101 protein-coding genes and 2 tRNA genes (2 of these 103 cut by a window edge) are annotated in these 114,777 nt (G+C 60.3%); 41 read left to right on the top strand and 62 right to left on the bottom strand.

The window, feature by feature from the left end; translation table 11 throughout:
• The 4 genes from AC3WJW_RS04335 to AC3WJW_RS04320 all read right to left on the bottom strand — a co-directional run.
• Positions 1–408 carry the 5' portion of an extracellular solute-binding protein gene (locus tag AC3WJW_RS04335; protein ID WP_429391044.1) on the bottom strand. It extends 603 nt beyond the left edge of the window, so the window shows 408 of its 1,011 coding nt (coding positions 1–408); its start codon is at positions 406–408; the stop codon falls past the left edge of the window.
• Complete coding sequence (locus AC3WJW_RS04330) at positions 405–719, bottom strand: hypothetical protein (protein ID WP_493725240.1); 315 nt, start codon at positions 717–719, stop codon at positions 405–407. The genes AC3WJW_RS04335 and AC3WJW_RS04330 overlap by 4 nt, the downstream gene beginning before the upstream one ends.
• Positions 690–776, bottom strand: a tRNA-Leu gene (locus tag AC3WJW_RS04325). Before AC3WJW_RS04325 ends, AC3WJW_RS04330 begins: the two co-directional genes overlap by 30 nt.
• A 168-nt stretch (positions 777–944) precedes the next feature.
• Positions 945–1,031 (bottom strand) — tRNA-Leu (locus tag AC3WJW_RS04320).
• A gap of 224 nt (positions 1,032–1,255) precedes the next feature.
• Between AC3WJW_RS04320 and rnr the strand changes: the two genes are divergently transcribed.
• From rnr to AC3WJW_RS04265, 11 genes are all read left to right on the top strand, one after another.
• Entirely contained in the window at positions 1,256–3,892 is a 2,637-nt protein-coding gene (gene rnr, locus AC3WJW_RS04315) for a ribonuclease R (protein WP_493725239.1), read from the top strand.
• A complete protein-coding gene (gene rlmB, locus AC3WJW_RS04310) occupies positions 3,889–4,656 on the top strand; it encodes a 23S rRNA (guanosine(2251)-2'-O)-methyltransferase RlmB (RefSeq protein WP_429391046.1) in 768 nt (255 codons plus the stop codon). Before rnr ends, rlmB begins: the two co-directional genes overlap by 4 nt.
• Positions 4,657–4,940: 284 nt before the next feature.
• On the top strand, positions 4,941–5,363 hold the full coding sequence (gene rpsF, locus AC3WJW_RS04305; RefSeq protein ID WP_007982042.1) for a 30S ribosomal protein S6: 423 nt from the start codon (positions 4,941–4,943) through the stop codon (positions 5,361–5,363).
• Between the two features lie 28 nt (positions 5,364–5,391).
• The gene (gene rpsR, locus AC3WJW_RS04300) at positions 5,392–5,622 is read left to right on the top strand and encodes a 30S ribosomal protein S18 (protein ID WP_002551829.1); all 231 of its coding nucleotides are present in this window, start codon (positions 5,392–5,394) and stop codon (positions 5,620–5,622) included.
• A gap of 36 nt (positions 5,623–5,658) precedes the next feature.
• Positions 5,659–6,552 carry a hypothetical protein gene (locus AC3WJW_RS04295; RefSeq protein ID WP_493725238.1) on the top strand — a complete coding sequence of 298 codons (894 nt, stop codon included), beginning with the start codon at positions 5,659–5,661 and terminating at the stop codon, positions 6,550–6,552.
• A 19-nt stretch (positions 6,553–6,571) separates the two neighbouring features.
• A complete protein-coding gene (rplI, locus tag AC3WJW_RS04290; protein ID WP_007973276.1) occupies positions 6,572–7,018 on the top strand; it encodes a 50S ribosomal protein L9 in 447 nt (148 codons plus the stop codon).
• Between the two features lie 134 nt (positions 7,019–7,152).
• Complete coding sequence (gene dnaB, locus AC3WJW_RS04285) at positions 7,153–8,550, top strand: replicative DNA helicase (protein WP_095964704.1); 1,398 nt, start codon at positions 7,153–7,155, stop codon at positions 8,548–8,550.
• Between the two features lie 286 nt (positions 8,551–8,836).
• The gene (locus AC3WJW_RS04280; RefSeq protein ID WP_102698664.1) at positions 8,837–11,140 is read left to right on the top strand and encodes a YgiQ family radical SAM protein; all 2,304 of its coding nucleotides are present in this window, start codon (positions 8,837–8,839) and stop codon (positions 11,138–11,140) included.
• A gap of 372 nt (positions 11,141–11,512) precedes the next feature.
• Entirely contained in the window at positions 11,513–14,785 is a 3,273-nt protein-coding gene (locus AC3WJW_RS04275; protein WP_493725237.1) for a transglutaminase family protein, read from the top strand.
• An 88-nt stretch (positions 14,786–14,873) separates the two neighbouring features.
• Complete coding sequence (locus AC3WJW_RS04270) at positions 14,874–17,360, top strand: circularly permuted type 2 ATP-grasp protein (protein WP_493725236.1); 2,487 nt, start codon at positions 14,874–14,876, stop codon at positions 17,358–17,360.
• The gene (locus tag AC3WJW_RS04265) at positions 17,360–18,250 is read left to right on the top strand and encodes a transglutaminase family protein (RefSeq protein WP_493725235.1); all 891 of its coding nucleotides are present in this window, start codon (positions 17,360–17,362) and stop codon (positions 18,248–18,250) included. Before AC3WJW_RS04270 ends, AC3WJW_RS04265 begins: the two co-directional genes overlap by 1 nt.
• A 212-nt stretch (positions 18,251–18,462) precedes the next feature.
• Here the strand turns inward: AC3WJW_RS04265 and AC3WJW_RS04260 are convergent, their stop codons facing one another.
• Together AC3WJW_RS04260 and AC3WJW_RS04255 are read right to left on the bottom strand one after the other, a co-directional pair.
• Positions 18,463–18,642 (bottom strand): hypothetical protein, encoded by a 180-nt coding sequence (locus AC3WJW_RS04260; protein WP_007973286.1) that lies wholly within the window; start codon positions 18,640–18,642, stop codon positions 18,463–18,465.
• Positions 18,643–18,710: 68 nt separating this feature from the next.
• Complete coding sequence (locus AC3WJW_RS04255; RefSeq protein WP_493725234.1) at positions 18,711–19,298, bottom strand: cytokinin riboside 5'-monophosphate phosphoribohydrolase; 588 nt, start codon at positions 19,296–19,298, stop codon at positions 18,711–18,713.
• Positions 19,299–19,642: 344 nt separating this feature from the next.
• Between AC3WJW_RS04255 and azu the strand changes: the two genes are divergently transcribed.
• Positions 19,643–20,089, top strand: a complete 447-nt coding sequence (gene azu / locus AC3WJW_RS04250; RefSeq protein WP_015093240.1) for an azurin — start codon at positions 19,643–19,645, stop codon at positions 20,087–20,089.
• Positions 20,090–20,262: 173 nt separating this feature from the next.
• Here azu and nadE read toward each other — a convergent pair whose 3' ends face one another.
• The 3 genes from nadE to AC3WJW_RS04235 all read right to left on the bottom strand — a co-directional run bounded on the left by nadE (position 20,263) and on the right by AC3WJW_RS04235 (position 23,425).
• Positions 20,263–21,090: an NAD(+) synthase gene (nadE, locus tag AC3WJW_RS04245; RefSeq protein WP_493725233.1), complete on the bottom strand. Its 828-nt coding sequence runs from the start codon at positions 21,088–21,090 to the stop codon at positions 20,263–20,265.
• Positions 21,091–21,094: 4 nt separating this feature from the next.
• The gene (gene pncB / locus AC3WJW_RS04240) at positions 21,095–22,321 is read right to left on the bottom strand and encodes a nicotinate phosphoribosyltransferase (protein ID WP_493725232.1); all 1,227 of its coding nucleotides are present in this window, start codon (positions 22,319–22,321) and stop codon (positions 21,095–21,097) included.
• Between the two features lie 192 nt (positions 22,322–22,513).
• Positions 22,514–23,425 (bottom strand): LysR family transcriptional regulator, encoded by a 912-nt coding sequence (locus tag AC3WJW_RS04235; RefSeq protein ID WP_258683248.1) that lies wholly within the window; start codon positions 23,423–23,425, stop codon positions 22,514–22,516.
• Between the two features lie 174 nt (positions 23,426–23,599).
• On the opposite strand from AC3WJW_RS04235, the gene amaB reads away from it, so the two are divergent.
• The 9 genes from amaB to AC3WJW_RS04190 all read left to right on the top strand — a co-directional run bounded on the left by amaB (position 23,600) and on the right by AC3WJW_RS04190 (position 34,723).
• A complete protein-coding gene (amaB, locus tag AC3WJW_RS04230) occupies positions 23,600–25,090 on the top strand; it encodes an L-piperidine-6-carboxylate dehydrogenase (RefSeq protein ID WP_102698672.1) in 1,491 nt (496 codons plus the stop codon).
• Between the two features lie 141 nt (positions 25,091–25,231).
• A complete protein-coding gene (gene amaA / locus AC3WJW_RS04225; RefSeq protein ID WP_015093244.1) occupies positions 25,232–26,515 on the top strand; it encodes an L-pipecolate oxidase in 1,284 nt (427 codons plus the stop codon).
• A 364-nt stretch (positions 26,516–26,879) separates the two neighbouring features.
• Positions 26,880–28,013, top strand: a complete 1,134-nt coding sequence (locus AC3WJW_RS04220) for an ABC transporter substrate-binding protein (protein ID WP_102698673.1) — start codon at positions 26,880–26,882, stop codon at positions 28,011–28,013.
• 249 nt (positions 28,014–28,262) lie between these two features.
• A complete protein-coding gene (locus tag AC3WJW_RS04215) occupies positions 28,263–29,177 on the top strand; it encodes an ABC transporter permease subunit (protein ID WP_008048116.1) in 915 nt (304 codons plus the stop codon).
• Between the two features lie 3 nt (positions 29,178–29,180).
• Complete coding sequence (gene livM / locus AC3WJW_RS04210; protein ID WP_104451544.1) at positions 29,181–30,464, top strand: high-affinity branched-chain amino acid ABC transporter permease LivM; 1,284 nt, start codon at positions 29,181–29,183, stop codon at positions 30,462–30,464.
• The gene (locus AC3WJW_RS04205) at positions 30,461–31,333 is read left to right on the top strand and encodes an ABC transporter ATP-binding protein (RefSeq protein ID WP_102698675.1); all 873 of its coding nucleotides are present in this window, start codon (positions 30,461–30,463) and stop codon (positions 31,331–31,333) included. Before livM ends, AC3WJW_RS04205 begins: the two co-directional genes overlap by 4 nt.
• A complete protein-coding gene (locus AC3WJW_RS04200; RefSeq protein ID WP_007979701.1) occupies positions 31,330–32,046 on the top strand; it encodes an ABC transporter ATP-binding protein in 717 nt (238 codons plus the stop codon). Before AC3WJW_RS04205 ends, AC3WJW_RS04200 begins: the two co-directional genes overlap by 4 nt.
• 838 nt (positions 32,047–32,884) lie before the next feature.
• Positions 32,885–33,646, top strand: a complete 762-nt coding sequence (locus AC3WJW_RS04195) for an SDR family oxidoreductase (protein WP_007979699.1) — start codon at positions 32,885–32,887, stop codon at positions 33,644–33,646.
• 171 nt (positions 33,647–33,817) lie between these two features.
• Entirely contained in the window at positions 33,818–34,723 is a 906-nt protein-coding gene (locus AC3WJW_RS04190; protein WP_493725231.1) for a cation diffusion facilitator family transporter, read from the top strand.
• A 102-nt stretch (positions 34,724–34,825) separates the two neighbouring features.
• On the opposite strand, the gene AC3WJW_RS04185 is transcribed toward AC3WJW_RS04190, so the two are convergent.
• From AC3WJW_RS04185 to AC3WJW_RS04155, 7 genes are all read right to left on the bottom strand, one after another.
• Complete coding sequence (locus AC3WJW_RS04185; RefSeq protein WP_493725230.1) at positions 34,826–35,959, bottom strand: AGE family epimerase/isomerase; 1,134 nt, start codon at positions 35,957–35,959, stop codon at positions 34,826–34,828.
• Positions 35,960–36,132: 173 nt separating this feature from the next.
• Entirely contained in the window at positions 36,133–36,705 is a 573-nt protein-coding gene (locus AC3WJW_RS04180) for a HupE/UreJ family protein (protein WP_493725229.1), read from the bottom strand.
• 26 nt (positions 36,706–36,731) lie between these two features.
• The gene (gene ureG, locus AC3WJW_RS04175; RefSeq protein ID WP_493725228.1) at positions 36,732–37,346 is read right to left on the bottom strand and encodes an urease accessory protein UreG; all 615 of its coding nucleotides are present in this window, start codon (positions 37,344–37,346) and stop codon (positions 36,732–36,734) included.
• 23 nt (positions 37,347–37,369) lie between these two features.
• The gene (locus AC3WJW_RS04170; RefSeq protein ID WP_493725227.1) at positions 37,370–38,044 is read right to left on the bottom strand and encodes an urease accessory protein UreF; all 675 of its coding nucleotides are present in this window, start codon (positions 38,042–38,044) and stop codon (positions 37,370–37,372) included.
• Complete coding sequence (ureE, locus tag AC3WJW_RS04165) at positions 38,041–38,541, bottom strand: urease accessory protein UreE (protein WP_493725226.1); 501 nt, start codon at positions 38,539–38,541, stop codon at positions 38,041–38,043. Before ureE ends, AC3WJW_RS04170 begins: the two co-directional genes overlap by 4 nt.
• A gap of 298 nt (positions 38,542–38,839) precedes the next feature.
• Positions 38,840–39,472, bottom strand: a complete 633-nt coding sequence (locus AC3WJW_RS04160) for a TetR family transcriptional regulator (RefSeq protein WP_007979686.1) — start codon at positions 39,470–39,472, stop codon at positions 38,840–38,842.
• A 168-nt stretch (positions 39,473–39,640) separates the two neighbouring features.
• Positions 39,641–40,153 (bottom strand): hypothetical protein, encoded by a 513-nt coding sequence (locus tag AC3WJW_RS04155; protein ID WP_493725225.1) that lies wholly within the window; start codon positions 40,151–40,153, stop codon positions 39,641–39,643.
• Positions 40,154–40,540: 387 nt separating this feature from the next.
• On the opposite strand from AC3WJW_RS04155, the gene AC3WJW_RS04150 reads away from it, so the two are divergent.
• Complete coding sequence (locus tag AC3WJW_RS04150) at positions 40,541–42,610, top strand: AsmA family protein (RefSeq protein WP_493725224.1); 2,070 nt, start codon at positions 40,541–40,543, stop codon at positions 42,608–42,610.
• Between the two features lie 59 nt (positions 42,611–42,669).
• Here AC3WJW_RS04150 and AC3WJW_RS04145 read toward each other — a convergent pair whose 3' ends face one another.
• The 3 genes from AC3WJW_RS04145 to AC3WJW_RS04135 all read right to left on the bottom strand — a co-directional run bounded on the left by AC3WJW_RS04145 (position 42,670) and on the right by AC3WJW_RS04135 (position 45,367).
• Positions 42,670–43,362: a hypothetical protein gene (locus AC3WJW_RS04145; RefSeq protein WP_493725223.1), complete on the bottom strand. Its 693-nt coding sequence runs from the start codon at positions 43,360–43,362 to the stop codon at positions 42,670–42,672.
• A gap of 88 nt (positions 43,363–43,450) precedes the next feature.
• Positions 43,451–44,236, bottom strand: coding sequence for a hypothetical protein (locus tag AC3WJW_RS04140; RefSeq protein ID WP_493725222.1), 786 nt, complete (start codon positions 44,234–44,236; stop codon positions 43,451–43,453).
• A gap of 198 nt (positions 44,237–44,434) precedes the next feature.
• On the bottom strand, positions 44,435–45,367 hold the full coding sequence (locus AC3WJW_RS04135; RefSeq protein ID WP_493725221.1) for a LysR substrate-binding domain-containing protein: 933 nt from the start codon (positions 45,365–45,367) through the stop codon (positions 44,435–44,437).
• Between the two features lie 109 nt (positions 45,368–45,476).
• On the opposite strand from AC3WJW_RS04135, the gene AC3WJW_RS04130 reads away from it, so the two are divergent.
• The 3 genes from AC3WJW_RS04130 (at position 45,477) to AC3WJW_RS04120 (ending at position 47,419) form a co-directional block, all read left to right on the top strand.
• Positions 45,477–46,115: an FMN-dependent NADH-azoreductase gene (locus AC3WJW_RS04130; protein ID WP_493725220.1), complete on the top strand. Its 639-nt coding sequence runs from the start codon at positions 45,477–45,479 to the stop codon at positions 46,113–46,115.
• On the top strand, positions 46,116–46,421 hold the full coding sequence (locus tag AC3WJW_RS04125) for a DMT family transporter (RefSeq protein ID WP_095964730.1): 306 nt from the start codon (positions 46,116–46,118) through the stop codon (positions 46,419–46,421).
• Positions 46,422–46,528: 107 nt separating this feature from the next.
• Positions 46,529–47,419 (top strand): alpha/beta fold hydrolase, encoded by an 891-nt coding sequence (locus AC3WJW_RS04120; RefSeq protein WP_493725219.1) that lies wholly within the window; start codon positions 46,529–46,531, stop codon positions 47,417–47,419.
• Positions 47,420–47,503: 84 nt separating this feature from the next.
• Here the strand turns inward: AC3WJW_RS04120 and AC3WJW_RS04115 are convergent, their stop codons facing one another.
• Entirely contained in the window at positions 47,504–48,391 is an 888-nt protein-coding gene (locus AC3WJW_RS04115; RefSeq protein ID WP_493725218.1) for a DMT family transporter, read from the bottom strand.
• A 96-nt stretch (positions 48,392–48,487) separates the two neighbouring features.
• On the opposite strand from AC3WJW_RS04115, the gene AC3WJW_RS04110 reads away from it, so the two are divergent.
• From AC3WJW_RS04110 to AC3WJW_RS04100, 3 genes are all read left to right on the top strand, one after another.
• Positions 48,488–49,282 (top strand): AraC family transcriptional regulator, encoded by a 795-nt coding sequence (locus AC3WJW_RS04110; RefSeq protein WP_493725217.1) that lies wholly within the window; start codon positions 48,488–48,490, stop codon positions 49,280–49,282.
• 63 nt (positions 49,283–49,345) lie between these two features.
• Positions 49,346–49,654: a PsiF family protein gene (locus AC3WJW_RS04105; protein ID WP_493725216.1), complete on the top strand. Its 309-nt coding sequence runs from the start codon at positions 49,346–49,348 to the stop codon at positions 49,652–49,654.
• A 235-nt stretch (positions 49,655–49,889) separates the two neighbouring features.
• Positions 49,890–50,903 (top strand): AI-2E family transporter, encoded by a 1,014-nt coding sequence (locus tag AC3WJW_RS04100; protein ID WP_493725215.1) that lies wholly within the window; start codon positions 49,890–49,892, stop codon positions 50,901–50,903.
• A gap of 123 nt (positions 50,904–51,026) precedes the next feature.
• Here the strand turns inward: AC3WJW_RS04100 and AC3WJW_RS04095 are convergent, their stop codons facing one another.
• Positions 51,027–52,301 carry an Hsp70 family protein gene (locus AC3WJW_RS04095; protein WP_493725214.1) on the bottom strand — a complete coding sequence of 425 codons (1,275 nt, stop codon included), beginning with the start codon at positions 52,299–52,301 and terminating at the stop codon, positions 51,027–51,029.
• Between the two features lie 297 nt (positions 52,302–52,598).
• Between AC3WJW_RS04095 and AC3WJW_RS04090 the strand changes: the two genes are divergently transcribed.
• Both AC3WJW_RS04090 and AC3WJW_RS04085 read left to right on the top strand, forming a co-directional pair.
• Positions 52,599–53,546 carry a DnaJ C-terminal domain-containing protein gene (locus AC3WJW_RS04090; RefSeq protein WP_007979664.1) on the top strand — a complete coding sequence of 316 codons (948 nt, stop codon included), beginning with the start codon at positions 52,599–52,601 and terminating at the stop codon, positions 53,544–53,546.
• 27 nt (positions 53,547–53,573) lie between these two features.
• A complete protein-coding gene (locus AC3WJW_RS04085) occupies positions 53,574–53,879 on the top strand; it encodes a chaperone modulator CbpM (RefSeq protein ID WP_007979663.1) in 306 nt (101 codons plus the stop codon).
• 114 nt (positions 53,880–53,993) lie between these two features.
• Here AC3WJW_RS04085 and AC3WJW_RS04080 read toward each other — a convergent pair whose 3' ends face one another.
• Positions 53,994–55,121 carry a sensor histidine kinase gene (locus tag AC3WJW_RS04080; RefSeq protein WP_493725213.1) on the bottom strand — a complete coding sequence of 376 codons (1,128 nt, stop codon included), beginning with the start codon at positions 55,119–55,121 and terminating at the stop codon, positions 53,994–53,996.
• Between the two features lie 248 nt (positions 55,122–55,369).
• Here AC3WJW_RS04080 and AC3WJW_RS04075 point away from each other — a divergent pair, with 248 nt between their 5' ends.
• Complete coding sequence (locus AC3WJW_RS04075) at positions 55,370–60,640, top strand: NEL-type E3 ubiquitin ligase domain-containing protein (protein WP_493725212.1); 5,271 nt, start codon at positions 55,370–55,372, stop codon at positions 60,638–60,640.
• A 66-nt stretch (positions 60,641–60,706) separates the two neighbouring features.
• Here AC3WJW_RS04075 and ureC read toward each other — a convergent pair whose 3' ends face one another.
• From ureC to AC3WJW_RS03945, 26 genes are all read right to left on the bottom strand, one after another.
• Complete coding sequence (gene ureC / locus AC3WJW_RS04070) at positions 60,707–62,407, bottom strand: urease subunit alpha (protein ID WP_493725211.1); 1,701 nt, start codon at positions 62,405–62,407, stop codon at positions 60,707–60,709.
• A 153-nt stretch (positions 62,408–62,560) separates the two neighbouring features.
• Positions 62,561–62,869 (bottom strand): urease subunit beta, encoded by a 309-nt coding sequence (locus tag AC3WJW_RS04065; RefSeq protein WP_493725210.1) that lies wholly within the window; start codon positions 62,867–62,869, stop codon positions 62,561–62,563.
• Positions 62,869–63,402 carry a GNAT family N-acetyltransferase gene (locus AC3WJW_RS04060; RefSeq protein ID WP_493725209.1) on the bottom strand — a complete coding sequence of 178 codons (534 nt, stop codon included), beginning with the start codon at positions 63,400–63,402 and terminating at the stop codon, positions 62,869–62,871. The genes AC3WJW_RS04065 and AC3WJW_RS04060 overlap by 1 nt, the downstream gene beginning before the upstream one ends.
• A gap of 6 nt (positions 63,403–63,408) precedes the next feature.
• On the bottom strand, positions 63,409–63,942 hold the full coding sequence (locus AC3WJW_RS04055; RefSeq protein WP_493725208.1) for a GNAT family N-acetyltransferase: 534 nt from the start codon (positions 63,940–63,942) through the stop codon (positions 63,409–63,411).
• A gap of 9 nt (positions 63,943–63,951) precedes the next feature.
• The gene (gene ureA / locus AC3WJW_RS04050) at positions 63,952–64,254 is read right to left on the bottom strand and encodes an urease subunit gamma (RefSeq protein ID WP_057397787.1); all 303 of its coding nucleotides are present in this window, start codon (positions 64,252–64,254) and stop codon (positions 63,952–63,954) included.
• Between the two features lie 151 nt (positions 64,255–64,405).
• Positions 64,406–65,245: an urease accessory protein UreD gene (locus tag AC3WJW_RS04045; protein ID WP_493725207.1), complete on the bottom strand. Its 840-nt coding sequence runs from the start codon at positions 65,243–65,245 to the stop codon at positions 64,406–64,408.
• A gap of 165 nt (positions 65,246–65,410) precedes the next feature.
• The gene (urtE, locus tag AC3WJW_RS04040; RefSeq protein ID WP_126048981.1) at positions 65,411–66,109 is read right to left on the bottom strand and encodes an urea ABC transporter ATP-binding subunit UrtE; all 699 of its coding nucleotides are present in this window, start codon (positions 66,107–66,109) and stop codon (positions 65,411–65,413) included.
• Between the two features lie 194 nt (positions 66,110–66,303).
• On the bottom strand, positions 66,304–67,173 hold the full coding sequence (gene urtD, locus AC3WJW_RS04035) for an urea ABC transporter ATP-binding protein UrtD (RefSeq protein ID WP_218501254.1): 870 nt from the start codon (positions 67,171–67,173) through the stop codon (positions 66,304–66,306).
• On the bottom strand, positions 67,170–68,249 hold the full coding sequence (urtC, locus tag AC3WJW_RS04030) for an urea ABC transporter permease subunit UrtC (RefSeq protein ID WP_493725206.1): 1,080 nt from the start codon (positions 68,247–68,249) through the stop codon (positions 67,170–67,172). The genes urtD and urtC overlap by 4 nt, the downstream gene beginning before the upstream one ends.
• Complete coding sequence (gene urtB / locus AC3WJW_RS04025; RefSeq protein ID WP_493725205.1) at positions 68,249–69,751, bottom strand: urea ABC transporter permease subunit UrtB; 1,503 nt, start codon at positions 69,749–69,751, stop codon at positions 68,249–68,251. Before urtB ends, urtC begins: the two co-directional genes overlap by 1 nt.
• A 229-nt stretch (positions 69,752–69,980) precedes the next feature.
• Positions 69,981–71,246, bottom strand: a complete 1,266-nt coding sequence (urtA, locus tag AC3WJW_RS04020; RefSeq protein WP_007979634.1) for an urea ABC transporter substrate-binding protein — start codon at positions 71,244–71,246, stop codon at positions 69,981–69,983.
• Positions 71,247–71,574: 328 nt separating this feature from the next.
• Positions 71,575–71,997, bottom strand: a complete 423-nt coding sequence (locus tag AC3WJW_RS04015) for a hypothetical protein (RefSeq protein WP_493725204.1) — start codon at positions 71,995–71,997, stop codon at positions 71,575–71,577.
• Between the two features lie 200 nt (positions 71,998–72,197).
• Positions 72,198–73,208, bottom strand: coding sequence for a FecCD family ABC transporter permease (locus AC3WJW_RS04010; protein WP_493725203.1), 1,011 nt, complete (start codon positions 73,206–73,208; stop codon positions 72,198–72,200).
• The gene (locus AC3WJW_RS04005) at positions 73,205–74,164 is read right to left on the bottom strand and encodes an ABC transporter substrate-binding protein (protein WP_493725202.1); all 960 of its coding nucleotides are present in this window, start codon (positions 74,162–74,164) and stop codon (positions 73,205–73,207) included. The genes AC3WJW_RS04010 and AC3WJW_RS04005 overlap by 4 nt, the downstream gene beginning before the upstream one ends.
• Positions 74,161–74,949, bottom strand: coding sequence for an ABC transporter ATP-binding protein (locus AC3WJW_RS04000; protein ID WP_493725201.1), 789 nt, complete (start codon positions 74,947–74,949; stop codon positions 74,161–74,163). Before AC3WJW_RS04000 ends, AC3WJW_RS04005 begins: the two co-directional genes overlap by 4 nt.
• A 161-nt stretch (positions 74,950–75,110) precedes the next feature.
• Complete coding sequence (locus tag AC3WJW_RS03995) at positions 75,111–76,490, bottom strand: PepSY-associated TM helix domain-containing protein (RefSeq protein ID WP_493725200.1); 1,380 nt, start codon at positions 76,488–76,490, stop codon at positions 75,111–75,113.
• 100 nt (positions 76,491–76,590) lie between these two features.
• Entirely contained in the window at positions 76,591–78,660 is a 2,070-nt protein-coding gene (locus AC3WJW_RS03990; protein WP_493725199.1) for a TonB-dependent copper receptor, read from the bottom strand.
• Positions 78,661–78,899: 239 nt separating this feature from the next.
• A complete protein-coding gene (locus tag AC3WJW_RS03985; RefSeq protein WP_493725198.1) occupies positions 78,900–79,343 on the bottom strand; it encodes a DUF2946 domain-containing protein in 444 nt (147 codons plus the stop codon).
• Between the two features lie 21 nt (positions 79,344–79,364).
• The gene (locus AC3WJW_RS03980; protein WP_493725197.1) at positions 79,365–79,844 is read right to left on the bottom strand and encodes a copper chaperone PCu(A)C; all 480 of its coding nucleotides are present in this window, start codon (positions 79,842–79,844) and stop codon (positions 79,365–79,367) included.
• Positions 79,845–79,891: 47 nt separating this feature from the next.
• Positions 79,892–80,290, bottom strand: coding sequence for a DUF2946 domain-containing protein (locus AC3WJW_RS03975; protein ID WP_218476126.1), 399 nt, complete (start codon positions 80,288–80,290; stop codon positions 79,892–79,894).
• A 100-nt stretch (positions 80,291–80,390) separates the two neighbouring features.
• Positions 80,391–80,681: an addiction module antidote protein gene (locus tag AC3WJW_RS03970; RefSeq protein WP_007994260.1), complete on the bottom strand. Its 291-nt coding sequence runs from the start codon at positions 80,679–80,681 to the stop codon at positions 80,391–80,393.
• Between the two features lie 3 nt (positions 80,682–80,684).
• Positions 80,685–80,987: a type II toxin-antitoxin system RelE/ParE family toxin gene (locus tag AC3WJW_RS03965; protein ID WP_493725196.1), complete on the bottom strand. Its 303-nt coding sequence runs from the start codon at positions 80,985–80,987 to the stop codon at positions 80,685–80,687.
• Positions 80,988–81,188: 201 nt separating this feature from the next.
• Positions 81,189–81,905 (bottom strand): cobalt-precorrin-6A reductase, encoded by a 717-nt coding sequence (locus tag AC3WJW_RS03960; RefSeq protein WP_493725195.1) that lies wholly within the window; start codon positions 81,903–81,905, stop codon positions 81,189–81,191.
• Entirely contained in the window at positions 81,902–82,999 is a 1,098-nt protein-coding gene (locus AC3WJW_RS03955) for a cobalt-precorrin-5B (C(1))-methyltransferase (protein ID WP_493725194.1), read from the bottom strand. The genes AC3WJW_RS03960 and AC3WJW_RS03955 overlap by 4 nt, the downstream gene beginning before the upstream one ends.
• A complete protein-coding gene (gene cbiE, locus AC3WJW_RS03950; protein WP_493725193.1) occupies positions 82,992–84,203 on the bottom strand; it encodes a precorrin-6y C5,15-methyltransferase (decarboxylating) subunit CbiE in 1,212 nt (403 codons plus the stop codon). The genes AC3WJW_RS03955 and cbiE overlap by 8 nt, the downstream gene beginning before the upstream one ends.
• Positions 84,204–84,360: 157 nt before the next feature.
• Entirely contained in the window at positions 84,361–85,008 is a 648-nt protein-coding gene (locus AC3WJW_RS03945) for a hypothetical protein (protein ID WP_493725192.1), read from the bottom strand.
• Positions 85,009–85,295: 287 nt separating this feature from the next.
• Here AC3WJW_RS03945 and cobG point away from each other — a divergent pair, with 287 nt between their 5' ends.
• From cobG to AC3WJW_RS03915, 6 genes are all read left to right on the top strand, one after another.
• The gene (gene cobG / locus AC3WJW_RS03940; RefSeq protein WP_493725191.1) at positions 85,296–86,618 is read left to right on the top strand and encodes a precorrin-3B synthase; all 1,323 of its coding nucleotides are present in this window, start codon (positions 85,296–85,298) and stop codon (positions 86,616–86,618) included.
• Positions 86,611–87,237 (top strand): precorrin-8X methylmutase, encoded by a 627-nt coding sequence (locus tag AC3WJW_RS03935; protein ID WP_007979603.1) that lies wholly within the window; start codon positions 86,611–86,613, stop codon positions 87,235–87,237. Before cobG ends, AC3WJW_RS03935 begins: the two co-directional genes overlap by 8 nt.
• A complete protein-coding gene (locus tag AC3WJW_RS03930; protein ID WP_493725515.1) occupies positions 87,237–87,968 on the top strand; it encodes a precorrin-2 C(20)-methyltransferase in 732 nt (243 codons plus the stop codon). Before AC3WJW_RS03935 ends, AC3WJW_RS03930 begins: the two co-directional genes overlap by 1 nt.
• On the top strand, positions 87,968–89,674 hold the full coding sequence (gene cobJ / locus AC3WJW_RS03925) for a precorrin-3B C(17)-methyltransferase (protein ID WP_493725190.1): 1,707 nt from the start codon (positions 87,968–87,970) through the stop codon (positions 89,672–89,674). The genes AC3WJW_RS03930 and cobJ overlap by 1 nt, the downstream gene beginning before the upstream one ends.
• A gap of 219 nt (positions 89,675–89,893) precedes the next feature.
• Positions 89,894–90,709 (top strand): hypothetical protein, encoded by an 816-nt coding sequence (locus tag AC3WJW_RS03920; protein WP_493725189.1) that lies wholly within the window; start codon positions 89,894–89,896, stop codon positions 90,707–90,709.
• 54 nt (positions 90,710–90,763) lie between these two features.
• Positions 90,764–91,486, top strand: coding sequence for a hypothetical protein (locus AC3WJW_RS03915; RefSeq protein WP_493725188.1), 723 nt, complete (start codon positions 90,764–90,766; stop codon positions 91,484–91,486).
• A 53-nt stretch (positions 91,487–91,539) separates the two neighbouring features.
• Here AC3WJW_RS03915 and AC3WJW_RS03910 read toward each other — a convergent pair whose 3' ends face one another.
• The 14 genes from AC3WJW_RS03910 to gcbA all read right to left on the bottom strand — a co-directional run bounded on the left by AC3WJW_RS03910 (position 91,540) and on the right by gcbA (position 110,179).
• Positions 91,540–92,136, bottom strand: coding sequence for a MarC family protein (locus tag AC3WJW_RS03910; protein WP_102700461.1), 597 nt, complete (start codon positions 92,134–92,136; stop codon positions 91,540–91,542).
• A 65-nt stretch (positions 92,137–92,201) separates the two neighbouring features.
• Positions 92,202–94,979 (bottom strand): hybrid sensor histidine kinase/response regulator, encoded by a 2,778-nt coding sequence (locus tag AC3WJW_RS03905; protein ID WP_493725187.1) that lies wholly within the window; start codon positions 94,977–94,979, stop codon positions 92,202–92,204.
• A gap of 100 nt (positions 94,980–95,079) precedes the next feature.
• Positions 95,080–96,375 carry a phosphoribosylamine--glycine ligase gene (gene purD, locus AC3WJW_RS03900; RefSeq protein ID WP_258683282.1) on the bottom strand — a complete coding sequence of 432 codons (1,296 nt, stop codon included), beginning with the start codon at positions 96,373–96,375 and terminating at the stop codon, positions 95,080–95,082.
• A 155-nt stretch (positions 96,376–96,530) separates the two neighbouring features.
• Positions 96,531–98,138, bottom strand: coding sequence for a bifunctional phosphoribosylaminoimidazolecarboxamide formyltransferase/IMP cyclohydrolase (purH, locus tag AC3WJW_RS03895; RefSeq protein WP_015093300.1), 1,608 nt, complete (start codon positions 98,136–98,138; stop codon positions 96,531–96,533).
• 82 nt (positions 98,139–98,220) lie between these two features.
• The gene (fis, locus tag AC3WJW_RS03890; protein WP_015093301.1) at positions 98,221–98,541 is read right to left on the bottom strand and encodes a DNA-binding transcriptional regulator Fis; all 321 of its coding nucleotides are present in this window, start codon (positions 98,539–98,541) and stop codon (positions 98,221–98,223) included.
• A complete protein-coding gene (gene dusB, locus AC3WJW_RS03885; RefSeq protein WP_493725186.1) occupies positions 98,538–99,548 on the bottom strand; it encodes a tRNA dihydrouridine synthase DusB in 1,011 nt (336 codons plus the stop codon). The genes fis and dusB overlap by 4 nt, the downstream gene beginning before the upstream one ends.
• Positions 99,549–99,732: 184 nt before the next feature.
• The gene (locus AC3WJW_RS03880; RefSeq protein ID WP_493725185.1) at positions 99,733–100,986 is read right to left on the bottom strand and encodes a DUF3426 domain-containing protein; all 1,254 of its coding nucleotides are present in this window, start codon (positions 100,984–100,986) and stop codon (positions 99,733–99,735) included.
• Between the two features lie 30 nt (positions 100,987–101,016).
• Positions 101,017–101,895, bottom strand: a complete 879-nt coding sequence (gene prmA, locus AC3WJW_RS03875) for a 50S ribosomal protein L11 methyltransferase (RefSeq protein ID WP_493725184.1) — start codon at positions 101,893–101,895, stop codon at positions 101,017–101,019.
• Positions 101,896–102,135: 240 nt separating this feature from the next.
• A complete protein-coding gene (accC, locus tag AC3WJW_RS03870) occupies positions 102,136–103,494 on the bottom strand; it encodes an acetyl-CoA carboxylase biotin carboxylase subunit (protein ID WP_007971365.1) in 1,359 nt (452 codons plus the stop codon).
• A 17-nt stretch (positions 103,495–103,511) separates the two neighbouring features.
• Positions 103,512–103,976: an acetyl-CoA carboxylase biotin carboxyl carrier protein gene (accB, locus tag AC3WJW_RS03865; RefSeq protein WP_493725183.1), complete on the bottom strand. Its 465-nt coding sequence runs from the start codon at positions 103,974–103,976 to the stop codon at positions 103,512–103,514.
• 24 nt (positions 103,977–104,000) lie between these two features.
• On the bottom strand, positions 104,001–104,456 hold the full coding sequence (gene aroQ, locus AC3WJW_RS03860; protein ID WP_007971361.1) for a type II 3-dehydroquinate dehydratase: 456 nt from the start codon (positions 104,454–104,456) through the stop codon (positions 104,001–104,003).
• 132 nt (positions 104,457–104,588) lie between these two features.
• Positions 104,589–106,337, bottom strand: a complete 1,749-nt coding sequence (locus AC3WJW_RS03855; protein ID WP_493725182.1) for a protein-disulfide reductase DsbD — start codon at positions 106,335–106,337, stop codon at positions 104,589–104,591.
• 172 nt (positions 106,338–106,509) lie between these two features.
• A complete protein-coding gene (locus tag AC3WJW_RS03850; RefSeq protein WP_371317839.1) occupies positions 106,510–107,553 on the bottom strand; it encodes a methyl-accepting chemotaxis protein in 1,044 nt (347 codons plus the stop codon).
• Positions 107,554–108,508: 955 nt separating this feature from the next.
• Positions 108,509–110,179 (bottom strand): diguanylate cyclase GcbA, encoded by a 1,671-nt coding sequence (gcbA, locus tag AC3WJW_RS03845; protein WP_102700469.1) that lies wholly within the window; start codon positions 110,177–110,179, stop codon positions 108,509–108,511.
• 482 nt (positions 110,180–110,661) lie between these two features.
• Between gcbA and AC3WJW_RS03840 the strand changes: the two genes are divergently transcribed.
• The 4 genes from AC3WJW_RS03840 to speA form a co-directional block, all read left to right on the top strand.
• Positions 110,662–111,729: a DUF2333 family protein gene (locus tag AC3WJW_RS03840; protein ID WP_493725181.1), complete on the top strand. Its 1,068-nt coding sequence runs from the start codon at positions 110,662–110,664 to the stop codon at positions 111,727–111,729.
• A gap of 3 nt (positions 111,730–111,732) precedes the next feature.
• Positions 111,733–112,290: an NUDIX hydrolase gene (locus AC3WJW_RS03835; RefSeq protein ID WP_493725180.1), complete on the top strand. Its 558-nt coding sequence runs from the start codon at positions 111,733–111,735 to the stop codon at positions 112,288–112,290.
• 332 nt (positions 112,291–112,622) lie between these two features.
• A complete protein-coding gene (locus AC3WJW_RS03830) occupies positions 112,623–112,994 on the top strand; it encodes a translation initiation factor Sui1 (RefSeq protein ID WP_007991289.1) in 372 nt (123 codons plus the stop codon).
• A gap of 219 nt (positions 112,995–113,213) precedes the next feature.
• Positions 113,214–114,777 carry the 5' portion of an arginine decarboxylase gene (speA, locus tag AC3WJW_RS03825; protein WP_493725179.1) on the top strand. 350 nt of this gene lie beyond the right edge of the window, so 1,564 of the gene's 1,914 nt are visible here — the first part of the coding sequence; it begins with the start codon at positions 113,214–113,216; its stop codon lies beyond the right edge, outside the window.

Here is a 114,777-nt window from a genome sequence, read left to right as displayed (position 1 = left end):
GTAGGCGACGACGCGCACCCGGGCAGTCACGCCAATCCAGGTGCCATTGCTGGCGACGTATTCCTTGGGCAGAACGGCCAGCGTGGCGTCATCCGCCTTGGCCAGCAGGCCTTGTTCGCCCAGTTTGTTCAGTGGCGGCGATTCTTCGGTGTAGATCACGTCGGCAGGGGAGCGGTCGCCTTCTTCGACGACCTGGCTGGCGAGCTGGTTGCTGCTGCCTTTACGTACATTGACGTGGATCCCGGTCTTGGCTTCGAAGGCTTTGGCGACCGCGTCGCCGACTTCTTTGTGTTGGCCGTTGTAGAGTGTCAGGGAAACCGGGTCGGCGGCTTGGGTGAGGGGAGTGGCGAGTGCCAGGCCGAGCAGGGTAATGGTCAAGCCGCGGCGCAGGGTATTTCGAAACATCATTCGCAGGGTTCCTCACTGTCGCATTGCAAAAACTTGCAACAATGATAAACGATATTGTTTCTCAAATGCGCCCTCAGGTTTACCGGAGCGATACACAACCCTGTGTAGGAGCTGCCGAAGGCTGCGATCTTTTGATCTTGATCTTTAAAAATCAAAGTCAAAAGATCGCAGCCTTCGGCAGCTCCTACACCGGTCATGCGGATATTTTCGAATGGCAGAAACGCAAAAACCCGCTTTCGCGGGTTTTTGTGAAATTCAAGGCCGTAACCTTGAACTTGAATTGGTGCCCAGAAGAAGACTCGAACTTCCACGACCGTAAGGTCACCAGCACCTGAAGCTGGCGTGTCTACCAATTTCACCATCTGGGCATTCATCTTCAGCGTTGCCGCTGTTGATGTGGCGCACTATACGGAGAGCGTTTTGATCTGTAAACCCCTGATTTTAAAAATTAATAAACCAGTGTTCCAGAATGCAAAAACCCGCTTTCGCGGGTTTTTGTGTGAGCCTTGAAATTGATCTAATCTCAAGCTCGAAATTGGTGCCCAGAAGAAGACTCGAACTTCCACGACCTTGCGGTCACCAGCACCTGAAGCTGGCGTGTCTACCAATTTCACCATCTGGGCAGTATCGGCAACGTCTCCGTCGTCGATGGCGCGCACTATACGGAGCGTCTTTTTAACTGTAAACCCCCGGCATCAAAAAAACCTGGAAAATTTCGCCAGCGGTCTTCAAAACAGCTTTGCGGTGTCGATACAGGGCTTTAGATGGCTCGTCTTAGCCTGAAATTTCCCGTTTCATTACGCCTATGCCAAACTAACCCGCATATAGACAAGGTGAAAACTCTCTAATGGCCGATTGGCAGTCCCTCGATCCCGAGGCCGCTCGTGAAGCGGAAAAATATGAAAACCCTATTCCTAGCCGCGAACTGATCCTTCAGCATCTTGCTGATCGGGGTTCGCCTGCTAACCGCGAGCAACTGGTCGAAGAGTTTGGTCTGACCACAGAAGACCAGATCGAAGCCCTGCGCCGCCGCCTGCGCGCCATGGAGCGCGATGCTCAACTCATCTATACCCGTCGTGGCACTTATGCGCCGGTGGACAAGCTTGATCTGATCCTGGGCCGCATCAGCGGTCACCGCGACGGCTTCGGCTTCCTGGTGCCGGACGACGGCAGTGACGATCTGTTCATGAGCCCGGCGCAGATGCGTCTGGTGTTCGACGGTGACCGTGCCCTGGCGCGTGTTTCCGGCCTGGACCGTCGCGGTCGCCGCGAAGGCATGATCGTCGAAGTGGTGTCTCGTGCCCACGAGACCATCGTTGGCCGCTACTTCGAAGAGGGCGGCATCGGTTTCGTCGTTGCCGACAATCCGAAGATCCAGCAGGAAGTGCTGGTAACGCCTGGCCGCAATGCCAACGCGCAGATCGGTCAGTTCGTCGAAGTGAAGATCACTCACTGGCCGACGCCACGCTTCCAGCCGCAAGGCGACGTGGTCGAAGTCGTGGGCAACTACATGGCGCCGGGCATGGAAATCGATGTCGCCCTGCGCACCTACGACATTCCTCACGTCTGGCCTGATGCCGTGCTCAAGGAAGCCGGCAAGCTCAAGCCGGAAGTCGAAGAGAAAGACAAAGAAAAACGCATCGACCTGCGCCATCTGCCGTTCGTCACCATCGACGGCGAAGATGCTCGCGACTTCGACGATGCGGTTTACTGCGAAGCCCGTCCGGGCAAGCTGCGCCTGTTCTCGGGTGGCTGGAAGTTGTACGTGGCGATTGCCGACGTATCCAGCTACGTGAAGCTTGGTTCGGCACTGGATGCCGAAGCGCAGGTTCGCGGCAACTCGGTGTACTTCCCCGAGCGCGTGATTCCGATGCTGCCTGAGCAGCTGTCCAACGGCCTGTGCTCGCTGAACCCGCAAGTCGATCGCCTGGCCATGGTTTGCGAGATGACCATCTCCAAATCCGGCGAAATGACCGACTACTGCTTCTACGAAGCGGTGATCCACTCCCATGCGCGCCTGACCTACAACAAGGTCAGCGCCATGCTCGAAACGCCGAAAGCCACCGAAGCCCGCAAGCTTCGTGGCGAGTACACCGATGTCGTGCCGCACCTCAAGCAGCTGTACTCGCTGTACAAGGTATTGCTGGCGGCCCGTCACGTTCGTGGCGCGATCGATTTCGAGACCCAGGAAACCCGGATCATCTTCGGTTCCGAGCGCAAGATCGCCGAAATCCGTCCGACCGTACGCAACGACGCACACAAGCTGATCGAGGAGTGCATGCTGGCGGCCAACGTGGCCACTGCCGAATTCCTGAAAAAGCACGAAATTCCTGCGTTGTACCGTGTTCACGATGGTCCGCCACCGGAGCGTCTGGAAAAGCTGCGCGCCTTCCTCGGCGAGCTCGGCCTGTCCCTGCACAAAGGCAAGGACGGTCCGTCGCCGAAGGATTACCAGGCATTGCTGGCCGGTATCAAGGATCGTCCGGATTTCCACCTGATCCAGACTGTCATGCTGCGTTCGTTGAGCCAGGCGGTGTACAGCGCCGATAACCAGGGCCACTTCGGCCTGAATTACGAAGCCTATACCCACTTCACCTCGCCGATCCGCCGCTACCCGGATTTGCTCACGCATCGCGCAATCCGCAGCGTGATCCATTCCAAGCAGAACACCCCGCACGTTCGCCGTGCCGGTGCGATGACCATTCCGAAGGCGCGCATCTATCCGTACGACGAAGCGGCCCTGGAGCAACTCGGCGAGCAATGCTCGATGAGCGAGCGCCGTGCCGACGAAGCGACTCGCGACGTGGTGAACTGGCTCAAGTGCGAGTTCATGAAAGATCGCGTGGGCGAATCGTTCCCGGGTGTGATCACCGCCGTGACCGGTTTTGGTCTGTTCGTCGAGCTGACCGACATCTACGTCGAAGGCCTGGTGCACGTCACCGCGCTGCCGGGCGATTACTACCACTTCGACCCTGTGCACCATCGCCTGGCCGGTGAGCGCACCGGTCGCAGCTTCCGCCTGGGTGACACCGTGGAAGTGCGGGTCATGCGCGTCGACCTCGACGAACGCAAGATCGACTTCGAGATGGCCGAAAAAACCATCAGTGCACCGATCGGCCGCAAAAAGCGTGGCACGGAAGCGGCAGCACCTGCAGCCCTCTCTACAAAAACAGTCGCAGAACCGGCCCCGGCGAAAACCGGTCGCCGTCCTGCCAAGGAAAAGGCTGTGGAAGCCTATCGCCCGAGCGATGCCGCGGCGAAAAACGCCGAAGTGCGCAAAAGTCGTGAAATGAAACAGGCGTTGCTGGCCGGTGCGAAAAGCGGCGGTAAAGCGGCGTCTGGGGGAAAGACCAGCCGGTCGGCGCCTGACAAGGCCGTCGGCGGCAAGCCAGCCAAACCGAGCAAACATCGTAAAGGCCCGCCAAAAGCGGGCTCGGCTCCAGCCAAGAGTGGCGGGGCGCGTAAACCTAAGGCCAAGCCATGAGTCAGTTGGAAAAGATCTACGGCGTCCATGCTGTAGAAGCGTTGTTGCGTCACCACCCGAAACGCGTCAAGCAGATCTGGCTGGCCGAAGGCCGCAATGATCCTCGGGTCCAGACGCTGATTGAGCTGGCCAACGAAAACCGGGTCCAGGTCGGCCAGGCCGAGCGCCGCGAAATGGACGCCTGGGTTGAGGGCGTGCACCAGGGCGTGGTCGCGGAGGTGAGTCCGAGCCAGGTCTGGGGCGAGGCAATGCTAGACGAACTGCTCGATCGCACCGACGGCGCGCCGTTGTTGCTGGTGCTCGACGGCGTGACCGATCCGCACAACCTCGGCGCCTGCCTGCGCTCCGCCGATGCGGCGGGCGCGCTGGCAGTGATCGTGCCGAAGGACAAGTCGGCGACCCTGACGCCGGTTGTACGAAAAATCGCCTGTGGCGCGGCGGAAGTGATTCCGCTGGTTGCCGTGACCAACCTGGCGCGCACCCTGGAAAAACTCCAGCAGCGCGGCTTGTGGGTTGTCGGTACGGCCGGCGAGGCTGAGGTCAGTCTGTATGACCAGGATCTCACCGGTCCGACCATCCTCATCATGGGCGCCGAAGGCAAGGGCATGCGTCGCCTGACCCGTGAGCATTGCGATTATCTGGTGAACCTGCCGATGGCCGGTAGCGTCAGCAGTCTCAACGTTTCCGTGGCGACGGGCGTTTGCCTGTTCGAAGCGCAGCGCCAGCGCAGCGTCAAAGCCAAGGCCGCCGCCAAGAAATCCTGATTTACGCAGGCCTCCTGTAGGAGCTGCCGAAGGCTGCGATCTTTTGACTTTGTTTTTTCAAGATCAAAAGATCGCAGCCTGCGGCAGCTCCTACAGGTTTTCGGTGTCGGTGGTTGTTCAAATAATCACCAATTACCTTGCGCCTCTCTCGCCCCTTCTCTACAATTGCGCCCCTTGCTGTGATGGCAGGCACCAACGTGTCTAGCGTCCGCAAGTCCATAAGTGTCATTCACTCCTTGTCTGACCGCTTTTGAGCGGCAGGCTACAACCCGTAAGGAGCATTCATGCGTCATTACGAAATCATCTTTTTGGTCCACCCGGATCAAAGCGAGCAAGTCGGCGGCATGGTTGAGCGTTACACCAAGCTGATCGAAGAAGACGGCGGCAAAATCCACCGTCTGGAAGATTGGGGCCGTCGTCAACTGGCCTACGCAATCAACAATGTTCATAAGGCTCACTACGTGATGCTGAACGTTGAGTGCACTGGCAAGGCCCTGGCCGAGCTGGAAGACAACTTCCGCTACAACGATGCAGTGATCCGTAACCTGGTCATCCGTCGCGACGAAGCCGTTACCGGCCAGTCCGAGATGCTCAAGGCTGAAGAAAACCGCAGTGAGCGCCGTGAGCGTCGCGACCGTCCTGAGCACGAAGGCGCTGAAAGCGTTGACAGTGATGACAGCGACAACAGCGATAACGCTGACGAGTAATCCACGGACCTTTTAAGGAGCCTATCAAATGGCACGTTTCTTCCGTCGTCGTAAATTCTGCCGCTTCACCGCTGAAGACGTGAAAGAGATCGATTACAAAGATCTCAACACTCTGAAAGCCTACGTATCCGAGACCGGCAAAATTGTTCCAAGCCGCATCACCGGTACCAAAGCTCGTTATCAGCGTCAGCTGGCCACCGCTATCAAGCGCGCCCGCTTCCTGGCCCTGCTGGCCTACACCGACAGCCACGGCCGCTGAGACCGGGCAGTCGACACGTAGCAAAGGATTGAATGCATGCGGGCCATAGCTGAGTTCATCATGCGCGGCCGTATGCAGGCCACTCTGGTAGTGGCTGGATGCGCGGCATTGCCGTTGTTGTATTGGTTGGGTGCTGCCGCCGGATGCCTTGTGCTCCTGCGGCGCGGATTGAGGGACGCCCTGGGCGTTCTTGCTCTGGGACTGCTGCCGGCATTGGCCTGGTGGCTGTACTCCGACGACCCACGGGCACTTCTGGTGCTGCTGGGGTCTGCGAGCCTTGCGTTGGTTTTGCGCGCAAGCGAGTCCTGGAACCGCGTGCTGCTGGTCAGCATAGCGATGGGAGTGGTGTTTTCAGTGGTGTTGGGGACAGCTTTTGCTCCCCAGATCGAGATGCTGGCGCAGGCTTTGATCAAAGTCATGCCGTCGCTACTCGGCGATGTCTACCAGAAGTTGTCGGTAGACGAACAAGCGCGTTTCGCGTCCCTGATTGCACCGGTCCTGACCGGCCTGATTGCGGCATTGTTGCAAATCGTCAGCTTGCTGAGCCTGCTTGTCGGGCGCTACTGGCAGGCGTTGTTGTACAACCCGGGCGGTTTTGGTCGCGAGTTTCGCGCCATCCGCTTCCCGCTGTTGCTGGCGATGTTGCTGCTGGCGTGCATGCTTCTGGGGCCGAATCTCGGTTCACAGATGGCCATGTTGACGCCGTTGTGCAGCGTACCGCTGGTGTTCGCCGGGCTGGCCCTGATTCACGGGCTGGTGGCGCAGAAGCGACTGGCCAGGTTCTGGCTGGTGGGGTTGTACGTGACGCTGTTGCTGTTCATGCAACTGATCTATCCGTTGCTGGTGGTCCTGGCCATCGTCGACAGCCTGATTGATTTTCGCGGTCGTTCGGCACCGAAAGATGCCGATAACGCGAACGGTGAAGGTTAAAAGTTAAGAGGATTTTCACATGCAACTGATCCTTCTGGAAAAAGTCACCAACCTGGGCAACCTGGGTGACAAAGTGAACGTTAAGGCTGGTTACGGTCGTAACTACCTGCTGCCTTACGGCAAAGCTACCGCTGCGACCCCAGCCAACCTGGCTGCGTTCGAAGAGCGTCGCGCTGAGCTGGAAAAAGCTGCAGCAGATCGCAAAGCATCGGCTGAAAGCCGCGCTGCCCAACTGGCCGAGCTGGAAGTGACCATCACTGCCACCGCTGGCGACGAAGGCAAGCTGTTCGGTTCGATCGGTACTCACGACATCGCTGACGCACTGACCGCCTCCGGCGTTGAAGTGCAGAAGAGCGAAGTTCGTCTGCCGAACGGCACCATCCGCAACGTAGGCGAATTCGACGTAGCCGTGCACCTGCACGCCGAAGTTGAAGCCACCGTACGCGTTGTCGTGGTAGCAGCTTAAGCAGCACTTGTCGGCTGGCACCCTCGGGTGCTTGCCGGTAACATCGGGCACGATCCTGTTTACAGGTCGTGCCCTTTGTCTTTCTGGCATCCCAGTTTTTACATTCCTGCTTTCCAAAAAAAAACCAAGTGGCCATGAACGAAATCTTAGCTCCCGAGCAATACGACCTGCAAACCGCCGCGCTGAAGGTGCCGCCGCATTCCATCGAAGCCGAACAGGCTGTACTCGGTGGTCTGATGCTGGACAACAACGCCTGGGAGCGCGTGCTCGATCAAGTCTCCGACGGCGATTTCTATCGACATGACCACCGCCTGATTTTCCGTGCGATCGCCAAGCTGGCCGACCAGAACATGCCGATCGACGTCGTGACCCTGTCCGAGCAACTGGACAAGGAAGGTCAGACCTCGCAGGTCGGCGGCCTCGGTTACCTCGGCGAACTGGCGAAAAACACCCCGTCCGTCGCCAACATCAAAGCCTATGCGCAGATCGTTCGCGAACGGGCGACATTGCGTCAATTGATCGGCATCAGCACCGAAATCGCCGATAGCGCTTTCAATCCGGAAGGCCGTACCGCCGCCGAGATTCTCGACGAAGCTGAGCGCCAGATCTTTCAGATTGCCGAGGCCCGGCCAAAAACCGGTGGCCCGGTGGGCGTCAACGACCTGTTGACCAAGGCCATCGACCGCATCGACACCCTGTTCAACACCGACAACGCCATCACCGGCCTGTCCACCGGCTATACCGACCTCGACGAGAAAACCAGCGGCCTGCAACCGGCCGACCTGATCATCGTCGCCGGCCGTCCGTCCATGGGTAAAACCACCTTTGCGATGAACCTGGTGGAAAACGCCGTGTTGCGCAGCGAGAAGGCCGTCCTGGTGTACTCCCTCGAGATGCCAGGCGAATCGCTGATCATGCGTATGCTGTCTTCCCTCGGCCGCATCGACCAGACCAAGGTGCGTTCCGGTCAGTTGGAAGACGACGACTGGCCGCGCCTGACGTCGGCGGTCAACCTGCTCAACGACCGCAAGCTGTTCATCGACGATACCGCGGGCATCAGCCCGTCGGAAATGCGCGCCCGGACCCGCCGTCTGGTGCGTGAACACGGCGATGTCGGCCTGATCATGATCGACTACCTGCAGCTGATGCAGATCCCGGGTTCCAGCGGTGACAACCGGACCAACGAGATTTCCGAGATCTCCCGGTCCCTGAAAGCCCTGGCCAAGGAATTCAACTGCCCGGTGGTGGCGCTCTCGCAGCTCAACCGTTCCCTGGAACAACGGCCGAACAAGCGTCCGGTGAACTCCGACTTGCGGGAATCCGGAGCGATCGAGCAGGACGCCGATGTGATCATGTTCGTGTATCGCGACGAGGTGTATCACCCGGAAACCGAGCACAAGGGCATCGCCGAAATCATCATCGGCAAGCAGCGGAACGGCCCGATCGGCTTTATCCGCCTGGCCTTTATCGGTAAGTACACGCGATTCGAAAACCTCGCGCCGGGCAGCTACAACTTCGACGACGACGAATAACTGTTGACGCAGGGCCCCTGTGGCGAGGGAGCTTGCTCCCGTTCGGCTGCGAAGCAGTCGTAAAACCAGCCAACTCGGTTCATCTGGAGAATGGGGAGGCTCAGGATTTGGGGTTGCTTCGCAACCCAACGGGGGCAAGCCCCCTCGCCACAAGGGTTTGTGTTGCTCAAGGGGTTACGCTAGAGCAGCTCCCACCAATTTCCGACCACAGCCGTCGGAATTGGTCAAAATTTGTGCTATATTCCGCGCCCGCGAAATTCAATGAAAGCCAACACCGGTTATCGACATGCAAGCAGCCAAGCCGTTATTTGACTATCCCAAGTACTGGGCCGAATGTTTCGGGCCAGCGCCGTTCCTGCCCATGAGCAGGGAGGAGATGGATCAGCTCGGCTGGGATTCCTGCGACATCATCATCGTCACCGGTGATGCCTATGTCGATCACCCGTCGTTCGGCATGGCGATCATCGGCCGGCTGCTGGAGTCCCAGGGCTTCCGCGTCGGGATCATTGCCCAGCCGAACTGGCAGTCCAAAGACGACTTCATGAAGCTCGGCGAGCCGAACCTGTTCTTCGGTGTCGCGGCCGGCAACATGGACTCGATGATCAACCGCTACACCGCGGACAAGAAAATCCGCTCCGACGATGCCTACACGCCGGGTGGCCTGGCGGGCAAGCGTCCGGACCGCGCCAGCCTGGTCTACAGCCAGCGCTGCAAGGAAGCCTACAAGCACGTGCCGATCGTGCTCGGCGGCATCGAAGCGTCGCTGCGGCGCATCGCCCACTACGACTACTGGCAGGACCGCGTGCGCAACTCGATCCTGATCGACGCCAGCGCCGACATCCTGCTCTACGGCAACGCCGAACGCGCGATCGTTGAAGTCGCCCAGCGCCTGTCCTACGGTCACAAGATCGAAGACATCACCGACGTGCGCGGGACCGCGTTCATCCGTCGTGACACGCCGCAAGGCTGGTACGAAGTCGATTCCACGCGCATCGACCGTCCGGGCAAGATCGACAAGATCATCAACCCGTACGTGAACACCCAGGACACCCAGGCCTGCGCCATCGAGCAGGAAAAAGGTCCGGTTGAAGATCCGCAGGAAGCCAAGGTCGTACAGATCCTCGCCAGCCCGCGCATGACCCGCGACAAGACCGTGATCCGTCTGCCGTCGGTGGAAAAGGTCCGCAACGACGCGGTGCTCTACGCCCACGCCAACCGTGTGTTGCACCTGGAAACCAACCCGGGCAACGCCCGCGCGCTGGTGCAGAAGCACGGCGAAGTCGATGTCTGGTTCAACCCGCCACCGATTCCGATGACCACCGAAGAAATGGACTACGTGTTCGGCATGCCTTATGCGCGCATTCCGCACCCGGCGTACGGCAAGGAGAAAATCCCGGCCTACGACATGATCCGTTTCTCGGTGAACATCATGCGTGGCTGCTTCGGCGGCTGCACCTTCTGCTCGATCACCGAGCACGAAGGGCGGATCATCCAGAACCGTTCCCACGAGTCGATCATTCGTGAAATCGAAGAAATTCGCGACAAGGTGCCCGGTTTTACCGGTGTAATCTCCGACCTCGGTGGCCCGACCGCGAACATGTACCGCATCGCTTGCAAGAGCCCGGAAATCGAATCCGCGTGCCGCAAGCCATCCTGCGTGTTCCCTGGCATCTGCCCGAACCTGAACACCGACCACTCGGCGCTGATCCAGCTGTACCGCAGTGCTCGTGAATTGCCGGGTGTGAAGAAGATCCTGATCGCTTCCGGCCTGCGTTATGACCTCGCGGTCGAGTCGCCGGAATACGTTAAAGAGCTGGTGACCCACCATGTCGGTGGTTACCTGAAGATCGCCCCGGAACACACCGAGGAAGGTCCGCTCAACCAGATGATGAAACCGGGCATCGGCAGCTATGACAAGTTCAAGCGCATGTTCGAGAAGTACTCCAAGGAAGCGGGCAAGGAGCAGTACCTGATTCCGTACTTCATCGCCGCCCACCCGGGCACCACCGATGAAGACATGATGAACCTGGCCCTGTGGCTCAAGGGCAACGGTTTCCGTGCCGACCAGGTGCAGGCGTTCTACCCGTCGCCGATGGCCACCGCCACCGCGATGTACCACTCGGGCAAGAACCCGCTGCGCAAGGTCACCTACAAGAGTGACGCTGTGACCATCGTCAAGAGCGAGGAGCAGCGTCGTCTGCACAAGGCGTTCTTGCGTTATCACGACCCGAAAGGCTGGCCAATGCTGCGTGAAGCACTGACCCGCATGGGTCGCGCCGACCTGATCGGGCCGGGCAAGAACCAGTTGATTCCTTTGCACCAGCCGTCGACCGACAGCTACCAGAGCGCCCGTCGCAAGAACTCGACACCGGCCGGTAGCCATAAGGTGGCCAAGGAAAAGACCACCAAGATCCTCACCCAGCACACCGGTCTGCCACCGCGTGCCAGCGATGGCGGCAACCCGTGGGACAAGCGCGAACAGGCCAAGGCGGCGGCGTTCGCTCGCAACCAGCAGGCGGCCAAGGAGCGCAAGGATGCGGCCAAGGGCAAGGGGCCGAAGCCGGCTCGCAAGCCCGTCGTACCGCGCTAAGCCTCGCCTGCGCTGAACAGAACGCCAACCTTCGGGTTGGCGTTTTGCATTCCGGGAAGAGTAAAAGCTGTATCAAAGCCCGAGAGTGGTTTATGGCAACTGGCCTCTTCGCGAGCAGGCTCGCTCCCACAATGAAATGCATTCCTCCTGTGGGAGCGAGCCTGCTCGCGAAGAGGGCGGCACATTCACCAAAGAGCTTCCCAGGCAAAACCCCACTCGCCACATTTACGTGCAACATAATCAATCCATTTTCCTGCCTCGCCCGATTTTGGTGCTGTACTGCCTCCAGTAATTGAAGAAAGCGCCAGCAATGCGGGATGGCATAAGTCTTGCGCGCTTTCCAATACGCTCAAGGCTCGCAGGAGGCACGCCGTGTCGATTCATGTCGCATTGCACCATGTCACGCATTACCGCTATGACCGCGCTGTCGAGCTGGGTCCGCAGATTGTTCGCCTGCGTCCTGCCGCTCACAGCCGTACGCGGATTCTGTCTTATGCGCTGAAAGTCTCGCCCGAGCAGCACTTCATCAACTGGCAGCAGGACCCTCAGGGCAATTACCTGGCGCGGCTGGTGTTCCCGGAGAAAACCGAAGAACTGCGGATCGAGGTCGATCTGCTGGCGGAGATGGCGATCTTCAATCCGTTCGACTTCTTCCTTGAACCCTACGCGGAAAAAATCCCCTTCGCGTATGCCGCAGATGAGCGCAAGGAACTGGCGCCGTACCTGGAAACGTTGCCCCTGACGCCGAAATTCAAGGCCTATCTGGACGGCATCGACCGCACACCATTGCCTGCCGTGGACTTCCTCGTCGCCCTCAACCAGCGCCTGAGCGAAGACATCGACTACCTGATTCGCATGGAACCGGGTGTGCAGACGCCGGAACACACCCTCGAACAGGCCTCCGGTTCCTGCCGCGACTCGGCATGGTTGTTGGTGCAACTGCTGCGCAACCTCGGGCTGGCGGCGCGTTTTGTCTCCGGCTACCTGATTCAACTGACCGCCGACGTGAAAAGTCTCGACGGTCCGTCGGGCACCGAAGTGGATTTCACTGACCTGCACGCCTGGTGCGAGGTGTACTTGCCCGGTGCCGGCTGGATCGGCCTGGACGCAACCTCCGGGTTGTTTGCCGGTGAAGGACATATTCCGTTGGCCTGTAGTCCCGATCCTTCTTCTGCGGCGCCGATCAGTGGTCTGGTGGAACCGTGCGCATGCGAATTCAGCCACGAAATGTCCGTGGAGCGGATTTGGGAAGCGCCGCGGGTCACCAAGCCTTACACCGACGACCAGTGGCTGGCGATTCAAGCCCTGGGCCGACAGATCGATGCCGACTTGCTGGAAGGCGATGTGCGCCTGACCATGGGTGGCGAGCCGACCTTTGTGTCAATCGATGACCCGGACGGCGCCGAGTGGAATACCGCGGCACTGGGGCCGGATAAACGGCGGTTGTCCGCCGAACTGTTCCAGCGCATGCGTAAACACTACGCGCCCAATGGGCTGGTGCATTTCGGGCAAGGCAAGTGGTACCCCGGCGAGCAACTGCCGCGCTGGTCGCTCAATTGCTATTGGCGCCGCGACGGCGTGCCGATCTGGCACAACAGCGCGCTGATTGCCGACGAACAACAAGACTACGGCGCCGATGGCGCGCTGGCCGGACGTTTTCTGGCGAGTGTCGCCGAACGCCTGAAAATTCCGACACGCTTCGTTTTTCCAGCCTACGAAGACAATTTCTATTACCTCTGGCGCGAAGGGATGCTGCCGCAAAATGTCAGCGCCGAAGATTCCCGACTGGAGGAACCGCTGGAGCGGGCGCGTCTGCGCAAAGTGTTCAACCAGGGGTTGGACAAGGTGATTGGCCAGGTCCTTCCGCTGGCGCGCACCGCCAAAGGCGATCAGTGGCAGAGCGGCCGCTGGTATCTGCGCGACGAGCACTGCCGACTGGTGCCGGGGGACTCGCCGCTGGGCTATCGCTTGCCGCTGGGGTCGCAACCCTGGGTGAAAGCGGCGGAATATCCATTCATTCATGCGCAAGACCCGAATCAGGCGTTCCCGCCGCTGCCTGACACCGGCCAGCTACAGAGCCAGGGCGCAGCCGTCACAGAAGAGCGCGCACCCAAAATCGACGAGTCCGCCGACTGGCTGACCCGTACGGCCTTCTGTGCCGAGGCGCGGGAAGGCCGGTTGTACCTGTTCATGCCGCCGCTGGAACGGGTCGAGGATTACCTCGAACTGGTCGCGGCCATCGAAGCCACCGCTGAAGAACTGATGTGCCCGGTATTGCTGGAGGGTTATGAGCCGCCGAGCGATCCACGCCTGAGCAACTTCCGCATCACCCCGGACCCGGGGGTGATCGAGGTCAACGTGCAGCCGTCCGCGACCTGGGATGAATTGGTCGAGCGCACCGAGTTCCTCTATGAAGAAGCGCGCCAGACCCGCCTGACCACCGAGAAATTCATGATTGACGGCCGGCACACCGGTACGGGTGGCGGTAACCATTTCGTGCTGGGCGGTGCGACCCCGGGGGACTCGCCGTTTCTGCGTCGCCCGGATCTGCTGCGCAGCCTGATCAGCTACTGGCACAACCATCCATCGCTGTCCTACCTGTTTTCCGGTCTGTTCATCGGCCCGACGTCCCAGGCGCCCCGCGTCGACGAAGCGCGTAACGATGCCTTGTACGAACTGGAAATCGCCTTCGCGCAGATGCCTGAAGCGGGTGAGGAGTGTCCGCCATGGTTGGTGGATCGACTGCTGCGCAACCTGCTGATCGATGTCACCGGCAACACCCATCGCGCCGAGTTCTGCATCGACAAGCTCTATTCGCCGGACGGTGCTACCGGCCGCCTCGGATTGCTGGAGCTGCGTGCGTTCGAGATGCCACCCCATGCCCGCATGAGCCTGGCGCAACAATTGTTGCTGCGGGCGCTGGTTGCGCGGTTCTGGCGCGAGCCCTATGCACCGCCAAAACTGGCGCGCTGGGGCACGGAGCTGCACGATCGCTTCCTGTTGCCGCACTTTATCGAGCAGGATTTTGCCGATGTCATCGTTGACCTCAACGCCGCCGGTTATCCGGTGCGTGCCGAATGGTTCGCCGCGCATCTGGAGTTTCGTTTTCCCAAGGTGGGCGATTACGCCGTCAGTGGTATTGCCCTGGAACTGCGCCAGGCGCTCGAGCCCTGGCACGTGCTGGGTGAAGAGGGCGCCATGGGCGGCACGGTGCGTTACGTGGATTCGTCGCTGGAGCGTTTGCAGGTCAAGCTCAGCGGCTTGCCGCCCCAGCGTTACCTGTTGACCTGCAATGGCGTCCCGGTGCCATTACAGCCCACGGGGCGGGTCGGCGAGTTCGTCGCGGGTGTGCGTTTTCGTGCCTGGCAACCGGCCAACTGCCTGCAGCCGACCATCCCGGTCCACGCGCCGCTGGTATTTGACCTGCTCGATACCTGGATGCAGCGTTCGCTGGGCGGCTGCCAGTACCACGTTGCCCATCCGGGCGGGCGCAATTACGACAGCTTGCCGGTCAATGCCAACGAGGCCGAGAGCCGGCGGATGGCGCGCTTCTTCCGCATCGGGCACACGCCGGGGAAACTGCCTGTACCCCCTCTGGACATTAACGATGAGCTACCGATGACACTCGATTTGCGACGTTTCTAAACCGTCCGCGACGCTCGGATTTTTCGTATATCCGGGCGTCACGAGCCTGCGCTAGTCTGACCGATCATTGCTGTCTGCCGAGCTTTCCATGCCTGACCTGCTAGACCGCTACCCGCTGACGGCGGGCACCTATCACGAACTGCTCGACGACAGTGGCGCCGTGCGCCCGCACTGGCGCCGGCTGTTCGAGCAGTTGCAACGCAGCACGTCGGCACAACTGGTGCAGCGTCAGGCTCTGCTGACCCGACAAATCCAGGAAAACGGCGTCACCTACAACGTCTATGCCGACCCCAAGGGCGCTGACCGGCCGTGGGAGCTGGACCTGCTGCCCCACATCATTGCGGCTGATGAGTGGCAACAGTTGTCGGCCGGCATCGCGCAGCGGGCGCGTTTGCTCAATGCCGTACTGGCTGACCTTTACGGTCCGCAACGGCTGATTGCCGAAGGTCTGCTGCCCGCCGAACTGGTGTTCGGTCACAACAATTTCCTTTGGCCCTGTCAGGGCATCAGCCCGCCTGACGGAGCTTTTCTGCACCTGTATGCCGTGGATCTGGCGCGCACACCCGATGGCCGCTGGTGGGTGACGGCGGATCGTACCCAGGCGCCTTCGGGGGCCGGGTATGCGCTGGAAAACCGCACGATTGTGTCCCGGGCCTTTCCCGAGCTGTACCGTGATTTGAAGGTGCAACACCTGGCCGGATTCTTCCGCACCTTGCAGGAAACGTTGGCTCGTCAGGCCCCGAGTGACGAGGACGCACCTTTGGTGGTGGTGCTGACACCAGGGCGTTTCAACGAAAGTTACTTCGAACATCTGTACCTGGCGCGTCAGCTTGGTTATCCGCTGGTGGAGGGCGGCGACCTGACGGTGCGCGATGCCACGGTCTACCTGAAGACCCTGAGTGGACTGCGCCGGGTGCACGCGATCATGCGTCGGCTCGACGATGACTTCTGCGACCCCCTGGAACTGCGCACTGATTCGGCCCTCGGTGTGCCGGGCCTGCTGGAGGCGGTGCGGCAGGGGCGGGTGCTGGTGGCCAACGCGCTCGGCAGTGGTGTGCTGGAATCGCCGGGCTTGTTGGGTTTCCTGCCGAAGATCAATCAGTTCCTGTTCAGCGAAGAGCTGATCCTGCCGTCCATCGCCACCTGGTGGTGCGGTGAAGCGCCGGTATTGGCCCAAGCCCTGGAAAAGTTGCCGGAGCTGCTGATCAAGCCGGCGTTTCCGTCCCAGAGCTTTGCACCGGTATTTGGCCGCGACTTGAGTGAAAAGCAGCGCCAGGAGCTCGCGGAGCGCATGCAGGCACGGCCATATGCTTATGTGGCGCAAGAACTTGCGCAATTGTCCCAGGCGCCGATCTGGCAAGCCGAAGACGGTCAACTGCAACCCCGGGCCATCGGCATGCGCGTGTATGCGGTGGCCAGCCGCGAGGGATATCGGGTGTTGCCCGGTGGCCTGACCCGGGTCGCCGCGCAAGCCGATGCCGAAGTGGTGTCGATGCAGCGCGGCGGCGCCAGCAAGGACACCTGGGTGCTGGGCGATCGAGCGCCCAGCGGCGAACAATGGAAAGCCCAGCGCAACATCGGCGTGCATGACCTGGTGCGGCGCGATCCGTATCTGCCATCGCGGGTGGTGGAAAACCTGTTCTGGTTTGGTCGTTACTGTGAACGTTGCGACGACAGTGCCCGTTTGCTGCGCATCGTGCTCGCGCGCTATGTCGACGGCGACGACCCGCAAGCCTTGCAGGCCGCAGTCGATCTTGGCGAGCGGCTGATGCTGCTGCCCGATGAGGGTGAATTGCCTGAACGCCTGTTGGCGGCGCTGCTCGGCGACGACTGGCCGTTCAGCCTGCGCTCCAACCTGCAACGCTTGCAGTGGGCCGCTTCGCAGGTGCGCGGCAAGCTCTCGCGGGAGAACTGGCAGGCGCTGGTGGAGTTGCAGCGTGAAGCCATGGAGCTGGAAACCGAAGAACCGGATTTCGGCGAGTTGCTGGATTTCCTCAACCGTCTGGTGATGTCCCTGGCGGCGCTGTCCGGCTTTGCCCTGGACGACATGACCCGGGACGAAGGCTGGCGTTTTCTGATGATTGGCCGGCGGGTAGAGCGCCTGCAATTTCTCAGCGGCAGCCTGGCGGCGTTCCTGCGGGGCGCCGGGGCCTTCGATCAGGCCGGGCTGGAATGGTTGCTGGAACTGGGCAACAGCAGCATCACCTACCGCTCGCGCTATCTGGCGGTCGCGCAGCTGATCCCGGTGCTCGACCTGTTGTTGCTCGACGAGCAGAACCCTCACGCCGTGTTGTTCCAGTTGAAACTGGTGACGCGCACTCTCAAGCGTCTCAACGACGACTTTGGCGTACCGCGTGAAACAGTACTGCCGCAATTGGTCGAGCGTCTGGCGCGATTCGATCTGGGTTGCCTGGAAAACCCGCTGTTCGGCGACGCCAGTGTTCGCGCCGCCATCGAAGGGCTGGCCGCACTGTTGCAAGAGATCGCCGACGCCAGCGGGCAAGTCTCCGATCGCCTGGCGCTGCGGCATTTCGCTCATGTCGACGATGTCAGCCAGCGCACGGTGTCCGTGTGATGAGCGCTCGCTACCAGATTTTCCACGACACCCATTATCACTACGACAGCCCAGTGTCCCTGGCCCAGCAGCTGGCGCATTTGTGGCCACGGCCTTGTGCCTGGCAGCGCTGCACAGACCGGCAATTGCAAATCAGCCCACAGCCGACCTCGCGTCGCGATGATCTGGATGTATTCGGCAATCCGCTGACCCGGCTGGCATTCGAGCGTCCCCACGATGAGTTGCTGGTCAACGCCAGTCTCACCATCGAAGTGTTGCCCCGACCTGTGCCGGATTTCAGCCGGTCTCCGGCGTGGGAACACACACGAAGCGTGCTGACCTACAGCAGCCAACCGTTGTCGCCAGAGTTGCTCGAAGCCTGTCGATACCGGTTTGAATCACCGTATGTGCATTTGAAGAAAAACTTCGTCGAGTTCTCGCAAAGCTGTTTTCCACCCGGTCGACCGTTGTTGCTCGGCGTGCAGGCGCTGATGGAGAAAATCTTCAGCGAATTCACCTTCGATGCTGAAGCTACCCAGGTGGCGACGCCGCTGGTGGAAGTGCTGGAGCGCCGACGCGGGGTCTGTCAGGACTTTGCTCACCTGATGCTCGCTTGCGTGCGTTCCCGTGGATTGGCCGCGCGCTACATCAGCGGCTACCTGCTGACCCAGCCTCCACCGGGCCAGCCACGGCTGATCGGTGCCGATGCGTCCCACGCCTGGGTATCGGTGTTTTGCCCGGTGTCGGGGTGGGTGGATTTCGATCCGACCAACAATGTGCAGCCGGCCCTGGAGCACATCACCCTGGCCTGGGGCCGGGACTTTTCCGATGTGTCGCCGTTGCGGGGGGTAATCCTGGGAGGAGGGAACCACGACCCGGAAGTTCGGGTAACCGTGATGCCACTGGAGTAATGAGGATCTATGTGGGAGCGAGCCTGCTCGCGAAAGGGGTCTGTCAGCCACAAAAATGTTGAATGTGAGGTCGCATTCGCGAGCAGGCTCGCTCCCACAGGGGATTGCGGTGTTCTGGAATCATACGATTGGTCTGTGAGGATCGGCAGCGAAGCTGCCAATCCTGGACACAGATCCGGTGGGCCAGATCAGATCAACCGGCCCGGAGGTTCTCAGGCGTCGGGCGCCGAGTCTTTCGGTGCATCAACATCGTCTTCTGCCGCCACTTCACCCTCAGGGTTCAGTGCCGCTTCTTCAGCTGTAGCTTTCTTGCGCTGAAGCTTTTCCTCTTTCTTCTGCTCCTTGGCCAAGTCTCTCTGACGTTTGGCGAAGGAATAATTAGGTTTAGCCATGGGCGATCCTCTGGGGTCGAAGGTGAGGTTGAGCGGCGCATATTCTGCCCTGTATCGGTGCCGAGCCGTTAGCTGGGTTTTTGCTCGGCCCACTTTGGCGCTACGGACGGTTGCCAGGCATCCAGCGCATCGAGCAGGTTTTGCGGCGATTCGCTCATCTGCAGCATGTCACGGTGCTGCCCGCGAACGAAGCCTTCGCCGACGATGTGATCAAGAAAAGACGTCAATTTGCTGTAGAAACCGTTCACTTCCAGCAATCCCAGCGGTTTTCCGTGGTAGCCGAGCTGGCCCCAGGTCCAGACTTCGAACAGTTCCTCGAGGGTGCCAAGGCCACCGGGCAGCGCGATAAAGGCATCGCTGAGTTCGGCCATCCGGGCCTTGCGCGCGTGCATGCCATCGACAACTTCCAGGCGGGTCAGGCCGCTGTGGCCGATTTCCTTGTCCTTGAGGCTTTGCGGGATGATGCCGATCACTTCACCGCCGGCCACCAGGGCCGCATCGGCGACGATGCCCATCAGCCCCACGGCGCCACCGCCATACACCAGGGTCAGCTTGCGTTCGGCCAGAGCCCGGCCAAGGGCCACGGCGGCTTCGCGGTAAGCCGGGTGGGTGCCGGTGCTGGCGCCACAAAATACACAAACGGATGTTAAAGACATGCCTTGCTCCATGGTCGATCAGGGCCACAGAGTAAAGGCAGGCGCGCGTCACTCCAAGGGCTAGACTTGGTGTTTTGGCGTTTCGTACGTACCGCTGGCACCGCAGGCGTAGGCGGCCAGCAAACTGCACAACAGGCTGTTGATCGACATGACAGGCATTCCATTTGAAGGGGGACGACCTGATGATAGGCCCGGGCCAGACACTTGGCCGGTAGATATTTCGTATCGGTGCCATAGCGCGAAAGTTGTATACAATTTTTGATTCAAGTCATATGAACTTGCGAAGTTTTCAGGCAGTCTTCTGTTTATTCGCGATTTCGTTAACCCTGCCTTGGAGATTCACCATGTTTGCCAAACTTGTTGCGGTATCCCTGTTGACACTGGCCAGCAGCCAACTGATGGCTGCAGAGTGCAAAGTCACTGTCGACTCCACCGACCAGATGTCTTTCGACACGAAGGCCATTGAAATCGACAAGAGCTGCAAGACGTTTACCGTGGAACTCAAGCACTCCGGCAGCTTGCCGAAGAACGTCATGGGCCATAACTGGGTGCTGAGTAAAGAAGCCGACATGCAGCCGATCGCCACCGATGGCCTGAGCGCCGGCATCGACAAGAACTACCTGAAAGAAGGCGACGCCCGTGTGATCGCCCACACCAAGATCATCGGCGCCAAGGAAACCGATTCGGTGACCTTCGACGTGTCCAAGCTCGCGGCCGGTGAAAAGTACGGGTTCTTCTGCTCGTTCCCGGGCCACATCTCGATGATGAAAGGCACGGTTACCCTGAAGTAATCAGGTACACCGCGTCATCGTTCTTCGCGAGCAGGCTCGCTCCCACATTTTGACCGCGATCAAATGTGGGAGCGAGCCTGCTCGCGAATGGGCCATCTGCATCAACAAATGTGCTGGCCAAAGAAAAGCCCGCTGAGGATCACTCTTCAGCGGGCTTTTCATTCACTCACGCTTCAAGGCGCAAACGGCATCACCCGCTTGTGATGGGTCTTGTTGTAGGTGTCGCATATGATCTTGAACGCTTCCTCCCGCACCGGATGGCCGTGCAGGAACGCGTCGATCTCGGCATAGGTCACGCCGTGGGAGGCTTCGTCCGGTTTGCCGGGCGACAGGTCTTCCAGGTCCGCCGTCGGGACTTTTTCCACCAGTGATTCCGGCGCGCCGAAGCTGCGGGCGATGGCGCGGACCTGGTTTTTCACCAGGCCGCTCAGTGGCGCCAGGTCGCAGGCGCCGTCACCGAACTTGGTGAAGAACCCCATCACCGCTTCCGCCGCGTGATCGGTGCCGATCACCAGGCCATGGGCCGCGCCGGCGATGGTGTATTGGGCGACCATGCGCATGCGCGCCTTGGTGTTGCCGAGCACGAAATCCACCGACACCGCATGTTTGCCGTCGAAGGCCGCCACTTCATTGGCCAGGGCCTTGACCGCCGGGCCGATGTTCACGGTGTGACGCTCGTCCGGCTTGATGAAATCCACCGAAGCCTGGGCGTCGTGCTCATCGAACTGGGTTTCGTAGGGCAGGCGCACGGCAATGAATTTGTACGCGGCATCACCGCTGCGCTGGCGCAGTTCACGCACGGCTCGTTGGGCCAGCAGGCCGGCGGTCAGGGAGTCGACACCGCCACTGATGCCCAGGACCAGGGTCTTGAGCCCGGAGTTGACCAGGCAGTCCTGAATGAAGGTCACCCGCCGGGCGACTTCGGCCTCAAGGGCGGCTTCGTCGGCGAATGGCGGCTGGACCTTGAGCTGTTCAGCAATCTCACGCTGTACGGCTTGCATGAATTCACTCCTTGCTTGATGGACTTGAAAGGGCGGCAGGTACTTGGAAAACGTGTCGCAAGTACGCGACGAAATTCGGGTCTTTGCAGTGCGTCTTGCCGGGCTCGTCGGAGATCTTCGCCACCGGCTGGCCGTTGCAGGCGGCCATTTTAAGCACGATGCTCATCGGTTCGACACCCGGAATGTCACAGGTCAGGTTGGTGCCGATGCCGAAGCTGACATTGATCCGACCACGCAGCGCCCGGAATATCTCCAGAGCCCTGGGCAGGGTCAGGCTGTCGGAGAAGGTCAGGGTCTTGCTCATCGGGTCGATGCCGAGCTTGTGATATTGGGCGATGGCTTTTTCCGCCCAGACCACCGGATCGCCCGAGTCGTGGCGCAAACCGTCGAAAAGCTTGGCGAAAAACAGATCGAAATCGCCGAGGAAGGCATCCATGGTGATGCAGTCGGTCAGGGCAATCCCCAGCAGGCCACGGTATTCGCGGACCCAGCAATCGAGTGCGGCGATCTGGCTGTCGATCAGCCGTGGGCCGAGCTGCTGGTGCGCCATGATCCATTCGTGGGCCATGGTGCCCAGCGGTTTCATGTCCAGCTCCCGGGACAGGTGTACGTTGCTGGTGCCGACAAAGCGTCCGGGGAAGTCATGCTTGAGCACATTCACCACTTCTTCCTGTACGCGATACGAGAAGCGGCGGCGCGTGCCGAAATCGGCCACCTGCAACTCGGACAATTCATCGCTGCTGGCGTTGGCGCTCAGCCAGTCGAACTTGCGGTAGAGCTGCTCGCGGGCCTGCTCCAGCACGACTTCGCGGTAGCGATAACGATTGCGTACCTCGCTGACCAGTGCCAGCAGCGGCACTTCGAACAGGATCACATGCAGCCAGGGGCCGCGCAGGCGGATGACCAGTTCGCCGTTTTCGATACCGGTGTGGAGGTAGCGCAGGTTGAAGCGAAACAAGCCGAGAAAGCGCAGGAAATCCGGCTTCAGGAAGCTGATGCGTTCCAGAAAGCTCAATTGATCGGCGCTCAGGCTCAGTTCGGCCAGGCGTTCGATCTGGAAACGGATTTCCGCCAGGTAGGGGCGCAAATCCTCGCCGTTACGGCAACGAAACTCCCATTCGACTTCGACGTTGGGGTAGTTGTGCAGCACCGCCTGCATCATCGTCAGTTTGTAGAAGTCGGTGTCGAGCAGGTTCTGCACGATGCGATCGGCAAACACACTCTCGCTCATAACGGGGGTTCTCCACATTGAATAGAGCTAGTGGCGCACAACGGTGGTGGGGATTGCCAGCAATTTTTCAGACTGCCCCAGATCCTTGTGGGAGCGAGCTTGCTCGCGATAGCGGACTGACAGGCAACTCAAGTATTGAATGTAATGACGCCATCGCGAGCAAGCTCGCTCCCACAGGGATTGTGAAAAGGCTCAATGTTGTGGAGCCTCCGGGCTATCGACCTGCTCCAGCATCCACTTCACAAAGTCCCGCACCTTGGGCACTTCCGCCGAGTGCTCCGGGTACGCAAGGTAATAGGCATCGCTGCTGGGCATTGCATGCTGCCAGGGAATGACCAGCTTGCCGTCGGCCAGTTCCTCTTCCACCAGAAAGCGCGGTAGCAGCGCCACACCGCAGCCAACCTGGGCGGCGCGGATGCACATATAAAAGGTTTCGAAACGCGGGCCGTGGTAGCTGTGCTCGGTGTGGTAGCCCTGGTGGTCGAACCAGTCATGCCAGGCCTGGGGGCGGGAGGCGTTTTGCAGCAGGACCAGGTCGGTCAGTTGCGTCGGGTCGGTGAACGGCGTGTCCGGCAGGCTACCCGGGGCGCACACCGGCACCAGCTCTTCACCGAACAGCTTCAGGCATTCGGTGCCGGGCCGCGAGCCCTGGCCGAAGTAGAACGCCAGGTCGCTGCGACCTTGCAGCAGGTCGTCGGCTTCCTGCTCGCTGCACAGGTCCAGATGGATCGACGGGTGCCGCAGACGCCAGCCTTTGAGGCGCGGCACCAGCCAGCGGGCGCCGAAGGTGGGCGGCGTCGAAACCCGCAGGACTTCTGTTTCGCCACCGTAGGAACGCAGGTAATGGGTCGACATCTCGACCTGAGTGAGGATTTTTCGCACCTCGACCAGGTACAGATCGCCGGCCGGCGTCATCTGCAGGCGACGGCGCACCCGGCGGAACAGCAGGTGCTGCAACAGCTCCTCGAGTTGCGCGACCTGTTTGCTCACGGCGCTCTGGGTCAGGTTCAGCTCTTCGGCAGCCCGGGTGAAGCTCAAGTGCCGGGTGACGGCTTCGAAGCACTGCAACGCAGCGATCGATGGCAGGTAGCGTTTATTCAGCATGGGCGGTCCTTGGTTCTTGTTTCTTATTGCCAGCAATGCACAGCATGAATAAACGGAATGATATCTCTCTTAAAGGTCGTTTGTTGAGTAACCTCCGGGCAGCTAAAACTACAGGTCTGATCAGCCGTGATGTTCCGGCTGCACGTGTTCTGTCTTTTGCTTGAGGAGTGACCCATGGTTGCCGCATTGCTTGATCGTCTAGGTGTGAACCCGGCCCTGTACCAGAACGGCAAAGTGCCGGTGCATTCGCCGGTCGATGGCAGCAGGATCGCCGCCGTGAACTGGGAAGGCGCGGCTGAGGTCGAGCAGCACATCAGTCGTGCAGATCATGCGTTCGAACTGTGGCGCAAGGTTCCGGCACCGCGCCGTGGTGAGTTGGTGCGTCAATTCGGTGAAGTGCTGCGCGAATACAAGGCCGACCTCGGCGAGCTGGTGTCCTGGGAAGCCGGCAAGATCACCCAGGAAGGCCTGGGTGAAGTTCAGGAAATGATCGACATCTGCGACTTCGCCGTCGGCCTGTCCCGTCAACTGTACGGCTTGACCATCGCTTCCGAGCGCCCTGGCCACCATATGCGTGAAACCTGGCACCCGCTGGGCGTTGTCGGGGTGATCAGTGCCTTCAACTTCCCGGTCGCGGTCTGGGCCTGGAACACCACGCTGGCACTGGTGTGCGGCAACCCGGTGGTGTGGAAACCGTCGGAAAAGACCCCGCTCACCGCGCTGGCCTGCCAGGCGCTGTTCGACCGCGTCGTGAAGAACTTCAGCGATGCACCTGCGAATTTGTGCCAGGTAGTGATCGGCGGCCGCGATGCCGGCGAAGCCTTGGTGGACGACCCGCGCGTAGCCCTGATCAGCGCCACCGGCAGCACCCGCATGGGCCGCGAAGTGGCACCGAAAGTGGCCGCGCGCTTTGCCCGCAGCATTCTCGAACTGGGCGGTAACAACGCCATGATCCTCGGCCCGAGCGCCGACTTGGACATGGCCGTTCGCGCGATCCTGTTCAGCGCCGTCGGCACCGCCGGTCAGCGCTGCACCACCCTGCGTCGACTGATCGCTCATGAATCGGTTAAAGAAGAAATCGTCACCCGCCTGAAAGCCGCGTACTCGAAAGTGCGTATCGGCCACCCGCTGGAAGGCAACCTGGTCGGCCCGCTGATCGACAAGCAAAGCTTCGACAACATGCAGGATTCGCTCGAGCAGGCCTTGAGCGAAGGCGGCAAAGTCTTCGGCGGCAAGCGTCAGCTGGAAGACCAGTTCCCGAACGCTTACTACGTTTCGCCAGCCATCGTCGAAATGCCGGAGCAGAGCGATGTGGTCTGCCACGAAACCTTCGCCCCGATTCTGTACGTGGTCGGCTACACCGACTTCCAGGAAGCGCTGCGCCTGAACAACGCCGTGCCACAAGGCCTGTCCTCGTGCATCTTCACCACCGATGTGCGTGAAGCCGAGCAGTTCATGTCGGCGGTGGGCAGCGATTGCGGCATCGCCAACGTCAACATCGGCCCGAGCGGTGCGGAAATCGGTGGCGCGTTTGGCGGCGAGAAAGAAACCGGCGGCGGTCGCGAGTCTGGTTCCGATGCATGGCGGGGCTACATGCGCCGCCAGACCAACACCGTGAACTATTCGCTGGAGTTGCCGTTGGCGCAGGGCATCACGTTCGACTGAGTCGGTAGATGATCCCCTGTAGGAGCTGCCGAAGGCTGCGATCTTTTGATCTTGCTTTTGAATCAAGATCAAAAGATCGCAGCCTTCGGCAGCTCCTACAGGGGAATGATGTGTTTGTTAGGTTTCTGTTGGAGTCTGGCAATGCCGTTACGCGAAGAGTGTCTGTGGGAAAAACTGACGCCGCAGAGGCCGGACAATTCGGCCCTCAAGGGTGAAGTCACAGTGGATGTCTGCGTCATCGGCGCCGGGTTTACCGGTTTGTCGGCGGCGGTGCATCTGCTGGAGCAAGGCAAGACCGTTTGTGTGCTGGAGGCTCATCGTGCCGGCCATGGTGGTTCCGGGCGCAACGTCGGGCTGGTCAATGCCGGGATGTGGATTCCCCCGGACGAGATCGAAGCCGGGTTCGGCACTGAGGTCGGCAGCCAGCTCAACCGCATGCTGGGCGCGGCGCCATCCCTGGTGTTCAGCCTTGTGGACAAGTACAACATCGATTGCCAGTTGCGCCGCGAAGGCACGCTGCACATGGCGCACAACGCCCGTGGCGAAGCCGACTTGCGCAGTCGTGAAGAACAATGGAAACGTCGCGGTGCGCCGGTAGAGTTGCTCACGGGTCAGGCCTGCGAGCAAGCCACCGGCACGAAAAAGATCGCCGCGGCATTGCTCGATCGCCGTGCCGGCACGCTCAACCCGATGGCCTACACCACCGGGCTGGCCAAGGCGGCCATCGGCCTGGGTGGTCAATTGTTCGATCATTCCCCGGTCACCCGCCTCGAACGCCAAGGCCAGCGCTGGTCGGTGCAAACCGCCCAGGGTTCGGTGATGGCCGAGAAGGTGGTGATCGCCTCCAATGCCTACACCGAAGGCGACTGGACGGAACTGCGGCGCAATTTCTTCCCCGGTTATTACTATCAGGTGGCCTCGGTGCCGCTGACCGAAGAAGCCGCTCGGCAAATTCTGCCTGGTGGCCAGGGTTCCTGGGACACCCGACAGGTGCTCAGCAGTATCCGTCGGGATAAAGACGGTCGCCTGTTGCTTGGCAGCCTGGGTAATGGCAATCAGAAGCCGACCTGGTTCCTCAAGGCCTGGGCCGACCGGGTGCAGCAGCACTATTTCCCGTACCTCAAACCGGTGGAATGGGAGTGCACCTGGACCGGTCGCATCGCCTTCACCCCCGATCATCTGATGCGCCTGTTCGAACCGGCGCCCGGTTTAGTGGCTGTCACCGGTTACAACGGTCGGGGCGTGACCACGGGAACGGTGGTCGGCAAGGCCTTTGCCGATTACCTGTGTAACGGAAATCCTCAAGCGCTACCGATTCCTTTCGCACCCATGCAGCCATTGGCCGGGGTGGGGTTGCGCAGCTGTCTGTACGAGGCGGGATTCTCGCTGTATCACGCAGGCCAGTGCCTGCGGATCGTGATCTGAATGTTGATTTTTGCTGTGGGGAAGCGGCGCTTTTTCGATCTGCAGCTAGCCTGTAGTGGTGCGGGTTGTAGCAGTCTCGCACCAGCAGTGTGCACTTCGGTGACGCACGATGTTACAGGCTGGTTGCACGTCGTTTAAAGCCGCGGTTGCAATGATGGCGCAGGCGGGTTGCGCCTCAAAAAAATAATGGTTTTACCTTCCGCGGTTTAGACGGTTGCACGCCCAATGAAAATGGGCCCGAAACAGTCGAAATAACAAGAAAGCAGCGACTTTTTTAAGAATAAAAAACCGATGGCACGGCCCTTGCTCTGAGCATCCAGTGAAGTCGCAGTGCCAATTAAAAAAAACCATGGAGCACCACCTCATGTCCCAGACGTTTTACAAGAAAGGCTTTCTGGCCCTCGCAGTGGCAACTGCGCTGGGTGTTTCTGCGTTTGCTCAGGCTGACATCAAGATCGGCGTAGCGGGACCAATGACAGGCGCCAACGCGGCATTTGGCGAACAGTACATGAAGGGTGCACAAGCGGCGGCCGATGCGGTCAACGCGTCGGGCGGGGTCAACGGGGAAAAAATCGTACTGGTCAAGGGCGATGACGCCTGCGAACCGAAACAGGCCGTGACGGTCGCCAAGGACCTGACCAACCAGAAAGTCGCCGGCGTGGTCGGTCACTTCTGCTCCTCGTCGACCATCCCGGCCTCCGAGATCTACGACGAAGCAGGCATCATCGCCATCACTCCAGGCTCCACCAACCCGGCTGTGACCGAGCGCGGCCTGAGCGCCATGTTCCGTATGTGCGGGCGTGACGACCAGCAAGGCATCGTGGCCGGCGACTACATCGTCGACGTGCTCAAGGGCAAGAAAGTGGTCGTGCTGCACGACAAGGACACCTACGGTCAGGGCCTGGCGGATGCCACCAAGGCTCAGCTTGAGAAGCGTGGTGTGAAGCCTGTGCTGTATGAAGGCCTGACCCGTGGCGAGAAAGACTTCAGCACCATCGTGACCAAGATCCGCGGCGCTGGCGCTGACGTCGTCTACTTCGGTGGCCTGCACCCGGAAGCCGGTCCTCTGGTGCGTCAACTGCGTGAACAAGGCCTGAAAGACGTCAAGTTCATGTCCGACGACGGCATCGTGACCGACGAACTGGTGACCACCGCTGGCGGTCCGCAATTCGTTGACGGCGTGCTGATGACCTTCGGCGCCGACCCACGCCTGCTGCCAGACAGCAAGACCGTGGTAGACGCCTTCCGCAAGGCCGGTACCGAGCCTGAAGGCTACACCCTGTACGCCTACGCTTCGGTCCAGGCCCTGGCGGCAGCCTTCAACGGCGCCAAGTCCAACAAGGGCGAAGAAGCAGCCGCATGGCTGAAGAAGAACCCGGTCAAGACCGTCATGGGCGAGAAGACCTGGGACAGCAAGGGCGACCTGAAAATCTCCGACTACGTGGTTTACCAGTGGGACAAGGACGGCAAATACCACCAGCTGGAAAAACAGAAGTAAGGGCTGACTCGATCGGCTGAACCCCGCTGACCCCTTGTGGGAGCGGGCTTGCTCGCGAAAAACGTCAACGATAACGCGTGCTTGCTGGTTCAGCGCGTTGTCCTCAGGTTCTTCGCGAGCAGGCTCGCTCCCACAGGGGCGGTGGTGGCCAGCCAGATCGTGGGTGTCATTGCTCCGACGTATATCTGTATTTTCCTTAGAAGAACCGCACAGCCACATGTGCAGGTTCTCATTGCGTGAGATTGCGTTATGGATGGTATTTTCCTGCAGCAACTGGTCAACGGCCTGACCCTCGGGTCGGTCTATGGCCTGATCGCCATCGGCTACACAATGGTCTATGGCATCATCGGCATGATCAACTTCGCCCACGGCGAGGTTTACATGATTTCCGCTTACCTCGCGGCAATCAGTCTGGCTCTGCTGGCTTACTTCGGTATCGAATCCTTCCCGCTGCTGATGCTCGGCACACTGATCTTCACCATCGTCGTCACGGCGGTGTATGGCTGGGTCATCGAGCGTGTCGCCTACAAACCCCTGCGCAACTCCACTCGACTCGCACCGCTGATCAGTGCGATCGGTATCTCCCTGATCCTGCAAAACTACGCACAGATCTCCCAGGGCGCGAAGCAACAAGGCGTTCCGACATTGCTCTCGGGTGCCTGGCGCGTTGATATCGGTACCGGTTTCGTTCAGTTGACCTACACCAAGGTCTTCATTCTGGTCGCCGCGTTTGTCGGGATGGCCGCGCTGACCTACATCATCAAATACACCAAGCTCGGCCGCATGTGCCGTGCAACCCAGCAAGACCGCAAGATGGCTTCGATCCTGGGGATCAACACCGATCGGGTGATTTCCTACGTGTTCATCATCGGTGCAGCGATGGCGGCCCTGGCCGGCGTGCTGATCACCATGAACTACGGCACATTCGACTTCTATGCCGGCTTCATCATCGGGATCAAGGCGTTCACCGCCGCGGTGCTCGGCGGGATTGGCTCACTGCCCGGCGCAATGCTCGGCGGGATCATTCTCGGGATTTCCGAGTCGCTGTTTTCCGGTCTGGTGAACTCGGACTACAAAGACGTTTTCAGCTTCTCGCTGTTGGTCCTCGTTCTGGTCTTTCGGCCTCAAGGCCTGCTCGGCCGTCCTCTTGTGTCGAAGGTGTAAGCGATGTCTTCAACCACTAAAAAAACCATTGATATCAAAAAAAGTCTGGTTGACGCGATTCTTGCCGGCCTCATTGCCCTGATTGTGTTCGGGCCGATTGTCGGCGTCGTTCTCGATGGCTATGGCTTCAACCTGGAAACCACTCGGGTGGCGTGGATCGTGGCGATCGTCATGGCCGGACGTTTTGCCCTGAGCATGTTCCTGCAGACAGCCAAGGGCCTGAAAATCCTCGAAGGCTTTGAAACGACAGGCTCCGGGGTGCATGTGCTGGCGCCGGACTACAAGTCGCGGTTGCGCTGGATCATTCCGTTGATGATCGTCATCGCCGTGGCGCTGCCGTTTTTCTCCAACTCCTACCTGCTGGGCGTGGTCATCCTCGGGCTGATCTACGTACTGCTTGGGCTGGGGCTGAACATCGTGGTCGGCCTGGCCGGCCTGCTCGACCTCGGTTACGTGGCGTTCTACGCCATCGGCGCCTACGGCCTGGCACTCGGTTACCAATACCTCGGGCTGGGCTTCTGGACGGTGTTGCCGCTGGCGGCGATCATCGCCGGCCTGGCCGGTTGCATCCTCGGTTTCCCGGTGCTGCGCCTGCACGGTGACTACCTGGCAATCGTGACCCTGGGCTTCGGTGAAATCATCCGCCTGATCCTCAACAACTGGTTGTCGCTGACTGGCGGCCCGAACGGCATGCCGGCACCGCTGCCGACTTTCTTCGGCCTGGAGTTCGGCAAACGAGCCAAGGACGGCGGTGTGCCGTTCCATGAGTTCTTCGGCATCGCCTACAACCCCGACGTGAAGTACTACTTCATCTACGCAGTGCTGTTCCTGGTGGTGCTGGCTGTGCTGTACATCAAGCATCGCCTGACCCGCATGCCGGTCGGCCGCGCCTGGGAAGCCCTGCGCGAAGACGAAATCGCCTGCCGTTCCATGGGCCTGAATCACGTACTGGTCAAGCTCTCGGCATTCACCATCGGTGCCTCGACGGCCGGTCTGGCCGGGGTGTTCTTCGCCACCTACCAGGGCTTCGTCAACCCGACCTCGTTCACCTTCTTCGAATCGGCGTTGATCCTCGCCATCGTGGTACTGGGCGGCATGGGTTCGACCATAGGCGTGGTGATTGCAGCCTTCGTGCTGACCGTCGCTCCGGAACTGCTGCGTGGCTTCGCCGAGTACCGCGTGCTGCTGTTCGGCATCCTGATGGTGTTGATGATGATCTGGCGACCGCGCGGGCTGATTCGGATCAGCCGTACCGGTGTGACGCCGCGTAAAGGAGTAGCGCCATGAGCGAAGTCGTACTCTCCGTAGAGAAGCTGATGATGCACTTCGGCGGCATCAAGGCGCTGAATGATGTGAGCCTGAAGGTCAAGCGCAACTCGATCTTCGCCCTGATCGGCCCCAACGGCGCCGGCAAGACCACGGTGTTCAACTGCCTGACCGGGTTCTACAAGGCCTCCGGCGGCAAGATCGAACTGAACGTGCGCGGGAAACAGACCAACGTCATCCAGTTGCTGGGCGAATCGTTCAAGCCGACCGATTTCGTTTCGCCAAAAAGCTTCATCACCCGGCTGCGCTACAAGATGTTCGGCGGCACCCATCTGGTGAACCGTGCCGGCCTGGCGCGGACGTTCCAGAACATTCGCTTGTTCAAGGAAATGTCGGTGCTGGAAAACCTGCTGGTAGCCCAGCACATGTGGGTCAACCGCAACATGCTGGCCGGCATCCTCAACACCAAGGGCTATCGCAAGGCCGAAAGCGATGCGCTGGACCATGCGTTCTACTGGCTGGAAGTGGTGGACCTGGTGGACTGCGCCAACCGCCTGGCCGGTGAACTGTCCTACGGCCAGCAGCGCCGCCTGGAAATCGCCCGCGCCATGTGCACCCGTCCGCAGATCATCTGCCTCGACGAACCGGCCGCCGGCCTCAACCCTCAGGAAACCGAAGCGCTGAGCGCGATGATCCGGCTGCTGCGCGATGAGCACGATCTGACCGTGGTGCTGATCGAACACGACATGGGCATGGTAATGAGCATTTCCGACCACATCGTGGTGCTGGACCACGGCATCGTCATCGCCGAGGGTGGTCCCGACGACATCCGCAACGACCCGAAAGTGATTGCCGCGTACCTGGGCGCCGACGAAGAGGAGGTGGTATGAGCAAACCCATCCTCGAACTCAAGGACCTGGACGTGTTCTACGGCCCGATCCAGGCCCTGAAAGGCGTCTCGCTGCACATCAACGAAGGGGAGACCGTCAGCCTGATCGGCTCCAACGGCGCCGGCAAATCGACCCTGCTGATGTCGATCTTCGGCCAGCCACGGGCCGCCGACGGGCAGATCCTTTATCAGGGCGTGGACATTACCCACAAGTCGTCCCACTACATCGCCTCCAACGGCATCGCGCAGTCGCCGGAAGGGCGGCGGGTGTTCCCCGACATGACAGTCGAGGAAAACCTGCTGATGGGCACCATCCCCATCGGTGACAAGTACGCCAAGGAAGACATGCAACGCATGTTCGAGCTGTTCCCGCGGCTCGAAGAACGGCGCACCCAGCGGGCGATGACCATGTCCGGTGGCGAGCAGCAGATGCTTGCCATCGCCCGCGCCCTGATGAGCCGGCCCAAGTTGTTGCTGCTGGATGAGCCGAGCCTGGGCCTGGCGCCGATCGTGGTGAAACAGATCTTCGCGACCTTGCGAGAACTGGCCAAGACCGGCATGACCATCTTCCTGGTAGAGCAGAACGCCAACCACGCCCTGCGGTTGTCGGACCGGGCGTATGTGATGGTCAACGGCGAAATCCGCATGACTGGCACCGGCAAGGAGCTGCTGGTCAACGAGGATGTGCGTAACGCTTACCTCGGCGGGCACTGAGTTTCAGTGGTTATGCACAAGCCCCGGCGCGCAATCGCCGGGGCTTTTTTACATCTCCCAAACACAACTAAACCCTGTGGGAGCGAGCTTGCTCGCGATAGCAATCTATCAGCCAATATTGATGTTGACTGACAAACCGCTATCGCGAGCAAGCTCGCTCCCACAGGGTTTTTGGCGTGCCTCCGGGAAATTGTGGAAAACAATATTCAAGAGCTCCCGAAGCGCGACATAAAGCCGCTGCAAATAGTTGTTTTGTCACGGTTTTGACTTGTCCCCGTTTGCTGTGGAGCCGGCTGTGAATAACGTGGGAGTAGCTGGCTGTAGGCCTTTTAAACCGTGGCCTGCAGAGGTGTGTTCAGTTTTTGATCAAGTGCTTTTGCGCAACTTTAAGAGCGCTTTGTCAACCTTTTTGTTCGAGGTGAAAGTGTGTGGAATCAGCGTGGACAAGCCTGTGGATAAGTCTGTGATTAAACTCTGGAAAGACCCGGCTGAAGGCCGTGGTTACTGGCTTGGCGCCATCGCTGGTTTGACCCGTCAGTCATGAAAATCCCCAGGGGCTACACGGCGGGCTATTGAGGGTCAAGCAAAAAAGTTTCAAAAAGCCGCGCAAAGCCTTGTGGATAGAGGCTTGCAGCTTTTCCACTTGCCCCCAAAGACTGTGGACCGGGCTGTGGATAACGTGCGCGCACATGGCTACAGGCCAGGCTGGCCGAGGGCTTGCGAGGATTGTTCGTTTTTTGTACAGAAAGGGCGGTTGCCGCTATGGGCAAGGCCGGGCATTCTGCCTGCTGATTTACCATTCCAATGGCTGGCGATCAGCCGAAGCAAGGAGAACACGATGTCCAACACCCTGTTTATTACCGGCGCGACCTCCGGTTTTGGTGAAGCCTGTGCCCGTCGTTTTGCTGACGCAGGCTGGAAATTGGTGCTGACAGGCCGTCGTGAAGAGCGCCTCAATGCGCTGTGCGCCGAGCTGTCGAAGCAGACCGAAGTCCATGGGCTGGTGCTCGATGTGCGTGATCGCAAGGCCATGGAGGAGGCGATTGCCAATCTGCCGCCATCCTTTGCCAAGTTGCGTGGGTTGATCAACAACGCCGGGCTGGCCCTGGGCGTCGATCCGGCACCCAAGTGCGACCTGGACGATTGGGACACCATGGTCGACACCAACGTCAAAGGCCTGATGTACAGCACCCGTCTGCTGTTGCCACGCCTGATCGCCCACGGTCGTGGCGCCGGCATCGTCAACCTGGGGTCCATCGCCGGCAACTACCCGTACCCGGGCAGCCACGTGTATGGCGCGACCAAGGCGTTCGTCAAACAGTTCTCCCTGAACCTGCGCTGCGACCTGCAGGGCACAGGCGTACGGGTCAGCAACATCGAGCCGGGCCTGTGCGAGAGCGAGTTCTCGCTGGTGCGTTTTGCCGGTGACCAGGAACGCTACAACGCCACCTACGCCGGCGCCGAGCCGATCCAGCCGCAAGACATCGCCGAGACCATTTTCTGGGTGCTCAATGCGCCTGCGCACATCAACATCAACAGCCTGGAGTTGATGCCGGTGAGCCAGACCTGGGCCGGGTTTGCGATCGAGCGCAAGTCTTAAGACCGAGTCACGGCATTCGCGAGCAGGCTCGCTCCCACAAGGATTGCGCTGTACCTGTGGGAGCGAGCCTGCTCGCGAAGGGGCCGGAACGGATGAATCAGGACATCAGCTAGACTCCTCCCTCAAGCAACCCGCCACACCCGGCGGTCTAGAGGTCTTAGAGGAGATCCAGTGAGTAATCGAGGCGAGCAGTCGCTGCTCAAACAATCGACCTTCCTGATGCTCGCCGTCACATTCGCCGGGATCATCACCGGTTTTGTTTCGGGCGCCCAATCCATCCTGTTCGATGGCTTCTTTTCGTTGATCGCGGCCTTCATCAAGGTCCTGATGCTGATCACCGCCAGGCTGATCGCCAAGGAAAGCAACCAGCGCTTCCAGTTCGGTTCCTGGCACCTGGAACCCATGGTGCTGGTTATCGAAGGTAGCTTCATTTTCCTGGTCGCCATTTACGCCTTTCTCAACGGCGTGTTCGGCATCATCAGTGGTGGCCGCGAGGTCGAACTCGGACTGGTGATCGTCTATGCGGCAGTGTTTACCGTCGTCGAGCTCATCTATTTTTTCTACGTCCGCCATCGCAACCGCACGCTCAACTCATCGCTGATCCAGTTCGACAACATCAGTTGGCTGGTGGACGCGATGCTGTCGGCGGGCCTGCTGGTGAGTTTCCTCATCGCGCTGCTACTCAAGACTCAGGGGTACGACAAGTGGGCGGTGTATGTCGACCCGATGATCCTGATTCTGCTGGCCTTGGGCATGCTCCCCCCGGCGCTCAAAATCCTCGGACCGGCCTTGCGCGATGTGTTGGGGATCGTCCCGGATCAGCTGGACGACAAGGTGCGTCAGGTGATGGAGGTGGCGAAGGTCGAGCATGGTTTCGACGACTACATTTCCTATGTGCAGAAGCACGGCAGGGCGTGTTTTATCGAGATCCACATTGTATTGCCGAAGGATTACTGGCTGGACGGGGTGGGGCAACTGGACAGTTTGCGCGAGGAAATTTCAACAAAGCTCGGCGAACCGGATGCCGCACGATGGCTGACCATCAGCTTTACCGGGGATCGCAAGTGGATTGAGTGACAGTTCGGTGACCTCTTTGAGGTCATTCGCGAGCAGGCTCGCTCCCACATTGAAGTGCGATCTACTGTGGGAGCGAGCCTGCTCGCGAAAGCAACCAAACAGTCAGCCGAGATATATCGCCAGCCCGCGATAACAGGTCGCTAGGTGATAAGGCGTGGTCGACGGCATGTCGCGGCGGCTGACGTCACCGTGCTCATCACGACACTCAAACCAGCCTCCTGCGTGCAGCGAGCGCTGCTGCAACGCCTGCAATTGACGCAATACATCCGCTTCGCTGTCCGGACGCAGCGTCAGGGCGCGCAGGTATTCGGCCTGGGCCCAGATACGCTGCGTGGCATCCCGGACGCCGCCACCTGGTTCGAGGTCGAGCATGGCCCGCACCGCACCGGTCTGCTGATCGACACCCAACTGCTCGGTAAAGGCGAAGGCCCTTTCCAGATCGGCATGCAGGGTCGTAGTGCGCAGCAGTGCCGAGGATTCCAGCAGGAAATACCACTCGAACTGATGCCCCGGTTCAAACCAGTTATCCACAGACCCCAGCGGCTTTTCCATCAACACGCCGTGCTGCGGATCGATAAAGCGCGCGTGCATGGCTGTGCATAACTCGATGAGTGCGTGTTGCACGTCAAAATCTTCACGCACCGACAGGGTGGCAAGGAATGCTTCGGCCAGGTGCATCAGCGGGTTTTGCAAGGGGCCGCTGCCCAGCGATGCCCAGTCGCGGTCGAGCGTGGCTTCATACAGACCGTCGTCCGTGGCGAAACGCTGCGCGATCACTTCCAGCGAGGCGTTGAGTACCGACTCCACCAGCGGTTCGCGGACCTTGTCCCAGTAATGGGCACAGGCGAACAGGATGAACGCGTGGGTATAGAGATCCTTGCGCTGATCCAGTGGCGCACCTTGAGCATCGACGCTGTAGAACCAGCCGCCGTGCTCGGCATCGTGGAAGTGCCGCTGCAACGAGCGGAACAAGGCGGCGGCACGCTCTTCGGCGCCCGGCACCTGACCGATCAGGCTGGCAAACAGATACAACTGCCGCGCACAGGCCATGGCCCGGTAGCGTTGCGGTGGCAGCGGTTGGTGTTCGGCATCCAGCGCCTCGTAGGGCAACGCCATGTCGGCATTCCAGCCCGGACCTTGCCAGAGCGGCACGATGACGTTCAGGAAGTGCTGTTGCACCGAGGCGAACAGGGCGGTCAATTCAGGCTGGGAGGCGGAGCGGGAAACAGGTGGCATTGGCTGGCGTCGTCACGGCAGGGGCGATTGCGCGACATGTTAGCAGAGAGGTCGGCCTGAGCGATGCGGTGTCTGTCAGGCCGCCTTCGCGAGCAGGCTCGCTCCCACAGGTGTACGCATTCCAATGTGGGAGCGAGCCTGCTCGCGATGGGGGCATCACAGGCGACAAAAAATCAACCCGCCAACAACCACGCCCCGGTCGCCGCCGAAGCCGCGCCCGCCAGTCGAACCAGCGGTGCTGCCGCCAGCGGCAATGTCCGCACCAGCGCATAACCCGCCGCATGCAACACCGCCGTCGCTGCGACAAAGCCTGCGGCATAGGTCCATGGACTCGACATCTCCGGCAGTTCCAGCCCATGCGCCACACCATGAAACAGCGCAAACAACGCTGTCGCACCCACCGCCATCACCAACGGTGGACGCACGGCCAGCGCCACCGCCAGCCCCAAAGCCAATACGGAAGCGGCAATCCCGCTCTCCAGTGCAGGCAGGTTCATTCCTTCAAAGCCCAGCATCCCGCCAATCAGCAGGGTCCCGACGAAGGTGCATGGCAGCGCCCAGCGCGCAGCACCTTGCTGCTGTGCGGCCCACAGGCCGACCGCGAGCATCGCCAGCAGGTGATCGAGACCGCCAAGCGGATGGCTGATGCCGGCGATCAAGCCGTTGTCGCCGTGCCCTGGATGGGCGAAGGCAAGGGCTGGCGTCAGCAGCAGGGCCAGGGCGCCCAGAATGCGTTTCAGTGTCATGGAAAGCTTCCTTGTTGAAGGGGTGATCAGGCCGCGGTCAGCAAGCCCTGGCGTTCGATGAAGGCGATGATCTGTTCCAGACCCTGGCCGGTTTTCTGGTTGCTGAAGACAAATGGCTTGCCGTTGCGCATGCGCTGGGTGTCGCTGTTCATCATCTCCAGCGAGGCACCGACCAGCGGCGCCAGGTCGATCTTGTTGATCACCAGCAGGTCGGATTTGCAGATCCCCGGCCCACCCTTGCGCGGCAGCTTGTCGCCGGCGGAGACATCGATCACGTAGATCGTCAGGTCGGACAGTTCCGGGCTGAAGGTCGCGGAGAGGTTGTCGCCACCGGACTCCACGAGAATCAGGTCCAGCCCTGGAAAACGGCGATTGAGTTGATCCACGGCTTCAAGGTTGATCGAGGCGTCTTCGCGGATGGCCGTGTGCGGGCAGCCACCGGTTTCCACGCCGATGATGCGTTCCGGCGCCAGGGCTTCATTGTGCACCAGAAAGTCGGCGTCTTCGCGGGTGTAGATGTCGTTGGTCACCACGGCCAGGTTATAGCGCTCGCGCAGGGCCAGGCACAGGGCCAGGGTCAGGGCGGTTTTGCCGGAGCCGACCGGGCCGCCGATGCCGACGCGCAGGGGTTGTGTGTTCATGTGATTCTCCAAAATAACAGGCCCTAGGAACGGAACAGGCGGCTGTACTGGCGCTCATGGGCCATACACGCCAGGGACAGGCCGAAAGCGGCGCTGCCGTAGTGATCGGGATCGATTCGGGTGGCGTTCTGTTGAGCCTCTTGAAGCAGCGGCAACAGTTCGCTGGTCAGGCGTTGGGCGGCTTGCTGGCCCAGTGGCAAGGTCTTCATCAGCACCGCCAACTGGTTTTCCAGCCAGCTCCATAGCCATGCAGCCAAAGCATCCTGCGGGCTGATCTGCCAGGCGCGCGCGGCCAAGGCCCAACCCAGGGCCAGATGGGGCTCGCTGCGTTGTTCGAGGAAGGCGCGGGCGGGTGTGTCGAGTTCCGGCAAGCCGTTGAGCAATTGCTGCAACGAGTAACCCATCTGCCGGCTTTCCTGATGCAGCTCTCGGGTTTCGCGACTGGCGCGGTGTTCCTCACAGCGTTGCAGCAATTGGCCCCAGTTGTCCATGCTGGCGGCCACGCAATGGGCGAGCAGCAACGGCGCTTCGAAGCGTGCCAGATTCAACAGCAACTGATCGCTGATCCAGCGTCGCGCGCTGTCGGGATCGTTTACCCGGCCGTTATCCACAGCCATTTCCAGCCCTTGGGAGTAGCTGTAGCCGCCAATCGGCAATTGCGGGCTGGCCAGGCGCAGCAGCGCCCAGGCCGGGTTCATGGGCGTATGCCGAACTGGTGCAGTTTCGGCGCGTAGTTGAAGTCTTCATCACCGTGGCGCGAATGATGATGGCCACCGCCGTAGGCACCATGTTCCGGCTGGAACGGTGCTTCGATGTTCGAGGCAATGGCACCGAGTTGTTCGAGCATGGCCTTGAGCACGTAATCGTCGAGCAGGCGCAACCAGCCGTCGCCGACCTGCAGGGCGACATGGCGGTTGCCCAGGTGATAGGCCGCGCGGGTCAGTTCGAAGGCATTGGCGCAGGTGACGTGCAGCAGTTGTTCGGGGCGGGCGCAGACACGCACGATTCGCCCGTCTTCGGCTTGCAGGCATTCGCCGTCATGCAGCGGCGGTTGGCCACGTTCCAAAAACAACCCGACGTCTTCGCCCTCGGCACTGAAACAGCGCAACCGGCTTTTGCTGCGGGCTTCGAACGTCAGGTGCAGTTCAGCGGCCCAAACGGGTTGAGGGTCGATTCTGCGATGAATCACCAGCATCGGAAGGCTTCCAGCAATGGACGATGCTCAGGCTAGAGCAAGGGGCTTGCCAATCGACATGATGCGTAGGAAATGGCTGACGGAGGCGTAGGAGGGGGATCGATTGAGTGGGTTTTTTGGTTGAAGTTGGTGCGTTTTTTTTGGGTTGCGCACCAAGTTGAAGCGATGCAAGTTCATTGTGGGAGCGAGCTTGCTCGCGATGACGGCGTATCTGTCACATTGATTCTGTATGTGCCGACGCTATCGCGAGCAAGCTCGCTCCCACAGGGTCTTGATCCAGACTGAAGGTTGTTAAGGGTTACTCGGTGCTACCGAGCCCTTGCCAATGCTTGAGGCCGATAAAGATAAACCGCAACTGCTGGGTGATTTTTGCCTGGGGCGTCAGGTGCTCAGGCAAGGCCTCGGCGGGCGGATCGATGATGTCCGGCAGGGTGGCGAACACGCTTTTGACGATCAGATCCGCCATGACGCTCAGGTCGGCGATGTCCAGGTGCTGCAGTTTCGGCATCAGTGACAAATCGGCCGCCAGGTCCGAACTGATGCCTTCACGCAGGCGGCCAATGGCTTGGCGCACCGGCAGCGAACCGCCGTATTGCTCGCGGGCGAGAAACAGGAACTGCGAGCGGTTGGCGCTGACCACGTCGAGAAAAATCCGCACCGAGGCATCGATGATGCCCCCCATCACGAATTCGTTGTGCCGTACCAGGCGAATGGTTTCGCGGAAGGTCTGGCCGACTTCGCTGACCAGCACCAGGCCCAGTTCATCCATATCGGCAAAATGGCGATAGAAACCGGTCGGTACGATGCCGGCGGTTTTCGCGACTTCACGCAGGCTCAGGCTGCCGAATCCTCGGCCGCCGTCCATCAGGCGCCGGGCAGCGTCCATCAGGGCATTACGGGTCTGTTGTTTCTGTTCGGCGCGGGGCAGCATCGCAAGGGCGTTTTCTGGACAGGGACGCGGCGCACTCTAGCAAATCGGCTTTGCCGGCGTCGAACGACTGTGAGGGATCAAGCGGGAAAGTGCATCTATCAAGCGGGGTGCCGAAAAGTCAAAAGCCCAATCCGGGGATTGGGCTTTTTTTCTGGGCGGCCATGGGGCTTAGCTCAGAGCGCTGTTGCGTTCGATCGCACGGTCACCACCGCCTTCAGCGAGGGTTTGACCTTGTGGAGTGCGATCCGAACCGTCGGCAGCCAGGGTCTGGCCTTGTGGGGTGCGCTCCGAACCGTCGGCGGCGAGGGTCTGGCCTTGTGGAGTGCGATCCGAACCATCGGCAGCCAGGGTTTGGCCTTGTGGGGTACGGTCCGAGCCGTCAGCGGCGAGGGTCTGGCCTTGTGGGGTGCGATCCGAACCATCGGCAGCCAGGGTCTGGCCTTGTGGAGTACGGTCCGAGCCATCCTGAGTGATCAGGCCTTTTTCTTTCAGGCGATCATTACCGCCTTCGGCAAGGGTTTGACCCTGAGGAGTACGGTCGGAGCCATCGGCGGCGACGGTCTGGCTGAACACCGAGTAGTCCTGTTTCACTTGTGGGGTGGCCTGGTCAGCTGCTGGCAGGGCAAAAGCAGTGCTGGCCAGCATCGAGAGTGAAAGGCTAAGCAGTAATTGGCGTTTCATGATTGTTGTGCTCCTCGGGGGTGCGAAAAAGTGGGTACGAGGGCAATGCTACTCTCGATAAATCGATATAAAAGTTCATAAACGCAATGGTAATAATCAACGGAATTGATTGTTTGCTGGAGAGGCTCTAGGGCGGGCGTTTCCGACGATTTGTCTTGCACCGGTTTGGGTATTTTCGACCCATCTTTGACGTGTAGAAGTGCGGGACCGGTAACGCTGTTCGACTGATGGGTCAGTATCGGACTGGCTGAATTCGGCGAAATCGGTCTATCGATTAAACCTGCCGGGTTTTTATCAGTCGTAGACTTCATGGCGAGCCGCTTCCGGCTCACCGTTTCACCTGTGCGTCGCAGTCGGGGCGCGCAGTCGTATCAGGAGCCCTGTGCAATGACGCGCACCCAAAAGACGTTTGTCTGGACCCTTTCCACCTTCCTTACCTTGTTGGCGTTGCTGGTGCTGATCATCGTGTTCTTCGACTGGAACCGGATCAAACCGCCGCTCAATGCCAAAGTTTCCGAAGAACTGCACCGCGCTTTTGCCATCAACGGCAATCTGTCGGTGGTCTGGCAGACCGAGCCCGATGAAAGCGGCTGGCGCGCTTGGGTGCCGTGGCCCCATGTGGTGGCCGAGGACCTCAGCCTGGGCAATCCGGACTGGTCGAAGCAACCGCAGATGGCCACTCTCAAGCGTGTCGAGTTGCGCATTTCACCCTTGGCTTTGCTGGCACAGCGGGTGGTGATCCCGCGTATCGACCTCGCCGAGCCGAATGCGCAGCTGCAACGCCTGGCTGACGGGCGCGCCAACTGGACGTTCCAATTCGACCCCAAAGACCCGAACGCCGAGCCTTCCAGTTGGGTGGTGGATATCGGTGCGATCGGCTTCGACAAGGGCCACGTCACCCTCGACGACCAGAGCCTGAAGACGCAGCTCGACGTGCTGATCGATCCGTTGGGCAAGCCGATTCCGTTCAGCGATATCGTCGGCGACAAAGCGGCGAAAGCCGCGCAGGAAAAGGGCTCGTCCCCCCAGGATTATGCGTTCGCCCTCAAGGTCAACGGCCAGTACCACGGCCAGAAACTCGCGGGCCAGGGCAAGATTGGCGGGTTGTTGGCGCTGCAGGACGCGGCACGCCCGTTTCCGCTTCAGGCACAGGTGACGATCGCCGATTCCAGCGTCGAACTGGCTGGCACCCTGACCGATCCGCTGAATCTCGGCGCCCTGGACTTGCGCCTGAAACTGGCCGGCACCAGCCTGGGCAACCTCTACCCGCTAACCGGCGTGATCCTGCCGGACACGCCACCCTATGCCACCGACGGCCATCTGATCGCCAAGTTGCACGAGCCGGGTGGCGCGGTGTTCCGCTATGAAGAATTCAACGGCAAGATCGGCGAGAGTGACATCCACGGCAGTCTGACCTACGTGGCCAGCCAGCCACGACCAAAACTCAGCGGCTCGCTGTTGTCCAATCAATTGCTGTTCGCTGACCTGGCGCCGCTGATCGGCGCCGATTCCAACGCCAAACAGAAGGCCCGAGGCGGTGACAGCAAACAACCGGCGGACAAAGTGTTGCCGGTCGAAGAGTTCAAGACCGACCGCTGGCGCGATATGGACGCCGATGTCGAGTTCACCGGCAAGCGCATCGTGCACAGCGAAAAATTGCCATTCAACGACCTCTATACCCATCTGGTGCTCACCGATGGCGTGCTCAGCCTCGAACCGCTGCGCTTCGGCGTGGCTGGCGGCAAGCTGGACGCGCAAATTCGCCTGAACGGCCACACCGATCCCCTGGAAGGCCACGCCAGGCTCACGGCGCGGGGCTTCAAGCTCAAACAGTTGTTCCCCGGCTTTGAGCCGATGAAAACCAGTTTTGGCGAGCTCAATGGCGACGCAGATATCACCGGTCGCGGCAACTCGGTAGCCAAGTTGCTGGGCAGTGCCAACGGCAATCTGAAAATGCTGATCAACGATGGAGCCATCAGTCGCGAATTGATGGAGCTGGCGGGCCTGAACGTCGGCAACTACGTGGTGGGCAAGATCTTTGGCGACAAGGAAGTGAAGATCAACTGCGCGGCCGCCGACTTCGGTATCCAGTCCGGCCTGGCCACCACCCGGCTGTTCGTATTCGACACCGAGAACGCCATCGTCTACATCGACGGCACCGCTAACATGGCGACGGAACAACTGGACCTGACCATTACCCCGGAATCCAAGGGCTGGCGCCTGATTTCATTGCGTTCGCCGCTGTATGTGCGTGGCAAGTTCATCAAGCCCGATGCCGGCGTAAAAGCCGTGCCGCTGATGTTGCGCGGGGCCGGGATGGTGGCGCTGGGCGTGATCGCCGCACCGGCGGCGGGGTTGCTGGCTCTGGTGGCACCGAGTGGTGGTGAGCCGAATCAATGCGCGCCGTTGTTGGAACAGATGAAGGCGGGCAAGGCGCCGAATACGGTAAAGGACTGATGTGAAAGAAACGTTGTGCAGCGCTCCAGCAGTTAGGCTTGCGGAGCGCGAATTTTGATTCAGGAGATTGCAGGCGGCGCCTGGATGTGTAGCAGCTCGGATTCAATTTTTCTCCCGAGTTTCTGTATGACGGTTTCCCTGAATGGGTTGTATTGCAGCTCAGCCAAATGGCAAATGAGTATTCGGATGTTGGTTTTGCCATCCTTGATCGGGCAAAGCGTGGCCTGGTCCAGGATGCCAATATCAATGGCATCAGCAGTTTCGAACGAAAGTTGCACCGTAATCATGGTTTTATCCTGGCGAACAATCGTAAACAGGGCACTGGTAGCCAGCGGCGTTTTTGCGGTGACGGGGACGGATGTCAAGGCGTTGGCGTTAAGCCTGTTCAGGATGGCTTCAACGGCGGATGAAGAGTCTGGAAGTTGCTTCAACTTTATTAATGCATCGGTGAGGGCTTGGCGTTCATCAATGAGTAATGCGCTTGCAAGGCTTTGCTGGATGATTTTCCCAAAGGTGGTTGTTCCAAATTCCACTCGTGAAAATGATCGGCTATTAATGACCCAAGCCAGATTTTTCAATGTGTTTGTGTAGCTCGTCCATTGCTGCTCCCGGTCACTACCATGTTTTTTTGCGAGCAGTTTGCTGTATAGGTCAGAGTGCAAGATGTCATTTTTTAGTTCGCTGGAATGCGGCCCGCAAAATACGGTAATGTGTCCATTGAGTGTGTAGATATCGTTTTGAGATTTATTCATTGAAATTTCCATATTGGCCTCAATGCAAGTTGGGTTGAAATCGGCCAAAAAGCGCCGATTTCATTGTTGCTATAGTGTTCGGCGATCGTTAAAAGTCGAGATCGAGGTCCGGAAGATCTACAATGAGTTTTTTCGAGGAAGCGCCGAATTTTGTGTAAAGATCGTTACTAACGGCCGAGAAAGCTTTCAAGTTCAAATAAGCGCGCACAGCCCCTGTTTTTATATCGGTTGACTGTTTGGTGGATTTCCAGAACAGAATGCCTTGTTTGCTTTCCCGTGCATCCAGGGAAATACAGTTGAGGATCATGTTCGGCTGTCCACTGCTATCCAGCCATACGGGCGCAATATCGAACTTGGCTTGTGTGCCGAGGTGTTTATCCTTATCAAAAACTTGGATACCCCTGGGGTTGTCTTTCACCGCGTCAAGGGCTTTTTTCGCAATTTTCGCCAGCAGCGCCGCGTCTTTGCCGATGAGTCCTTGTGCAATTTCCAGGGCGACCGAATCCATCGTCAGGCCGATTTTGGTGATTCTAGTTTCTTGCATGTGCTTGTTCTGGATAACCCAGCCAAGGTTGGACAGGCCATTGACGTAGTATTTGTACCATTCGAATAGTTGTTCATCTTTTGGGAACTTTTTGGTGGCAGCGTTTTGCATCACCAGTTTGCAGATGTCGACATCATCAATGACATCTTGCGGGACGCCGGGTAAATAGGCATTAATAGTGCCAGGTGAAACGCTGCCGGTCGATTTGTCGGGGTCATGAGGAGGTTGTATTTCTGCAGTGGATCTTGTCTGTAATAGCGTTGATAATTTCGGCTGGATGTCGAGTGTTGGTAATGAGTCAATAAATTCTAGGCGTTGTTCCAAGTGCATGAAAGTAATCCTTTACTTGTTGGTTGAGCAACCGGCTGGTTGTGGTTGTTAGAATAAATGCGTGCAGGGGAAAGTCTATTTGTGCTTTGTAACTTCAGATTTGCCCTTAAGTTATTTTATTAAGCCGTGTCGCGCATATATGTGCGGCAAGGCAGTTGTACTTAGTGATAAAGCCTCAGTTTCCTACTTGAGAATATGTTACCCTGTAGGAGCTTGCGATCTTGGCAATAACCCGGATAAAGAGGCTTCTTCAGTCAGCCATGAAAAAAACGCCCTAACCGGCGGATGCCGCTCGCGACCCGGCACGCACAGTGCGCTGTATCCGGCTCCCTCGACCTGAATATCTCTTCGATACGCCACCAGCAACCCGCTGGTCATGCTTTCGGACACCAGTATGTTGCTCGCCAGCACCAGGCCTTGCCCGGCAATCGCCGCTTGCAAGGCGTAATGCTCTTCGTCGTATTCACGTACGGCAGGCTGACCGGTCAGCCAGGTTTCGCCGGACTGTGCGCACCAAGCCTCCCAACCATGGGCATAGAGTTTGGAGTTGTGCCAGCGCACGCTGATCAGAGTCGGTACGCGAATGGCCGCTGAAGCCACTTGTTCCGGTGAACCGTAAACACCGAAGGATTCGTCAAACAGGCACAGGCCGTACAGGTTCGGATACTCATCAAGGCTATAACGCACCACCAGGTCGACGCTGGCGTCTTGATGCAAATCGATGACCTCGCAATGAGTATCGAGGCGCACGTTGATATTCGGGTGCCGGGCGTAGAAGCGTCCCAGCCGAGGCACCAGCCACAGCGCGGCGAAGGCCGCGGTGGTGGAGACTGTAAGGTTGGCGCCGCTGCGTTGCGGGCGCAGGGTATCGACACTTTGCGCCACTTCGAGGAAAGCCCCGTGCAGGCTCTGGAACAGCCGTTCGCCGCATTCGGTCAGGCGCACCTGGCGTGGCAGGCGTTCGAAAAGCGGCACGCCGAGCCAGCTTTCCAGGGAGCGGATCTGATGGGATACCGCCGTCGGAGTGACGGACAGTTCTTCGGCGGCGGCCTTGAAACTCAGCAGGCGTGAAGCGGATTCGAAGGCGCGCAGGGCGGTCAAGGGCAGCGAAGCGAACATCGGAAACTCCACAGGTGAAATAGATTCACCTTGGCTGATTTTTACTCATTTGAAGGGGTGCAGCCGCGAGCTTCAAGCTGCAAGCCACAAGCCGTTTGAGTGTAGCCCTGAGGAGATTCAGATGAGTAAAATTCTTGCTGTTCATGCCAGCCCCCGTGGCGAACGTTCGCACTCCCGGCGTTTGGCCGAAGTGTTTCTGTCGGCCTGGCAGGCCCGTCATCCACACTCGCCACTGACCCGACGCGAAGTCGGTCGGGCGTTGATCCCGCCGGTCAACGAGGCATTCGTGGCCGCCGCGTTTTACCCCGAGCCCGACGCTCGGCCACAGTCGATGCAGGCCGATCTGGCGCTCAGCGACGAACTGGTCGGCGAACTGCTAGGCCATGATGTGCTGGTGATTTCCACACCGATGCACAACTTCAGCGTACCCAGCGGCCTCAAGGCCTGGATCGATCAGATCGTGCGGGTGGGGGTGACCTTCGATCACACCCTGGACAATGGCGTGGCCCAGTACGAGCCATTGGTACAGGGTAAAAAAGCCCTGATCATCACCAGCCGTGGCGGCTTCGGTTTTGGTCCGGGCGGCGAGCTGGAAGCCATGAACCATGCCGATACGCTACTGCGCACGGTGCTCGGATTCATCGGCATCACCGATGTCACCGTGGTCGCTGCCGAGGGCGAGGAGTCCGCCGAGCGCAGCTTTGAGATCTCTGCCGCCGAGGCTGAGCAGCACTTGTTGGCGCTGGCCGGGGAGTTCTAGATGGCCTGGCTTTTTCTGCTGGTCGCCGCCGGGTTCGAAGTCACCTTCGCCATGGGCATGAAATACGCCGAGGGCTTCACCCGGCTCTGGCCTTCGCTGATCACGGTGGTGGCCGCTGTGGGCGGGATCTACTTCCTGACCCTGGCCATGCGCGAGTTACCCGTGAGCATCGCGTACCCGATCTGGACCGCCATCGGTTCGCTGGGCACGGTGTTTCTCGGGTTCGCGCTGCTGGGGGAAAGCCTGAGCGTGATCAAACTGGTCTCGGTCGGGCTGATCGTGGCGGGTGTGGCGGGGTTGAAGTAGGGCGGATGACATAGACTTGTCGTCGAGTTGTCATCTTCGCAGGCGTAGCTTGGCGGATGTCTTGCATTGCGCCTTGCGTCACCACCCGACCACAAGGATGTCCACCCATGTCGCAAGGTTCTGCCCCGCGCTACCCGCTGGTGCTGGTCCCGGGAATGCTCGGGTTCATCCGGTTGGTGCTTTATCCGTACTGGTACGGGATCGTCGAGGCGCTGCGCCGTGGTGGGGCCGTGGTGTTCGCCGTGCAGGTCTCGCCGCTTAATTCGAACGAAGTACGCGGCGAGCAATTGCTGGCGCGTATCGACGAAATCCTGCGGGAAACCGGGGCCGACAAGGTCAACCTGATCGGCCATAGCCAGGGCTCGCTGACCGCCCGTTACGCCGCAGCCAAACGCCCGGACCTGGTGGCATCGGTGACCTCGGTGGCGGGGCCGAACCACGGTTCGGAACTCGCCGATTACCTGCATCAACACTATCCCCATGACAGCCTGCGTGGTCGTCTGCTGAGCTTTTTGCTGCGGATGGTCGGCGCGCTGATGGGGTGGCTGGATACCGGTTACCACGGGCCGAAGTTGCCGGTGGATATCCATGCCTCCCATCACTCCCTCACCACCGCTGGCGTCGCGCTGTTCAACCAGTGTTATCCACAGGGCTTGCCTGAAACCTGGGGCGGTCACGGGCCGGAAGAGGTCAATGGCGTGCGCTATTACTCCTGGTCCGGCACGTTGCAGCCGGGCATCACCGATCGCGGGCGCAACCTGCTGGACGGCACCAACCGCAGTTGCCGGCTGTTCGCCAAAACCTTCGTCCGTGAAGCCGGGCATTGCGACGGCATGGTCGGGCGCTACAGCTCGCACCTGGGCACGGTGATTGGCGATGAGTATCCGCTGGATCACTTCGATATAGTCAACCAGTCGCTGGGACTGGTGGGCAAGGGGGCTGCGCCGGTCCGGTTGTTTGTCGAGCATGCGGCGCGACTGCAGGCGGCGGGGTTGTAAGATCAAAAGATCGCAGCCTGCGGCAGCTCCTACAGGGGAACGCATTCCAAATGTAGGAGCTGCCGCAGGCTGCGATCTTTTCATTCAGGCAACGCCGACCTTACCCCCCAACACCGTCGTCCAACGCTCGGAAACAATCACCCCACCCAGGGTCAACACTCCGCCCACCAGGTGGTACATCGCCAGTTGTTCATGCAGCACCACCGCTGCGATCAATGCGGTAATCAACGGCAGCAAATTGAAAAACTGCGTGGTCCGGCTCGGCCCCAAGCGTACCACCGCCTGCATCCAAGCCAGCGGCGCGACCATCGAAGCCAGCAGGCAGGCGTATAGCACCAGCGGAATGTTCTGCAGGGTAGGGCCGACTTTCGGTGAGGCGAGGAACAGCGGAAACAGCACCACCACGGCCACCAGCACCTGCAGATACAGGAGCACCAGCGGCGGCAGTTTCAGCTGCCATTTTTTCAACAGGGTGCTGTAGACCGCATAGGCCAGGGTGGCGATCAGCATCATCGCGTCGCCCAGGTTGACCCCGTGTTCGAGCAATGCGCCCAGGCTGCCGGACGACACCACCACCAGGACCCCGGCGAACGACAGCACCGCACCGGCCAGGGCACCCATGGTCAGGCGCTGGCCGAGACTGATGATCGCCATCGCGAGCGACATCAGCGGCATCAGCGAGAGGATGATGCCCATGTTGGTGGCCGAGGTCAGGCTCGCGGCGAAGTACGCCAGGCTTTGATAAACCGCCATGCCGAGAACACCGAGGACAAAGATCTTGCCCAGTTTCGGGCGGATCAGCGGCCAATGGGCGAGCACCGGTTTGAGCATGAAGGGGGTGAACAGCAACCCGGCCAGCAGCCAGCGGTAGAAACCGATCTCGGCGGGGAAGATCGCCCCGGCCGACATTTTGGTGATCACGGTATTACCGGCCCAGATGAAAATGGCCAGCAGGGGATAAGCGTATTGCATCGGAAAAACCAGAACGTTAATGAAGTGCAATTATCCGCTTGTCTGGATGCAAGCCTATACTTCGATCCGGACAACTCGCCCCTGATGACGGACAGCATGAGCAGTAAACACATCGACCTGCTGGATTTCAGCGAACTGCCGTCGGCGGTGTACTTCCGCTACGCCGATTTCGACGCCCACGAATACGCCGCCCCCCATCGACATCCCTGGGGGACGCTGGAATATGCAGCCCACGGTGTACTGCACATGGACGTCGAGGGCAGCCGCTTCATGTCGCCTCCGCAATACGCGGTGTGGGTGCCGCCACAGATCGAGCACAGCTTCTATAGCCACCAACCGGTCAATTACCGCGCCGTGTGCCTGGCGCCCAAGGTGTGCGCTGATCTGCCGTCGCGAGCCTGTACCCTGGCCATCAGCGACATCCTCAAGGCGATCCTCAAGGACTTCGCCGCCCGGGACGTGCAGATTCCCGAGCGCGATGCGGACCAGCGTCTGGCCCAGGTATTGGTGGATCAACTGCAACAGGCCCCGGTGCACGAGTGCTATCTGCCCTACGCCAGCAGCCCGGGATTGCTGGGGATTCTGGAAGCATTGCAGGCCGAGCCTGGGGATAACCGACCATTGTCGGAGTGGGCTGCACGCATCCATGTCAGCGAACGCACCCTGGCGCGGCAGTTCGTACGGGAGCTGGGCATGAGCTTCGGTGAGTGGCGTCAGCGACTGCGTTTTCTGGCGGCGATCGAAGCGTTGGACAGCCAGCGCAGCATTCAGGAAATCGCTTTCGACATGGGCTACAGCACCGGCTCGGCGTTTATCGCGATGTTCCAGCGCCAGGCCGGGTGTACGCCGGAGCAGTATCGGCGCAGCCATCTGGAGAACAGGAAGGTGTAACAGGGCTTGTCTACACTCCAGTACGAGGCCGCGTCCTTCGGCGTGGCGACCAGGAGAAACTCCATGAAGAATTTGCGTGTCCCTTTGTTGATGATCGGTTTGCTGCTCTGCTCCCAGGGCTTCGCCGCCACAGCCCAACAGGAAAAGATGACTACCTGCAACGCCGACGCCACGGCCAAGAGCCTCAAGGGCGACGAGCGCAAAGCCTTCATGAGCACCTGCCTGAAGGCCGCGCCGGCGGCAAACGATGCCGGCAAGGCCTTGACGCCGCAGCAAGAGAAAATGAAAACCTGCAACGCCGACGCCGCCACCAAAGCCCTCAAGGGTGATGAGCGCAAGGCGTTCATGAGTGATTGCCTGAAGAAAAAATAAACCTGGGGTTGAAAAATGTGGGAGCTGTGAGGGCCCCATCGCGAGCAGGCTCGCTCCCACAGTGGAACTGGGCACGCAGGACAAATGTGGGAGCGAGCCTGCTCGCGATGAGGCCGGTCGGGGCACGGCAAAAGAACCTGAACCCCCACTAAGGTCGCCCCACACAATCCTAGTGCTCGCACCGGATCGCTGGCAGACTGCCAATCCTTTTTACGCCGTTCGTTTTTGAGGCTGTATGCCAACGTTTTCTCAGCGTCAAATTTTGCTGGTCATCAGCTGGGTCATCATTTTTGGCGGGCTGCTGCTGGTCCTGCCGCTGCGTTTGCTGCCGAGCCTGCTCGCCGGGTTGCTGGTGTTCGAACTGGTCAACATGCTCACCCCGCAACTGCAACGACTGATCGAAGGCCGGCGTGCGCGCTGGCTGGCGGTGGCATTGCTGGGGACACTGATTGTCAGCGTACTGTCGCTGATCTTTGCCGGTGCCTTCAGCTTCCTGTTGCACGAAGCGGAAAACCCCGGCGCCTCCCTCGACAAATTCATGGGGGTGGTCGACCGCGCACGCGGGCAACTACCGCCGTTCATCGACGCCTATCTGCCGGCCAGTGCCGCCGAGTTCCGTGTGGCCATTGGCGAGTGGGTCAGCAAGCACCTGAGCGAATTGCAACTGGTGGGCAAGGATGCGGCACACATGTTCGTGACCTTGCTGATCGGCATGGTGCTGGGCGCGATCATTGCGTTGCAGCGTGTACCGGATCTGACCAAGCGCAAACCGCTGGCGGCGGCGCTGTTCGATCGTCTGCACCTGCTGGTCCAGGCGTTTCGCAACATCGTGTTCGCCCAGATCAAGATTTCCCTGCTCAACACCATTTTCACCGGTATTTTCCTGGCGGTGATCCTGCCGATGTTCGGCATCAAGCTGCCGCTGACCAAAACCCTGATCGTGCTGACGTTCCTGCTCGGCCTGCTGCCGGTGATCGGCAACCTGATGTCGAACACCCTGATCACCATTGTCGGTCTGTCGCTGTCGATCTGGGTCGCCGTCGCGGCGCTGGGTTACCTGATTGTTATCCACAAGCTCGAATACTTCCTCAACGCGCGCATCGTCGGCGGGCAGATCAGTGCCAAGTCGTGGGAGTTGCTGCTGGCGATGCTGGTGTTCGAGGCCGCGTTCGGCCTGCCGGGGGTGGTGGCGGGGCCGATTTACTACGCGTATCTGAAGAGTGAGTTGAAGCAGGTGGGGATGGTTTGATTCAGGTTATTCGTTGCCTGAACTGACCCCTTCGCGAGCAGGCTCGCTCCCACATTAGTCCTGTGAGTTCAGGTCCATTGTGGGAGCGAGCCTGCTCGCGAAGGGCGCACCATAGCTTTTGGATCAGTCCATGGACCCGTAGCGTTTCGCAGCCTCAATCGCCAAACCACTGCCGATACTGCCAAAGATGTTCCCTTCCACATGCCGCGCCTTCGGCAGCATCGCCGAGACGCTGTTGCGCAGCGCCGGAATGCCGCTCGAACCGCCGGTGAAGAACACCGTGTCGACCTGATCGACCCGAACATCGGCGTCTGTCAGCAATTGGGTGACGCTGCTGCGCACCCGTTCCAGCAGGTTGTCGATGGCCGACTCGAACAGCGCACGGCTCAAGTCCACGCTCAGGCCCGCTTCAATGCGGTCCAGCGGCACGTGGCGGTTGTCGGCGTGGGTCAGCTGGATCTTGGTTTCTTCCACTTCCATCGCCAGCCAGTGCCCGGCGCGCTGTTCGATCAGCTTGAACAGGCGATCGATGCCGCCGGTGTCCTCGATGTCGTAGCGCATGCTGCCCAGGGCCAGTTGCGATTTCTGCGAGTACACCGAGTTGATCGTGTGCCAGGTCGCCAGGTTCATGTGGTGGCTGGTGGGCATGTAGGCGCCGCTCTTCATCCGGCTGCCGTAGCCGAACAGTGGCATCAGGCCGGCCAGCGAGAGTTGCTTGTCGAAGTCGGTCCCGCCGATGTGCACGCCGCCGGTGGCGAGGATGTCGTCCTGGCGGTTATCCACAGCACGCCGCTCCGGCGACAGGCGTACCAGGGAGAAGTCGGACGTACCGCCGCCGATGTCGACGATCAGTACCAGCTCTTCTTTCTCGATGGTCGACTCGTAGTCGAATGCCGCGGCAATCGGTTCGAACTGGAACGAGACTTCCTTGAAGCCGATCTTGCGCGCCACGTCGACCAGGGTGTCTTCGGCTTCCTTGTCGGCCATCGGGTCGTCATCGACGAAGAACACCGGGCGACCCAGCACCACTTCTTCGAATTCCCGACCGGCGGCGGCTTCGGCACGGCTTTTGAGCTGGCCAATGAACAGCCCGAGCAGGTCCTTGAATGGCATGGCCGTGCCGAGGACGCTGGTGTCGTGCTTGATCAGCTTGGAACCCAGCAGGCTCTTGAGCGAGCGCATCAGGCGGCCTTCGTAGCCTTCCAGGTACTCGTGCAACGCCAGCCGGCCGTACACCGGGCGACGTTCTTCGATATTGAAGAAGACCACTGACGGCAGGGTGATCTTGTCGTCCTCCAGCGCGATCAGCGTTTCCACGCCGGGGCGCAGCCAGCCGACGGTGGAGTTGGACGTGCCAAAGTCGATACCCACGGCACGGGCTGGAGATGCGTTGTTCATGTCTTTCAGGTTCCGGTTAAAAAACGGCCGCGCAGTGTATGCCAGTGCGCGCCAGATTCGAAGGCCGGTTATCTGCTAATTCTTCGCAAACAATGCCTTGAAAGATGGGGCATCCCCCCCAAACTACCCTGCATCAACCGGACAGCGACGGGCGTGCTCGCAAGAAGCCCCGCCGGCTGCCGATAAACTTCTGCTGCGCCGCCCGGTCACAAATTTGAGATCGGTCAAACCAATGGCTGCAAACAAGCGCATGCTGTGGCCCGTGGCGCGATTTGATAACGGATGGTGATTCCCGCGATGGACTTCAAAGACTATTACAAGATTCTCGGTGTGGAGCCGACCGCAGACGATAAGGCGATCAAGGCCGCCTATCGCAAGCTGGCGCGCAAATACCACCCCGACGTCAGCAAGGAAAAGGACGCCGAGGCCAAGTTCAAGGACGCCTCGGAAGCCTATGAAGCGCTCAAAAGCGCCGACAAACGCGCCGAATACGATGATCTGCGCCGCTATGGCCAGCACGGCCAGCCCTTCCAGGGACCACCGGGCTGGCAGAGTCGTGGCGGTTTTGGTGGCGGCGGCCAGGACACGGGCGATTTCTCGGACTTCTTCAGTTCGATCTTCGGCAATCGTGGGCCTGGTTTCAGTGGGGGTGGACAGTCGCGTCGCAGCACCGGACGTCGAGGGCAGGACGTGGAAATGGAGCTTGGGGTTTTTCTCGAAGAAACACTGTCGACCGAATCGAAGAAGGTCACCTTCCAGGTACCGCAGTACAACGCGGCCGGCCAGCATGTGAGTAACACCAGCAAAAGCCTGAACGTGAAGATTCCGGCCGGTGTGGCCGACGGCGAGCGCATTCGCCTCAAGGGGCAGGGCGCTCCGGGTGTGGGCGGCGGCGCCAATGGCGATCTGTACCTGACGATCCGTTTCGCACCGCACCCGAAATTCGACGTCGAAGGCGATAACCTGATCATCACGTTGCCACTGGCTCCGTGGGAGCTGGCGCTGGGGGCCGAAGTCGCCGTGCCGACCCTGACCGGCAAGATCAACCTCAAGGTGCCGGCCGGCAGCCAGAACGGCCAGCGCATGCGCGCCAAGGGCCATGGCCTGATGAACAAGGCCGGCGAGCGCGGTTACCTGTTCGTGCAATTGAAGGCCGTGATGCCGAAGAAATCCGACGATGACATCAAGGCCCTGTGGCAGGAGCTGGCGAAAAAAGCCGCGTTCGACCCGCGAGAGCATTTTTGATCCCTTAGAACCAAGGAGTCACTGACAATGAGCAGTCCCCTGATCGTTCAACTGGACATGGCAGAATTCTGTGAGGCGACCGAGCTGTCGGACGTCTACGTGATCGAAATCGTCGAGCACGGCATCCTCGAACCTCAGGGCGCTCAGCCCAAGGACTGGGTTTTCAACGACTATGAGCTGACCCTGGCCAAGCGCGCCGCCAAGCTGCGGCGCGACCTTGACCTGGAGTGGGAAGGCGTCGCCCTGGCGTTGGACCTGCTCGAAGAAGTACAGCAGCTGCGCGCCGAGAACCGCATGCTCAAGCAGCGCTTGGGGCGGTTGCTGGTCGAGTAGGAGCTGCCGCAGGCTGCGATCTTTTGATCTTGTGTTTCATTGCTCCAGCTGATGCAAAACTTCAAAAGCAAAATCAAAAGATCGCAGCCTGCGGCAGCTCCTACACGGGGCGTTTCAGGTTTTGCGTGGCAGCACCACGGTAAAGGTCGTGCCATCCATCTCACTGGAGCTGACCTCAATCGTCCCCTGGTGGGCGTCGACCACTTCCTTGACGATAAACAACCCCAACCCAAGGCTGGTAGTGGGCTCGCCGAGTTCTTCGCTGGCACTGCGCACCAGCGGGTCGAAAATGGTCGCGATCGCATCGCTGGGAATGGGGACTCCGTCGTTCTGCACCGTTAGCCGAACGCTGTCGGCCTCGCCCTTGAGGGTCAAGGACACTTCACGTTTGCTCGAGCCATGCTGCAAGGCATTGCCGATCAGGTTTTGCAGCATCTGATCGACCCTGCGCGGGTCCCAGGTGCCGCGGGTGTCACCCTGTACGGTCAGGGTCGGATCGCACTCCGGTTGACCGGCACAGGCCCGCGCAATCGCGTCCCGTGCCGCTTCGGCCAGGTCCATGGGCGCCGGTTCGATCGGCAGGTGCTTGCCCAGGCGACTGCGCACCAGTTCCAGCAAATCCCCGACCATCACCGCCAGATGTCCGGAGCTGCGCTGGATATTGATCGCGCACTTGAGCGCATCCCCTTCCAGTGCGGCTTTGCGCAGCAGGATTTCGGTGGACATGCTCACCGCCTGCAGGGGCGCGCGCAGGTCATGACCGAGGATCGCGAGGAAAATGTCCCGGGAGCGGTTGACCATTTCGGCATAGGCGGCGGTGGATTCGGCCAGGGCTTCGTCGATGGCTTCGTTGAAGCGGATCATGTCCTGGAAGTAGGCCAGGTCAGGCGATTGCAGGCTGTTGACCCATAGGCGGATGACACAGGCGCGCAAATGACGGAATTCACTGGTCATCTGCACCAGATCAAAACCCACCGTATGGCGCAACTCGCCATGGCTGGCACCGGCCTCGTCGAGGCTCGGGGTTTTCTCCGGGCCTTCGCCGCGTGCCTTGGCCGCTTGTTCGGAGGGTGTCTGGGGCTTGCACATGTCCCGGGCCGCGGCCAGCAGGATCGACCGGGCATGGTCGCGCAAGGCGGCGCTGTCCATGGACTCGGCGGCCGGGGTAATGGTTTTGGCGAACTGCTCCCACTCATCGACGATGCGATCAACCTGTAGCACGATGAATTCGGAAAGACGCATGGCGGTTACCTGAGCATGAATCGGGGACAGCGAATCGAATAGTAGTCCCTTTGCCGGAAAAAACACGACCGCTCGTTCGGTGGCATAAGTCCAGGTCTCTATGGCGGTACTTATGTATTGAAGGCTCTTTGAATTTCGAACGGTGGAGGCCTTTTTCCAGGGGCGGTCCAACGGTTATTTGGGCTTTTGTTTGGCGGGCGGGTTGGCGAAGCTGTGGGTTCAAATCCAGCCATCAAGGTGATGTAACAGTGTCTGAATTGCATGGAAGCCATTCACAGCAAACGATTGAAACCACAGGCGTCGAACACCAGGGCGTGCATTACCGTCGCGTATTCGACGGGATACCGGGCGCCCTGAAAAATGCCCCGCCTGCAAGGCTCAAATCCCTTGAAACCCTGAAGCCGGCGATGCCCGAGTGGTACAGCGGCGCACGGGCCATCGACCGCCAGTACCTGAAGCAGTTGATCGAGGAACGCTGGCGTGTGCAGGGCGTACTGGACAAAACCCTGGGCAGCTTGCAACACGACATCGAGGCCTTCGCCGAACCGCTGCTCAGGGAGATGTTGCAGGCGAACTTCAGCTCGGTTGAACGCGCCTATGAACTCAGCGTGCAGCTCGAGGTGCCCAGTACGATCATCTTCGGCATCGACACCGGCGCCAGTCGCGTCCGCCAGTCCACCTTGCTGGAGGCGGCGTTGCACAACTTCGAGGACGCTGAAACCGTCGAAGGGGCGTTCCGAAACAGCTCCGGTATTTACCGCAAGGACAGCCGGGGCAGTCTCAGCCTGGAGCCGGCCATTGCCCTGCCGGATTTTGCCGCGTTGTGCCGCAGCCTGGACATCGGCGGGCAATACCAGCGGCACATCAAGTCCGTCCTGTTGCCCGATACCCCGCAAGCACAGCGAACCTTGCAACAAGACTCGGTGGCCAGTGAGCAGGCGGCCTTTAATGTGGCCGCACTGATTGCCCGATTGAAGGGCGATATCAGTGACCATGCCTACGTCAAACTGGGCCAGGTGCGTGAGGGGCAGGCAAACATCACGCTGTACGACCGGCCGTTGCAGGGTCATCGCTTGTCGCTGATGGGTTTTCGGTTGACCGGCATCGTGTTGTTCAGCGCGGTCAGCGAGCCATCGCAAATAAAGCGCGAAGTTGAAGCGTTAACGCCGGCCCTGTTGAAATTCTGGATCGACTGGTCGCGCCGCATTCCTGTTCTGCCAGGCGGGGAATACGATCAATTCAAACTGCTGCAAGCCTTCTTCGCCAATGGGCCGCAGGGGTTGAGCGATGAGCTGTTGCGCCGCGAGGATATCTATCAACAGAGCCGTGTAAGCGGTCCGTTGATCGCTTATGTGCCCGATGATCCTGACCATCCGTTGAAGGAGTACCCCTCGCTGACCGCGTTCATGAAGGCGCTCCTGGGTCAGTTGAGATGTACCGATTACCAGGCCTTTTTCAGCCGCTTTGTGGCGCAGAAGGACAAGGGGGTGTTTTTCGCCCGGGTCAAAGAGCGTCTCACGACCTACACCTGGCATGAGCGCGAACCGCTGGACATGGGCCCGTGGTGGCGTGAAACGGCGGTCGAAAATCCCGATGCGGAACCGGTGACTAACCAGATCGCGAATGAACTGTGGACCACCCTGTTTCTGGAACGGCGTAACAAGGCCATCGCCGATGCCCGGTTGATCGCCGTACCAACCGGCGATGAGGATGCCAACGCACGCTTCAAGCGCCTGACCGGTTACCTGTCGATCGGCTGGAATGTTTTCAATTTCGCCGCAATGCTGGTGCCGGGGCTGGGGGAAGCCATGCTCGGCATCATGGTCGCGCAAATGCTCGCCGAGGTGGCCGAAGGCGTCGAGGACTGGAGCAAGGGTGACAAGGAACAGGCTTCGGCGTACTTCAACGGGGTCTTGATCAATTTCGCGCAATTGGCACTGATGGGCGCCGGACATGTGTTGCCCGGTACCGCTGTCGCACCGATCAAGGTGTCGCCGTTTATCGAGGGGCTCAAGCCAGTGGAAGTCGGCGGCAAGGAGCGGTTATGGAACCCTGACCTCGCTCCTTATGAGCAGTCGATCACATTGCCCGATGGAGCGAAGGCCGGTGACACAGGGCTGTACCGTCATCAGGAGCAGGACCTGCTGCGCCTCGAAGACAAATGCTATGCCGTCAGGCAAGACCCGGACACTGGCCAGCATCGGCTGCAACACCCGACTCGCGCCGATGCCTATCAGCCGCTGTTGGAGCACAACGGTGCCGGCAGCTGGAAGACCGAACTCGATCAACCGCTCGAATGGGATCGGCGTGCAGTGCTCAGGCGTCTGGGCGCTTCGGTGGAGGGGCTTTCCGATGAGACCCTGGAGCAGGTTTTGACTGCCAGCGGCGTGCATGAAAACGTGCTGCGCCGACTTCATGTCGAAAATGAAACCCCGCCCGCGTCATTGGCCGATACTCTCAAGCGCTTCAAGGCCCATGCCGATGCTGAAGCCGGTGCGCAACAGATTCTGGCCCATCGGATCGGTAACGATTGGGCGGATTATTCGCTTCGACTCATGACGGAATTGCGCGGCTGGCCCGGCGACAAGGCCATTGAAGTCTTCCAGGGACCGGGCCTGACCGGTGTATCGATCAAGGATGGCTACGCCAATGCGTCAGCGACCAATACCTTGCAGATGACCTGGTCTGAACTGCTTGCGGGTGAGTTGCCTGAACGGGTGGTCGGTTTTCTTGACGAAACAGCGCTGCGCGAACTGCTTGGAGAAGGGTATTCCGGTGACCAACCGAAACGTGTCCAGGCACTTTGTGATCAATGGGCGGCGCTGGCGCGTCAGCGCAAAAGTCAGTTGTTCGACCTGTTGTACAAGCGCCGTACCCGGTCGGACGATCCGTTGGTGAACATGCTCAAGGATGATGGGGCTGATATCTCTGTCAGTCAGGCGCAGGAGTTGCTGAGTGAAGCGCATCCCTCGGATGTGCAGCATTTGAACGAAAAAAAACGTGTTCCGTTGAGACTGGCTCAACAAGCTCGGGAGGCAGCGGAACAACTGCGTGTGACACGGGCTTATGAAGGCCTGTACCTCGACGTACTGCACAATCGCGATACTGCACGCCTGGAGCTGCACTCGCTGGCCGCATTGCCGGGCTGGCCGGCGGATCTGCGTCTGGAAATCCGCGAGTATTCATTCACGGGATCACTGACCGACAGTCTCGGCCCCGTCGACGCGACGACCCGCAAAGTGCTGGTCCTGGGTGAGGATGGCCAATACGAGGCACGGGACGGCAGCGATCAACATCTGCACGGTGCGGACAATCTGTACGCGGCGGTGCTGCATGCCTTGCCCGACGCTGAGCGCATAGCGCTTGGCTTTGAAATCCATGAGTCTTCACGCCTTGAGCAAGCGGTCAGGGCGCAGCCGCTGGATCGATCCCGGTTTGAGCCGATTCTGCGGGACCACCCGATCACCAGGCCGGCTTACGACCCAAGCGTCATGCGCTTGCGTGGCGGCATGCGTGGCTATGCCCGACAAGCATCGCAAGGCGAGGGGCTGCGACGACGGGCTCATGCACTGTATCCGGATTTTACCTCGGAGGAGGTCGAGACACTGCTGGCGGGTTTCGGTCAGGGCGAAGGGGCGGTGCATGCACGGCTGAGCGTGCTGGAGGCCGAGTTCAACCAGTTGAACCGCACCCTGCAACGCTGGATGAATTCGCCAACGCAATCCGCTCGGTTTACCCCGGCGGGCGTGGCGGAGTGGCATGCGCGAAACAATATCTATAAAGCGCTCAGGCAATGCTGGCAGCGCACCGGGCCGGAGGGTATCGAGGTTTCCGGGGTAGTGCGGCCACAGGCGTTGAGTCTGGACAACATTCCCAGGCTGAGCCGACTGCTGGAAACCTTGCCGAAACTGGAGGCCAACTTCGATCATGTCACCAGCCTGAGCCTGCGCGGTGGGCAGTTGCGTTCCGGGAACCTGTCGTTCCTCGACCCGTTCCATCAGGTGCGCTACCTCAACCTGCAAGACAATCTGCTGACGGCGCTTCCGCAGGCGGTGAAAGACATGCGTCATCTCACCGACCTGCTCCTCAACGACAACCGCATCGAACTGGATGTATTGGCGGTTGATCGCCTGAAGAATCTGACACGCCTGAGGATGTTGGCGCTGCGCGGCAACCCGCTGAAGCTCATTCCTGATGTCAGCCGGATGCCGCATTTGCAGGTGTTGATATTGAGCGATGTCGGACTGGACAGTTGGCCTGTCGGTCTGTTTTCCCAATCGCGGCCACGCAGTATCTTCATTGACTTGAGCCGCAATCCGATCAGCCGGATACCGCAAGTCGCGCCCGGATCCTTTCGCGCCGAGCTGCTGGCACGCACGGTGATCAGCCGGGAGCCGCACTGGATTTCACCGGAAAATCTCGACACCCTCAGGATGTACATCGAGTCGGTCGGCATGGACCCGGACCGCCCATACCCACCCCGAGGTCTGCTCGATAGTGCGGATTGGTACATGGGCATGACTGAGCGACAATGGCAGGAAAAGCAGGACATCTGGAACGAAGTCGAGGATGAGTTTGGTTCGGTGCCGTTTTTCAATGAACTGCGCAAGCTCACCCAGTCCGCCGACTTCAAGGCCGGCGGTACCTATCAGACGGAACTGACAGCCAAGGTCTGGCGCATGCTCGAAGCCATGGCCAGCGACAGTGAACTGCGAAGCAAGCTGTTCAACGAGGCGGCAACGCCCACCGAGTGTGTGGATGGCGGTACGCAACTGTTCAATGCCATGGGCGTGCAGGTGATGGTTCACGAAGCCTACGCCCTGGTGCGTGCGGACCTGATCGAGGCGCAACTGTTGGAGCTGGCACTGGGCAAGTCCCGGCTCGATGAACTCGGTGCCATTGCCCGTCAGCGGGTGTCTGCGCGGTTGGCTAACGGCGAACGGTTCCGGCGCTACGACGCCGATGGCGAAGTGATCGGCACTATCGATGAAGTGGAAGTGCACCTGGCCTACATGACCGATCTGGCGCAGCGTCTGGATTTGCCGTGGCAGGCGCGGGGCATGCAGTTTCGCAATATCGCCGAGGTCAGCAAAGAGATGATCGAGGCAGCGTTCCAGCGGATCAAGGCGCTGGAAGAAGGTGATCTGCTGATTGATCGCCTCTTCGAGCAACCGCTCTGGCGAACCTGGCTGGAGTCTACTTACCGCGAAGAGTTGAACGGATTGAAGCGCAGGATCGACGCCACTATCGATTTGCAGGATGCGTTGCAGCGCCGGGCCGATGGTGTACGACTCACGGTCGAGCAAAGGGCTGATGTGGCGGCGGAAATCACCGCGCTGTGCCGCGAGTTAGGCAAAAGCGAAAGTGAATTTGCCAATGGCCAGCTCATGACGGACGAGGCCTATGTTCAGGCTTTGAATGACATCGATCGGCAAATCACGCAGCAGTTGAAAACATTGACGCGAGAGGCCATGACTCGGGGCGGGCTGGACCGCCTGCGGATCGCAGCGGATCAGTAACGGCGGAAAAGACAGAGGCCTCGATACGCTGTGATCGAGGCCGTTGTGTGGGGCGCAACAACCGGTTCAGAACAGAAAGTAACGCTGGGCCATCGGCAACGTCTCAGCCGGCTCACACCACAGCAAAACCCCATCGGCCTTGACCTGATAGGTCTGCGGATCGACGTCGATTTTCGGCAGGTAGTCGTTGTGGATCAGGTCGGTTTTCTGCACGTCGCGGCAACCTTTGACCACAGCGATTTTCTTCTTCAGCCCCAGCGCTTCAGGCAAGCCTGCCTCCTGCGCCGCCTGACTGATGAAGGTCAGGCTGGTGGCGTGCAGCGAGCCGCCGTAGCTGGCGAACATGGGGCGGTAGTGCACCGGTTGCGGTGTCGGGATCGAGGCATTGGCATCGCCCATCAGGCTGGCCGCGATGGCGCCGCCCTTGAGAATCAGCGTCGGTTTCACGCCAAAGAATGCCGGGCGCCAGAGCACCAGGTCCGCCCATTTACCCACTTCGACCGAACCCACTTCATGGCTGATGCCGTGGGTGATCGCCGGGTTGATGGTGTACTTGGCAATGTAGCGTTTGGCGCGGAAGTTGTCGTTGCCGGCGCCATCACCCGGTAACGGGCCGCGCTGTTTTTTCATCTTGTCGGCGGTCTGCCAGGTGCGGGTGATGACTTCACCGACCCGCCCCATGGCCTGGCTGTCGGAGCTGATCATCGAGAACGCACCGAGGTCGTGGAGGATGTCTTCGGCGGCAATGGTCTCGCGGCGAATGCGGCTTTCGGCGAAGGCCACATCCTCGGCAATGCTCGGGTCGAGGTGATGGCAGACCATCAGCATGTCGAGGTGTTCGTCGATGGTGTTGCGGGTGAACGGCCGGGTCGGGTTGGTCGAACTCGGCAGCACGTTGGTAAAACCGCAGGCCTTGATGATGTCCGGCGCGTGACCGCCACCGGCACCTTCAGTGTGATAGGTGTGAATGGTGCGGCCCTTGAAGGCGGCGAGGGTGGTCTCGACGAAGCCGGATTCGTTGAGGGTGTCGGTGTGGATCGCCACCTGCACGTCGAACCGGTCGGCCACGCTCAGGCAGTTGTCGATGCTCGCGGGCGTGGTGCCCCAGTCCTCATGCAGCTTGAGGCCGATGGCACCGGCCTTGACCTGTTCGATCAACGGCTCCGGCAAGCTGGCGTTGCCCTTGCCGGTGAGACCGATGTTCATCGGGAACGCGTCGGCCGCCTGAAGCATGCGCGCCAGGTGCCACGGCCCGGAGGTGCAGGTGGTCGCGTTGGTGCCGGTTGCCGGTCCGGTGCCGCCACCGATCATGGTGGTGACACCGCTCATCAATGCCTCTTCGATCTGCTGCGGGCAGATGAAGTGGATATGGGTGTCGATGCCGCCGGCGGTGAGGATCATGCCTTCGCCGGCGATGACTTCGGTGCTGGCGCCAATGGCGATGTTGACGTTGGGCTGGATGTCCGGATTGCCGGCCTTGCCGATCGCCGCGATGCGCCCGTCCTTGAGACCGACGTCGGCCTTGACGATACCCCAGTGATCGATGATCAGCGCGTTGGTGATCAAGGTGTCGACCACGTCGGCGGCCAGCAACTGGCTCTGACCCTGGCCGTCACGAATGACTTTACCGCCACCGAATTTCACTTCTTCGCCGTAGGTGGTGAAGTCCTGTTCCACTTCGATCCACAACTCGGTATCGGCCAGGCGCACCTTGTCACCGACGGTGGGACCGAACATGTCGGCGTAGGCTTGACGGGAAATCTTCATTCGTTCGCCTTGAGATTCAATTGAATTTGGAACCGCTCGCGTTGCTCGCTATCGCAGCCTCGCTTCGCTCGACAGCTCCTACAGGGGGCCGCGATCACATTGGTGAATTCTGTAGGAGCTGTCTCGCGAAGCGAGGCTGCGATCTTTTGATCTTTAATCGAGATCACCCATGATCCTGCCGGCAAACCCGAACACCCGACGATGCCCCGCCAGATCCACCAACTCCACCTCGCGACTCTGCCCCGGTTCGAAACGCACCGCCGTCCCGGCCGGGATGTTCAGGCGCATGCCGCGACTGGCGGCACGGTCGAACGCCAGGGCGTCGTTGGTCTCGAAAAAGTGATAATGCGAGCCGACCTGGATCGGCCGGTCACCGCTGTTGGCCACCTTCAGGCTGATCGTGCGGCGGCCGACGTTGAGTTCGATGTCGCCAGGCTGGATCTGGTATTCACCGGGAATCATCAATGGGCTCCCTGAAGAATCTTGTAGTAGAGGGCGGTCGGTTTGTAGCGGCCGCTCGGGTCGCAGGCGTAGTCGGGGATTTCACCGGCGCGGGTATAACCCAGCGATTGGTAGAAGGCTTCGGCGGGCGAACCGGCCTCGGTGTCGAGGTACAGCATGCCGCGCTTGTGCTGCAGGGCGGCGGCCTCCAGAGCGTTCATCAGTTGCTGGCCCAGACCGCGACGCCGGGCATGTTCGCGCACCAGCAGCTTTTGCACTTCGGCGCGGTTCAGGCCGTTGGCTTTCTGGCACAAACCCAACTGCACGCTGGCCTGCACCTGTTCGTCCTTGACCACCACCCACAGCAACAGATTGCCCTTGTTCAGGTTGTCCTGGACCTCATCGAAATAGGCGTGGGCCTGGGTCGCATCGAGGCCGGCCATGAAGCCGACACTGGCCCCATAGCCGACGGCATCGAGCAGCAGTTCGATCAGTCCCTGACGATAGTGCGCAAAGCTTTCAACGTTGACGCGTCGCAGTTGGGCGGCGTTCATCGGGTATTACTCCTGGTTGATGCCTGGCGGCTGCGCGCCGGGGTTGAGGGTCAGTTGCATGAAAGTCAGGTCCAGCCATCGACCGAATTTGGTACCGACCTGAGGCATTTGCCCGGTGATGATGAAACCGATGCGCTCATGCAGGCGAATGGAGGCGGCGTTACCGCTTTCGATGGCGGCGACCATCACGTGCTTGCCGCAGCCTTTGGCGCGCTCTACCAGCGCTTCCATCAGTTGTGGGCCGAGGCCGTTGCCGCGCTGGTCGCTGCGCACGTAGACCGAGTGCTCGACGGTGTGGCGGAAACCGTCGAAAGGTCGCCAGTCACCGAATGAGGCATAGCCCAGTACCGAATTTTCACCGTCGACGATAACCAGAATCGGGTAAGCCTGGGATTGCCGGGCGCTGAACCAGGCCTGGCGGTTGCCGAGATCGACCGCCTGTTCATTCCAGATCGCCGTGGTGTTGAGCACGGCGTCGTTGTAGATGTCGCAGATGGCCGGCAAGTCGGCATGCACGGCATCGCGGATGTGGTAAGTCATGGCGCGGCCTCAGGCGATGGGTTGGTGGACGGTGACCAGTTTGGTGCCGTCGGGGAAGGTGGCCTCGACCTGGATTTCCGGGATCATTTCCGGGATGCCTTCCATCACTTGTTCGCGGGTCAGCAGGGTGGTACCGAAGTGCATCAGTTCGGCCACGGTCTGGCCGTCACGGGCGCCTTCGAGCAGGGCCGCGGAGATGTAGGCCATGGCTTCCGGGTAATTGAGTTTCACGCCGCGCGCCAAACGCCGCTCGGCCACCAGGCCCGCGGTGAAGATCAGCAGCTTGTCTTTTTCGCGTGGGGTCAGGTCCATCGTAGACATCCATAATCGGCAGTTTAAAAGGTTAAATCTTGCAACCCATACCACTGTAGGAGCTGCCGAAGGCTGCGATCTTTTTCCCGTACCGCTGAAGATCAAGATCAAAAGATCGCAGCCTTCGGCAGCTCCTACAGGGTATGCATATTCAGGTGTTCCATATTCTCGGGGGGACCGCTTCGCGGCCAAGTAGCGCTGGCCTGAGCAATCGCCACAAATCAATCAGCCAGCCCCGTGCCAACAACGCCTCACTCGCCAGGCACCGTGCAACCAGCAACCCCGGCAACTGGGTCAAATCTCCGCGCACGTCGTTGGGCAGCGAGCGGCAGCGCTCCAGCAGTTCGCTATCGATCTCACCCGTCACCAACAACGTGGCAAACACCAGTTGCCCATCCAGTCCGATGGGCGAATCAAGTAAACCGTCTGCTCCGACAATGCGCTGACGTTCATGCCAGAGCAACTGGCCGTCGCGGCACACATCCAGTCGTGCCTGAAAATGCCCAAGGTCGAAGCGCTCGCCACTGGCCGGACGGCCCAGGGCCACGACGTCCCAGTAGAACAGGCGCGCATCGCCTTCAAGGTCGATGGAGGTGCTGAGTTCAGCCTGGGCCGCACTGAAGATGATCGTCTCCTGGGGCAGCCATTCCAGTGTCGCACCGGCCGCCACCTTCAGATTCAGCTGCTGATAGGCGGGACCAGCAGCGCGATACCACTTGGCCGCGCCGGGGCTGGTGATTTGCGCCCAGGCATTGCCCTCGACGCTGGCCGAAATGTCCAGTCGATCGCCGCCGGCAATACCGCCGGGTGGGTGGACGATGATGTGCTGGCAGACTTCCGGCCCTTCGGCATACAGGTGTTTTTGTACCCGCAGCGGACCTTTGTGCCGGCGCTGGACCGGGCGCGTGGTGTTGTCGAATCGGGCGTAGCCTAGTTCCAGTTCGGCGTGCCAACTGGGGGTGAACAAAACGCCTGAAGCCGGAAGAGTCATAGTCAATGCTTGTCGAGAGGTCGTCAGGATGTTTGCAAAGGCTGTGCCGCAAGGCATTGCAGGCAGGAGGTGGCTGTTGAGTATTGCGATGCACCAATAGCGTGCGCAACCGCAGCTTCGACGCGACAAATTGGTGCCTTGTCAAAAGAAGCGGAGCGTGACGGCTCAGATGGTAACGAGCCCGCGTACGCCTTCTGCTTCCATGTTTTCACCACGCCCCTGTTGCACGATTTCGCCCCGGGACATCACCAGGTATTGGTCAGCCAGTTCGGCGGCGAAATCGTAGAACTGTTCCACCAGCAGAATGGCCATGTCACCCCGGGCCGCGAGTTTTTTGATCACGGCACCGATCTCCTTGATCACCGACGGCTGGATGCCTTCGGTGGGCTCGTCAAGGATCAGCAAGCGAGGGCGGCTGGCCAGCGCGCGACCGATGGCCAGTTGCTGTTGCTGGCCGCCGGACAGGTCGCCCCCCCGGCGTTGTTTCATTTGCAGCAGCACCGGGAACAGTTCGTAGATAAACGCCGGGACTTCCCTGGCTTCGCTGCCGGGAAACCGCGACAGCCCCATCAGCAGGTTCTCTTCCACGGTGAGGCGGCCGAAGATCTCCCGGCCCTGCGGAACATAGGCGATGCCTGCATGCACACGCTGGTGCGGTTTGAACGCAGTGATGGGTTTGCCTTCCCAGTTCACCGCGCCTTCCCTGGCTGGCAGCAGGCCCATCAGGCATTTGAGCAGGGTGGTCTTGCCCACGCCGTTGCGCCCAAGCAGACAGGTGACTTCGCCGACCTTCACGTCAAACGTCAGGCCGCGCAGGATGTGGCTTCCGCCGTAGTACTGGTGCAGTTTTTCGACTTGCAGCATGTTCAGATTCCTTGTGTCCGACCCGGCCTGCTCTTGATTTGCTTTTGATTTGTTCTTGATTTGTTCTTGTAGGAGCTGTCGAGTGAAACGAGGCTGCGATCTTTTGATCTTGATTTTTTCCGGCACCGTTGAAGATCAAAAGATCGCAGCCTCGTTTCACTCGACAGCTCCTACATCGCTCTTGGCAGGGGTGGTTATCGACCGAGGTAGACCTCGATCACCCGCTCGTTGTCCTGCACCTGCTCCAGTGAGCCCTCGGCCAGCACGCTGCCCTGATGCAACACGGTGACGTGGTCGGCAATCGAGCCGACGAAGCCCATGTCGTGTTCCACCACCATCAGCGAGTGCTTGCCGGCCAGGCGCTTGAACAGCTCGGCGGTGAATTCTGTTTCGGCGTCGGTCATGCCCGCCACCGGTTCATCGAGCAGCAGCAATTGCGGGTCCTGCATCAGCAGCATGCCGATCTCGAGGAACTGCTTCTGGCCGTGGGACAGCAGGCCGGCCGGGCGATTGACCGAGCTGGTCAAGCGAATGGTCTCCAGCACCTCGGCGATGCGGTCTTTCTGCTCGCCGCTCAAGCGCGCCCGCAGGCTGGCCCACACCGACTTGTCGGTTTTCTGCGCCAGTTCCAGGTTCTCGAACACGCTCAAGGCTTCGAACACCGTCGGCTTCTGGAACTTGCGGCCGATGCCGGCCTGGGCGATCTGCACTTCGCTCATCTGCGTCAGGTCCAGGGTTTCGCCGAACCAGGCCTTGCCGTGGCCGGGACGGGTCTTGCCGGTGATCACGTCCATCAGCGTGGTCTTGCCTGCGCCATTGGGGCCGATGATGCAGCGCAGTTCGCCGACGCCGATGTACAGGTTCAAATCGTTCAGCGCCTTGAAACCGTCGAAGCTGACGCTGATGTCTTCCAGGGTCAGGATGGTGCCGTGGCGGGTGTTCAGGCCTTTGCCGGCGCGCTGGCCGAGACCGATGGCGTCACGGCTGCTGCCGGCGTCCTTGTTGGGTTCTACGGGGAAAAACGCCGGTTCGAGCATGAATTCAGCGGTTGCCGTGACTCTCATGATTCACCTCTTTTCTTCAGCAGACCGATCACGCCTTTGGGCAGGTACAGGGTCACGACGATGAACAGCGCGCCGAGGAAGAACAGCCAGTACTCGGGGAAGGCCACGGTGAACCAGCTCTTCATGCCGTTGACCACGCCTGCACCGAGCAACGGACCGATCAAGGTGCCGCGCCCGCCAAGGGCGACCCATACGGCGGCTTCTATCGAGTTGGTCGGCGACATCTCGCTCGGGTTGATGATGCCGACTTGCGGCACGTACAGCGCCCCGGCCAGGCCACACAACACCGCGCTCAGCACCCAGACAAACAACTTGAACCCGCGCGGGTCGTAGCCGCAGAACATCAGACGGTTCTCCGCATCGCGCAACGCGGTCAGTACCCGACCGAACTTGCTCTGTGCCAGGCGCCAGCCGATGTACAGGCTCGCCACCAGCAACAGCACCGTGGCGAAAAACAGCACCGCGCGGGTGCCCGGTTCGGTGATGCCAAAGCCGAGAATGGTGCGGAAGTTGGTGAAGCCGTTGTTGCCGCCAAAACCGGTTTCGTTGCGGAAGAACAGCAACATGCCGGCGAAGGTCAGGGCCTGGGTCATGATCGAGAAATACACGCCCTTGATCCGCGAACGGAAGGCGAAGAAACCGAACACCAACGCCAGCAACCCCGGCGCCAATACCACCAGGCACAGGGTCCAGAGGAAGCTGCTGGTACCGGTCCAGAACCACGGCATTTCAGTCCACGACAGGAAGGTCATGAACGCCGGCAAACCATCACCCGAGGCCTGGCGCATCAGGTACATGCCCATGGCATAGCCGCCGAGGGCGAAGAACAAACCGTGGCCGAGGGACAGCAGGCCGGCATAACCCCAGACCAGATCCAGCGCCAACGCGACGATGGCGTAGCAGAGAATCTTGCCCACCAGCGTCAGCGTATAGGCTGAAACATGCAGCGTGCTGTCCACCGGTAACAACGACAGCAGCGGTAACGTCAGCAGCACAATGAGGATCACTGCGCCAATGGCAATCGAGACTTTGGGGCCGGCTTTTTGGGTCGCGGTAACGAGCAGGGGCTGGTTCATCAGTCGATCACCCGTCCTTTGAGTGCGAAGAGGCCTTGCGGACGTTTCTGGATGAACAGAATGATCAGCGCGAGGATGAGGATCTTGCCGAGCACCGCACCGATCTGCGGTTCGAGAATCTTGTTGGCTATTCCTAAGCCGAACGCCGCCAGCACGCTACCGGCCAACTGACCGACACCACCGAGCACCACCACCAGGAACGAGTCGATGATGTAGCTCTGGCCGAGGTCCGGGCCGACGTTGCCGATCTGGCTCAGGGCCACGCCACCAAGGCCGGCGATGCCCGAGCCGAGACCGAAGGCGAGCATGTCCACGCGCCCGGTCGGTACGCCGCAGCAGGCGGCCATGTTGCGATTCTGGGTGACCGCTCGTACGTTCAGGCCCAGGCGTGTCTTGTTCAGCAGCAGCCAGGTCAGCACCACCACGAACAGCGCAAAGGCAATGATGACGATGCGGTTGTAGGGCAGCACAAGATTGGGCAGCACCTGTATCCCGCCCGACAGCCAGGCCGGGTTGGCCACTTCGACGTTCTGCGCGCCGAACAGCAACCGAACAAGCTGAATCAGCATCAGGCTGATGCCCCAGGTGGCGAGCAGGGTTTCCAGCGGGCGACCATAGAGGTGGCGAATCACCGTGCGCTCCAGCGCCATGCCGATGGCGGCGGTGACGAAAAATGCCACCGGCAATGCGATCAATGGATAGAACTCGATGGCCTGCGGCGCGAAGCGCTGGAACATCAGTTGCACTACATAGGTCGAGTAGGCGCCGAGCATCAGCATCTCGCCGTGGGCCATGTTGATCACGCCGAGCAGGCCGAAGGTGATTGCCAGGCCGAGGGCGGCGAGCAGCAGTATCGAGCCTAGCGACATGCCGCTGAAGGCCTGGCCAAGCATCTCGCCGACCAGCAGTTTGCGTTTGACTTGAGCGAGGCTGGTTTCAGCGGCGGTACGCACATTCGCGTCGGTTTCGACGCCAGGCTCCAGCAGGCTTTCGAGGCGGGTGCGGGCCAGCGGGTCGCCGGTCTCGCCGAGCAAGCGCACCGCGGCGAGGCGCACAGCCGGGTCAGCGTCCACCAATTGCAGATTGGCCAGGGCCAGGCTGAGGGCGGCGTGAACACTCTCGTCTTTCTCGCCAGCCAGTTGCTGGTCGAGGAGTTTCAATTGCGCCGGCTTGGCGCTTTTCTGCAATTGCTGCGCGGCGGCCAGACGGATCCTGGCGTCGACGGCGAGCAATTGATGGCTGGCCAGGGCGGTGTCGATCAGACCCCGCAGGCGGTTGTTCAGACGCAGGGTTTTCGGTTGGCCGTCGACGGTCAACTCGCCTTGTTGCAGGGCGTTGATTAGTTCGATGCGGGCCGGATCGGGCTGCGCGGCCCAGGCTTCCAGCAGTTTGGCTTGTTGCGCGGGATTGGCGGCGACGAAGTCTTCGGCGTCGCCGGCGTGGGTGGCCATCGGCAACAAGAGGGCGATGGCGAGAATGAAGCGGTAGAGGGCAGTGGGCATATGCTTGGCCTTGCGCGGACTAAATGTGGGAGCGGGCTTGTGTGGCGAGGGGGCTTGCCCCCGTTCGGCTGCGTAGCAGTCGTAAATCGATGCCTCGGATGTACCTGATACACCGCAGTCACAGATTCAGGGGCTGCTTCGCAACCCAACGGGGGCAAGCCCCCTTGCCACACAAGCCCGCTCCCACAGGAGTTGTGTTGGGCCTGAACAATCGTCAGGCCCAATGGCTTTAGTTGCTCTTCACCGCATACTCCGGCTTCTTGTCGTTGCCCTGGATGAACGGGCTCCACGGTTGGGCGCGGATCGGTCCTTCGGTCTGCCACACCACGTTGAACTGACCGTCAGACTGGATCTCACCGATCATCACCGGCTTGTGCAGGTGGTGATTGGTCTTGTCCATGGTCAGCGTGTAACCGGACGGCGCGGCAAAGGTCTGGCCGGCCAGGGCTTCGCGGACTTTGTCGACGTCGGTGGATTTGGCTTTTTCGGCGGCTTGCGCCCACATGTGGATGCCCACATAGGTGGCTTCCATCGGGTCGTTGGTCACCGCTTTGTCGGCGCCCGGCAGGTTGTGTTTTTTGGCGTAGGCTTTCCAGTCATCGACGAACTTCTTGTTCACCGGGTTCTCGACCGACTCGAAGTAGTTCCACGCAGCGAGGTTGCCCACCAGTGGCTTGGTGTCGATGCCGCGCAGTTCTTCTTCGCCGACCGAGAACGCCACGACTGGAACGTCGGTGGCTTTCAGGCCCTGGTTGGCCAGTTCTTTATAGAACGGCACGTTGGAGTCGCCGTTGACGGTGGAGATGACGGCGGTCTTGCCGCCCGCCGAGAACTTCTTGATGTTGGCGACGATGGTTTGATAGTCGCTGTGGCCGAACGGGGTGTAGACCTCTTCGATGTCCTTGTCGGCCACACCTTTTGAATGCAGGAACGAACGCAGGATCTTGTTGGTGGTGCGCGGGTAGACGTAGTCGGTGCCGAGCAGGAAGTAGCGCTTGGCGCTGCCGCCTTCTTCGCTCATCAGGTATTCAACGGCAGGGATCGCCTGCTGGTTCGGCGCGGCGCCGGTGTAGAACACGTTCGGCGACATTTCTTCGCCTTCGTACTGCACCGGGTAGAACAGCAGGCCATTGAGTTCTTCGAACACCGGCAGTACCGATTTGCGCGACACCGAAGTCCAGCAACCGAACACCACGGCGACCTTGTCCTGGGTCAGCAACTGGCGACCCTTTTCGGCGAACAGCGGCCAGTTCGACGCCGGGTCGACCACCACCGGTTCCAGCATCTTGCCGTTCACGCCGCCCTTGGCGTTGATCTCGTCGATGGTCATCAGCGCCATGTCTTTCAACGACGTTTCGGAGATCGCCATGGTCCCGGACAACGAATGCAGAATACCGACCTTGATGGTCTCGGCGGCCTGGACGGTCCAGGTCATGCCCATTGCGGCAATGGATGCCGAGAGAGTGAAAGCCTTGATCAAACTGCGACGCTTCATTGTGCGATCTCCATGAACTTATGAGTTTTCTTGGTTGGCAGATGCGGACTACTGAAGGGTCTTTAGCAAGGGCTGTGCCCGGTCGGGGAAAGGTACGGGAATGGCGTTTTAGAGCGGTTGTGCGGTTTGATGGCGCACCATGAAGGATCGCGGCAGGCGTGTTGGTGCGAAGCGTTGCGCCAGATTGGGGCGCAGATTGTATGAGCAACAACAATCGATTGTGGGAGCGGGCTTGCTCGCGAATGCGGTGTTTCAGTTGCCATTGATGTTGTCTGACACACCCTCTTCGCGAGCAAGCCCGCTCCCACAAAGTCAGCGGCGCATCAGATCAGCTTTTGATGCAGGTTTCAAAACCATGTCCGCCACCTTCGTACTCCGGGCCGTAGTAGTACTTGGTGAATGAAGTTTTCCCGTCAGGCGTGGAAGCGATGTTTGCTATCCCGACACCGTAATCCTTGTGCGACGGATCCGTATGGGCAAAGTAAATCGCCAGGGAGCTCGAGTTGGCGGCGGCAAAGCCGTCATACCGGGAGTTGTCGAGCAACGTCAGGGTAAAGCCATAGGCGCCATGTTCGCCGGTACTTTGTTCGGCATTGAGTTTCATGTCGACCACACCTTCAAACGCACCGATATGGCTGTCCATTCCGGTACATTGATATCGGCCGCTGTAGTCAACGCCAGTAAAGGGGGGCTTGGCTGCCCATGCAGGCGTTGAAACAAGTGCGATGGATATGATGAGTTTTTTGAACATGGTTACCTCTTTCCGCTCTTGTAGGAGTTGTGACGATTAAGATGTAGGAATAATCGTTATTGAAGTGCACGAGTCTTTTTATTATTCAACTCGCGGGAGCGGAGTATGAGCGCGGTAATGGATTTGTTAAGCGTTAACTCAATACGAGGTTTTTCCAGGCATGCATGCAATTTTAAATTTTGTTTTAATTAAACATGGCGTTAACGACGTCGCATCAAACCGATGAAGAACAAACCGCCAATCGCTGCCGTGGCCACCCCGATGGGCAAGTCTTCGGGCGCAATCATCGTCCGGGCAGCAACGTCGACCCAGACCAGAAACACGCTGCCGAGCAACACGCACACCGGCAGCACTCTTCGGTGTTCAGCCCCGACCAGACGCCGCGCGATGTGCGGCACCATCAGCCCGACAAAGCCGATCGAGCCGCTGATCGACACCAGCACCCCGGTCATCAGCGAGGCAATCAGAAATACCCGCAGGCGCACGGCGCGCGCATTCAGGCCCAGGGTCACTGCCGTCTGCTCACCGGCCATCAGCGCATTCAACGGTCGCGCCATGCCCAGCAGCAAAACCAGACCGAACAACACACTGGCGGTCGGTACCGCCAGCAATTCCCAGCGCGCCAGCCCGAGTCCGCCGAGCATCCAGAACATCACCGCCGAACTGGCTCGATGATCGCCCAGGAACAGCAACAAATTGGCGATCGCCATCATCACGAACGACACCGCCACGCCGCACAACAACAGGCGATCACTGTCGAGGCGGCCGTGGCGGCTGGCGATCATCAGCACCACCAGCATGCTCAGCAATGCACCGATGAAGGCTGCGATCGGCAAGGTCAGCAGGCCAACGATCTCTCCGACATGCAACACCACGATCACTGCGCCCAACGTCGCGCCGGACGTGACGCCGAGTAAATGCGGGTCAGCCAGCGGGTTGCGCGTCACCGCTTGCAGCACCGCGCCGATCAGCGCCAGCCCGGCGCCCACCAGTGCGCCGAGCAGCATGCGCGGGACGCGGATCAGCCAGACGATATGCTCTTGCCCGGGGCTCCAGTCCGGCACACCGAAGCCGAACAGTTTGTGCAACAGGATGCGCCACACCACGTCCAGCGGTACCCGCGCCGGGCCGAAACCCAGGGACACCACGCACGACATCAGCAACAGGGCACCGAGGGCGATCAGTAACAGGGCGTAGCGACGGTTGATCATTCGCCGTGGAAACCCTTGGCCAGGGTGGCGACCGCCAGCACGTTATCGATCCCCGGCGTGGCCTGCACGTACGGGATGACGATGAAGCGCCGGTGCTTGATCGCGTCCACCGATTGCAGGGCCTTGTTGGCCAGCAGGAACTGAATCTTCTGATCGGCGGTGATTTCGCTGTAGTCGACGATCACGATCACCTGCGGATTGTGTTCGACCACGCTTTCCCAGTTGACCCGGGTCCAGCTTGCGTCGACATCCTCCAGGATGTTGCGCCCGCCAGCGGCGTCGATCAGTGCTTGCGGCATGCCCAGGCGGCCTGAAGTCATGGCCCGGTCTTCGCCGCTGTCGTACAGGAAGACCCGCGGTCTTTGCGCGGGCAGGGTTTTGCGAATGTCCGCCACTTGCGCCTGCATGTGGGCGACCAGGGCGTTGGCGCGGTCCTGCACGTCGAAGATCCTGCCGAGGTTGCGCAGGTCGTTGTAGGTGTCTTCGAGGCTGGCCGGTGGGCGCTTCATCACGAAGGCGCAGGATTCGCTCAGCTCATACACATTGATGCCCAGCGGCTGCAGGGTCTGCGGAGTGAGATCGCCGCCGACGCGCATGCCGTAGTCCCAACCGGCGAAGAGGAAATCGACGTTGGCATTGAGCAGGGTTTCCACCGACGGGTACTTGGCCGCCAGTTCCGGCAGACCGTCGAGCAGCGACTGCATGTCGGGTGTCACGGCCTTCCAGCCACTGACGCCGCTGTAGCCGACCATCCGTGGCTTGAGGCCGAGGGCGAGCATCATCTGGGTCATGTTGATGTCGTGGCTGAGGGCGTGTTGCGGTGCTTGCGTGAAGGTCACTTCGCGGTTGCAGCTTTTGACTGTCAGCGGGTAATGGGTGGCTTCGGCCAAGGCCTGGGCGCTGATCGACAGCATCACGAGGCAGAGGCCGGAGCGCAGCAGGGAACGCAAATTCATGGTTGGGTTATCCAGGTGATTCGTGGGTAGCCGTGCAGCGGATGGTCATCGATAAGTGCTTCGACGCCAAACACATTGCGCAGCAGGGCGGCGGTGAGCACCTCTTGCGGCGTGCCGCTGGCGACGATGCGGCCATGGTTGATCACGTACAACCGATCACAAAAAGCCGCCGCCAGATTGAGGTCGTGGATGCTCGCCAGGGTGCCGATGTTCAGGTGCTTGACCAACTTCAACAGCTCAAGCTGATAGCGTGGGTCGAGGTGGTTGGTCGGCTCGTCGAGGATCAGCAGTTGCGGTTGCTGAGCCAGGGCGCGGGCGAGGATTACCCGCTGTTTTTCTCCGCCTGAGAGGGTGGCGAACTCATGGTCATCGAAACCCTTGAGACCGACGGACTCCAGCGCCTGATGAATGAGTGTCGAGTCCTCGAGCGTGTCGCCATCGAACAGACCTTTGTGCGGCGTGCGGCCCATGGCGACCACTTCCTCGACGGTCAGGCCGAAGGCGTCGGGGAACTCCTGCAAGACCACGGCGATGCGTTGTGCACACCAGCGTGAAGACTGTTTCCAGACATTCTGGTGATCGAGCCTGACCTCGCCGTGCTCCGGTTTACTGAAGCGCCAGGCACAACGCAACAGGCTGGTCTTGCCACTGCCATTGGGGCCGATCAACCCGACGAACTCACCCGCAGCCACGTGCACGGAGGCATCACGCAGCTGGAATTGATGGTGGCAATGGCCGTGACCCAGGGGCGTCCAGGAAATGTTTGCGAGGTTCAGCGAGGTCATGCAAATGCTCTTGGTATTTCGGTGGTGCGGCTCTCTTCGCGAGCAGGCTCGCTCCCACATTGGAACGCGGTCAAATGTGGGAGCGAGCCTGCTCGCGAAGAGAGCCGAGGTGGCATGCGCGGGAGTTTACAGCCCCTTGAGCCCCGCGCATCTCAGCTGTTTCATGATGAAGATGAGGCGCTCTCAGTCTGTCGGGTAAAACGCGACAGCAGCACACGATCCAGCACCCACACCACCACCAGCGAAGCGCCCACCAACGGGAAGGCCACCGCGAGGGCGAACATGATCACCATGGCGGTTTTCCATTTCGGCAGGTCGTGGCGCAGCGGCGGTACGCCGAGTTTTCCTTGCGGACGACGCTTCCACCAGATCACCACGCCGCTGACCGCGCTGAGCAGGATCATCAGGCAGATCAGCAACACGATGAGCTGATTGAGGGTGCCGAACATCTTGCCTTCGTGGAGCATCACGCCGATTTCCGTGGCGCGGGCGACGGCGCCATATTGCTCGTAACGCACATCGGCAAGGACCTTGCCGGTGTACTGGTCGATGTGCAACGTGGCGTCATTGCGCGGGTCATCGGCGAACACGGCGATGGTGAACACACCGGTGGCGGTCGTTGGCAAGGTGATGCTGTAGCCCGGCTCGACCTTGCTTTGGGTGGCGATGTTTTGTACGTCCTGCAGGCTGATGGTCGGTGCGGCCGGGCCGGCTTGTGCGCCATCGTGGGCCATGTGTTCGGCGTGGTCGCCGGACATTGGCATCGGCGTGTTTTCCATGGCCCAGGGCACGGTCTGGCGTGTGGCGCTGTTGAGGCTGCGCGCCTCGACGTCGGACTTCGGTACGTTGTCCCACATTGCCGCCGGAAAGACGTTCCACACGGCCGCGTATTGCTGGCCCCAGAAGCCGGTCCAGGTCATGCCGCTGAGCAGCATCACCAGCAGCAGGGAGGCACCCCAGAATCCGGTGACGGCATGCAAGTCCCGCCAAAGCACCCGCCCGCGACTGCTCAGGCGTGGCCACAGAATGCCGGCGGCCTGGCCGCGCGGCCACCACAGGAATACGCCGGACACCACCAGCACCACACCCCAACCGGCGGCCAGTTCGATCAGCCGATCGCCGACGGTGCCGATCATCAGCTCGCCGTGAATCGCGCGCGCAATGGCTTGCAGGTTCTTCTTGGCGTCTTGCTCGCCGAGGATGTCGCCGTGGTACGGATCGACAAAAACGTTCAGCTCGTTGCCGTCGTTGAGCACGACAAACTGGGCGCTGCGTTCGGCATTGACCGGTGGCAGGTACTGCTTGATCGTTGCCTGGGGATACGCATCTTTCACCCGCTTGAGCAGGTCGTCGGCCGGGACGGTGTGATGTCCGGCCGGCACGTTGAGCAGGCTGCTGTACATCAGCGAATCGAGTTGCGGCTTGAACAGGTAAATGGTGCCGGTCAGGGCCAGCATCACCATGAATGGCGCAACGAACAATCCGGCATAGAAATGCCAGCGCCAGGCCAGGTTGTAGAAATTCACTTTGGGCTGTTTCATCACGTGTGCTCCGCATTGGCGAATCAGTTGTTTTTTTAAAAGATCGCAGTACGCATTCCCTGTAGGAGCTGGCGAAGCCTGCGATCTTTTGATCTTGTTGTCAGAAACTCATATCTACCCGGGTCCAGAGCGTGCGCCCCGGCTCCTTGATGGCCTGCGGGTCATTGGCCGGATAGCCGAAACCTGCGTTGCCGGCCAGGTTCAAGTGCTCGGCGTAAGCCTTGCCGAACAGGTTGTCGACGCCGCTGCTGACCTTCCAGTTGCTGTTGATCCGATAGGCACCGTTGAGGGAGAACACGCCGAACCCCGGCGTCTTGCCGAAGTCCTTGCCGACCACGTTGCCTTTGTTCTGGTCGATACGGTTTTGTGCGGCGACCACTCTCCACAGTGCGCCGGCACTCCAGTTGTCTTCGCTGTAGGTCAGGCCGAAACGGGCATCCAGCGGCGGCATCTGCGGTAATGCAGAGCCATCGCTGCTGTTCTTGCCCCAGGCGTAGGCCAGGGTCGCGTCGGCTTTCCAGTGTTCAGTGAGGCTGTACGCGGCGCCCAGTTCGCCGCCCATGATTCGTGCGTCGATGTTCTCGGCTTGCGAGGTCGTGCCCATCATCGTCGGGGTGTAGTTGAACAGGATGTAATCGCGCACCTGCCCGATGTAGCCCGAGGCCCAGGCTTCGAGTGCTCCGGTCTTGTATTGCAGGCCGAAATCGAGCTGGGTGGTTTTTTCCGGCTTGATCGAATCGAAGGCATTCACCGAACCGGCGGGGCCGGAGTTGGGCGAAAACAGCTCCCAGTAATCCGGGAACCGCTGGGTGTGACCGAGGCCCGCGTACAAGGTGGTCGGGCTGTCGGTCAGGTCATGCTCGTAGCGGATGAAGCCGCTTGGCAGGGTGTCGGCGCGGGTGTCGTCGGCGGTCGGATTCGGGCGGGTCATCATTCCCGAGCCGATGGTCTGCCGATAGTCCTTGGCCGAGGCGCGGTCCAGGCGTGCGCCGCTGATCAAACGGTCACGGTCGGCGGCGTACCAGGTCAGTTCGCCGAATACACCGTAGTTATGGAAGTCGGCATCCTTGGTGTAGGGCAGATCCTTGTAGGTGTCGATGCCCATGGCGCTGCGCTGGCGATGTTCGTTGGTCTGCGCGTCGATGCCGCTGATCAGTTGCACATCAGCCCAGCGCCAGGTGGCCTTGATCCGCGCGCCGAGGGTGCGGCGGTCGACGTTGGAGGCCATGGGCCCGGCCATCATGCCGGTACCGGACGGCGTGCGCAGGGTGTAGTTGTCCATCACGTGGTCGGCGTAGTTGTAGTAGACCTGCGCCTCTACCGTATCCAGCACATCGCCGATGTTGGATTTCTCGAAGCGCAGACCGAGGCTTTCGCGCAGGAACTGCGAACCGTCCATGCTGCGCCCGGCGTAGCGCGCTTCACCGTCACCCTTGCCGGCGGTCAGCTCCAGCAGGGTATCAGCATCCGGGGTCCAGCCGAGTGCGACGTCGCCGTTCCATTTGTCGTAGCGCGATGGGACGGTGTCGTTGTTGCCATCCTGATAGTCGTCTGCATGTGCGGTGTTGCCGATCACCCGCACGTAGCCCAGTGGTCCGCCGGCAGCGGCGTCCACCAGTTTGTCGAAGCGCCCGTTGGAGCCGGCCAGCACGCTGGCATTCACCCTCGTGCCGAGTTCGCCGAAGCTTTCCGGCTCGCGGTCGAACAGGATGGTGCCGGCCGAAGCGCCCGGTCCCCAGAGCACGGTTTGCGGGCCTTTGATCACGGTCAGCTTGTCGTAGGTTTCCGGCGAAATGTAGGAGGTCGGCGCGTCCATCCGCCCAGGGCAGGCGCCGAGCATCATGCCGCCGTTGGTGAGGATGTTCAGCCGCGAGCCGAACATGCCGCGCAGCACCGGGTCGCCGTTGGTGCCGCCGTTGCGCACTTGGGCGAAACCGGGAATGGTTTTCAGATAATCCGAGCCGTCGCTGGCCGGCACCGGTTGGCGCGGGTCCTTGGGGTTGGTAACAATGGTCAATGGCGAACTGGGGGCCACGGCGGTAATCACCGTCGGGCTCAGTTCTTCAGTGTGACCGGCGTGTTCATCGGCCAGCGCGGAAGGCGCCAGCAATGCACTGCACAAAATCGCAGCGGCGTGCCTGAAACGAATGCCGGATTCGTTTTGGGTCATGGAGACTTGAGTTGGACTCAAGCCTGTGTCAGCAGAAAACCTGGACATGAAATTTCCATCGAACAGTCGTAAACGACACGGCCGGCAGCCTGAAGCTGTCCCTGTGGGAGCGGGCTTGCTCGCGAAAGCGGTGTACCAGGCGACATCTATGTTGACTGGCACTCTCTCTTCGCGAGCAAGCCCGCTCCCACCGGTTGCTTGGGTTGTTTTGCGGACCGTGTGAGATCGGAGGTGGGTGTTTACGCGACGGAAGGCGGGGCGCGGGTGCGGGCGCCGGGGAAGAAGGTCTGCCGGGCATGACCCAGGCGCGGAGAAGGTGTGGTGAAGGTGTTGACGGGTGGAATGACGAAGTTGGCGAAGGACACACCACCGGTCAGCGCCGGGCAGTTGAACAGCAGGCTGCAATAGCCGCACTTTTCCCACAGCACATGGTGCCCCGGGGCAGGCGGGCAATGCTCGGCGGAGGTTTGCTTGCCGTGGTCGGCATGCTCCATCGCCGACATGTCCATGCTCATGCCCGCCGACATGCTCATCGACATGGCGCGCGAATCCATCGGCATCGACTGGGAAATCAGCGGACCGATAAAGATCATCAGCATGGCGAACAGGCTGATCCAGCTGCCGCGTGTCAGGCTCAATGCCTGACTGCGTGGCCTGGATGACCTGGCGCTAGGCGGGCGCATGGGCGTTTTCAGCTCAGGCGATTACGGATTGTGCGCGTGCGCTTGCATACCGTCCGGCGCCTGCTTCTGCACCGCGACTTCGACCGTCACGTCACCGGCCTTCTCGAAGTGCAGCGTCATGGGGAAACGCTTGCCGTCAACCAGCAGACTGCGGTCCTTGAGGCCCAGCAACATCACGTGATAGGCCATCGGTGCGAAAGTGACCTCGCCACCGGCGGGTACTTCCACGCTCGGTACGTGCTGCATTTTCATCATGTCGCCTTGCATCACGTGCTCATGCAATTGCGCTTCGCCGGCAATGGGGGAGTCGACGCTGAGCAGGCGGTCGGCGGTCTTGCCTTCATTGTCGATCACGAAATACGCCGCAACGGTGGGCGCATTGGGCGGCAATTCCTGGGACCACGGATGAGCGATTTCCAGTGCTCCGACCTTGTATTCGTGGGCATTGGCAAAGCAGGCAGGCAGCAGCAACGCAGCCAGAACGATGAGTTTGTTCAACATGGCAGTTCTCCGGGACGATTTAAAACGCAGTCAATTGCGAGAAAAAATCACACCAGAGGGGACGCGCGGGGGTTGAGACTCGGCCATTGCTGGCGCGGTGACGGGCTGGTGAGCGAAGTGGCAGGCAGGCTTCGGTTGGATTCGAAGTGCGCGAAATACAGCTGTGGCGAATGCCCCGGCAACGCCACCAATGGCGCAGAACCCGAACAGCACCAGCAATGCTGCATGTTGGAATGATCGTCGTTTTGCGGGGCTTTCTGTTCAAGGTCGCCGATGGAGATCGCCACCATCCTGGTGCCGCTGGCGCTGCAGAAGCTGCCCCACAACAACTGTTCGGCAGGTGACTTCGACGTTTGCGCCATCGCTCCGGACATCGGCATGGCGAGCAAATTGAACAGCACTGCGAAGCAGGCTATCCAGGCAATTGCGAGCCGTTGTCGGGACATGGGACAAAATCCGTTTGGGTGGGCGATCAGGCGCGGGCTATTTAGCCTGATCAGGGCCGATAAGTAAAAACGCGGCGTGCGGTTTGGTGTCGCAGCGCAATCAGACAGCGATGGCGTGCAAACGCAGACCCAAGGCTTTCATAACCTTCATGATAGTCGCGAATTCAGGATTGCCACTACTGCTCAGCGCCTTGTAAAGACTCTCGCGTCCCAGGCCGGCATCACGGGCAATTTGTGTCATGCCCTTTGCTCGGGCGATATCGTTGAGCGCTGCACGTATCAACACGCCGTCTCCGGCATCCTCTTCAAAGCAGGCATCCAGATAAGCCGCCATTTCCTCCGGTGTCTTGAGAAACTCGACGGCATCAAAACGGGTAAATTGTTCGGCCATGATTTACTCCTCATTACCGATATTGTGTGCCATTTGAATAGCACGTTTGATATCTCGTTTTTGAGTCGACTTGTCACCCCCGATCAGCAGCAAGTAAATCACCTCATCTCTGCGAGTGAAGTACAACCTGTAGCCTGGGCCGTAGTGAACGCGCATTTCATAAACTGCAGCACCTACAAATTCACAATCACCAAAATTTCCATACTCGGCTGCCCGGAGTCTGGCGATTATTCGAGCTTTGCCGATGGTGTCCCTCAATGAGTGTAGCCAGCCGGCAAATACTCGGGATCGCTCAAATTCGATCATGTTGAATCGTATTCCTTGGGATACAGAGTGGCAAGCGTCACTTTCTTTTGGGCGAGGCGATACATCCCAGTGGATGTTGGGTGCGCTTGATTGGTTCAGGAGGAGGTGAACTATAGGATTGAGGAGGTAGAGTAGATAGCCAGCGTCGTCTGAGATTATTGCCAGCAGAATCACAAGATCTGGCAGCTTTCAGGAATAGTCCTACATCGATAGGGCATCCAGCATTTCTGCCACCGAGCCAAATTTCCGATCAACCTCCGGCAACCCCGGTCGTTTCAATATAATCACCGGCACCCCACGCTCACGCGCCACTTCCAGCTTCGGCTCGGTCGCCGTGCTGCCGCTGTTCTTGCTGATCAGCACGTCGATGTTTCGCCGTGCGAACAACGCGCGTTCATCGTCGATCAGGAAGGGCCCGCGTGCGCCGATCACTTCGCAGCGCTCGTTGCCCGGATAGACCTCCAGCGCGCGCAGGGTCCAGAATTGCTCCGCAGGAATTTCATCCAGGTGTTGCAGGGGCTCGCGACCGAGGGTGAACAGCGGTCGGCGGAAGGGTTTCAGGGCTTCGATCAGTTCGGCCCAATCGGCAACTTCCCGCCAATCGTCTCCGGCCCGGGCTTGCCAGGCCGGACGCCGTAGCGCCCAGCAGGGAATTCCGCTCAAGCGCGCGGCGGTCGCAGCGTTCTGGCTGATTTGGGCGGCGTAGGGGTGAGTGGCGTCGACCAGCAGCTCGATTCCTTCATCGCGAATGAATTGCGTCAGACCCTCGGCACCGCCGTAACCGCCCACGCGGATCTGACAGTGCAGGTCCGTCGGCACCCGACCGATACCGGCCAGGCTATAGATGTGCTGCGGCCCCAGCGTGCGGGCAATGGCCAGGGCTTCGGTCACACCGCCGAGCAACAGGATGCGCTTCATTGAAAAGCGCCTGCATGGCCGACAATCCCGCCCTGGCGATCGATGGCAAAGACTTCCACCTGAACCTGCGCCGGCACCACGCTGCGGGCAAAATCCAGGGCGTGCTGGCAGACTGCGTCGCCCAGTGCAACTCCGGCTGCGGCGGCCATGGCCAGTGCCTGCTGGCTGGTGTTGGCCTCGCGGATGCTTTGCTGCAATGCCGTATCGGCGCCGACCTGTGCGGCCCATTGCGCCAGTTGCGGCAGGTCGATGCTCGAATGACGACTGTGCAAATCCATATGCCCGGCCGCCAGTTTGCTGATCTTGCCGAAACCACCGCACAGGCTGAGCTTGTCCACAGGCACTTTGCGCAGGTGCTTGAGTACGGCACCGACGAAGTCGCCCATTTCGATCAGGGCAATTTCCGGCAAGTTGTAGACCTGGCGCATGGTGTCTTCGCTGGCGTTGCCGGTACAGGCGGCGATGTGCAGGTAACCGTTGGTTTTCGCCACGTCGATGCCCTGGTGGATCGAGGCAATGTAGGCCGCGCATGAAAACGGCCGGACGATGCCGCTGGTACCGAGGATCGACAGTCCGCCAAGAATGCCCAGGCGCGGGTTCATGGTTTTCAGCGCCAGTGCCTCACCATTCTCGATATTGACCGTCACGTCGAAACCGCCAGCATAACCGAGCTCGTCGGCCAGTAGGGCCAGGTGATCGCCGATCATTTTGCGTGGCACCGGGTTGATCGCCGGTTCGCCGACACCCAGCACCAGCCCGGGCCGGGTCACGGTGCCGACGCCGTGGCCGGCATGGAAGCGAATCCCCGGCTCGGCGCTCAGGCGCACCTGCGAGTAGAGCAGGGCACCATGGGTCACGTCGGGATCGTCGCCGGCGTCCTTGAGGGTTCCCGCTTCGGCGCCGTCCCCGGTGAGGCGGCAGAACTCCAGGCGCATCTGCACGTGCTTGCCTTTGGGCAGCACGATGTCCACCGCATCGGCCGTTACACCGGCCAACAGCAAGCGTGCGGCAGCTAGGCTGGTAGCGGTGGCGCAACTGCCGGTGGTCAGGCCACTGCGCAACGGGGCGGGTTGTTCGGCGGTTTCGTCACGCATCGAAAGGCTTCGTCACGTCCAGCAAGGTAATCGGCAGGGCCTGGCGCCAGGTGTCGAAGTCGCCCAGCGGTTGAGCCTGCGCGATATGAATCCGCGTCAGCTCTCCGCCGTGTTGCTCGCGCCAGGCCGTCAGGGTCATTTCACTTTGCAGGGTGACCGCATTGGCAATCAGCCGGCCACCGGGCTTGAGTTCGGCCCAGCATGCATCCAGTACGCCTTCACGGGTGACACCGCCGCCGATGAAAATCGCGTCGGGTCGCTCCAGGCCGGCCAAGGCCTGCGGCGCACTGCCACGAACCAGCTGCAGGCCGGGAACACCAAGGGCATCGCGGTTGTGTTCGATCAGCGCCTGACGGCCGTTATCCGCCTCGATGGCCAGTGCACGGCAACCAGGGTGGGTGCGCATCCATTCGATGCCGATCGAGCCACTGCCGGCACCGACATCCCACAACAATTCGCCGGGGATCGGGGCCAGACGTGCAAGGGTGATGGCGCGCACATCGCGTTTGGTCAATTGGCCGTCATGCTTGAAGGCGGAGTCCGGCAGTCCAGCCAGTCGGGACAGCCGCAACGTGTTCGGCTCTGCGATGCACTCGATGGCGATCAGGTTCAGATCGGCGATCGGCGGATCGTTCCAGTCGCTGGCGATACCGTCGATACGCCGCTCGGCTTCGCCGCCCAGGTGTTCCAGCACGGTGAGACGACTGGGACCGAAGCTTCGCTCGCGCAACAGTGCAGCAATGGCGGTGGGGCTACGGCCGTCGTTGCTCAATACCAGCAAGCGCACGCCGCTGGACAGTTGGGCGTTGAGTGCGGCGACCGGCCGGGCCACCACCGATAGGGTGACCACGTCCTGCAAGGGCCAGCCCATTCGCGCAGCGGCGAGCGAGCAGGAGGAGGGCGCGGGAAGCGTCAGCATTTCGCTGGCAGGGAGTTGTCGGGCAAGACTGGCGCCGACGCCATAGAACATTGGATCGCCGCTGGCCAGGACGCAGACGGGCTCGCCACGTCTGGCCAGGACCGGTTCAAGGGTAAAGGGGCTTGGCCACAATTGTCGTTCGCCACGGATGCAGGCTGGCAGCAGATCCAGTTGTCGTTGACCGCCAATGATCCGCGAAGCCTTCAGCAGAGCATGCCGGGCATTTTTTCCAAGCCCCTTGAAGCCTTCCTCTCCGATGCCTACTACTGTCAGCCAGGGGGTCATGCTGTTCCTCATCTATCAATCGAAGCCAGATCACGGTGACGGTCCGTGCCGGGCTGGCGGTTGCGCATCATACCGCGGCGCGGCATTCGCCTGTCGTGATTGGGTGAAGGCGTGTTTTTGACCGTGATGGCACTGTCAAGTGTCAGGATATTCAATCCTATGATGGTTTGCGCAGTTCGAATCTCTTCATGGTGATCTCGCGAAGCTTTTTTTCAATCAGCGGTTTTTTATTATCGAGTTTGTATCTGTCCAGTTTAAGGCTGGCCCGTCGCTGGATGATTTGTGCATCCTGATCTTCCCAGTTCCAGAACAAAAAACCATTGTTTCTTGCAGGTACTATCAACTCAAGATTAAAGACGGCTATTTCAAGAAAACCCTGTGGATCGTAGCGTGCCGGTATTACCTGAAAGCCTTCTCCCATAAGACTCTCTTCATCCAGCGAAAACAGCGCCGAGTTGTCGGGCTTCAGCGCGTCGAGCGTGTCTATCATGGCATTGCCTTGTCGGGAGTCGCGCATGCCTTCAGCGCTTTGCACCAGAAAGTCCGCAACGCTGTGTGAAATGACGCTACGGGTGCGGGTGAAAATTGCGTCTTCAAAGACAGACCAACCCAGGAAATCCATTGTCTTTACATATTCACGCAGCCACTCTGACGAATCAGTGAAGCGGCTACAAAGCATGTCAGCGGATTTTGTGGCTAATTGCGTGCAAACGGTAAGGTCTTCGTAATCTAGCAGTGAGATTTCGTCTATGCATGACGTGAGGCTATGTCCGGTTAATACTCCAGACAGGTTGTTTTTACTCATGTATTACTCCTGGTAGTTATTTGTTTTACATGTTTGCTATCGTTGTTTGCGAATAAAAAGTACAGGAGTCGATAGGAGGTTGAAACAAGAGCGGGGTGTGAAGTTGTTTTTTGTTGTCAGTGTTTTTTACGACGTTTTATGCCTGGCATGAACAAGTACGACTCGTGTGCCAGAACAAACACTCTGACGCCGGAGCCAGGCGCTTTTCGTCGTCCATCTGCCTGGACTTTTCATCCCGCCTGCCAAAGCAGGCATAATGCTGCCCTTCGCCTCGTACCGGTCATCCAGTGAATTCTCGTCAGAAATCCAACCCTTTACGCCCTTCGGCCTGTCCCGGATTGCTGCGTATCGTCCAGGCGTTGGACGGCGGCATCTGCCGAATCAAACTCGGCAGTGGTTCCATCCGCGCACAGCAGGTCGTCGCAGTGGCAGAGGCAGCCGAGCGATATGCTGGTGGTGTGATCGAGGCAACCAACCGCGGCAACTTGCAGATTCGTGGCATCGGCAAAGAACAGGGCGCCTTGATCGACTGCCTGCTTGCCGCAGGATTGGGCCCGAGCCATGCGGCCGGTGACGATGTTCGCAATCTGATGCTCAGCCCCGCCGCCGGGTTCGATCGGCAGATGCTGTTCGATACCCGTGCGCTGGCCGAGCGGATTTTGGCCACGGTGCAACAGCACGAACGCTTTCACAATCTCAGCGCCAAGTTCGCCGTGCAACTCGATGGTGGCGAGGCTTTGGCGATGCTTGAACATCCCCACGACCTGTGGCTCGCCGCCTTCGAGCGAAACGGTGAACGACGGCTGGCGTTTGGGTTGGCCGGATGCCCGACGGATACACCGGCCGGTTCGGTCGCGCTCGACGATGGCCATGCCCTGGTAGTCGCGGTGCTGGAGTTGTTCCTTGAATGGGCGCGCCCCGAGCAGACGCGGATGCGTCATTTGCTGGCCGAGTACTCGATCGAGCACGTTCTGCTTCGGCTGGCTGAGCGTGTGTCGATGCAAGCGGTTGTCGATTGGCAGCGGGTTTCGGCTGGCAGCGATTTGCACATCGGCGCCCATCTTCAGGCCGAGTCCGGCGTTGTCTATGTGGGGGCTGTCCCGCCACTGGGGCGGCTCGATCCGACGATGCTGCGGGGCGTGGCGCAAGTGGCCTGCGAGCTCGGTGATTCGAGTCTGCGTTTCACACCCTGGCAAAGTCTGCTGGTGCCCAATGTTCGCGCGGAAAATGCCGCTGAGGTCATTCGGCGACTGCAGTGGCTGGGTCTGCAATGCGAAGCCGATCAGCCATTGTCCCGGCTGATCGCCTGCACCGGCTCGAACGGTTGCGCCAAAGGCCTGGCCGAGACCAAGGGCGATGCCCTGCAATTGGCCGCGCTACTGCATCGCCACGGACCGGCGCTGAACATACACCTGAGCGGTTGCCCGCGTTCCTGCGCCGCTGCGCATATCGCACCCGTCACCTTGCTGGCCGTCGCCCCCGGTCACTACGATCTATATTTTCGCGATGCAGCGCAGCCGGGTTTCGGCGTGCTGCGTGCGCACAACCTTACTATTGAAGCGGTCGCGACCTTGCTCGACGTCCGCTCACGGAGCCCCCTTGATGCTTGATTACATCCGCGACGGTCAGGAGATCTATCGCAACTCCTTCGCGATCATTCGTGCCGAGGCCAACCTCGACCGAATTCCGGCCGATCTGGAGAAACTCGCAGTCCGTGTGATCCACGCCTGCGGCATGGTCGAGGCCATCGACGGTTTGCAGTTTTCCGAAGGGGCGGGCAAGGCCGGGCGCGATGCGCTGGCGGCCGGCGCGCCGATTTTGTGCGATGCGCGAATGGTCTCCGAAGGCGTGACCCGCGCGCGGTTGCCGGCGAACAATCCGGTGATCTGCACCCTGCGCGACGAAAGCGTTCCGGAACTGGCCCGGGAATTGGGCAACACCCGCTCAGCCGCTGCGCTGGAACTGTGGCGTCCCCATCTGGAAGGTAGCGTGGTGGTCATCGGCAACGCCCCGACAGCATTGTTTTATTTGCTGGAAATGCTCGACGCCGGTGCGCCGAAACCGGCGCTGATCCTCGGGTTCCCTGTAGGTTTCGTCGGCGCCGCCGAGTCCAAGGCAGCGCTGGCGGCTGACAGCCGTGGCGTGCCGTTTGTCATCATGCAGGGTCGCCTGGGCGGTAGCGCCATGGCTGCCGCCGCCGTCAATGCCCTCGCCACGGAGATCGAATGATGCAGCAACCTGGACGTTTGATCGGCCTCGGTGTCGGTCCCGGTGATCCGGAACTGATTACCGTCAAGGCGCTGCGGCTGCTGCGCGAGTCGCCTGTAGTGGCGTATTTCGTCGCCAAGGGCAAGAAGGGCAACGCCTTCGGTATCATCGAAGCCCACCTGCAGGACGCACAGAATTTGTTGCCACTGGTGTACCCGGTGACCACCGAAGCCTTGCCGGCGCCGTTGTCCTATGAGCAAGTGATCAGCGACTTCTACGATGACGCTGCCGTAGAATTGGCCGCGCATCTCGACGCAGGCCGCGATGTAGCGGTGATCTGCGAGGGCGACCCGTTCTTCTACGGATCGTACATGTACCTGCACGACCGGCTCGCCCAGCGTTATCAGGCTGAAGTCGTGCCTGGCGTGTGCTCGATGCTCGGCGGTGCCTCGGTGCTCGGTGCGCCGCTGGTGTATCGCAATCAGAGTCTGTCGGTGTTGTCCGGTGTGCTGCCGCACGACGAACTCAAGCGTCGCCTGGCCGATTCCGATGCGGCGGTGATCATGAAACTGGGACGCAACTTTCCCAAAGTCCGCCAGGTGCTGGAAGAGCTCGGCCTGGCCGAGCGTGCGCTGTACGTCGAACGCGCAACCATGGCCAATCAGAAGATCGTGCCGCTGGACCAGGTTGAGCCGATGTCTTCGCCGTACTTCTCGTTGATCATCGTTCCCGGTGAAAGGTGGCAAGGCTGATGACCCGTCCAGTTCCGGCGATTGTCATTCTCGGCAATGGCAGCCTCGCGACCGCACAGAAAATTCAGCAGTTTTATCCGGGTGCGTTGATCCACGGCCTGACCGGGCGGGTTGAGGGCGCTGACCAGGTCTACCGTGAATTCGGTGCGACCCTGCGTGAGCTTTATCAACAGGACACGCCGATCATAGCCTTGTGCGCAGCCGGGATCGTGATCCGAACGCTGGCGCCGTTGCTGCTGGAAAAAGGCGCCGAGCCGCCAGTGCTGGCTGTGGCCGAAGACGGCAGTGCGGTGGTGCCTCTGCTTGGTGGTCTTGGCGGCGTGAATGTGATGGCGCGCGAGATTGCCGCCGCACTGGAGGTCTCGGCGGCGATCACCACCAGCGGTGAACTGCGTTTCGGCACCTGCCTGCTCAATCCGCCCAGTGGGTATGCCTTGGGCGATCTGGAATTGGGCAAACGTTTCGTGTCCGATTTGCTGGCTGGTGAAACGGTGCGCATCGAAGGTTCGGCACCGTGGTTGGCGCAAGCGCAATTGCCTGAGAATGAACACGCGCGACTGACCGTTCACGTCGGTCATGCCGAGCGAGCGCCTGCGGCCCACGAATTGCTGATCTATCCACGCAACGTGCTGGTTGCCGTGGCGGGCGAAGTGGCCAATGCATCGGCCGCCATTCGCCAGGCTTTGCGTCAGGCCGGAATCGCAGTGCAATCGGTGGCTTGCCTGTTGGCAGCCGACAGCGAAATGGCCGGCTCCACGTTACGCGAAGCGGCGCTCGAACTGGGTGTGCCGTTGCGTTTTGTCAGCGCTGCAGGTGCGGCGAGTGAGCTGGTACATCATGCCATCAGGCCTGTATCCATCGTCGGCGATGACGTGGTTGCCATTGCAGTCGCCGAGCAGCCGTTGGAGCCATCGCAGATCGGTCGACCGCGCGGACGGCTGGCGGTGATTGGCCTCGGGCCAGGCGCTGCCGACTTGATGGTACCTGCGGTGAAGGCAGAACTGGCTCGTGCCAACGATGTGCTCGGCTACGAAACCTACGTGCGCATGGCCGGGCCATTCCGGGCTGACCAGGTGCTGCACTGCACGGATAACCGCGAAGAAATGCAGCGTGCCCGTCACGCCTTCGAACTGGCGGCTCAAGGGCGTTCGGTGGTGGTGGTGTCGTCCGGTGATCCGGGGGTCTTTGCCATGGCCGCGGCTGTGCTGGAGGCGCTTCACGAGTCCAGCGATGCCGCCTGGCACAACGTCGATCTCGAAATCCTGCCTGGTGTCTCAGCCTCGCTGGCGACGGCCGCCCAGGCCGGTGCGCCGTTGGGTCATGACTTCTGTGTGCTGTCGCTGTCAGACAACCTCAAGCCCTGGTCGATCATCGAAAAACGTCTGGAACTGGCCGCGCAAGCCGATCTTGCACTGGCTTTCTACAATCCGATCTCTCGTTCACGTCCCTGGCAACTGGGGCGGGCGCTGGAGATTGTCAGCCAGCACCGTGAGTCGGGAACTCCCGTCGTATTGGGGCGGGATATTGGCCGTCCGGGTCAGACGTTGCGGGTGACCACCCTGGGTCAACTGGGTGTCGATCAGGTGGACATGCGGACGATGGTACTCATCGGGTCGTCGACAACTCGTGTGTTCCCTCGCCTGGACGGGAATGCCTGGGTGTACACGCCACGCAGTTATGGCGACAAGCTTACCCCCATTCAATAGTTACTATTCCGGGCTGCTGAATAAGTCCAGGTCATTATTGATTAATAATGACCTGGTTAGTGGTGCCTGATCGTTTGTTGTTGAGTGTGCGTCTCGTTAGTGTGTAATGATCGATATACATATGTTGTGTTTGGTTGCGGTTGATCGCTGGGGTGAGCTGCGTTAGTTTTAAGGCGCTTCTGGATGAGGCGATTTTTAATAAATAAAGGAGTATTGCTTGTGGATGATTTTGAACGTTCTGTAAGTGTTTCGAAAAGTGCTGATTTTGTAAGGGCATGCATTAAGAAGCGTAAAAGCGTCATGGCCAAACAAGCGAGCACAATGTCGTTGATGTCGTCGGTCGCTTCGAGTCCCACCAAGGAGCTGGACGCGTTGGTGCTGGGCAACAGTCTGATTGGTTACGGTGACAAAATCTCCATCGAAAACATGGCGATTATTGAAAACCTGATCACTATGTCGAAAATGGAAGCGAATTACGAAGTGCCCGGAAATAAGAACCCCAAAGCTTGGTACCACGCGTTTACCAAGTGTATGGAGGACTTGGGGTGTTTTGTCCCGGATAAAGGTTACTCAAAATACAGTGCCACTTCGCTAAGGATCACAATGGATAATGTCATGGTTGACATTATCCAGGCTGCCGTTGAGGCTGCAAAGGCTGCAGTTCCTGGCGCTACTGTGCTCAGTGCAATAACCAACACTACGTTGGATGCATTGAAGAAAGAGCCTGATGCAATAAATCTGTTCAATCTAGAGGCGAAGAATACTGAAGGCGTGCGTTTGTCCACTATTCCCTGCGAACAAATGGCCAACGGAATTATCCTGATCGCGGTAGGAGCCGTTGATCATCAGGGTGGGGGTAATGATGGCGGTCTCCTGTTCGTTGACTGGAAGACTTCTTCCCTGGATATTTTCCACGGTAAGTCGTTCGTAACGTTCAATCCTGCGCGTTATGCGGAAATCAAGTCGGAAATTGAGGAGTACCTCGGCGTTCACCGGAAGGAAGTTTTTGTCAAGCGTTTCAGCCGGCGCAAGTGAGGGGACAAGGTCAGAGGCTTTGGGTCTCTGGCCTTCCTCAAATAAGGAAAGCGTATGGCGTACTCCGTAGTAATAAACTCAGGCAGCATTCTGCTGTTGTCGACGGCGTTGCCGCCTGCAGTCAGACAGGACACGCTTGACACTGTGTTGTTTGCGCAACTTGCGGCTGAGGAAGATTTCCCGGACGGTAAGGACCACGCTCAGTGGTCCGACGTATTTGTAGACACTCTGGCTGCTTGTGGTTGGAAGTTCCATGATCAAGGGGCTACCTCGGGGATGTTCCCTTCTACCGGCGTTACGGCCTTTTCAATACATGACGCTGTTCATGCGGCTTTCCAATCACGGCTATCCGCTCAGCAGGTCGTTCTGCTGGCAACTGCTTTTCGTATGGTCGTGCAACTGCCTGTCCAGTCGCTGGGGGCCAGGGTTTTTCGTGAGCGCTCGATAATGGGGCGTGAGAATCAATCAGTCAGCATGGAAGGAAATTTCAACCGTATACATTGTGTGAGAGTGCTGACAGGCATTGTTGAGGCTGATGGTTTTCTGACTTTGGCCACAGTGTGCTTTGAAACGGATCAACCGATTGAAGGCCAGTTTATCGGGCAGGATTTTGCGTTGAGTAGCGTAGTGGGAGGGGTGAAAACTTCATTTCTTCACGCCCGATTTTTCGTCGACGAATACAAGGCATTCAGAGACGACACAGTGCTGTGGTTAGGGCAGCAACGACAGGCACTGTGTATCAAGGTCGGCGAGCATGACGTTCATCTGTCTCGTTGATTGGTGTCGGGTTCCGGCACCTTCCAAGGGATAACATTGAGAGACATGGCGGGCTAAGGAACCAGATACCCCTTCACCCCGGTAAAAATGATCTGTGCCGCCAGTGCGCACACAAACAACCCCATCAACCGGCTGACGATCTGTAATCCCTGATCACCGAGAATGCGCTCGATTCGGCTGGACAAAAACAGCACCACACCCACGGTAAAGCTGGCCATGGCAATGCCGACAATGGCCGTGAGCTTGTCGTCCCAGTGCGGCTGACTCACGCCCATCACCAGCAAGGCACCGATGGTGCCGGGGCCGACGGTCAGCGGAATGGTCAGCGGGACGATGGTCACATCCTGCTGCACGTTGTCGGTCTGTACCGCCGATTTGCCTTGTGCCATCCCCAGTGCCGAGATGAACAGGACACTACCGGCGCCGATGCGGAAGGCGTCCACGGTAATGCCGAAAACACTGAAAATCACTCGGCCGAACAAGTACAGCAGCACACTGGAGACCAGGGTGGCGACCGCAACTTTCCAGGCCAGCCGTCGCTGCTCCTTGCGCGAATAACCACGGGTCAGGCTGATGAAGCAGGACAACACGAAGAATGGGCTGTAGAGCACCAGCATCTTCAGGTAAACGCTGAACAACACATGGAGCATGGTGCCGGGCTCACTGGCGAGGGAAGTCGAGGGGGAGTCTATCAGGGGTTGCGCAGTCTGTCGGCTCAGGACGTTTGGGTCGTTGCGCGATTCTGCTGGTCACGCTGGGCGACCCAGTGTTCGATCAATTCACGCAGTTGTGACAGTTCGACCGGTTTGGCCATGTGTCCGTCCATGCCGGCCTGGCGCGCACGCTCTTTGTGTTCGGCCAGGATATGGGCGGTCAATGCCACCACGGGGGTACGGACCCGCTGGTTGCCGACTTCCCAGGCACGCAATTGCTGGGTGGCCGAGAAGCCGTCGAGGATCGGCATTTCGCAGTCCATCAGCACCAGGTCGTAACGCTGGGCTTTCATCGCCTGCAAGGCTTCTTCGCCGTTGCAGGCGGTATCCGGTTGCAGGTTGAGCTTGCTCAGCATGCCGCGGATCACCTTGGTCGAAATGCTGTTGTCTTCGGCCACCAGAATGCGGAAATCGCTGGGGACCTTGACCGGCGGGGGCGGGCCGCTTGGCAGCGAGTGCGTGACGACCTGGCCTTTGTTGCGTTGGGTCAGTTCGTCGGCCAGGGTGGTCTTGAGGGTGTAGCCGGCCACCGGTTTGGCGAGGATGCGCTTGATCCCGGAGTTGCGCGCAATGATCTTGCTCGGCGCATTGCTGATGCCGGTGAGCATGATCAGCAGGATGTCATGGTTCAGGCTCGGGTCTTCCTTGATCTTGGCCGCCAGTTGCATGCCGGTCATGCCGGGCATGTTCTGGTCCAGCAGGACCACATCGAAGTAATCGCGCAAATGCGCCTTGGTGCGCAGCAGTGCCAGCGCTTCCTTGCCGGAAGGCGCGGCGCTGACGTTCAGGCCCCAGGCGCTGCATTGCTGCACCAGCACCTTGCGACAGGTGTCGTTGTCGTCCACCACCAATACCCGTGCACCTTGCAGCGGGCCATCGAGGTCGGAGGTCGGGTGCTCGAGGCGATCCGGATCCAGCGGCAGGGTCAGCCACAGGGTGCTGCCCTGGTTGCTGCCACTCTTGATGCCGAATTCCCCTTGCATCAAGCGTATCAGTTGCCGGGCAATCACCAGACCCAGGTTGCCGCCCAGGTGGGTGGCCGACAGAAAATGCCGGCTGTGCAGTTCGGCGTGCATCAGGGCGTCGCGTTCTTCGGCATCCATCGGCTCGCCGCTGTCCTGCACGGCGATACGCAGGCGCGGTTTGGTGTTGCGCTCGTCGAGCGCCACGACGATCAGGATTTCGCCTTCATCGGTTTTTTTCAGGGCGTTTTCGAGCAGGCTCAACAGGGTCTGGCGCAGGCGTGTCGGGTCACCGCTGATCACTCGAGGCACTTGCGGCTGGATGAAGCTGATCAACTCGACGTTTTGCTGCTCGGCCTTGGCGCGGAAGATGCTCAGGCAGTCTTCGATCAGCGCGTTGAGGTCGAACTGCACATCGTCCAGCTCGATCTGCCCGGACTCGAGTTTGGAAATGTCGAGGATTTCGTTGATCAGTGTCAGCAGCTCGTTGCCGGCGCTGTGGATCGTCTGCACATAGTCGCGTTGCTTGACCGAAAGCGGTGTGCCCAGCAGCAGCTCGGTCATGCCGAGAACGCCGTTCATCGGGGTGCGGATTTCATGGCTGATCTTCGCCAGGAACTCGGCCTTGGCGTTGACCTCGGCATTGCTGGCCGCCAGGTCACGGCTGATGCTGAAACGGTCTTCGGTGATGCGGCGCTGGCGCTCGCTCAACGCAATGCTCATCAGCAGGCCGCTGATGCAGATGAATACCAGCAAGGTGGTGATCAGGCCATGGGGTTCGACCAGGGTCAGCCCCAACAGCGCAGGCAGGATGACCAGGGTCCCGAGGTTGAACACCACCATGGCCGCCACGAAGAGGCGCGCCGGGCGATAGCCTTTTTGCCAGTGATAGGCGCTGATGAACAGCATGGTCAGGCCAGCCAGGGCTACCAGGCCGTAGGTAATGAAGTTCAGCGGCAAGGTATTGACGAACAGCAGCATCAGGCCGCAGGCGGTGATCAGCAGAACCTCGCCTAGCAGCAACCGGTTCAGCGGGTGCGGCCCGAGCGGGGAGAAGAAGCGATAGGCAAGCATCAGGCCGCAGGGGGCAGTCAGCAGCAATGTCAGGTAAGCCCCCGGCGTTTGCAGTGCGTGCCCGTCCGGTAGCCAGGGGCCGGCGAGGTTCAGCAACAGCAGCAGGCTGAGCATCAACAGCCCTTCGCATGCTGCCAGCCAGAGGGCGCTGTGCGAGCGGGTGTAGGCGTAGCGGATGAGGTTGTGCAGGATTAGCATGGCGATGCAGCCGAACAGCAGGCCATAGATCAGCGTCTGGTTCTGGTTGGCAGCCGCGATGACCGCCGATTGCAGGGTGATGTAGGGTCGTAACTGGTGGTCGGAGGCCAGTCGCAGGTAGACGTCCAGGGGGCTGTCGCTTTGCGGCAGGGCCAGCATGAAGTCGCTGCTGGGCAATGGACGCTCGGATTGGGGCTGTTCGTTGCCCGTGCTGGATTGATCGATCAGCTTGTCGCCGTCCAGTACGTACATGTTGAACTGGCGCAGGTCAGGCGCGAACAATCGCAGCACCTGTTCGTGCTTGCCCGGTGCAAGCTTGAATCGCAACCATAGCGCGCCATCGGGTTCAGCCGCGGTAATACGGTCGAGTTCGATGGGGCTGAATTGATTGGTGTAGCGTGCGGAACGGATGTCGCTCAGTTGCAGGTCGCCCTGTTCGTCGAGCAATACCGCCCAGCCACTGCCTTGTGCGGCCTGGGCCGGTAGCATGCAGAGCAGGGTCAGCAATGTGACGGTTAAGCTTATGGCAATCCTGAGCCAGCGCACGGCGAAATCCCTTCGTTAGGTTGATGCCAGAATATAACGATGCGCGGCGCCGGAATAGCCAGGCAATGAACCGTGTTCATTGCCTGGTGCGGTGTCTACCTTATTCCTGGCTTTCGCCACGCTCGCGGGCAATGGCGCGGTAGCCAATGTCCTTGCGATAGAAACAGCCTTCCCAGTCAATCGTTGCCGCCAGCTTGTAGGCCTGCTGCTGTGCAGCGTCGACGCTGGCACCCATGGCTGTGGCGCACAACACACGACCACCGGCGGTCACTACCTGACCGTCCTTGAGCGCCGTACCGGCGTGGAAGACCTTGCCTTCCAGTGCGGCGGCTGCGTCCAGCCCCTTGATGACTGTGCCCTTGGCGTAGTCACCAGGATAGCCACCAGCGGCCAGAACGATGCCGACGCTCGGACGTGGATCCCATTGCGCTTCTACTTTGTCCAGCGCCTGGGCCAGGGCGGCTTCGACCAGCAACACCAGGCTCGACTGCAGGCGCAGCATCACCGGTTGGGTTTCAGGGTCGCCGAAACGGCAGTTGAATTCGATGACTTTTGGGTTACCAGCCTTGTCGATCATCAGGCCGGCGTACAGGAAGCCAGTGTAGACGTTGCCTTCTTCGGCCATGCCGCGCACGGTCGGCCAGATCACCAGGTCCATGACGCGCTTATGCACGTCGGCGGTGACCACTGGCGCCGGGGAGTAAGCACCCATGCCGCCGGTGTTCGGACCGGTGTCGCCGTCGCCGACGCGTTTGTGGTCCTGGCTGGTGGCCATCGGCAGTACGTTCTTGCCGTCGACCATGACGATGAAGCTGGCTTCTTCGCCGTCCAGGAACTCTTCGATGACCACGCGCGAACCTGCATCGCCGAAGGCATTGCCCGCCAGCATGTCGCGCACGGCGTCTTCGGCTTCGGCCAGGGTCATGGCGACGATCACACCTTTACCGGCGGCCAGGCCGTCGGCCTTGATCACGATCGGAGCGCCTTTTTCACGCAGGTAGGCGAGGGCCGGCTCGATTTCGGTGAAGTTCTGGTAGTCGGCAGTCGGGATCTTGTGGCGAGCCAGGAAGTCCTTGGTGAAGGCTTTCGAACCTTCCAGCTGCGCAGCGCCAGCGGTCGGGCCGAAGCAATCGAGGCCGCGGCTGCGGAACAGGTCCACAACACCGGCAACCAGCGGCACTTCAGGGCCGACGATGGTCAGGGAAACGTTTTTCTCGGCAAAGTCTGCCAGTTGCTCAAGCGCCAGTACGTCGATGGCGACGTTCTCGCACTTGGCTTCGATGGCGGTACCGGCGTTGCCCGGCGCCACGAACACTTTCTGCACGCGCGGATCCTGAGCCACTTTCCAGGCCAGGGCGTGTTCACGGCCACCGCTGCCAATGATCAAAACATTCATTTCAAAAACCTCAAGATTCTGTGGGGCGCTGCTAAACCGCTGTGTACCGTGTAGGAGCTGCCGAAGGCTGCGATCTTTTGATCTTTAAAAGCAAGATCAAAAGATCGCAGCCTTCGGCAGCTCCTACACAGCTCCTACACAGAGGGAGCGGTGTATCAGTGACGGAAGTGGCGCATGCCGGTGAACACCATGGCGATACCGGCTTCGTCGGCCGCAGCAATCACTTCAGCATCACGCATCGAGCCGCCTGGCTGGATCACGGCAGTCACGCCCGCCTTGGCCGCATTGTCCAGACCGTCGCGGAACGGGAAGAATGCGTCGGAAGCCATCACCGAACCGGCTACCTGCAAGCCGGCATGTTCTGCCTTGATGGCAGCAATGCGCGCGGAGTTCACGCGGCTCATCTGGCCGGCGCCGACACCGATGGTCTGGCGATTCTTGGCGTAGACGATGGCGTTGGATTTCACGTACTTGGCGACTTTCCAGGCGAAGATCAGGTCGTTGATTTCCTGTTCGGTCGGTGCGCGCTTGGTCACCACTTTCAGGTCGTCGGCGCCGATCATGCCGATGTCGCGGCTCTGCACCAGCAGGCCACCGTTGACGCGTTTGTAGTCCCAGGCAGCGGCGCGGTCAGCCGACCACTCGCCGCAGGCCAGCAGGCGTACGTTGGCTTTGGCGGCGACAATGGCGCGGGCTTCTTCGCTGACGCTCGGGGCAATGATCACTTCGACGAACTGGCGCTCGACGATGGCCTTGGCGGTCTCGGCGTCCAGTTCGCGGTTGAAGGCGATGATGCCGCCGAAGGCGGATTCGGTGTCGGTGGCGTAGGCCAGGTCGTAGGCCTTGCGGATGCCGCCTTCGGCGTCAGGGCTGACAGCCACGCCGCACGGGTTGGCGTGCTTGACGATCACGCAAGCCGGCTTGACGAAGCTCTTCACGCATTCCAGCGCGGCGTCGGTGTCGGCCACGTTGTTGTACGACAGTTCCTTGCCTTGCAGCTGGGTCGCAGTGGCGATGCCGACTTCGGCAGGCTTGGCTTCCACGTAGAACGCCGCGCTCTGGTGCGGGTTCTCGCCGTAGCGCATTTCCTGGGCCTTGATGAACTGGCTGTTGAAGGTGCGCGGGAATTCGCTGCGGCCTTCTGTGCTCAGGGTGTCGGCCGCCTGGTTCACGGTGCCCATGTAGTTGGCGATCATGCCGTCGTAGGCGGCGGTGTGTTCGAACGCCTTGAGCATCAGGTCGAAGCGCTGAGCGTAGGTCAGGCCGCCGGCCTTGAGGTTTTCCAGGACGCTGGCGTAATCGCTGGCATTGACCACGATCGCTACGTCTTTATGGTTTTTCGCGGCCGAACGAACCATGGTCGGGCCGCCGATGTCGATGTTCTCGATGGCGGTCGGCAGGTCGCAACCTGGCTTGTTGATGGTGGCTTCGAACGGGTACAGGTTGACCGCGACCAGGTCGATCGGCTTGATGCCGTGTTCGTTCATGATCGCGTCGTCGATACCGCGACGACCGAGGATCCCGCCGTGGATTTTCGGGTGCAGGGTTTTCACCCGGCCGTCCATCATTTCGGCGAAACCGGTGTAATCCGCGACTTCCACTGCGGCAACGCCGTTGTCCTGCAGCAGCTTGAACGTCCCGCCGGTGGAGAGGATCTCGACGCCCAGGGCTTCAAGCTCCTTGGCGAATTCGAGGATCCCGGTCTTGTCGGAAACGCTGATCAAGGCGCGGCGGATCGGCAGGCGGGTAGTCTGGTCGGTCATCTCAATTTCCATCAAAAGCAAAGGAAGTCAGCAAAAAAGGCGACCGGTTTTACGCGGGCGCCTTTCTGGTTTGATTGAATGCTTACAGCAAATCGTACTGCTTGAGTTTCTTGCGCAGCGTGCCCCGGTTCAGTCCGAGCATCTCGCTGGCCTTGGTCTGGTTGCCCTTGACGTAGTTCATCACGCACTCGAGCAGGGGAGCCTCGACTTCGGAGAGCACCAGGTTGTACACATCAGTGACGGCAGCGCCCTCAAGGTGGGCGAAATAATTGTGCAGCGCCTTCTCGACACTCCCGCGAAGGGTCTGGCCCTCTTCGCTCGGTGTATTGAGGTGCTGTTTCAAATTCACGTTGTCGCTCACGGGTGTTGTTCCACTCACTAAAGTCTCGGTCATCATCGTCATGCGGCCACCCACTCTCCGTCCCCTGTCAGGCTCTTGTAACGCTCGGCGAAAAACGCCCGAACGTTGGCGCATTGTGCATCCGTACCATCCAAACGATTGAAGTGGGCGCGAAACTCCCTGGCGCCCGGCAGGGTTGCGAGATACCAGCCCACATGCTTTCGAGCAATGCGTACACCCATGACATCGCCATAAAAGGCGTGCAGGGCAGCCAGATGCTCTAGCAGGATGCGTTCCACCTCGATCAGTTCCAGCGCCGGGAGTTTCTCGCCGGTACGCAGGAAATGGTCGATCTCGCGAAAAATCCATGGCCGCCCCTGGGCAGCCCGGCCAATCAACAAACCATCGGCACCGGTCGCGTCGAGCACGTACCGGGCTTTTTCCGGCGAATCGATATCGCCGTTGGCGAAGACCGGGATCGACACCGCCTGCTTGATCGCGGCGATGGTGTCGTACTCGGCCTCACCGGTATACAGGTCGGCACGGGTGCGGCCATGCACTGCCAGCGCCGTAATGCCTGCCTGCTCGGCGATCTTCGCCACCGTCAGGCCGTTCTTGTTGTCCCGGTCCCAACCGGTCCGGATCTTCAGGGTAACCGGCACATCGACCGCAGCCACGACGGCCTGCAGGATCTCGGTTACCAGGGTTTCATCCTTCAACAGTGCGGAACCGGCAGCCTTGTTGCAGACTTTCTTGGCCGGGCAGCCCATGTTGATATCAATAATCTGCGCGCCCATTTCAACGTTGGCACGGGCAGCGTCCGCCAGCATCTGTGCGTCCCCACCGGCGATCTGTACCGAGCGTGGCTCGGGATCACCTGTGTGGATCATGCGCATGCGCGACTTGCGGGTGTTCCACAAACTCATGTCGCTGGTGACCATTTCCGAGACGACCAGTCCCGCGCCCAAGCGCTTGCACAGCTGACGAAAGGGCTGGTCGGTGACACCCGCCATGGGGGCGAGAATCAAGCTGTTATGTAATGTGTATGGGCCGATGCGTACCGCCGACATAGGACTTCCCTGTTGTGGGGCCGGATCATGAGAGTTCGAAAAAGGGTTGGCATGATACCCGCTCTCGATGACTGGATAAAGGCTGAATTGAACAAAATCTGAACAGTTATTCTGTTATTACCCGTGGTTTGGTTGGCCAGGGGGAGTCAGAAAGCCGACTTCAATCGGGGAGCGATGAAGCGTTTCACTCCGGAGAGTGGAAGCTCAGACTGTAGTTCACGGCCTTGGCGCCGGGGTCGAGAATGTCCAGGGCGATGTGGATCGGCGTCTGTGGAGGCATTTCCGCCATGCCTTCGAGATCGCCATTGAGGTACTCGCCGGGTTTGAAGCGGCGACTGGCGATCAGGTGGCCATTGAGATCGGCGAAGCGCAGTTCCAGCAGCGGGAAGGGCTGGGAAAAGGGCGCGCGGTTATAGATGATCGCATCGACCACCAGTGCGCCATTGAATTCGGGATGGCTGCGCACCACCAGGTTGCTGCTTTTGATTTTTGCAATGTCGACCTTGGAGGGCACGGTGCAGCCGATTTGCGGGCACAGTTGCTGGAACCACGGGCGATATTGATCCTGTCGCGCCAGTTCGTCGAAATGGTAGGCGATGTACTGGCCGGCGAGCGCGCCAGCGGCGATCAGCACCAGCAGCAACCACAACAGCCGTCGGCCCCAGGGCGAGCGGCGTTTTTGCCAGTCCAGTTGCAGCGGGTCGTCGGTCAGGTCTTGCAGCACTTCGGCACGCGGGCCTGTCTCGCTGCGTTCGCGGCGCTTGCGCAGCGGCTCGATCGAGGGCAGGTTGTCGTCGATTTCGTTCTCGTCGGCGGCCGACAGGCGTTCGTGGTGCAGCGGCGCATCGAGTGGGTCGTGCAAGCGCAACTGGGGTGGCTGCAGTTCGTCGTCGAGATCGACCGGTTCCAGAGTCAGCGAAGGTTCTGTGCGCGAGGCTTTGCCCGGTTCGACCGTCGGCTCTGGCGATTCAAGGCTGTCGAACGGTTCGTCGACTTGCGCACGATCGGCCGCCGACTCACTGAACAGGCTGTCGGACCACGGCTCCTCGTCATCCTGCCCGGTGCTGTCGCGGCGGGCGCTCAGCGAGTCGTCGCGATGGCGGCCGAGCTCGGTGGCCGGCTGGATTTCCCGCTGTTCGAGCCGGGCGAGTTCTTCGTCGAGGTCGAGGCTGTCCAGGTCCAGTTCGGTCGCGCTCCATTGCTTTTGGCTGATGGCGCGCGGTGCCGATGGCTCGAGGGGTTCGGCAGGCTGCACAGGCGGTAGCGGCGCCGCTACCGGTGGTTCCTTGCCGGCTTGCTCAAGCAACTGCCTGGCGGCATTGAACACCTGCAGGCAGGAGCCGCAGCGAACGACGCCGCGAGCCACGCTCAATTGGGCATGGCTGACGCGGAAGCTGGTTTGGCAATGCGGGCACTGAGTGACGAAGCTGTCGGTCATGCGGCGTTCCGGATTATGCAGGCGGCCATTCTAGCGCCGACGGCCAGTGATGCGCACCCAGCCATCGCGATTGGCGATCGGATCCAGATCGAAGTCCTTGGCGTAGGCGGCAGCGACTTCGTCACCTTGTTCGGCGAGGATGCCCGACAGCGCCAGGCGACCGCCCGACTTGACCAGGCCGGACAGCTGCGGCGCCAGGGAAACCAGCGGGCCGGCGAGAATGTTGGCCACCAGCACGTCGGCTTGCACCTGCGGCAAATCTTCCGGCAGATACAGTGGGAACAACTCATCAGCGATGTTATTGCGCCCGGCGTTGTCGCGGGAGGCTTCCAGCGCCTGCACGTCGATGTCGGTGCCCACGGCTTCCCTGGCGCCCAGCAACAGCGCGGCGATCGCCAGGATCCCCGAGCCGCAGCCGAAGTCCAGCACGTTGCAGTCCTTCAGGTCCTGGCTGTCGAGCCATTCCAGGCACAGTGCGGTGGTCGGGTGGGTGCCGGTGCCGAACGCCAGGCCCGGATCAAGCAACAGGTTCACTGCGTCAGGTTCCGGCGCGGCGTGCCAGCTCGGCACGATCCACAGGCGCTGGCCGAAACGCATTGGCTGGAAGCCGTCCATCCAGCTGCGTTCCCAATCCTGGTCTTCGATGACTTCGCTGTGGTGTTCAGGCAGCGGGCTGCCGGTCAGCAGCTCCAGGTGGGCCAGTACCGGGCCGGGCTCGGTGCCACCTTCGAACAGGGCCAGCAGGTGCGTGTGCGACCACAGTGGCGTGGTATTGAGTTCCGGTTCGAAGATCGGCTGGTCTTCGGCGTCCATGAAGGTCACCGATACGGCGCCCACTTCAAGGAAAGCGTCTTCATAGGTTTCGGCTTGTTCTGGGCTGATGGCGAGACGTACTTGCAGCCAAGGCATGGCGGGCACCTTTGAAAAATGTTGATTGCAGCCTGGCGGGCTGCGAGAAGGACGCAAGTTTACGCGAGAGCGGGGCCGATGACGACCATGGAGAAAAATCAAAAGATCGCAGCCTTCGGCAGCTCCTACAGGTGTTCACATTCATCTGTAGGAGCTGCCGAAGGCTGCGATCTTTTGATCTTCTTTTCCCGGAAACAACAAAGCCGCCCGAAGGCGGCTTTGTTGTGTACCAGCTGAAGCTTAGTGCTTCTCGCCAGCCAGCTTGTGCTCGAGGTAGTGAATGTTCACCCCCCCTTTGCAGAAGCCTTCATCGCGGGTCAGGTCGCGGTGCAGCGGGATGTTGGTCTTGATCCCGTCAACCACGATCTCGTCCAGCGCATTGCGCATGCGCGCCATGGCTTCGTCACGGGTTGCGCCGTAGGTGATCAGCTTGCCGATCAACGAATCGTAGTTCGGCGGAACGGCATAACCACTGTACAGGTGCGAGTCGACGCGAACGCCGTTGCCGCCTGGAGCGTGGAAATGCTTGACCGTGCCAGGGCTCGGCATGAAGGTTTTCGGGTCTTCGGCGTTGATCCGGCATTCCAGCGCGTGACCGCGGATGACCACGTCATCCTGGGTGAACGACAGCTTGTTGCCGGCGGCGATGCTGAGCATCTCCTTGACGATGTCGATACCAGTGACCATTTCCGAAACCGGGTGCTCTACCTGGACACGAGTGTTCATCTCGATGAAGTAGAAACGACCGTTTTCGTACAGGAACTCGAAAGTGCCCGCGCCACGGTAGCCGATGTCGATGCACGCCTTGACGCAGCGAGCCAGAACTTCCTGGCGGGCCTGTTCGTCGATGCCCGGTGCCGGCGCTTCTTCCAGAACCTTCTGGTGACGACGTTGCAGCGAGCAATCGCGGTCGCCCAGATGGATAGCCTGGCCCTGGCCATCGGAAAGAACCTGGACTTCCACGTGGCGTGGGTTGGTCAGGAATTTTTCCAGATAGACCATCGGGTTGCCGAACGCCGCACCGGCTTCGGAGCGGGTCAGTTTCGCCGAGGAAATCAGGTCTTCTTCCTTGTGCACAACGCGCATGCCGCGGCCACCACCGCCGCCAGCGGCCTTGATGATCACCGGGTAACCCACTTCGCGACCAATGCGCAGAGCGGTTTCTTCGTCTTCCGGCAGCGGGCCGTCAGAACCCGGAACGGTCGGTACGCCAGCTGCGATCATGGCGTGCTTTGCCGATACCTTGTCGCCCATCAGGCGAATGGTTTCGGCTTTCGGGCCAATGAACGCAAAGCCGGAGTTCTCGACCTGCTCGGCGAAGTCGGCGTTTTCCGCAAGGAAGCCGTAGCCCGGGTGAATGGCGGTGGCGCCCGTCACTTCGGCTGCGGCAATGATTGCCGGAATGTGCAGGTAGGAGTGGGCGGCCGATGCCGGTCCGATGCAGACGGATTCGTCTGCCAGGCCCAGGTGCATCAGTTCCTTGTCAGCCTTGGAGTAAACGGCGACGGTCTTGATGCCCATCTCTTTGCAGGCGCGCAGGATCCGCAGGGCGATCTCACCGCGGTTGGCGATCAGAACTTTTTCCAACTTCGCAGTCATCAAAGGCTCTCCGCGGTTCAAACGATGGTGAACAGCGGTTGGTCGTACTCAACCGGCTGGCCGTCTTCGACGAGGATGGATTCGATCACACCGCTGGTTTCAGCTTCGATGTGGTTCATCATCTTCATGGCTTCAACGATGCACAGGGTGTCGCCTTTCTTCACGGTCTGGCCGACTTCAACGAAGGACGGCGAGGTTGGCGAAGACTTGCGGTAGAACGTACCGACCATCGGCGAACAGGCAACGGTGCCGTTCAGCGCTGGTGCGGCGGCGGCAGCAGGTGCAGCAGCGGCAGCCGGAGCGGCGGCAGCGACAGGCGCGGCAGCCGGAGCAGGCATTGGAGCCGGTGCGTAGTACTGTTGAGCCGGGGTCTTGCTATGACGGCTGATGCGTACGGACTCTTCGCCTTCCTTGATCTCGAGCTCGTCGATGCCGGACTCTTCCAGCAATTCGATCAGTTTCTTAACTTTACGGATATCCATGAATCATCAACTCCCAAGGGTCGGTCAGGGGCGGTTAACTTGTTGTTCAAGCTGTTCCAGGGCGGCCTCCAGGGCCAGTCGGTAACCGCTGGCGCCAAGGCCGCAGATCACTCCCACCGCTACGTCGGAGAAGTAAGAGTGATGGCGGAAAGGTTCGCGTTTGTGCACGTTGGACAAATGCACTTCGATGAATGGGATGCTCACCGCCAGCAGCGCGTCACGTAATGCGACACTTGTATGTGTAAAAGCTGCCGGGTTAATCAAAATGAAGTCCACGCCTTCGCTGCGGGCAGCGTGAATACGGTCGATCAATTCGTACTCGGCATTGCTTTGCAGGTGCAGCAAATGATGGCCGGCTTCACGGGCACGGCGTTCCAGGTCCTGGTTGATCTGCGCCAGGGTCGTGGCGCCGTAGGTGCCCGGTTCACGAGTGCCGAGCAAGTTCAGGTTGGGTCCGTGCAGAACCAGTAGGGTCGCCATCGGCTGTTCCTTTATTTTCCGTGAGCAATTGTCAGAACCCGGCGACTATGCCGCAAAGCCTTTGTGACTGTCCAGTTCTCTGCAATAGGCAGCACGATGACCGATGTTTGCGCGAAATATATGACTGCTTGATTAAATGTGGTCATTCGCCCTGGCAACACGTTCGGCGAAGTCTTTGGCGTTGATCTCGCCGATCACCCGCACATCGGCGCGTTCGACACCGTCCTTGCCGAAAAACATCAGGGCCGGGGGGCCGAACAACTGGTAGCGGTCGAGCAGGGCGCGTTGCTCGGCGTTGCTGGCGGTGATGTCGAAGCGGATCAGCCGGTAACCCTTGAGGCGTTCGATGACGACAGGGTCGTCCAACACCTCACGCTCGATGACTTTGCAACTGATGCACCAGTCGGCATACCAGTCGAGCAGCAGCGGGGTGCCGGAGGCGCGTGCGTCGGTGAGTGCGCGGTCCAGATCGGCCGGCGTGCTGACGGTTTGCCAGGCGCTGGTGTTTTGTGCAGCGCCGCTGTTGGCGACGATACGGGGCTGGCCTATCGGGTTGAACGGGTCGGTCTGGCCGCTGAACGCGCCGTACCAGCAGGCCAGCGCGTAAAACACCAGGAACATGCCGAGCAACTGTCCGAGGCGTTTGCGTGGTGGTTTATAGACGAACTCCAGCGCCCCCATGAACAGGCCGACCCCGCCGGCCAGCAAACCGATCAGCAGCAAGGTGACCTGACCCGGCAGGACGCGACTGAGCAGGCCGACGGCCAACCCGAGCAACAACACGCCAATCGCGTTTTTAACGTAGACCAGCCACGGACCGCTTTTTGGCAACCAGGCTGCGCCACCGGTGGCTACCAGCAATAGGGGTGCGCCCATGCCGAGGCCGAGCATGAACAGTTTCAGGCCGCCGCCCAGCGCATCGCCACTGGCGCTGATGTACAGCAACGCGCCGGCCAGTGGTGCCGAAACACAAGGTGAAACCAGCAAGCTGGAGACCACGCCCAACACCGCGGCGCCCCACAGTGACCCGCCTTCGGTGCGACCGGCGATGCGGTCCAGGCGACTGTTGATGGCGTGCGGCAGTTTCAGTTCGAAGACGCCGAACATCGCCAGCGCGAACAGCGCAAAAAACATCGCAAAAGGCACCAGCACCCAGGCCGATTGCAGCCGCGCCTGCAGATTGAGCTGGGCACCGAACAGGCCCATCAGCGCACCGAGCAGGGCAAAGCACGCGGCCATCGGCAGCACATAGGCCAGTGACAGATTGAAGCCGCGCCAGCCGCCGACCTGGCCGCGCAGCACCACCCCGGACAGGATCGGCAGCATGGGCAGCACGCAAGGTGTGAAGGTCAGGCCCAGGCCCGCGAGGAAAAACAAGGCCAGTTCACGCCAGCTCCATTGAGATGCCGTCGTCGTCCCCACGCCGCTGCCGTCGATGCTCAGGCGCTCGGTCTCCGGCGGATAGCACAGACCTTTATCGGCGCAACCCTGATAGGTCACGGCCAGGGTGAAGGCCCGCTGATCGGTGCGCGGTAGTTCGACGTCGAGAATGCCGTGGTAGACCTCGACGTCGCCGAAGTACTCATCGTGCTTTTTCTGGCCATCGGGCAGTTTCGCCGCGCCGAGCACGACTTCGGCCGGATCGGCGCGAAACTGGAAACGGTGACGGTAGAGGTAATAGCCTTCAGTGGCGACGAAGCGCAGCTTGATCGATTGCGGTGTGCTTTCTACCAGGTTCAACTGGAAGGCTTCGCGCACGGGCAGGAAGTCGGCGCTGTTGTTGATCGAGCCCAGGCTGGCGCTGGGACGATTTTCCAGCAAGCCGGTGGCGCTGGCCGGCAGGGCGAATACTAAAAGCAGCAGGCAGAGCAAACGGCGCATGACGATCTCGCGTATCGGAATTGGGGGGATGATAGCGGACAGTGGCCAGGCGTGCAGAGCAGGAGTCTGCTGTGAATGTTCTGACGCCATCGCGAGCAAGCTCGCTCCCACAGGGGATTTGTGTCGTGCACAGATCAAATGTGGGAGCGAGCTTGCTCGCGATGGCGGTCTGTCAGACGCGGAAGGCTTGAACGGCGGTGTGCAGTCGTCCACCCAGCACCAGCAGGTTTTCTCCCTGCTCACGCCCTTCGCCAATGCGCAGCAAGTTATCCCCACCCAACTGATGAATCCGCTCGCTGTGGTCACGAATCTCGCTGACCGCGCCGCTTTGCTGGGCGGTGACATCGGCGATGCGCACCGCCGTGTCGGAAATGGTCTGGATCGCCCCGACGATTTTATCCAGCGCGCCATCGGCGGCCTGGGCCTGGCTGGCCGTGGCTTCGGCGTGTTCGACCTGGGCACGCATGCCTTCCACCGATTGCCGCGCAGCAGTTTGCAGCCCGGCGATCAGCGTCTGGATTTCTGCCGTGGCCCCGGCGGTACGTTGCGCCAGTGAGCGCACCTCTTCCGCCACCACGGCAAAGCCGCGGCCCATTTCCCCGGCCCGGGCTGCTTCGATGGCCGCGTTCAAGGCCAGCAGGTTGGTCTGGTCGGCGATTGAGCGGATCACCGTCAACACGCCGCCGATGGTGGCCGACTCCTCGGCCAGGTGTTCGATCATTTGCGCATTGCCTTGCACTTCATCCACCAGTGCATGCAGGCCGGTGAGGCTCAGGCCGATGACTTTCTGTCCGTGCTCCACGGCCAGGCCGGCGTGGCGGCTGGCGTCGGCAGCCTGGCTGGCGTCGCCGGCGACTTGCTGAATGGTCGCTTCCAGCTCGCTGAGGGAGTCGCGGATCAGCGCCGTGTCGCCGGCCTGATGTTGCGCTCCGTCATGCAAATCGTTGCTCAAGTCGGCCAGGGTGCGGCTGCTGCCGGCCACTTGCTCGGCATTGAGGCGGATGGTCCCCACCAGGTCCACCAGATAAGCGCGCAGGCGGTTGAGCGAGGCTTCAATGTCATGCAGTTCGCGGTTGGTGTTGCCCAGTTGAATGTCGCGGCTGAAGTCGCCTTCGGCCCAGGTCGACAGGGCCGGGGCGAGGTTGGTCAGGGTCCGGGCCAGTTTGCGCTGCAGGGTGTCGATCAGCAGCGCGATCAACAGGATCAAGCCGATCATCACGCCTTGCATCAGTCGTACTTCACCCTGGATCTGCCCGTGCTGGGCGCGTACCACCGGCTCCAGCCCGGCAATGGCCTGTTGCACGTCGGCGATTTTCAGGTGAGTCGCGGTGCTCAGGTCAGCGCGTTTGCCGATTTGATCCCGGGTGCGCGCGAGCTCGGCCGGGTAGCGGGTGAGCAGGCTGTTGAGCTCACGCTTGAGGCCGACGCCGGCATCTTCGGCAACGGTTTTTTCCTTGTTCTCAAGGCCCATCATCGCTGCGAAATCATCGGTGTCCGATTCGCTGCTGGAGGTCACGCCCAGCAAGGGCAGGGCATCGAGTTTTTCCGCCTGGGTGCGGATGTTGGTCACTTCGCGTTCGACGTCGACGGCCAGCTCGCTGCGGCCGCTGCTGACCAGCTTTTCCCGCGCCAGGGACAATTTGCCCAGGTGCTGCGATGCGGTGAGCAGCGGTGTCAGATAGGCGGCATTGCCACTGGCGTACTGGCTGAGCTGATCGAGACTGGCACCCAGTTCCCGTTCGGCCTGCAGCAGCAGGGCCTGCGGATCGCCGGCCAGTTTGCCGGCTGCCAGCAGGTCGGTTTTGCTGAACTCTTCAAGGGTCGACAGGCTCGGGCGCAAGGTCTCGGCCAGGGCGGGTGGCAATTCGCCGAGTTGTTTTTGCAGGCTGTCGATGCCTTGGGCGGCACTGCTCAGGCGCAGGGCATCGCCGCTGCCAAGGTAATCCTCGACGCTGCGGGCGACTTCATTCTGAAACTGCTGCGACAGGCCCAGGTAGCGCTCCATTAATAGATACGGACGCTCAAGGGCTTTTTGCGACCACCACAGCGTGGCGCCGAGGGCCACGCACACGGCCACCAAAAGGAGGGTATTGAGATTGGTCAGCAGCTTCAGGCGCATTACGGACTACCAACGACAGAAATGGTAAGCGCCTGAAGTTATTGCGTTTCTGTTACAGGGTTATGACTGTATCGGTCGATTCCGATGAAAAAGTGGCACTTTGCTTTGATGTGCGAGCGGCCTGTACGCGATTGCGTCCGCCGCCCTTGGCACGGTACAGCGCCTCGTCTGCCAGGCTGGCCATCATCAGGCTGTCGGAGCTTTCACATAATTCCACCACCCCGGCACTGAAGGTGCACCACAGGTCCTGGGGTTGAGCGGGATAGTGAATCTCGGCAAAACGCTGGCGGATTTCATCGAGTACGTTGTAGGCCGCTTCGATATCGGTGTCCGGCATGACGATGGCGAACTCTTCGCCACCGTAGCGGCCGATGAAGTCGGTTTTGCGCAGGCGTTGCTTGAGAAACAGCGCCAGGCTCTTGATCACCCGGTCGCCCATGGGGTGGCCGTGGCTGTCGTTGACCCGTTTGAAGTGGTCGATGTCGAGCATGGCAAAGCTCAGCGGCTTGTTCTCGCGGCGGGCGCGGAACGAGCAGTCTTCGAGCAATTGCAGGATGTGCGTGTGGTTGTACAGGCCGGTGAGGCTGTCGCGGACCATCCGTGCCTTGAGGTTGCGGGCCCTTGCTGCACGGTTGCGCACGGTGGTGATCAGGTGCCGGGGCTTGATCGGTTTGGTCAGGAAGTCATCGCCGCCCTCGCTCATGGCATCGAGTTGCTTGTCCAGGTCGTCTTCGGCCGACAGGTAAATGATCGGCACGCTGACATAACGGTCGTTGTGACGGATCACCTTGGCCAGTTCCGTGCCGGTGCAGGCCGGCATGTACATGTCGAGGATGATCAGGTCCGGCTGGAAGTCCGCCAGTTCGGCCATGGCCTGGATCGGCTCGATCAACGTCCGGGTGACGATCCCGGCACTGTTGAGCAGGCGCTCGGTGTGCAGGGCCTGGGCGCGGGAGTCGTCGATGATCAGCACTTTATAGGGTTCGTACTGGGCGACGCAGGTCAGGACTTCGATTTTCTCCAGCAGGCTCGAGGCTTCGAGGGTGCCGGTGAGGAATTCCTGGCCTCCGGCACGCACGGCGGCGAGGCGGGTCGGTGTGTCGGTTTCGTGCAGGCTGAAGAACAGCAGCGGCAAGCGATGGTCCAGTCCTTCCTGGGCTTCGGCGGCCAGCTTCAGGCCGACACCGGGGCCGCTGAAGTCCACGTCCATGACAATCGCCGCCGGCAAGCGCTCGACCATCGACGAGCGAAACGCGTCTACGCTGTCCAGGGACTGGGCGCTGAGCCCGAAGAATTCCAGTTGTTTGGCCAGGCGCTCGGCGCGGTCGTGATCCTGCAGCATCACATAGATGGGCTTGCGCAGTGGCGGCAGGAAGGTTTGATCGAGTTGGTCGCCATGGCGCAGGCCAGTGCGTGACAGACGCTGCATCAAGCGATTGAGGTCGGTGATCAGACCGCTGCTCAGGCGTCCGCGGTTGGCGTCGACCGCCTCCAGGGATTGACCGATATGGCGCGCCAGTTGCGTGTGTTCCGGCTGCTCGAAGCGCTCGGCGAAACGCAGCAGGCGCAGATTGGCCTCGCTCAGTTCCGACAGGTCGGCGGTGGACCACTCGCTGCGTTGCAGGCGCTGCCATATCTCAAGAATCTGACGAGCCTGATGAATTACCCGCTGGGCAAAGTGGTGCTTGAGGCGCTCGCGGCTGGGGTCTTCTGGCTCGGTCATATCCTGACTACTAGTTAGGGTGCACACTGAGGTCGACTGGTGGCTCTATGCTAGCACCACTTTTCCATTACATGAGCGCTGTACGTCAATAATCTGCAATGCGACCTCATTCAGTTTGTGACCGAGTAGTCTGGTTTGAGCCTTTAAAGTCGCGGTGTGCGGGGGTGAAGTGCTTTATTCAGGGCGCTTGGTGGGCGCGGGGTGGCAATTGAAGGGTGACCGGCATTTGGAAAATCATGATTTTCCAGCCAGTGCGCAGTGGCGCGGTTTCTTCGGTTTCAGGGGTAGGGGATTCCCCTAGGCGGAAGTTCAGAGCATTAGCCGGATGTTGAAGGTCGTAGCGTCGTCGGGGGGGCAGGAACATTTTCATCCACAAGCCCGGTAATTTTCCGCATCGGTGCAATGGCGGGTGCCGGGCCAAGGCACGTTGTTGTATGGTTGTGGTCGAACCGTTGAACTCAAGAGATTGAAAGGATATCGCCATGCTGGACTGGAAGAACCGCACAGGCAGTGTGCCTGAACGTGCCGCTGAACCGAAGTCGGAGACCCGCAGTTACCTGGGCGGTCTGTTGTTCAGCCGGGCGCTGGCCACTCTGCTGGGCATCTACCTGTTGGTGGCGAGTGTCCTGGGCTGGTACTGGAGCCAGGAGCCGGCGCTCTTCCCGGTCCAGCAAACCGCACAACTGGCGGCCGAGAAAGAAGGCAAGCAGATGGTCGTCGGCTACACCACGGTGGAAACCCTCAAGACCGTCGCCGGTACCTTGCTGACCAAGCCGGGCGGCTATATATCCAACGACCGTTTCCCGCCAGGCCTGTGGATGGACAACATGCCGAGCTGGGAATATGGCGTGCTGGTGCAGGTCCGCGACCTGAGCCGCGCGTTGCGCAAAGACTTCGCCCGTTCGCAGTCGCAGTCCGCCGAAGACGCCGACCTGGCCAAGGCCGAGCCGCGTTTCAACTTCGACAACAAGAGCTGGGTGCTGCCGTCCAGTGAGTCCGAGTACCAGGAAGGCATCAACTCCCTGAGTCGCTATCAGGCACGCCTGTCTGATCCGAACCAGAAGAGCGCGTTGTTCTATGCCCGTGCCGACAACCTGAACAACTGGCTGGGTGATGTCGGTACCCGCCTCGGTTCGCTGTCGCAACGGCTGTCGGCCAGTGTGGGTCGGGTCAAGCTCAATACCGCATTGAAAACCGAAGTCGTGGCACCGGGCGAGGTGCCGCAGGTCGACGAGGAAATCGTCGAGACGCCGTGGATGCAGATCGACAACGTGTTCTACGAAGCCCGCGGCCAGGCCTGGGCGCTGTCGCACCTGTTGCGCGCCATCGAAGTCGACTTCGCCGATGTGCTGGCGAAGAAAAACGCCACGGTCAGCGTGCGCCAGATCATTCGTGAGCTGGAAGCCTCGCAGGAGCCGGTGTGGAGCCCGATGATCCTCAACGGCAGTGGCTTCGGCGTACTGGCCAACCACTCGCTGGTCATGGCCAACTACATTTCCCGGGCCAACGCCGCGGTGATCGATTTGCGTCAACTGCTCAATCAGGGCTGAGTCATGGTCGAAAACGCCAGGGAAGCCGCACACCGTGCGGCTTCCGATGCTGAACAGATCGCCTGGGTCGACGAGCAGGACAACCTGCTGGGCGCCCTGGTCCGTTCCGATTTGCGCGAGCGCGGGCTGATCGGGCGCGGTACCTACATCATGTTGTTCAATTCCGCTGGCGAGCTGTGCGTGCATCGCCGCACCCTGAGCAAGGCGATCTATCCCGGTTACTGGGACGTGGCAGCGGGGGGCATGGTGCTCGCCACTGAAACCTACGCCGAATCGGCGGCCCGGGAGCTGGAAGAAGAGCTGGGCGTGAGTGGCGTGGAGCTGACCGCCCATGACCATTTCTTCTTCGAGGACACTGGCAATCGCCTGTGGTGCTCGGCGTTCTCGGCGGTGTGGGACGGCCCGTTGACCCTGCAACCGGAAGAGGTGCTCGAAGCACGCTTTATCCCCATCGATCAGGTCATGCTGGAGATCGAACAAAAGCCTTACTGCCCGGACTCTCTGGCGGCGTTGAAGCGCTATCTGAAGGCTCAACAAAGCAACGTCGCAAAACAGCTATAAATTGGCGCCGATTGGCTCTTAGCAATCGGCGTTTTTGCCGTTACACTGCGCGACCTTTTTAAACTGAACCGGTATTGCTGTAACTGTAGGAGCGAGCTTGCTCGCGATGGACGTCAACGATAACGCGGGCATCCAGAATGAACACGTCGTCCTTGAGTTCATCGCGAGCAAGCTCGCTCCTACAGAGAAGACGCGTTTTGTCCGATGGACGTTAGCGTGTTTCGAAAAAGCTCTGCCGTTTCAGTAGCGCTGCCCCTGCCTGAGTGGGGCTTCGCGGTCGATAGCCTTCCCAAGTGCTGCGACCAGTCTTTGTCCTCCGAAGAGGATTGCCGGTGGCCAAAAAAGCCGCATCCTTCGCCGCCTTGGGCGGCCTGGTATTTTCCACCGACGCAGGTCGTCATTGCCCGGAATGCAGTAAACCGGTGGACGCCTGCATCTGCAAACAGACCGTTATCCCGGCCGGCGACGGCATTGCGCGCGTGCGTCGCGAAAGCAAGGGCCGTGGCGGCAAGACGGTGACCACCATCACCGGCGTGCCATTGGCTGAAGATGCGCTCAAGGAACTGGCCACGACGTTGAAGAAGCGTTGCGGTACCGGTGGGGCGTTGAAAGACGGTGTCATCGAAATCCAGGGCGATCATGTCGAGCTACTCTTGGCAGAACTGATCAAGCTCGGTTTCAAGGCGAAGAAGTCCGGCGGCTAGCAGCCTCTGTGAAAACCACCCTCGGCTTGATCCGGTCCTGATGGCATTCAGGCTTGGCGCCGTCCACATGGTTTTCACAGAGCCTGTTCATGACCGGTTTCTAAACTCACTGCGGTCGGCGGGGTCTATTGCCTCGTTGACGAACCGTCATTTTCATTCTTTAGACTGCGCCGGCCTGAACCCAGGCGACGCACTATGACTTCTTTATAGGGGACTTCGATGTCCGTACGACGCACACGCAAAGACGATGGCAGCCAATGGACAGTTGCGGACAGCCGCAGTGTTTACGGGATTCGTCATTGGGGGGCCGGGTATTTCGCGATCAATGACGCCGGTCGCGTCGAAGTTCGTCCGAACGGTCCGAGCAGCTCGCCTATCGACCTGTTCGAGCAAGTCGACCAGCTGCGCAAAAGCGGCCTGTCCTTGCCGTTGCTGGTCCGTTTCCCGGACATTCTGCAAGACCGCGTGCGTCAGCTGACGGGCGCGTTCGATGCCAACATCGAGCGTCTGGAATACCAGAGCAAGTACACCGCGCTGTATCCGATCAAGGTGAACCAGCAGGAAGCGGTGATTGAAAACATCATCGCCACCCAAAACGTTTCCATCGGTCTGGAAGCCGGGTCCAAGCCCGAACTGCTGGCGGTGCTGGCACTGGCGCCGAAGGGCGGCACCATCGTCTGCAACGGTTACAAGGACCGTGAGTTCATCCGCCTGGCGCTGATGGGCCAGAAGCTCGGCCACAACGTGTTCATCGTGATCGAGAAAGAATCCGAAGTCGGCCTGGTGATCGAAGAAGCGGCCTCGCTCAAGGTCAAGCCTCAGGTTGGCCTGCGCGTGCGCCTGTCGTCCCTGGCGTCGAGCAAGTGGGCAGACACCGGCGGCGAGAAATCCAAGTTCGGCCTGTCGGCGGCGCAACTGCTGTCGGTGGTCGAGCGTTTCCGCGCGGCCGGCCTGGACCAGGGCATTCGCCTGCTGCACTTCCACATGGGCTCGCAGATCGCCAACCTGGCGGACTACCAGCACGGCTTCAAGGAAGCGATCCGTTACTACGGCGAGTTGCGCAACCTCGGCCTGCCGGTGGACCACATCGATGTCGGTGGCGGCCTGGGCGTGGACTACGACGGCACGCACTCGCGTAACGCCAGTTCGATCAACTACGACATGGACGATTACGCCGGCGTCGTGGTCGGGATGCTCAAGGAGTTCTGCGATGCGCAGAGCCTGCCGCACCCGAACATCTTCTCCGAAAGCGGCCGCTCCCTGACCGCGCACCACGCCATGCTGGTGATCCAGGTGACCGACGTCGAGAAACACAACGACGACGTGCCACAGATCGAGAACAAGGAAGCGCTGCCGGAAACCGTGCAGTGGCTGGTCGATCTGCTCGGCCCGACCGACATCGAGATGGTCACCGAAACCTACTGGCGCGCCACGCACTACATGAGCGATGTTGCCTCCCAGTACGCCGACGGCAAGCTGACCCTGGCCGAGAAAGCTCTGGCCGAACAGTGCTACTTCGCGGTGTGCCGTCGCCTGCACAACTCGCTGAAGGCGCGCCAGCGTTCCCACCGTCAGGTGCTGGACGAACTCAACGACAAACTGGCCGACAAGTACATCTGCAACTTCTCGGTGTTCCAGAGCCTGCCGGACACCTGGGCCATCGACCAGGTCCTGCCGATCATCCCGCTGCACCGCCTCGACGAAGAGCCGCTGCGTCGTGCGGTGCTGCAAGACCTGACCTGTGACTCCGACGGCAAGATCAACCAGTACGTCGACGAGCAGA

The sequence above is a fragment of the Pseudomonas sp. GW821-FHT07G06 genome, assembly GCF_058986625.1.
This window is presented reverse-complemented; position numbering and strand designations above follow the sequence as displayed.

What these genes read in the sequence shown, in the direction of transcription:
- rnr (WP_493725239.1), top strand. Translation starts at nt 1,256, where the DNA reads ATGGCCGATTGGCAGTCCCTCGATCCCGAGGCCGCTCGTGAAGCGGAA.
- rlmB (WP_429391046.1), top strand. Translation starts at nt 3,889, where the DNA reads ATGAGTCAGTTGGAAAAGATCTACGGCGTCCATGCTGTAGAAGCGTTG.
- rpsF (WP_007982042.1), top strand. Translation starts at nt 4,941, where the DNA reads ATGCGTCATTACGAAATCATCTTTTTGGTCCACCCGGATCAAAGCGAG.
- rpsR (WP_002551829.1), top strand. Translation starts at nt 5,392, where the DNA reads ATGGCACGTTTCTTCCGTCGTCGTAAATTCTGCCGCTTCACCGCTGAA.
- AC3WJW_RS04295 (WP_493725238.1), top strand. Translation starts at nt 5,659, where the DNA reads ATGCGGGCCATAGCTGAGTTCATCATGCGCGGCCGTATGCAGGCCACT.
- rplI (WP_007973276.1), top strand. Translation starts at nt 6,572, where the DNA reads ATGCAACTGATCCTTCTGGAAAAAGTCACCAACCTGGGCAACCTGGGT.
- dnaB (WP_095964704.1), top strand. Translation starts at nt 7,153, where the DNA reads ATGAACGAAATCTTAGCTCCCGAGCAATACGACCTGCAAACCGCCGCG.
- AC3WJW_RS04280 (WP_102698664.1), top strand. Translation starts at nt 8,837, where the DNA reads ATGCAAGCAGCCAAGCCGTTATTTGACTATCCCAAGTACTGGGCCGAA.
- AC3WJW_RS04270 (WP_493725236.1), top strand. Translation starts at nt 14,874, where the DNA reads ATGCCTGACCTGCTAGACCGCTACCCGCTGACGGCGGGCACCTATCAC.
- AC3WJW_RS04265 (WP_493725235.1), top strand. Translation starts at nt 17,360, where the DNA reads ATGAGCGCTCGCTACCAGATTTTCCACGACACCCATTATCACTACGAC.
- AC3WJW_RS04260 (WP_007973286.1), bottom strand. Translation starts at nt 18,642, where the DNA reads ATGGCTAAACCTAATTATTCCTTCGCCAAACGTCAGAGAGACTTGGCC.
- AC3WJW_RS04255 (WP_493725234.1), bottom strand. Translation starts at nt 19,298, where the DNA reads ATGTCTTTAACATCCGTTTGTGTATTTTGTGGCGCCAGCACCGGCACC.
- azu (WP_015093240.1), top strand. Translation starts at nt 19,643, where the DNA reads ATGTTTGCCAAACTTGTTGCGGTATCCCTGTTGACACTGGCCAGCAGC.
- nadE (WP_493725233.1), bottom strand. Translation starts at nt 21,090, where the DNA reads ATGCAAGCCGTACAGCGTGAGATTGCTGAACAGCTCAAGGTCCAGCCG.
- pncB (WP_493725232.1), bottom strand. Translation starts at nt 22,321, where the DNA reads ATGAGCGAGAGTGTGTTTGCCGATCGCATCGTGCAGAACCTGCTCGAC.
- AC3WJW_RS04235 (WP_258683248.1), bottom strand. Translation starts at nt 23,425, where the DNA reads ATGCTGAATAAACGCTACCTGCCATCGATCGCTGCGTTGCAGTGCTTC.
- amaB (WP_102698672.1), top strand. Translation starts at nt 23,600, where the DNA reads ATGGTTGCCGCATTGCTTGATCGTCTAGGTGTGAACCCGGCCCTGTAC.
- amaA (WP_015093244.1), top strand. Translation starts at nt 25,232, where the DNA reads ATGCCGTTACGCGAAGAGTGTCTGTGGGAAAAACTGACGCCGCAGAGG.
- AC3WJW_RS04220 (WP_102698673.1), top strand. Translation starts at nt 26,880, where the DNA reads ATGTCCCAGACGTTTTACAAGAAAGGCTTTCTGGCCCTCGCAGTGGCA.
- AC3WJW_RS04215 (WP_008048116.1), top strand. Translation starts at nt 28,263, where the DNA reads ATGGATGGTATTTTCCTGCAGCAACTGGTCAACGGCCTGACCCTCGGG.
- livM (WP_104451544.1), top strand. Translation starts at nt 29,181, where the DNA reads ATGTCTTCAACCACTAAAAAAACCATTGATATCAAAAAAAGTCTGGTT.
- AC3WJW_RS04205 (WP_102698675.1), top strand. Translation starts at nt 30,461, where the DNA reads ATGAGCGAAGTCGTACTCTCCGTAGAGAAGCTGATGATGCACTTCGGC.
- AC3WJW_RS04200 (WP_007979701.1), top strand. Translation starts at nt 31,330, where the DNA reads ATGAGCAAACCCATCCTCGAACTCAAGGACCTGGACGTGTTCTACGGC.
- AC3WJW_RS04195 (WP_007979699.1), top strand. Translation starts at nt 32,885, where the DNA reads ATGTCCAACACCCTGTTTATTACCGGCGCGACCTCCGGTTTTGGTGAA.
- AC3WJW_RS04185 (WP_493725230.1), bottom strand. Translation starts at nt 35,959, where the DNA reads ATGCCACCTGTTTCCCGCTCCGCCTCCCAGCCTGAATTGACCGCCCTG.
- AC3WJW_RS04180 (WP_493725229.1), bottom strand. Translation starts at nt 36,705, where the DNA reads ATGACACTGAAACGCATTCTGGGCGCCCTGGCCCTGCTGCTGACGCCA.
- ureG (WP_493725228.1), bottom strand. Translation starts at nt 37,346, where the DNA reads ATGAACACACAACCCCTGCGCGTCGGCATCGGCGGCCCGGTCGGCTCC.
- AC3WJW_RS04170 (WP_493725227.1), bottom strand. Translation starts at nt 38,044, where the DNA reads ATGAACCCGGCCTGGGCGCTGCTGCGCCTGGCCAGCCCGCAATTGCCG.
- ureE (WP_493725226.1), bottom strand. Translation starts at nt 38,541, where the DNA reads ATGCTGGTGATTCATCGCAGAATCGACCCTCAACCCGTTTGGGCCGCT.
- AC3WJW_RS04160 (WP_007979686.1), bottom strand. Translation starts at nt 39,472, where the DNA reads ATGCTGCCCCGCGCCGAACAGAAACAACAGACCCGTAATGCCCTGATG.
- AC3WJW_RS04155 (WP_493725225.1), bottom strand. Translation starts at nt 40,153, where the DNA reads ATGAAACGCCAATTACTGCTTAGCCTTTCACTCTCGATGCTGGCCAGC.
- AC3WJW_RS04150 (WP_493725224.1), top strand. Translation starts at nt 40,541, where the DNA reads ATGACGCGCACCCAAAAGACGTTTGTCTGGACCCTTTCCACCTTCCTT.
- AC3WJW_RS04145 (WP_493725223.1), bottom strand. Translation starts at nt 43,362, where the DNA reads ATGAATAAATCTCAAAACGATATCTACACACTCAATGGACACATTACC.
- AC3WJW_RS04140 (WP_493725222.1), bottom strand. Translation starts at nt 44,236, where the DNA reads ATGCACTTGGAACAACGCCTAGAATTTATTGACTCATTACCAACACTC.
- AC3WJW_RS04130 (WP_493725220.1), top strand. Translation starts at nt 45,477, where the DNA reads ATGAGTAAAATTCTTGCTGTTCATGCCAGCCCCCGTGGCGAACGTTCG.
- AC3WJW_RS04125 (WP_095964730.1), top strand. Translation starts at nt 46,116, where the DNA reads ATGGCCTGGCTTTTTCTGCTGGTCGCCGCCGGGTTCGAAGTCACCTTC.
- AC3WJW_RS04120 (WP_493725219.1), top strand. Translation starts at nt 46,529, where the DNA reads ATGTCGCAAGGTTCTGCCCCGCGCTACCCGCTGGTGCTGGTCCCGGGA.
- AC3WJW_RS04115 (WP_493725218.1), bottom strand. Translation starts at nt 48,391, where the DNA reads ATGCAATACGCTTATCCCCTGCTGGCCATTTTCATCTGGGCCGGTAAT.
- AC3WJW_RS04110 (WP_493725217.1), top strand. Translation starts at nt 48,488, where the DNA reads ATGAGCAGTAAACACATCGACCTGCTGGATTTCAGCGAACTGCCGTCG.
- AC3WJW_RS04105 (WP_493725216.1), top strand. Translation starts at nt 49,346, where the DNA reads ATGAAGAATTTGCGTGTCCCTTTGTTGATGATCGGTTTGCTGCTCTGC.
- AC3WJW_RS04100 (WP_493725215.1), top strand. Translation starts at nt 49,890, where the DNA reads ATGCCAACGTTTTCTCAGCGTCAAATTTTGCTGGTCATCAGCTGGGTC.
- AC3WJW_RS04095 (WP_493725214.1), bottom strand. Translation starts at nt 52,301, where the DNA reads ATGAACAACGCATCTCCAGCCCGTGCCGTGGGTATCGACTTTGGCACG.
- AC3WJW_RS04090 (WP_007979664.1), top strand. Translation starts at nt 52,599, where the DNA reads ATGGACTTCAAAGACTATTACAAGATTCTCGGTGTGGAGCCGACCGCA.
- AC3WJW_RS04085 (WP_007979663.1), top strand. Translation starts at nt 53,574, where the DNA reads ATGAGCAGTCCCCTGATCGTTCAACTGGACATGGCAGAATTCTGTGAG.
- AC3WJW_RS04080 (WP_493725213.1), bottom strand. Translation starts at nt 55,121, where the DNA reads ATGCGTCTTTCCGAATTCATCGTGCTACAGGTTGATCGCATCGTCGAT.
- ureC (WP_493725211.1), bottom strand. Translation starts at nt 62,407, where the DNA reads ATGAAGATTTCCCGTCAAGCCTACGCCGACATGTTCGGTCCCACCGTC.
- AC3WJW_RS04065 (WP_493725210.1), bottom strand. Translation starts at nt 62,869, where the DNA reads ATGATTCCCGGTGAATACCAGATCCAGCCTGGCGACATCGAACTCAAC.
- AC3WJW_RS04060 (WP_493725209.1), bottom strand. Translation starts at nt 63,402, where the DNA reads ATGAACGCCGCCCAACTGCGACGCGTCAACGTTGAAAGCTTTGCGCAC.
- AC3WJW_RS04055 (WP_493725208.1), bottom strand. Translation starts at nt 63,942, where the DNA reads ATGACTTACCACATCCGCGATGCCGTGCATGCCGACTTGCCGGCCATC.
- ureA (WP_057397787.1), bottom strand. Translation starts at nt 64,254, where the DNA reads ATGGACCTGACCCCACGCGAAAAAGACAAGCTGCTGATCTTCACCGCG.
- AC3WJW_RS04045 (WP_493725207.1), bottom strand. Translation starts at nt 65,245, where the DNA reads ATGACTCTTCCGGCTTCAGGCGTTTTGTTCACCCCCAGTTGGCACGCC.
- urtE (WP_126048981.1), bottom strand. Translation starts at nt 66,109, where the DNA reads ATGCTGCAAGTCGAAAAACTGCACCAGTACTACGGCGGAAGCCACATC.
- urtD (WP_218501254.1), bottom strand. Translation starts at nt 67,173, where the DNA reads ATGAGAGTCACGGCAACCGCTGAATTCATGCTCGAACCGGCGTTTTTC.
- urtC (WP_493725206.1), bottom strand. Translation starts at nt 68,249, where the DNA reads ATGAACCAGCCCCTGCTCGTTACCGCGACCCAAAAAGCCGGCCCCAAA.
- urtB (WP_493725205.1), bottom strand. Translation starts at nt 69,751, where the DNA reads ATGCCCACTGCCCTCTACCGCTTCATTCTCGCCATCGCCCTCTTGTTG.
- urtA (WP_007979634.1), bottom strand. Translation starts at nt 71,246, where the DNA reads ATGAAGCGTCGCAGTTTGATCAAGGCTTTCACTCTCTCGGCATCCATT.
- AC3WJW_RS04015 (WP_493725204.1), bottom strand. Translation starts at nt 71,997, where the DNA reads ATGTTCAAAAAACTCATCATATCCATCGCACTTGTTTCAACGCCTGCA.
- AC3WJW_RS04010 (WP_493725203.1), bottom strand. Translation starts at nt 73,208, where the DNA reads ATGATCAACCGTCGCTACGCCCTGTTACTGATCGCCCTCGGTGCCCTG.
- AC3WJW_RS04005 (WP_493725202.1), bottom strand. Translation starts at nt 74,164, where the DNA reads ATGAATTTGCGTTCCCTGCTGCGCTCCGGCCTCTGCCTCGTGATGCTG.
- AC3WJW_RS04000 (WP_493725201.1), bottom strand. Translation starts at nt 74,949, where the DNA reads ATGACCTCGCTGAACCTCGCAAACATTTCCTGGACGCCCCTGGGTCAC.
- AC3WJW_RS03995 (WP_493725200.1), bottom strand. Translation starts at nt 76,490, where the DNA reads ATGAAACAGCCCAAAGTGAATTTCTACAACCTGGCCTGGCGCTGGCAT.
- AC3WJW_RS03990 (WP_493725199.1), bottom strand. Translation starts at nt 78,660, where the DNA reads ATGACCCAAAACGAATCCGGCATTCGTTTCAGGCACGCCGCTGCGATT.
- AC3WJW_RS03985 (WP_493725198.1), bottom strand. Translation starts at nt 79,343, where the DNA reads ATGCGCCCGCCTAGCGCCAGGTCATCCAGGCCACGCAGTCAGGCATTG.
- AC3WJW_RS03980 (WP_493725197.1), bottom strand. Translation starts at nt 79,844, where the DNA reads ATGTTGAACAAACTCATCGTTCTGGCTGCGTTGCTGCTGCCTGCCTGC.
- AC3WJW_RS03975 (WP_218476126.1), bottom strand. Translation starts at nt 80,290, where the DNA reads ATGTCCCGACAACGGCTCGCAATTGCCTGGATAGCCTGCTTCGCAGTG.
- AC3WJW_RS03970 (WP_007994260.1), bottom strand. Translation starts at nt 80,681, where the DNA reads ATGGCCGAACAATTTACCCGTTTTGATGCCGTCGAGTTTCTCAAGACA.
- AC3WJW_RS03965 (WP_493725196.1), bottom strand. Translation starts at nt 80,987, where the DNA reads ATGATCGAATTTGAGCGATCCCGAGTATTTGCCGGCTGGCTACACTCA.
- AC3WJW_RS03960 (WP_493725195.1), bottom strand. Translation starts at nt 81,905, where the DNA reads ATGAAGCGCATCCTGTTGCTCGGCGGTGTGACCGAAGCCCTGGCCATT.
- AC3WJW_RS03955 (WP_493725194.1), bottom strand. Translation starts at nt 82,999, where the DNA reads ATGCGTGACGAAACCGCCGAACAACCCGCCCCGTTGCGCAGTGGCCTG.
- cbiE (WP_493725193.1), bottom strand. Translation starts at nt 84,203, where the DNA reads ATGACCCCCTGGCTGACAGTAGTAGGCATCGGAGAGGAAGGCTTCAAG.
- AC3WJW_RS03945 (WP_493725192.1), bottom strand. Translation starts at nt 85,008, where the DNA reads ATGAGTAAAAACAACCTGTCTGGAGTATTAACCGGACATAGCCTCACG.
- AC3WJW_RS03935 (WP_007979603.1), top strand. Translation starts at nt 86,611, where the DNA reads ATGCTTGATTACATCCGCGACGGTCAGGAGATCTATCGCAACTCCTTC.
- AC3WJW_RS03930 (WP_493725515.1), top strand. Translation starts at nt 87,237, where the DNA reads ATGCAGCAACCTGGACGTTTGATCGGCCTCGGTGTCGGTCCCGGTGAT.
- cobJ (WP_493725190.1), top strand. Translation starts at nt 87,968, where the DNA reads ATGACCCGTCCAGTTCCGGCGATTGTCATTCTCGGCAATGGCAGCCTC.
- AC3WJW_RS03915 (WP_493725188.1), top strand. Translation starts at nt 90,764, where the DNA reads ATGGCGTACTCCGTAGTAATAAACTCAGGCAGCATTCTGCTGTTGTCG.
- AC3WJW_RS03910 (WP_102700461.1), bottom strand. Translation starts at nt 92,136, where the DNA reads ATGCTCCATGTGTTGTTCAGCGTTTACCTGAAGATGCTGGTGCTCTAC.
- purD (WP_258683282.1), bottom strand. Translation starts at nt 96,375, where the DNA reads ATGAATGTTTTGATCATTGGCAGCGGTGGCCGTGAACACGCCCTGGCC.
- purH (WP_015093300.1), bottom strand. Translation starts at nt 98,138, where the DNA reads ATGACCGACCAGACTACCCGCCTGCCGATCCGCCGCGCCTTGATCAGC.
- fis (WP_015093301.1), bottom strand. Translation starts at nt 98,541, where the DNA reads ATGACGATGATGACCGAGACTTTAGTGAGTGGAACAACACCCGTGAGC.
- dusB (WP_493725186.1), bottom strand. Translation starts at nt 99,548, where the DNA reads ATGTCGGCGGTACGCATCGGCCCATACACATTACATAACAGCTTGATT.
- AC3WJW_RS03880 (WP_493725185.1), bottom strand. Translation starts at nt 100,986, where the DNA reads ATGACCGACAGCTTCGTCACTCAGTGCCCGCATTGCCAAACCAGCTTC.
- prmA (WP_493725184.1), bottom strand. Translation starts at nt 101,895, where the DNA reads ATGCCTTGGCTGCAAGTACGTCTCGCCATCAGCCCAGAACAAGCCGAA.
- accC (WP_007971365.1), bottom strand. Translation starts at nt 103,494, where the DNA reads ATGACTGCGAAGTTGGAAAAAGTTCTGATCGCCAACCGCGGTGAGATC.
- accB (WP_493725183.1), bottom strand. Translation starts at nt 103,976, where the DNA reads ATGGATATCCGTAAAGTTAAGAAACTGATCGAATTGCTGGAAGAGTCC.
- aroQ (WP_007971361.1), bottom strand. Translation starts at nt 104,456, where the DNA reads ATGGCGACCCTACTGGTTCTGCACGGACCCAACCTGAACTTGCTCGGC.
- AC3WJW_RS03855 (WP_493725182.1), bottom strand. Translation starts at nt 106,337, where the DNA reads ATGCGCCGTTTGCTCTGCCTGCTGCTTTTAGTATTCGCCCTGCCGGCC.
- AC3WJW_RS03850 (WP_371317839.1), bottom strand. Translation starts at nt 107,553, where the DNA reads ATGATCGGCTTGATCCTGTTGATCGCGCTGCTGATCGACACCCTGCAG.
- gcbA (WP_102700469.1), bottom strand. Translation starts at nt 110,179, where the DNA reads ATGACCGAGCCAGAAGACCCCAGCCGCGAGCGCCTCAAGCACCACTTT.
- AC3WJW_RS03840 (WP_493725181.1), top strand. Translation starts at nt 110,662, where the DNA reads ATGCTGGACTGGAAGAACCGCACAGGCAGTGTGCCTGAACGTGCCGCT.
- AC3WJW_RS03835 (WP_493725180.1), top strand. Translation starts at nt 111,733, where the DNA reads ATGGTCGAAAACGCCAGGGAAGCCGCACACCGTGCGGCTTCCGATGCT.